101 protein-coding genes, 2 tRNA genes, 1 pseudogene and 1 riboswitch are annotated in these 115,343 nt (G+C 71.5%); of the genes and pseudogenes, 42 read left to right on the plus strand and 62 right to left on the minus strand.

The genetic code is table 11. From position 1 onward, the window contains the following. The first annotated feature begins 53 nt into the window (after positions 1-53). Complete coding sequence (locus F1721_RS27025) at positions 54-1,037, plus strand: adenosine deaminase (protein ID WP_211840645.1); 984 nt, start codon at positions 54-56, stop codon at positions 1,035-1,037. Positions 1,038-1,307: 270 nt separating this feature from the next. Next, positions 1,308-1,550, plus strand: coding sequence for a hypothetical protein (locus tag F1721_RS35195; protein WP_246155331.1), 243 nt, complete (start codon positions 1,308-1,310; stop codon positions 1,548-1,550). Positions 1,551-1,552: 2 nt separating this feature from the next. On the opposite strand, the gene F1721_RS27035 is transcribed toward F1721_RS35195, so the two are convergent. From F1721_RS27035 to F1721_RS27045, 3 genes are all read right to left on the minus strand, one after another. Beyond that, positions 1,553-1,933, minus strand: coding sequence for a VOC family protein (locus F1721_RS27035; protein WP_150069619.1), 381 nt, complete (start codon positions 1,931-1,933; stop codon positions 1,553-1,555). A gap of 474 nt (positions 1,934-2,407) precedes the next feature. After that, complete coding sequence (locus F1721_RS27040) at positions 2,408-3,271, minus strand: EamA family transporter (protein WP_150069620.1); 864 nt, start codon at positions 3,269-3,271, stop codon at positions 2,408-2,410. A 233-nt stretch (positions 3,272-3,504) separates the two neighbouring features. Further along, a complete protein-coding gene (locus F1721_RS27045) occupies positions 3,505-4,311 on the minus strand; it encodes a TSUP family transporter (protein ID WP_150069621.1) in 807 nt (268 codons plus the stop codon). Positions 4,312-4,519: 208 nt separating this feature from the next. Between F1721_RS27045 and rpsT the strand changes: the two genes are divergently transcribed. Further along, positions 4,520-4,780 (plus strand): 30S ribosomal protein S20, encoded by a 261-nt coding sequence (rpsT, locus tag F1721_RS27050; RefSeq protein ID WP_150069622.1) that lies wholly within the window; start codon positions 4,520-4,522, stop codon positions 4,778-4,780. 52 nt (positions 4,781-4,832) lie between these two features. On the opposite strand, the gene holA is transcribed toward rpsT, so the two are convergent. Further along, positions 4,833-5,819, minus strand: a complete 987-nt coding sequence (holA, locus tag F1721_RS27055; RefSeq protein WP_150069623.1) for a DNA polymerase III subunit delta — start codon at positions 5,817-5,819, stop codon at positions 4,833-4,835. Between the two features lie 96 nt (positions 5,820-5,915). After that, a riboswitch (SAM riboswitch) is annotated at positions 5,916-6,046 on the plus strand. A gap of 12 nt (positions 6,047-6,058) precedes the next feature. Here holA and thrC point away from each other — a divergent pair. Next, positions 6,059-7,324: a threonine synthase gene (gene thrC, locus F1721_RS27060; protein ID WP_150069624.1), complete on the plus strand. Its 1,266-nt coding sequence runs from the start codon at positions 6,059-6,061 to the stop codon at positions 7,322-7,324. Between the two features lie 68 nt (positions 7,325-7,392). On the opposite strand, the gene F1721_RS27065 is transcribed toward thrC, so the two are convergent. From F1721_RS27065 to F1721_RS27125, 13 genes are all read right to left on the minus strand, one after another. Continuing rightward, complete coding sequence (locus tag F1721_RS27065) at positions 7,393-9,744, minus strand: ComEC/Rec2 family competence protein (RefSeq protein WP_150069625.1); 2,352 nt, start codon at positions 9,742-9,744, stop codon at positions 7,393-7,395. Next, on the minus strand, positions 9,741-10,526 hold the full coding sequence (locus F1721_RS27070; protein ID WP_150069626.1) for a ComEA family DNA-binding protein: 786 nt from the start codon (positions 10,524-10,526) through the stop codon (positions 9,741-9,743). Before F1721_RS27070 ends, F1721_RS27065 begins: the two co-directional genes overlap by 4 nt. Before the next feature lie 113 nt (positions 10,527-10,639). Continuing rightward, positions 10,640-11,500: a DegV family protein gene (locus tag F1721_RS27075; RefSeq protein ID WP_150069627.1), complete on the minus strand. Its 861-nt coding sequence runs from the start codon at positions 11,498-11,500 to the stop codon at positions 10,640-10,642. 54 nt (positions 11,501-11,554) lie between these two features. Then, positions 11,555-11,950 carry an SdpI family protein gene (locus F1721_RS27080; protein ID WP_150069628.1) on the minus strand — a complete coding sequence of 132 codons (396 nt, stop codon included), beginning with the start codon at positions 11,948-11,950 and terminating at the stop codon, positions 11,555-11,557. Between the two features lie 77 nt (positions 11,951-12,027). Beyond that, positions 12,028-12,642: a histidine phosphatase family protein gene (locus F1721_RS27085; RefSeq protein ID WP_150069629.1), complete on the minus strand. Its 615-nt coding sequence runs from the start codon at positions 12,640-12,642 to the stop codon at positions 12,028-12,030. Further along, the gene (gene rsfS / locus F1721_RS27090) at positions 12,639-13,034 is read right to left on the minus strand and encodes a ribosome silencing factor (RefSeq protein WP_150069630.1); all 396 of its coding nucleotides are present in this window, start codon (positions 13,032-13,034) and stop codon (positions 12,639-12,641) included. Before rsfS ends, F1721_RS27085 begins: the two co-directional genes overlap by 4 nt. A gap of 190 nt (positions 13,035-13,224) precedes the next feature. Then, entirely contained in the window at positions 13,225-13,398 is a 174-nt protein-coding gene (locus F1721_RS27095; RefSeq protein ID WP_150069631.1) for a DUF1737 domain-containing protein, read from the minus strand. 17 nt (positions 13,399-13,415) lie between these two features. Next, the gene (locus F1721_RS27100; RefSeq protein ID WP_211840646.1) at positions 13,416-14,063 is read right to left on the minus strand and encodes a YdcF family protein; all 648 of its coding nucleotides are present in this window, start codon (positions 14,061-14,063) and stop codon (positions 13,416-13,418) included. Between the two features lie 14 nt (positions 14,064-14,077). Continuing rightward, positions 14,078-14,686, minus strand: a complete 609-nt coding sequence (gene nadD, locus F1721_RS27105) for a nicotinate-nucleotide adenylyltransferase (protein WP_150069633.1) — start codon at positions 14,684-14,686, stop codon at positions 14,078-14,080. A gap of 351 nt (positions 14,687-15,037) precedes the next feature. Then, positions 15,038-15,256 carry a ferredoxin gene (locus tag F1721_RS27110; protein WP_150069634.1) on the minus strand — a complete coding sequence of 73 codons (219 nt, stop codon included), beginning with the start codon at positions 15,254-15,256 and terminating at the stop codon, positions 15,038-15,040. 28 nt (positions 15,257-15,284) lie between these two features. Further along, the gene (locus tag F1721_RS27115) at positions 15,285-16,478 is read right to left on the minus strand and encodes a cytochrome P450 (RefSeq protein WP_246155332.1); all 1,194 of its coding nucleotides are present in this window, start codon (positions 16,476-16,478) and stop codon (positions 15,285-15,287) included. Positions 16,479-16,704: 226 nt separating this feature from the next. After that, positions 16,705-17,289 (minus strand): TetR/AcrR family transcriptional regulator, encoded by a 585-nt coding sequence (locus F1721_RS27120; protein ID WP_150069636.1) that lies wholly within the window; start codon positions 17,287-17,289, stop codon positions 16,705-16,707. Between the two features lies 1 nt (position 17,290). After that, the gene (locus F1721_RS27125) at positions 17,291-18,625 is read right to left on the minus strand and encodes a glutamate-5-semialdehyde dehydrogenase (protein WP_150069637.1); all 1,335 of its coding nucleotides are present in this window, start codon (positions 18,623-18,625) and stop codon (positions 17,291-17,293) included. Between the two features lie 102 nt (positions 18,626-18,727). Here F1721_RS27125 and F1721_RS27130 point away from each other — a divergent pair, with 102 nt between their 5' ends. Further along, positions 18,728-20,848, plus strand: coding sequence for a RecQ family ATP-dependent DNA helicase (locus F1721_RS27130; RefSeq protein ID WP_150069638.1), 2,121 nt, complete (start codon positions 18,728-18,730; stop codon positions 20,846-20,848). Here F1721_RS27130 and F1721_RS27135 read toward each other — a convergent pair. From F1721_RS27135 to F1721_RS27145, 3 genes are all read right to left on the minus strand, one after another. After that, positions 20,845-22,476, minus strand: a complete 1,632-nt coding sequence (locus F1721_RS27135) for a DUF885 domain-containing protein (RefSeq protein ID WP_150069639.1) — start codon at positions 22,474-22,476, stop codon at positions 20,845-20,847. The genes F1721_RS27130 and F1721_RS27135 overlap by 4 nt on opposite strands. Positions 22,477-22,602: 126 nt before the next feature. Next, positions 22,603-22,827 carry a DUF397 domain-containing protein gene (locus F1721_RS27140; protein ID WP_425474420.1) on the minus strand — a complete coding sequence of 75 codons (225 nt, stop codon included), beginning with the start codon at positions 22,825-22,827 and terminating at the stop codon, positions 22,603-22,605. Beyond that, a complete protein-coding gene (locus F1721_RS27145) occupies positions 22,797-23,648 on the minus strand; it encodes a helix-turn-helix domain-containing protein (RefSeq protein WP_150069640.1) in 852 nt (283 codons plus the stop codon). Before F1721_RS27145 ends, F1721_RS27140 begins: the two co-directional genes overlap by 31 nt. 282 nt (positions 23,649-23,930) lie before the next feature. Here F1721_RS27145 and F1721_RS27150 point away from each other — a divergent pair, with 282 nt between their 5' ends. Both F1721_RS27150 and F1721_RS27160 read left to right on the plus strand, forming a co-directional pair. After that, positions 23,931-24,149, plus strand: a complete 219-nt coding sequence (locus F1721_RS27150) for an HC3 family zinc finger protein (protein WP_150069641.1) — start codon at positions 23,931-23,933, stop codon at positions 24,147-24,149. Between the two features lie 365 nt (positions 24,150-24,514). Then, positions 24,515-25,792, plus strand: a complete 1,278-nt coding sequence (locus F1721_RS27160; RefSeq protein WP_150069642.1) for an MFS transporter — start codon at positions 24,515-24,517, stop codon at positions 25,790-25,792. A gap of 178 nt (positions 25,793-25,970) precedes the next feature. On the opposite strand, the gene proB is transcribed toward F1721_RS27160, so the two are convergent. The 4 genes from proB to rplU all read right to left on the minus strand — a co-directional run bounded on the left by proB (position 25,971) and on the right by rplU (position 29,528). Next, positions 25,971-27,092, minus strand: a complete 1,122-nt coding sequence (gene proB / locus F1721_RS27165) for a glutamate 5-kinase (RefSeq protein ID WP_150069643.1) — start codon at positions 27,090-27,092, stop codon at positions 25,971-25,973. 206 nt (positions 27,093-27,298) lie between these two features. Next, the gene (gene obgE, locus F1721_RS27170) at positions 27,299-28,783 is read right to left on the minus strand and encodes a GTPase ObgE (RefSeq protein WP_150069760.1); all 1,485 of its coding nucleotides are present in this window, start codon (positions 28,781-28,783) and stop codon (positions 27,299-27,301) included. Positions 28,784-28,947: 164 nt separating this feature from the next. Next, positions 28,948-29,205, minus strand: a complete 258-nt coding sequence (gene rpmA / locus F1721_RS27175; RefSeq protein WP_093152311.1) for a 50S ribosomal protein L27 — start codon at positions 29,203-29,205, stop codon at positions 28,948-28,950. Positions 29,206-29,219: 14 nt separating this feature from the next. After that, on the minus strand, positions 29,220-29,528 hold the full coding sequence (gene rplU / locus F1721_RS27180; RefSeq protein WP_093152314.1) for a 50S ribosomal protein L21: 309 nt from the start codon (positions 29,526-29,528) through the stop codon (positions 29,220-29,222). A gap of 410 nt (positions 29,529-29,938) precedes the next feature. Between rplU and F1721_RS27185 the strand changes: the two genes are divergently transcribed. The 3 genes from F1721_RS27185 (at position 29,939) to F1721_RS27195 (ending at position 35,932) form a co-directional block, all read left to right on the plus strand. Further along, entirely contained in the window at positions 29,939-31,642 is a 1,704-nt protein-coding gene (locus F1721_RS27185) for a hypothetical protein (RefSeq protein WP_150069644.1), read from the plus strand. Continuing rightward, complete coding sequence (locus F1721_RS27190) at positions 31,639-32,649, plus strand: glycosyltransferase family 2 protein (protein WP_150069645.1); 1,011 nt, start codon at positions 31,639-31,641, stop codon at positions 32,647-32,649. Before F1721_RS27185 ends, F1721_RS27190 begins: the two co-directional genes overlap by 4 nt. 121 nt (positions 32,650-32,770) lie before the next feature. Beyond that, complete coding sequence (locus F1721_RS27195; protein ID WP_246155333.1) at positions 32,771-35,932, plus strand: arabinosyltransferase domain-containing protein; 3,162 nt, start codon at positions 32,771-32,773, stop codon at positions 35,930-35,932. 194 nt (positions 35,933-36,126) lie between these two features. Here F1721_RS27195 and F1721_RS27200 read toward each other — a convergent pair whose 3' ends face one another. The 6 genes from F1721_RS27200 to F1721_RS27225 all read right to left on the minus strand — a co-directional run bounded on the left by F1721_RS27200 (position 36,127) and on the right by F1721_RS27225 (position 44,992). Beyond that, positions 36,127-39,066, minus strand: coding sequence for a translation initiation factor IF-2 N-terminal domain-containing protein (locus F1721_RS27200; protein WP_150069646.1), 2,940 nt, complete (start codon positions 39,064-39,066; stop codon positions 36,127-36,129). A gap of 166 nt (positions 39,067-39,232) precedes the next feature. Further along, positions 39,233-40,027: a TIGR03936 family radical SAM-associated protein gene (locus tag F1721_RS27205; protein WP_150069647.1), complete on the minus strand. Its 795-nt coding sequence runs from the start codon at positions 40,025-40,027 to the stop codon at positions 39,233-39,235. Between the two features lie 286 nt (positions 40,028-40,313). Next, positions 40,314-42,278, minus strand: coding sequence for a TIGR03960 family B12-binding radical SAM protein (locus F1721_RS27210; RefSeq protein WP_150069648.1), 1,965 nt, complete (start codon positions 42,276-42,278; stop codon positions 40,314-40,316). Positions 42,279-42,373: 95 nt separating this feature from the next. Then, complete coding sequence (locus F1721_RS27215) at positions 42,374-42,913, minus strand: GNAT family N-acetyltransferase (protein ID WP_246155334.1); 540 nt, start codon at positions 42,911-42,913, stop codon at positions 42,374-42,376. 5 nt (positions 42,914-42,918) lie between these two features. Further along, on the minus strand, positions 42,919-43,329 hold the full coding sequence (ndk, locus tag F1721_RS27220; RefSeq protein WP_150069649.1) for a nucleoside-diphosphate kinase: 411 nt from the start codon (positions 43,327-43,329) through the stop codon (positions 42,919-42,921). 127 nt (positions 43,330-43,456) lie between these two features. After that, positions 43,457-44,992: an alkaline phosphatase D family protein gene (locus F1721_RS27225; RefSeq protein ID WP_150069650.1), complete on the minus strand. Its 1,536-nt coding sequence runs from the start codon at positions 44,990-44,992 to the stop codon at positions 43,457-43,459. A 152-nt stretch (positions 44,993-45,144) separates the two neighbouring features. On the opposite strand from F1721_RS27225, the gene F1721_RS27230 reads away from it, so the two are divergent. After that, positions 45,145-46,245 (plus strand): zinc-binding dehydrogenase, encoded by a 1,101-nt coding sequence (locus F1721_RS27230; RefSeq protein WP_150069651.1) that lies wholly within the window; start codon positions 45,145-45,147, stop codon positions 46,243-46,245. A gap of 11 nt (positions 46,246-46,256) precedes the next feature. Here the strand turns inward: F1721_RS27230 and F1721_RS27235 are convergent, their stop codons facing one another. From F1721_RS27235 to F1721_RS27245, 3 genes are all read right to left on the minus strand, one after another. After that, positions 46,257-46,697, minus strand: coding sequence for a DUF4233 domain-containing protein (locus F1721_RS27235; RefSeq protein ID WP_246155335.1), 441 nt, complete (start codon positions 46,695-46,697; stop codon positions 46,257-46,259). Between the two features lie 137 nt (positions 46,698-46,834). Next, a complete protein-coding gene (folC, locus tag F1721_RS27240; protein ID WP_150069653.1) occupies positions 46,835-48,202 on the minus strand; it encodes a bifunctional tetrahydrofolate synthase/dihydrofolate synthase in 1,368 nt (455 codons plus the stop codon). Positions 48,203-48,237: 35 nt separating this feature from the next. Continuing rightward, a complete protein-coding gene (locus tag F1721_RS27245) occupies positions 48,238-48,690 on the minus strand; it encodes a helix-turn-helix domain-containing protein (RefSeq protein ID WP_246155336.1) in 453 nt (150 codons plus the stop codon). A gap of 28 nt (positions 48,691-48,718) precedes the next feature. On the opposite strand from F1721_RS27245, the gene F1721_RS27250 reads away from it, so the two are divergent. Next, complete coding sequence (locus tag F1721_RS27250) at positions 48,719-49,453, plus strand: methyltransferase domain-containing protein (RefSeq protein ID WP_150069655.1); 735 nt, start codon at positions 48,719-48,721, stop codon at positions 49,451-49,453. A 52-nt stretch (positions 49,454-49,505) separates the two neighbouring features. Here F1721_RS27250 and F1721_RS27255 read toward each other — a convergent pair whose 3' ends face one another. Further along, positions 49,506-52,139, minus strand: coding sequence for a valine--tRNA ligase (locus F1721_RS27255; RefSeq protein ID WP_150069656.1), 2,634 nt, complete (start codon positions 52,137-52,139; stop codon positions 49,506-49,508). A gap of 125 nt (positions 52,140-52,264) precedes the next feature. Here F1721_RS27255 and F1721_RS27260 point away from each other — a divergent pair, with 125 nt between their 5' ends. Both F1721_RS27260 and F1721_RS27265 read left to right on the plus strand, forming a co-directional pair. Next, positions 52,265-54,559, plus strand: a complete 2,295-nt coding sequence (locus tag F1721_RS27260; protein WP_150069657.1) for an FdhF/YdeP family oxidoreductase — start codon at positions 52,265-52,267, stop codon at positions 54,557-54,559. 11 nt (positions 54,560-54,570) lie between these two features. Next, positions 54,571-54,993, plus strand: a complete 423-nt coding sequence (locus F1721_RS27265; protein WP_150069658.1) for a hypothetical protein — start codon at positions 54,571-54,573, stop codon at positions 54,991-54,993. On the opposite strand, the gene F1721_RS27270 is transcribed toward F1721_RS27265, so the two are convergent. The 3 genes from F1721_RS27270 to F1721_RS27280 form a co-directional block, all read right to left on the minus strand. Continuing rightward, on the minus strand, positions 54,994-55,230 hold the full coding sequence (locus F1721_RS27270) for a hypothetical protein (protein ID WP_150069659.1): 237 nt from the start codon (positions 55,228-55,230) through the stop codon (positions 54,994-54,996). Positions 55,231-55,612: 382 nt separating this feature from the next. Further along, positions 55,613-56,398, minus strand: coding sequence for an SDR family NAD(P)-dependent oxidoreductase (locus tag F1721_RS27275; protein ID WP_150069660.1), 786 nt, complete (start codon positions 56,396-56,398; stop codon positions 55,613-55,615). Between the two features lie 11 nt (positions 56,399-56,409). Beyond that, a complete protein-coding gene (locus tag F1721_RS27280) occupies positions 56,410-57,444 on the minus strand; it encodes an SDR family oxidoreductase (protein WP_246155337.1) in 1,035 nt (344 codons plus the stop codon). Between the two features lie 212 nt (positions 57,445-57,656). Between F1721_RS27280 and F1721_RS27285 the strand changes: the two genes are divergently transcribed. Further along, positions 57,657-58,574, plus strand: coding sequence for a LysR family transcriptional regulator (locus F1721_RS27285; protein ID WP_150069662.1), 918 nt, complete (start codon positions 57,657-57,659; stop codon positions 58,572-58,574). Here the strand turns inward: F1721_RS27285 and F1721_RS35700 are convergent. Continuing rightward, the gene (locus F1721_RS35700; protein WP_425474421.1) at positions 58,564-58,671 is read right to left on the minus strand and encodes an MFS transporter small subunit; all 108 of its coding nucleotides are present in this window, start codon (positions 58,669-58,671) and stop codon (positions 58,564-58,566) included. The genes F1721_RS27285 and F1721_RS35700 overlap by 11 nt on opposite strands. Continuing rightward, entirely contained in the window at positions 58,668-59,993 is a 1,326-nt protein-coding gene (locus F1721_RS27290) for an OFA family MFS transporter (protein WP_150069663.1), read from the minus strand. The genes F1721_RS35700 and F1721_RS27290 overlap by 4 nt, the downstream gene beginning before the upstream one ends. Before the next feature lie 106 nt (positions 59,994-60,099). Here F1721_RS27290 and fdhD point away from each other — a divergent pair, with 106 nt between their 5' ends. After that, positions 60,100-60,939 (plus strand): formate dehydrogenase accessory sulfurtransferase FdhD, encoded by an 840-nt coding sequence (gene fdhD, locus F1721_RS27295; protein ID WP_150069664.1) that lies wholly within the window; start codon positions 60,100-60,102, stop codon positions 60,937-60,939. 221 nt (positions 60,940-61,160) lie between these two features. Then, positions 61,161-61,892 carry an alpha/beta hydrolase gene (locus F1721_RS27300; RefSeq protein WP_246155338.1) on the plus strand — a complete coding sequence of 244 codons (732 nt, stop codon included), beginning with the start codon at positions 61,161-61,163 and terminating at the stop codon, positions 61,890-61,892. A gap of 142 nt (positions 61,893-62,034) precedes the next feature. Here F1721_RS27300 and F1721_RS27305 read toward each other — a convergent pair whose 3' ends face one another. From F1721_RS27305 to tig, 5 genes are all read right to left on the minus strand, one after another. Next, complete coding sequence (locus tag F1721_RS27305; protein WP_150069665.1) at positions 62,035-62,673, minus strand: RBBP9/YdeN family alpha/beta hydrolase; 639 nt, start codon at positions 62,671-62,673, stop codon at positions 62,035-62,037. A gap of 202 nt (positions 62,674-62,875) precedes the next feature. Beyond that, positions 62,876-64,156 (minus strand): ATP-dependent Clp protease ATP-binding subunit ClpX, encoded by a 1,281-nt coding sequence (gene clpX, locus F1721_RS27310; protein ID WP_150069666.1) that lies wholly within the window; start codon positions 64,154-64,156, stop codon positions 62,876-62,878. A gap of 513 nt (positions 64,157-64,669) precedes the next feature. Then, positions 64,670-65,302, minus strand: coding sequence for an ATP-dependent Clp protease proteolytic subunit (locus F1721_RS27315; RefSeq protein WP_150069667.1), 633 nt, complete (start codon positions 65,300-65,302; stop codon positions 64,670-64,672). 38 nt (positions 65,303-65,340) lie between these two features. After that, the gene (locus F1721_RS27320) at positions 65,341-65,964 is read right to left on the minus strand and encodes an ATP-dependent Clp protease proteolytic subunit (protein WP_211840647.1); all 624 of its coding nucleotides are present in this window, start codon (positions 65,962-65,964) and stop codon (positions 65,341-65,343) included. Positions 65,965-66,200: 236 nt separating this feature from the next. Then, positions 66,201-67,556 carry a trigger factor gene (tig, locus tag F1721_RS27325; protein WP_150069668.1) on the minus strand — a complete coding sequence of 452 codons (1,356 nt, stop codon included), beginning with the start codon at positions 67,554-67,556 and terminating at the stop codon, positions 66,201-66,203. A gap of 176 nt (positions 67,557-67,732) precedes the next feature. Here tig and F1721_RS27330 point away from each other — a divergent pair, with 176 nt between their 5' ends. Next, the gene (locus F1721_RS27330; RefSeq protein ID WP_150069669.1) at positions 67,733-68,680 is read left to right on the plus strand and encodes a ferredoxin family protein; all 948 of its coding nucleotides are present in this window, start codon (positions 67,733-67,735) and stop codon (positions 68,678-68,680) included. Here F1721_RS27330 and F1721_RS27335 read toward each other — a convergent pair. Both F1721_RS27335 and F1721_RS27340 read right to left on the minus strand, forming a co-directional pair. Further along, positions 68,628-68,819 carry a hypothetical protein gene (locus F1721_RS27335; RefSeq protein ID WP_150069670.1) on the minus strand — a complete coding sequence of 64 codons (192 nt, stop codon included), beginning with the start codon at positions 68,817-68,819 and terminating at the stop codon, positions 68,628-68,630. The genes F1721_RS27330 and F1721_RS27335 overlap by 53 nt on opposite strands. A gap of 154 nt (positions 68,820-68,973) precedes the next feature. Next, positions 68,974-69,047: transfer RNA gene (locus F1721_RS27340), tRNA-Pro, on the minus strand. A 125-nt stretch (positions 69,048-69,172) separates the two neighbouring features. Here F1721_RS27340 and F1721_RS27345 point away from each other — a divergent pair. The 5 genes from F1721_RS27345 (at position 69,173) to F1721_RS27365 (ending at position 74,400) form a co-directional block, all read left to right on the plus strand. Continuing rightward, a tRNA-Gly gene (locus F1721_RS27345) sits at positions 69,173-69,243 on the plus strand. Between the two features lie 933 nt (positions 69,244-70,176). Next, complete coding sequence (locus F1721_RS27350) at positions 70,177-71,598, plus strand: MDR family MFS transporter (RefSeq protein ID WP_246155339.1); 1,422 nt, start codon at positions 70,177-70,179, stop codon at positions 71,596-71,598. 55 nt (positions 71,599-71,653) lie between these two features. Further along, entirely contained in the window at positions 71,654-72,280 is a 627-nt protein-coding gene (locus F1721_RS27355; protein WP_150069764.1) for a 2'-5' RNA ligase family protein, read from the plus strand. Between the two features lie 61 nt (positions 72,281-72,341). Further along, positions 72,342-73,556 carry a GNAT family N-acetyltransferase gene (locus F1721_RS27360; RefSeq protein WP_150069672.1) on the plus strand — a complete coding sequence of 405 codons (1,215 nt, stop codon included), beginning with the start codon at positions 72,342-72,344 and terminating at the stop codon, positions 73,554-73,556. 67 nt (positions 73,557-73,623) lie between these two features. Further along, a complete protein-coding gene (locus F1721_RS27365) occupies positions 73,624-74,400 on the plus strand; it encodes a hypothetical protein (RefSeq protein WP_150069673.1) in 777 nt (258 codons plus the stop codon). Between the two features lie 505 nt (positions 74,401-74,905). Here F1721_RS27365 and F1721_RS27370 read toward each other — a convergent pair. Genes F1721_RS27370 through F1721_RS27380 form a run of 3 tightly spaced genes read right to left on the minus strand, consistent with a single transcriptional unit; the run spans position 74,906 to position 76,535 of the window. Then, entirely contained in the window at positions 74,906-75,715 is an 810-nt protein-coding gene (locus tag F1721_RS27370; protein ID WP_150069674.1) for an Fpg/Nei family DNA glycosylase, read from the minus strand. 31 nt (positions 75,716-75,746) lie between these two features. Beyond that, on the minus strand, positions 75,747-76,061 hold the full coding sequence (locus F1721_RS27375; protein WP_150069675.1) for a hypothetical protein: 315 nt from the start codon (positions 76,059-76,061) through the stop codon (positions 75,747-75,749). A gap of 3 nt (positions 76,062-76,064) precedes the next feature. Continuing rightward, a complete protein-coding gene (locus F1721_RS27380; protein WP_150069676.1) occupies positions 76,065-76,535 on the minus strand; it encodes a ribose-5-phosphate isomerase in 471 nt (156 codons plus the stop codon). Positions 76,536-76,803: 268 nt separating this feature from the next. Between F1721_RS27380 and F1721_RS27385 the strand changes: the two genes are divergently transcribed. The 7 genes from F1721_RS27385 (at position 76,804) to F1721_RS27415 (ending at position 85,642) form a co-directional block, all read left to right on the plus strand. Further along, on the plus strand, positions 76,804-77,481 hold the full coding sequence (locus tag F1721_RS27385; protein WP_150069677.1) for a 2-phosphosulfolactate phosphatase: 678 nt from the start codon (positions 76,804-76,806) through the stop codon (positions 77,479-77,481). Continuing rightward, positions 77,478-78,266, plus strand: a complete 789-nt coding sequence (locus tag F1721_RS27390; RefSeq protein WP_150069678.1) for an MBL fold metallo-hydrolase — start codon at positions 77,478-77,480, stop codon at positions 78,264-78,266. Before F1721_RS27385 ends, F1721_RS27390 begins: the two co-directional genes overlap by 4 nt. Before the next feature lie 243 nt (positions 78,267-78,509). After that, positions 78,510-79,085, plus strand: a complete 576-nt coding sequence (locus F1721_RS27395) for a YbaB/EbfC family nucleoid-associated protein (RefSeq protein ID WP_150069679.1) — start codon at positions 78,510-78,512, stop codon at positions 79,083-79,085. After that, on the plus strand, positions 79,082-79,411 hold the full coding sequence (locus F1721_RS27400; protein WP_246155340.1) for a WXG100 family type VII secretion target: 330 nt from the start codon (positions 79,082-79,084) through the stop codon (positions 79,409-79,411). Before F1721_RS27395 ends, F1721_RS27400 begins: the two co-directional genes overlap by 4 nt. A gap of 14 nt (positions 79,412-79,425) precedes the next feature. Continuing rightward, complete coding sequence (locus F1721_RS27405; RefSeq protein ID WP_150069680.1) at positions 79,426-84,192, plus strand: WXG100-like domain-containing protein; 4,767 nt, start codon at positions 79,426-79,428, stop codon at positions 84,190-84,192. Between the two features lie 65 nt (positions 84,193-84,257). Beyond that, positions 84,258-85,043 (plus strand): immunity 49 family protein, encoded by a 786-nt coding sequence (locus tag F1721_RS27410; RefSeq protein WP_170301618.1) that lies wholly within the window; start codon positions 84,258-84,260, stop codon positions 85,041-85,043. A gap of 35 nt (positions 85,044-85,078) precedes the next feature. Further along, positions 85,079-85,642: a suppressor of fused domain protein gene (locus F1721_RS27415; protein ID WP_150069682.1), complete on the plus strand. Its 564-nt coding sequence runs from the start codon at positions 85,079-85,081 to the stop codon at positions 85,640-85,642. Between the two features lie 120 nt (positions 85,643-85,762). Here F1721_RS27415 and F1721_RS27420 read toward each other — a convergent pair whose 3' ends face one another. From F1721_RS27420 to F1721_RS27430, 3 genes are all read right to left on the minus strand, one after another. Further along, positions 85,763-86,413: an endonuclease V gene (locus F1721_RS27420; RefSeq protein ID WP_211840648.1), complete on the minus strand. Its 651-nt coding sequence runs from the start codon at positions 86,411-86,413 to the stop codon at positions 85,763-85,765. A gap of 62 nt (positions 86,414-86,475) precedes the next feature. Continuing rightward, positions 86,476-87,894 (minus strand): aldehyde dehydrogenase family protein, encoded by a 1,419-nt coding sequence (locus F1721_RS27425; protein ID WP_150069683.1) that lies wholly within the window; start codon positions 87,892-87,894, stop codon positions 86,476-86,478. A 104-nt stretch (positions 87,895-87,998) separates the two neighbouring features. Next, positions 87,999-88,613 carry a mycothiol-dependent nitroreductase Rv2466c family protein gene (locus F1721_RS27430; protein WP_150069684.1) on the minus strand — a complete coding sequence of 205 codons (615 nt, stop codon included), beginning with the start codon at positions 88,611-88,613 and terminating at the stop codon, positions 87,999-88,001. A gap of 220 nt (positions 88,614-88,833) precedes the next feature. On the opposite strand from F1721_RS27430, the gene pepN reads away from it, so the two are divergent. Then, positions 88,834-91,410: an aminopeptidase N gene (gene pepN / locus F1721_RS27435; RefSeq protein ID WP_150069685.1), complete on the plus strand. Its 2,577-nt coding sequence runs from the start codon at positions 88,834-88,836 to the stop codon at positions 91,408-91,410. Between the two features lie 242 nt (positions 91,411-91,652). After that, entirely contained in the window at positions 91,653-92,432 is a 780-nt protein-coding gene (locus tag F1721_RS27440; protein WP_150069686.1) for a DNA-binding transcriptional response regulator, read from the plus strand. A 57-nt stretch (positions 92,433-92,489) separates the two neighbouring features. On the opposite strand, the gene F1721_RS27445 is transcribed toward F1721_RS27440, so the two are convergent. From F1721_RS27445 to F1721_RS27460, 4 genes are all read right to left on the minus strand, one after another. Beyond that, positions 92,490-92,990 carry a DUF5130 family protein gene (locus F1721_RS27445; RefSeq protein ID WP_150069687.1) on the minus strand — a complete coding sequence of 167 codons (501 nt, stop codon included), beginning with the start codon at positions 92,988-92,990 and terminating at the stop codon, positions 92,490-92,492. Next, positions 92,977-93,312 carry an aa3-type cytochrome oxidase subunit CtaJ gene (gene ctaJ, locus F1721_RS27450; protein WP_342782948.1) on the minus strand — a complete coding sequence of 112 codons (336 nt, stop codon included), beginning with the start codon at positions 93,310-93,312 and terminating at the stop codon, positions 92,977-92,979. Before ctaJ ends, F1721_RS27445 begins: the two co-directional genes overlap by 14 nt. Positions 93,313-93,611: 299 nt before the next feature. After that, on the minus strand, positions 93,612-94,472 hold the full coding sequence (locus F1721_RS35200) for a hypothetical protein (RefSeq protein ID WP_246155341.1): 861 nt from the start codon (positions 94,470-94,472) through the stop codon (positions 93,612-93,614). Between the two features lie 21 nt (positions 94,473-94,493). Beyond that, positions 94,494-95,138 (minus strand): HNH endonuclease, encoded by a 645-nt coding sequence (locus tag F1721_RS27460; RefSeq protein WP_246155342.1) that lies wholly within the window; start codon positions 95,136-95,138, stop codon positions 94,494-94,496. Between the two features lie 218 nt (positions 95,139-95,356). On the opposite strand from F1721_RS27460, the gene F1721_RS27465 reads away from it, so the two are divergent. The 7 genes and pseudogenes from F1721_RS27465 to F1721_RS35425 all read left to right on the plus strand — a co-directional run bounded on the left by F1721_RS27465 (position 95,357) and on the right by F1721_RS35425 (position 102,810). After that, complete coding sequence (locus F1721_RS27465) at positions 95,357-97,474, plus strand: prolyl oligopeptidase family serine peptidase (protein ID WP_150069689.1); 2,118 nt, start codon at positions 95,357-95,359, stop codon at positions 97,472-97,474. Between the two features lie 146 nt (positions 97,475-97,620). After that, a complete protein-coding gene (locus tag F1721_RS27470) occupies positions 97,621-98,598 on the plus strand; it encodes a mechanosensitive ion channel family protein (RefSeq protein ID WP_150069690.1) in 978 nt (325 codons plus the stop codon). A 25-nt stretch (positions 98,599-98,623) separates the two neighbouring features. Next, entirely contained in the window at positions 98,624-99,016 is a 393-nt protein-coding gene (locus F1721_RS27475) for a globin (protein ID WP_211840649.1), read from the plus strand. Between the two features lie 670 nt (positions 99,017-99,686). Beyond that, a pseudogene (locus F1721_RS35705) lies at positions 99,687-100,145 on the plus strand (DUF3459 domain-containing protein); the annotation flags it as partial. 92 nt (positions 100,146-100,237) lie between these two features. Beyond that, positions 100,238-101,539 (plus strand): heparan-alpha-glucosaminide N-acetyltransferase domain-containing protein, encoded by a 1,302-nt coding sequence (locus F1721_RS27485; protein WP_150069692.1) that lies wholly within the window; start codon positions 100,238-100,240, stop codon positions 101,537-101,539. Positions 101,540-101,639: 100 nt separating this feature from the next. Then, positions 101,640-101,903: a hypothetical protein gene (locus F1721_RS27490; RefSeq protein WP_150069693.1), complete on the plus strand. Its 264-nt coding sequence runs from the start codon at positions 101,640-101,642 to the stop codon at positions 101,901-101,903. Between the two features lie 4 nt (positions 101,904-101,907). Continuing rightward, positions 101,908-102,810: a hypothetical protein gene (locus F1721_RS35425; protein ID WP_150069694.1), complete on the plus strand. Its 903-nt coding sequence runs from the start codon at positions 101,908-101,910 to the stop codon at positions 102,808-102,810. 5 nt (positions 102,811-102,815) lie between these two features. Here F1721_RS35425 and F1721_RS27500 read toward each other — a convergent pair whose 3' ends face one another. Further along, positions 102,816-103,268 carry a GNAT family N-acetyltransferase gene (locus F1721_RS27500; RefSeq protein ID WP_150069695.1) on the minus strand — a complete coding sequence of 151 codons (453 nt, stop codon included), beginning with the start codon at positions 103,266-103,268 and terminating at the stop codon, positions 102,816-102,818. 170 nt (positions 103,269-103,438) lie between these two features. Here F1721_RS27500 and F1721_RS27505 point away from each other — a divergent pair, with 170 nt between their 5' ends. Then, positions 103,439-103,858 (plus strand): YciI family protein, encoded by a 420-nt coding sequence (locus F1721_RS27505; protein WP_150069696.1) that lies wholly within the window; start codon positions 103,439-103,441, stop codon positions 103,856-103,858. Then, entirely contained in the window at positions 103,831-105,099 is a 1,269-nt protein-coding gene (locus F1721_RS27510; protein WP_246155343.1) for an RNA polymerase sigma factor, read from the plus strand. Before F1721_RS27505 ends, F1721_RS27510 begins: the two co-directional genes overlap by 28 nt. Positions 105,100-105,103: 4 nt before the next feature. Here F1721_RS27510 and F1721_RS27515 read toward each other — a convergent pair whose 3' ends face one another. Next, positions 105,104-105,532, minus strand: coding sequence for a MarR family winged helix-turn-helix transcriptional regulator (locus tag F1721_RS27515; protein WP_150069697.1), 429 nt, complete (start codon positions 105,530-105,532; stop codon positions 105,104-105,106). A gap of 56 nt (positions 105,533-105,588) precedes the next feature. Here F1721_RS27515 and F1721_RS27520 point away from each other — a divergent pair, with 56 nt between their 5' ends. Then, on the plus strand, positions 105,589-105,912 hold the full coding sequence (locus F1721_RS27520) for an antibiotic biosynthesis monooxygenase family protein (RefSeq protein ID WP_150069698.1): 324 nt from the start codon (positions 105,589-105,591) through the stop codon (positions 105,910-105,912). Between the two features lie 567 nt (positions 105,913-106,479). Here F1721_RS27520 and F1721_RS27525 read toward each other — a convergent pair. From F1721_RS27525 to F1721_RS27540, 4 genes are all read right to left on the minus strand, one after another. Then, positions 106,480-107,121: a DUF8010 domain-containing protein gene (locus F1721_RS27525; protein WP_150069699.1), complete on the minus strand. Its 642-nt coding sequence runs from the start codon at positions 107,119-107,121 to the stop codon at positions 106,480-106,482. Next, positions 107,114-107,545 (minus strand): acyl-CoA thioesterase, encoded by a 432-nt coding sequence (locus tag F1721_RS27530; RefSeq protein WP_150069700.1) that lies wholly within the window; start codon positions 107,543-107,545, stop codon positions 107,114-107,116. The genes F1721_RS27525 and F1721_RS27530 overlap by 8 nt, the downstream gene beginning before the upstream one ends. A 60-nt stretch (positions 107,546-107,605) precedes the next feature. After that, positions 107,606-112,576 (minus strand): NAD-glutamate dehydrogenase, encoded by a 4,971-nt coding sequence (locus F1721_RS27535; RefSeq protein WP_150069701.1) that lies wholly within the window; start codon positions 112,574-112,576, stop codon positions 107,606-107,608. A 140-nt stretch (positions 112,577-112,716) separates the two neighbouring features. Next, positions 112,717-115,254 carry a hypothetical protein gene (locus F1721_RS27540; protein WP_150069702.1) on the minus strand — a complete coding sequence of 846 codons (2,538 nt, stop codon included), beginning with the start codon at positions 115,252-115,254 and terminating at the stop codon, positions 112,717-112,719. Positions 115,255-115,343: the final 89 nt, after the last annotated feature.

The raw sequence follows: 115,343 nt of genomic DNA on the forward strand, positions 1-115,343 counted from the left end.
CCGTCGTTACGGTTGACCGCCGGTAACGGACCAGACCTCTGGAGGATCACGAGATGTCGTTGGGCTTGACGCTGCCCAAGGCCGAGCTGCACCTGCACATCGAAGGCACCATCGAACCGGAGCTGGTGTTCAGCCTCGCCCGGCGCAACGGGGTGGCGCTGCCCTTCGAGACCGTGGACGACCTGCGCCGCCGGTACGTCTTCGACGACCTGCAGTCGTTCCTCGACCTCTACTACCTGGCGATGGCGGTGCTGCGCACCGCGCAGGACTTCACCGACCTCACCGACGCGTACCTGGCCAAGGCCCGCGAGCAGGGCGTCCGGCACGCGGAGATCTTCTTCGACCCGCAGGCCCACGTCTCGCGCGGCGTCCCGCTGTCGGAGGTGGTGGCCGGGCTGACCGAGTCGCTGCGGACCAGCAAGGAGCGCTTCGGCATCTCCACCCGGCTGATCGCGTGCTTCCTCCGCGACCGCGGCCCGCAGGAGGCGCTGGAGACCTGGGAGGGCCTGCAGCCGCACCTCGCGCAGATCGACGGCGTCGGCCTGGACTCCGCCGAGGTGGGCCACCCGCCGCAGCTGTTCGAGCCGGTGTTCGCCCGCGCCCGCGAAGCGGGTCTGCACGTGGTCGCGCACGCCGGTGAGGAGGGACCGCCGGAGTACGTCTGGCAGGCCATCGACGTGCTCGGCGTGGAGCGCGTGGACCACGGCATCCGTTCGGTCGAGGACGGCGCGCTGCTCAAGCGCCTCGCCGACGACCGCACGCCGCTGACGGTGTGCCCGCTGTCGAACGTCCGCCTGCGCTGCGTGCCGGAGCTGTCCCAGCACCCGCTGCCGCGGATGCTCGACGCCGGGCTGCTGGTGACGATCAACTCCGACGACCCGTCCTACTTCGGCGGGTACGTCGGCGAGAACTTCGTCGCGCTGCAGGACGCGCTGAAGCTCGACGACGCGGTGCTGCGCCAGCTCGCCGCCGACTCGTTCCGGGCGTCCTTCCTCCCCGAGGCGGAGCGCGATGCGCTGATCGCCGAGATCAAGTAGCAGCTCTCGCGGCCCCGTCTCCGAGGCGGGGCCGCGGAACACTCAAGCCTGCCCGCCCAGTGCCTCCTCGTAGGCGCGCAGAGCAGCCACCACGGTGGCGCGCTCGGCTGGGGACAGCCCGAGCATGAGGGTCCGCCACGCTACCGGCGAGCCACTCCCGGATCGGCTGGGCGAGACCCGGTTGTCCGGCCACGAGCAGGAACTCATCACCGGCCTGACCGACGCCGTCGTCGAGGTGTACGGGAACTGGTCGACATCCGCCTGGAAGGCATGCCGGGCGGGCGCTGGGAAGTGGGCGGGAAGACCGCCGACTCCGCGGTCACCATGGCGTTCGGGGTGCGCGCAGGCCTCTTCGACCGGCCCGACGCCCAGGAGATCACCGCCCAGCTCGGCGCCGGGATCACCAACGCCATCGCGGACGTCCTCGGCGAAGACGTGCGAGCCGGAGCGACGGTCGAGCTGATCGCCTCACCAGCGGAACGCACCTTCACCGGGGGCCAGCGCGCGCAGTGACCTCAGAGGTTCCGGACGTCGATGCGCAGCGGGTGGTCGTCCGGGATCTCCACCAGCACGATCCGCATGCCGTCCGGGTCGGCGATCCACGCCTCGTCCAAGCCCCACGGCTTGCGCTCGGGCTCGGCCAGCACGGTGACTCCCCGCTCGCGCAGCTGCTCGAACTCGGCCCGGACATCTCGCACCTGCACCCAGAGCACCTGGTCAGGGCTCGGACCGGGCCCGGCGCTGCCCGAGACCTCCAACAGCCCCTGCCCGAGGAAGAACACCGTGCCGCCGGGGAACTCCCGGGCGATCGCCAACCCGAGCACGTCCCGGTAGAACCGCACCGATCGGTCCCAATCCCGCGGCCGGAGGATCAACCGGCTGGCCAAGACATCCATGCCCCATTCCTACCGGGCCGCACCCCCGACTGCCGAGTCAGCTCGCCCGGCGAAGTGCCGGTTCCACCAAGCGCTCCGCCCGTCGAAGCAGCCACGCCTCTGATCCGCTCGGAACGGCTCAGGCCCGAACGCTCTGCCGCCTCGTCGATCAGCCGAGCATCCGCAGCCGGAAGCGGAAACGACCTCGTCACCTCGAAAGCTCGATCTAAACCTCGACCGGCTCGTACTCGCCTCGCTGCACTTCAGCATCGAGCTCCTCGCGGTGCTCCTACTGCCGCTCTGCGAGCTCGGCACCGCTCATCCGCGGGAAGTCCGGCTCACTCCGCTCCGTCATCGCATCTCCCCGGCACTGATGGCACGCGCCGTGCGAGTCCCGATCTCGCAAAACGAAGTTCGCACTACGTCGTATCACCGCAGGATTTCGCGGGCACCCCGGCGCGGGGCCGGGTTTCACGGATGGGCGATCTGGGCTGGTCAGGCGATGCCGAGGAGGACCACTCCGGTGAGGACGACGAGGGCTCCCGCCATGCGGCGGCCGGGTTGGGACTCGCCGAGGAAGCGCCAGGCCAGCAGGCCCGCGATCACGATGCTCAGCTCTCGGGCCGGGGCCACCAGGCTCACCGGGGCGAGCTGCATCGCGAACAGGACGAGGATGTAGGCCAGCGGCGACAGCAGCGCCACCGCCAGCACCGATGCTCGGTGCTCGGACCAGACCTCGGCGATCTGGGGGCGGCGGCGGGCCGCGTACGGGGCGAGCAGGACCGACCTGGCGAAGTTGTTCGCCCAGTCGTACAGCAGCGGGGACAGCGCCAGACCGGTCACCGCGTAGGCGTCCCAGACCGTGTAGAGCGCGATGAGCGAACCGGTCAGGACGCCGAAGCCGACCCCGGCCAGGCTCGCGCCGGATCGGGGCAGGCCATCGGACAAGCCGATCACGAGCACACCCGCGATCACCAGCAGGCCGCCCGCCACCCCGAGCCAACCCGGCCGCTCGCCCAGCACCAGCACCGCGATCACCATCGCCAGCATCGGCCCGGTTCCCCTGGCCAGCGGGTACACCACCGACATGTCACCGACCGCGTAGCCGCGCTGCAGCAGCAGGAAGTAGGCCAGGTGCACGACCGCGCTGACGAGCACCCCCAGCACCCAGTTGCCCAGCGGCGGAGCGCCCTGCCAGAGCAGCACCCCGGCGGCCACCGGCAGGTACAGGACGGCGGAGCAGGTCGCGGTCAGCCACACGAAACCGGCACCGGCCGATCCGGCGCGCTTGGCGAAGAAGTTCCAGCCCGCGTGGGCGAACGCGGCGGCGACGACCAGGAGCACGGCGACCAGACCCATGGAACCCTCTCCGTGCCGCGCGGGCGCGCAGCATCCGGGTTCCTCCAGGCTTTTGTCCCGTCAGATGTGCGAGCGCTTCCGTACCGCGATCGCCGGTGCCGCTCGGACCAGTCCCCCGCGCTCCTGGTTGTGTCGATCTGCGGCGGAGCGGGAGCGGAACCCTAGGCACAACCTGCGGCGATGGTACGCCGCTCGGGCGCGGTGGCTGAAGGATCTTGTGGGCTGCAGCACGTCTAGGCGCCAGCGGCGAGCTTCCAGCCGAGGCTGATCACGAGGCCGACGACCACGGTCAGGAAGACCCGGCGCACGAAGCCCGATCCGCGCCGGGCCGCGACCACCGCGCCCAGGACGCTGCCCGCGATGTTGCTCAGCGCCATCAAGATCCCCAGCCCCCACAGCACCTTGCCCGCCGGGATGAAGAAGATCAGAGCGCCGATGTTGGTCGCGACGTTGACGACCTTCGCGGTGGCCGAGGCCGTGAGGAACGCGAAGCCGACCAGGCCGACCAGCAGGAACACCAGGAACGATCCGGTGCCCGGCCCAGCGATGCCGTCCCAGAAGCCGATCACCGCACCGCCCGCGAGCATCACGAGCAGCTGCACGCGGCGCTGGAAGCGCGGGGCGTCGACCGAACCGAGATCGGGCTTGCGCCAGGTGTAGAGGCCCACGGCCACCAGCGCGACGAGCACGATGATGTTGAGCACGTGGGAGGGCAGCGCGTTGGCGAGCATCGCGCCGCCCAGCGAACCCAGCAGCGCCACCAGGGCCATCGACAGCGCGGCGCGCCAGTCGATCGGGGTGCGCTTGGCGTAGGTGCGGGCGGCCGCGGTGGTGCCCGCGATCGCCGCGACCTTGTTGGTCGCCAGCGAGTAGATCACCTCGCCGCCCGGCATGAGCAGCAGCATCGCGGGCAGCTGGATCAGGCCGCCACCGCCGACGATCGCGTCGACCGCCCCGGCGAGGAACGCCGCCGCGCAGAGGAACAGCAGACCGGCGAGCGTGAGATCGGCGAAACCGGGCCAGTTCAGGGCGTCGAGCACGAGGATCGACCTTATGGCCTGCCGAGCCGGTTCCGAGTCGGATGTGATCGCTCTCGCCCCGGCTCGCCCGGCCGACATCCGCCCAGGTCGCGACTGTTAACATGGTCGACCGTGCCGTGCGGCGTTCCGCCGTGGAGGAAACCTGCCCCCGGGCAGGGCCGATTGAAGCGCGGCACGACTGTTTCGAAGACGAGGAAGAGGCGAACCAGTGGCCAACATCAAGTCCCAGATGAAGCGGATCAAGACCAACGAGAAGAACCGGCAGCGCAACAAGGCCGTGAAGTCCTCGCTGAAGACCGCGATCCGCAAGTTCCGCGAGGCCGCTGCCGCCGGCGAGAAGGACAAGGCCATCGAGCTGCAGCGGGCCGCCAGCCGGGCGCTGGACAAGGCCGCCAGCAAGGGCGTGATCCACCGCAACCAGGCCGCCAACAAGAAGTCCGCGCTGGCCCAGCGCGTCAACGAGCTCTGAGCCTCGGCCTGGCCTTCGGCCCCTTCCCCGGCGGGAAGGGGCCGTTTGCTTCTCAGGAGCGCTGGTTGCGGAGTTCGACCAGGCGCAGGACGGTGCGCTCCAGGGCGTAGGTGGCGTCCGCGGCCATGCCCTTGACCCCCGCGTTGACCTCGGCGACGGCTTGGAGCGCGGCCGCGAGGCTCTTGGGGTTCCAGCCCCGGGACTGCGCCAGCGCCTTCTTCACCTTCCACGCGGGCATGCCCAGCTCACCGGCCAGGCGGAACGGGTCGTTGCGACCACCGGCTGCGGCGACGCGGCCGATGGTGCGGACCGAATCCGCCAGCGCATCGGCGATCAGCACGTGCGGCACGCCCAGCTGCACCGCCCAGCGCAGCGCCTCCAGGGCAGCCGCGCGGTCCCCGGTCACGGCCTTCTCCGCGACCGCGAACCCGGTCACCTCGGCACGACCGCGGTGGTAGCGGCGGACCGCCGTCTCGTCCACCTTCCCGCCGGTGTCGGCGACCAGCTGGGTCGCCGCCGCGGAGAGCTCGCGCAGGTCCGAGCCGACGGTCTCGATCAGCGCGGCCACCGCCGCCGCGTCCGCCTTGCCGCCCGCCCGGCGGACCTCGTCGCGGACGAACGACTCCCGCTCGGCGGGCTTGGTGATCTTGTTGCACTCGGTGACGCGCGCGCCCAGCTTGCGCAGCGCGTTGGGCAGCTCCTTCGCGTACTTGGACCGCCCACCACCGGAGTGCACGACCACGAGCGTCACGCCGTCGACCGGTTGCTTGGCGTGGGAGAGCAGGGCTTCGGCGATCTCCTTGCCAGCGTCCTGCGCGGACTCCACGGCCAGCACCCGGCCCTCCGCGAACAGCGACGGGCTGAGCATCTCGGCGAGCTCCGGCGGGGTGAGTTCGCTCACCTTCACCCGGCGCAGCTCCGCTTCCGGGTCCGCTGCGCGGGCCGCTCCGACCGCCGCCCACAGCGCGCGTTCCACCAGCAGTTCCTCGTCGCCGAGAACCAGGTGCAGCGGATCGGTGACCACGGCCGGAGAGCTCATGCAGGCATCGTCCCACGCACCCGTGACGATCCCGGCATCTGGATCGGCCTGGCCAGAACCGCGCGGGATCCACTAGCGTTGCCGCCACAACCGAATAGCTCATCCAGAGGGGCAGAGGGAACGGCCCGATGAAGCCCCGGCAACCGTTCGCCCGGTGAATCGTGTCTTCCGCGAGGTCTCCGGCGAAAGCGGTGCCAATTCCGACCCGTCCGCGGGACAGATGAGGAGAGGACCTCGCGATGACCGCTGCTGCCCATGCCCAGAGCGCGACCAAGACCTTCGACCTGGGCAACGCCGTCGAACTGGTGTCCAAGGAAGAGGGCCACCGGCAGCCGCTGGCCCCCGAGTTCGTTTCGCTCGAAGACTTCTCCCCGCTGGAAGTCGCCTACGACTTCCCGCGGATCCGCCGCGAGGACATCGAAGCCGGTCCCCGCTCGATCTGGCGCTACAAGCAGCTGCTGCCGGTGCCCTCCAACGTCGAGGAGCACCCGAACACCGACCCCGGCTGTACCCGCCTGATCCGGGCCGACAAGCTCGCCAAGGCGCTGGGCGTCAAGCGGATCTGGATCAAGGACGACACCGGCAACCCGACCCACTCGTTCAAGGACCGCGTGGTCGCGGTCGCGCTGGCCGCCGCCCGCGAGTTCGGGTTCAAGGTGCTGGCCTGCCCGTCGACCGGCAACCTGGCCAACGCGGTGGCCGCGGCCGCCGCCCGCGCCGGTTGGGACTCGGTCGTGCTGGTGCCGAAGACCCTGGAGCGCGCCAAGATCCTGATGAGCGCGGTCTACGACGGCTCGCTGCTCGCCGTCGACGGCAACTACGACGACGTGAACCGCCTGGCCACCGAGCTGGCCGGGGAGCACGAGGACTGGGCGTTCGTCAACGTCAACGTCCGGCCCTACTACTCCGAGGGTTCCAAGACCCTGGCCTTCGAGGTCGCCGAGCAGCTCGGCTGGCGCATCCCCGAGCAGATCGTGGTGCCGATCGCCTCCGGCTCGCAGCTGACCAAGGTCCACAAGGGATTCAACGAGCTCGCCGAGGTCGGCCTGGTGGAGCCGAGCCCGGTGCGGATCTTCGGCGCGCAGGCCACCGGCTGCTCCCCGGTGTCCACCGCGTACAAGAACGGGCACGACGTGGTGCAGCCGGTCCGGCCGGACACCATCGCCCGCTCGCTGGCCATCGGCGCGCCCGCCGACGGCCCGTACGTGCTGGACATCGTGCGCAAGACCAACGGCGCCATCGAGGACGTCACCGACGACGAGGTCCGCGAGGGCATCCGGCTGCTGGCCCGCACCGAGGGCATCTTCGCCGAGACCGCCGGCGGGGTCACCGTGGCCACCGCGAAGAAGCTCATCGAGACCGGCAAGATCGACCCGGACGCCGAGACCGTCCTGCTGATCACCGGTGACGGGCTGAAGACGCTGGACGCCGTCCAGGACCAGATCGGCCCGAAGGCCACCGTGGCGCCGACGACCGAGGCCGTCAACCAGGCCCTGGGCCTGTAAGCCGCATCCCGGAAGTGCGCGGTGCTGCTCGCGGCACCGCGCACTTTTCGTCCACGGTGGACGGGAGTTCAGCGGTCCACCGCGCGCAGCGGGTCTCCTCGTGAGATGTGCCGGGGTCCTTGCGGGCCGGGCAGGATCGCGATGTCTCCTTCCTTGTCGGTGCGCAGCACTTCCGCGCCGCCGCGGGTGAGCATGTCCATCACGAACGGGCTGGGGTGCCCGTAGCTGTTGCCGTCGCCGACGCTGATCAGCGCCGTCCTCGGCCGCACCGCGTTCAGGAACCTCGGTGTGGTGTACCGGGATCCGTGGTGCGGGACCTTGAGCACGTCGGCCCGCAGGTCCAGCCCGGCGGCGACGAGGTGGCCCTGGGCGGGCAGCTCGACGTCGCCGGTGAGCAGCAGCCGTCCGGCCGGAGTGGTCGCCAGCAGCACGATCGAGGCGTCGTTGGCGTCCTCGGCCGTCTGCGTCCGGGTCAGCGCCGGGTCCGGTGCCAGCACGTCGAGCACCAGGCCCGGCCAGCTCGCCCGCTGCCCGGACTGCATCGGCACGACCGGGACCCGGTGCCTCCGGGTGTCCCGCAGCACCTCCCGCATCGCCCACGCCGGTTCCCGCAACGGCCCCACCGCCACCGCACCGACCGCGAACCTCCCCAGCAGACCGGTGAGCCCGCTGATGTGATCGGCGTGCAGGTGCGTCAGCACGGCCAGCGGAATGCGGCGCACCCCTAGCCGATCCAGGCACGCCGCCGCCCGCTCCAGGTCGGGACCGGTGTCGACCACCACCGCCTCCTCCGGCCGCCCGGTGGCTAGCACGAGCCCGTCCCCCTGCCCGACGTCGCAAGCGACCATGCTCCAGCCGGGAGCGGGCCAGCCGGACACCGCGCTGCGCACCGGCACCAGCACGAGCACCGCGAGCAGCAGCGCCACCGACGCCAGGACGCGGAACCGCTTGCCGCGCAACGCGATCAGCCCGACGACGACCAGCCCCGCCAGCAGCAGTCCCCCGGCCGTCCCGGGCAGCCAGTCGAACGAGCCGCCGGGCACGGCTGCCGCGCGGTCGGCGACCAGCACCAGCCATTCCAGCTCGGGCGCGGCCAGCCAGCAGAATGCGCCCGCGAGCCAACCGGAGACCGGCGCGACCACCGTCGCCAGCACGCCGAAAACGGTCGCCGGTGCGACGACCGGACCGGCCAGCAGGTTCGCCGGAACAGCGACGAGGCTGACCGTCCCGGACAGCGCCGCGACCAGCGGAGCCGTCACGACGTGCGCCGCCAGCGGGACCGCGATGGCCTCCGCCACGCCGACCGGGACACCGCGCGCCCGCAGCGCGGCCGCCCATGCCGGGGCCAGCACGACCAGCCCGGCCGTCGCCGCGACGGACAGGGCGAACCCCGCGCTCGTGGCCAGCTCCGGCATCAGCAGCAGCAAGCCGACCACGCTCGCCGACAGCACCGGCAGCGCGGAGCGCCGCCTGCCCAGGACCAGCGCCAGCAGCGTGATCGCCCCCATCGCCGCCGCGCGCAGCACGCTCGGCTCCGGACCCGCCAGGACGACGAACCCGACGAGCGCCGCGCCCGCGCCCAGCGCCGACAGCAGCGGTCCCGCGCCGACCAGGTGCAGCACCACGAGCACAGCACCGCACACGATCGCCAAGTTGGCCCCCGACACCGCCATGAGGTGCGTGAGACCGGCGGTTTCGAAGTCCTGCTCCACCTCCGGCGGCAGTGCGCTGGTGTCCCCGACGACCAGGCCGGGCAGCAGTCCGGCGGCAGCCGGACTCAGCTCGGCGGCCGCCGTGCGGCGCAGCCCGTCGCGCAGGTCCGCCGCAGCGCGCTGCCAACCCGGTGGCGGGGCGACCTCGGTGGGAGCCCCGAACACCTGCAGCGCGGCGATCGTGAGCTCGCCCGAGCGCGGCGGTGCGGCCTTGCCGCGGACCGTCACCCGCTGCCCGGCGATGAGCTCGCACCACTGCTCCGTCGGCACCAGCAGCACCACCGGGCCGCTCGCCCGCACACGCCGACCCGCGAGGTCAGCGGTCTCCAGCTCGGCCCGGACCAGAGCGCGGTCCTGCGCTCGCCGCGCCCCGAAGGACGCACCGCGCAACGGGATCGGTGCGCTGGTCAAGGTCACCCGTGCCGTCAGCCGCTCGCCGTGGTGGGCCGCCTCGCGGACCGGGTGGTGCTCGGCGTGGTGGCCCCGGAACGCCATTCCGGCCGCAGCGACGCCCGCCAGCAGGAGGACCACCAGCGCTCCCCTCGCCCAGGCCCGGTTCCCCGACACCGGCCACACCAGCGGTACCGCCAGCAGCGCGCACGCCGCCGTCGCCGCTGCCGCACCCCACCCGACCAGCAGGCCGAGCAGCGTGACCGCCCAGACCGCGGCCGCGGTCGGCGCCAGTCGGAGGTCGAATCCGGTGCTCACACCCGCACCAACTCCCGCAGCCGGGCGAAGCGGGAACTGCCGATCCCGCCGACCTCCCGCAGCTGCTCCACCGAGTCGAACCGGCCGTGCTCGGTCCGCCACTGCACGATCCGCTTGGCGGTGACCTCGCCGATGCCTGGCAGTTCATCGAGTTGCTCCTCCGTTGCGGTGTTCAGATCGACCTTGCCGTCGCCGGTCTGCCCGGCCTGGGCCTGCGGCGGCACCGGCACGGCGACGTAGAGCTGTTCGCCGTCGGCCAGCCGACGGGCGAGGTTGAGCCCGGTCAGGTCGGTGTCCGGCAGCGCGCCACCGGCCGCCTCGACGGCGTCGGCGACCCTGCTGCCGGGCTCGACCGTGACGAGGCCGGGGCGGTTGACCTGGCCGACGACGCTCACCACGAGCTCGGACTCGGCCGGGGTGGCCGCCGGGAGCGGCGGCGGGGGCAGGACGGGCGGCGGCGCCGGTTCGGCGGCGGATCGCGAGGTCCACGCCAGCGCGGCCATGCCGAGCAGCAGGACCGCGGCCACCAGACCGATCGCGAGCACGCCGGTCCGGCCGGGGTCCACTCTGGACCTCAGCAAGGACTCGGGCAGCCACCGCTCCGCGAACCGGCGCGTGCGCGTGCGCGGCACCGGTTCCGGTGGTGTCACGGAATAATCGGGCCCGGCTCGCTCCACCTCGTCGTCCTGGGCGGCGTGGCGGCGCAGGGCCTGCAGCCTGCTGCGCGGGTCGAGCGCTTCGTCAGGTCCGCCTGCGGCGCGGAATGCTTGTGCTTCGAACATGACGACGAAGGTAGATCACGCGAAATCCGTTGCGCAGCTTTATTTTTCGCAGATCTGACCACTGTGGACGCAGATTCAGCCCGATGGTGTGGAATCCGCCCGCCGAAAGATTCTCAATCGCCCGAACGCCACCCGTTCGGGAGAACCACGACCCCCACCGCGCCGGGTCCGATGTGCGCCCCGATCACCGCGCCCACCTCCGAGACCACGCAGTCCGCCTCGGCACCGAGATCGGCGCGGATCCGGCTCGCGAGCTGCTCCGCACGCTCCGGCGCGGCCAGGTGGTGGACGGCGATGGCCGCCGCCCCGGAACCCGCCGCGGACGAGGAGATCTCCACCAGCCGGGACATCGCCCGCGTGGTGGTCCGCACCTTCTCCAGCGCGTCGATCCGCCCGTCGTGGACGTGCAGCAGCGGCTTGATCGCCAACGCCGTGCCCAGCACCGCGGCCGCCGTGCCGATCCGGCCACCGCGCCGCAGGTACTCCAGCGTCTGCACCGAGAACAAGGTGGTGGTGCGCTCGGCCGTGGCGGTCGCGGTGCGCACGACTTCGTCCAGGTCAGCGCCCGAGTTGGCCGCCTCGGCCGCGGCCAGCACCGAGAAGCCCAGCCCCATCGCGGCGGATCGCGAGTCGACGACCCGCACCCGGTCCGGATCGACCTCGCGGGCGGCCAGCCGCGCCGCGTCCCACGTGCCGGAGAGCTGCCGCGACAGGTGCACCGCCACCACCCCGTCGGCGCCTTCGTCGAGGGCCGCCCGGAAGGCGCGCGCCAACTCCTGCGGGGTCGCGCCCGCCGTGGTCACGCGGTGCTTGCGGGCGAAGGCCCGCGCCAGGTCGTCCGGACCGAAGTCCGACTCGTCGACCGCCGCCGCCCCGTCCACGCTGACGTGCAGGGGAACGGTCCGCACCGCGTACTGCTCGGCAAATCCCGCGGGCAGGTACGCCGTCGAATCGGTGACGACTGCAATGGGCACACCGCAACCCTACGACGTCGCACGGCGAATCCGATCAGCGCTCGCCCGGCGTGGTCAATCCTCGCTCTCCCGGGCATTGGCAGCCCGTCCGGCGACGTTGGCCTTGCGCGTGCCGATCAGCACCAGCGCGATCACGACGACCAGCGCGGCACCCGGCAACAGCAGGAGGACCGGCGATCCCGCACCCGACACCAGCTGCCACGAGGCGATCGCCGCAGTCACCGCAGCGGCGGAGTAACCGACCCACGCCCCGGCGCGCGTCCACGGCCACGCCGCGAGGTGACCGGCCAGCCACGCCTCCTCGGAGGACATCGTGACCTTCGTCCGGATGCCGAGCATGCCGTTGCGCTGCAACTTCCCGCTCGCGATGGACCGCTGGATCGCGTGCACGACACCGGACAGGAAGACCAGGCTCAACGACAGGACGAGCGAATTCCCCGCAGCTGCCACGGACGACCCCCGCACGCCGAACACGGACGGACACCAATAAACCAGGCGAAACGACCTCGTGCCGAGGGAGGTGGAGGTCAGTCCTCGGCGGGAACCCCGGCGTTGTAGGCCAGCAGCCGCCAGTGGGTGTCGGTGCGCCGCTTGAGCACCACCCAGTGGCAGTTGCCGATGCCGCCCAGACCCGGCCACAGGTCCAGCGGGAGCCCGACCAGCTTGGCCGTCAACGCGGTGATCAGCCCGCCGTGCGCGCACAGCAGCGCGGTGCCCTGGTGCTGGTGGTCGAGCTCCTCGACCACCTCGGCGGCGCGCTCGGCCACCTCGATGCGGGATTCCCCGCCCGGCGGCGCCCACGTCGGGCTCGACCGCCAGGTGGCCATCGCCCCGGGCCAGCCGTGCTCGACCTCGGCTCCGCTCAGGCCCTGCCACTCCCCCAGGTGCGTCTCGCGCAGCCGCTTGTCCAACCGCACCGACGCCCCGCTGACCTCGGCGAACGCCTCCGCGGTGGTGCGCGCCCGGTTCAGGTCCGAGCTGATCGCGGTGTCCGGCGCGAACCGGGCGATCTGCGGCGCCGCCCGCCGGGCCTGCTGCCGACCGGTCTCGGTGAGCGCGCTGTCCAAGTGGCCCTGCAAGCGCCCGGCCGCGTTGTAGTCGGTCTCGCCGTGCCGCCAGAGCACCAGCCGGTCGAGGCTCACCCCTCGGCGTCCGACGAGTCGGCCGACGGCGCGTTCTGGTCCACGAACTCGATGCGCGGGCAGTCCTTCCACAGCTTCTCCAGCTGGTAGAAGGAGCGCTCCTCGGCGTGCTGGACGTGCACCACGAGGTCGACGAAGTCCAGCAGGACCCACCGGCCCTCGCGCGCGCCCTCGCGGCGCACCGGCTTGGTACCGGCCTCGCGCACCTTCTCCTCGATCGCGTCGACGATCGCCTCGACCTGCCGCTCGTTGGGCGCCGAGGCGATCAGGAAGCAGTCGGTGATGACCAGCTGCTCGGAGACATCCAGCAGGACCACGTCGGTGGCCTTCTTGTCCGCCGCGGCCTGCGCCGCGATCAGAGCCAGCCTGCGAGCGTTCTCGGTGGCTGCCACGTCACTCCTCTCGAGGTGGGCCAGGTATGCGACCCACGCCGGGGTAGAGGATAGGCCAGCCCGCAGCGCGCCAGGACGGACCACCTCGCACGACCGCCGGTCGCAACGTCCTTTATGCCCGAAGAACGCGGTCCGCATCAACGTGCGGCCGCCGACGGCGGCGACGCGCTGAGGCGAACGCCACGCGAGATCAGCCCTGCCCGGCGGGCAGGACCACGGCCTGCCCGGCGATCACGGTCTCGCCGTTGCAGGTCAGCGTCGGCGGGCCGTGCAGGACGTAGCCCTCCTCCAGCAGCGCGCTGATCCGGCGGCAGAACTCGGCGTCGTCGGGGCCGGTGATGAGGCGGTAGCGCAGTCGTTCCACGCCGGGGAGGCTACGGCCTAGTCGGCGACGAGCCTGCGGGTGTAGCCCGCGTCGACCAGGCGCCGGTACGCGGCCTCGACCTCGGCCGGAACCTCCTGCGGGATGGCGTAGCCGCGCTCGGCGTAGGCGGTGATCCGCTGGGTGTCGCCGACGAGCATGTTGATGACGCGGTCGACGTCGCCGATCGAGCGGACGTAGTCGTCGAGCGGCAACCGCTGCGCGCTGCAGACGAACTCGACCTCCGGCCAGACCTTCCTGGCCGTGGCGAAGGCCCGTCGCTGCTGGTACGGGCGGGACACCAGCAGCGCGGAACCGACCCGGACACCGGCTTCGGCGAGCAGCTCCCGCGTGAGCTCGATGTTCTCCGCGGTGTTCGTCGCCCGCGGCTCGACGAGGATCGCGGAGTCCGGCATCCCGCGTTCGAGGGCGCGCTCGCGGTAGTGCACGGCCTCGCCGCGCGGGAACCGGTCAGCGGTCGTCGCGACGTTGGCCCCGGTGAACACCGCCAGCAGGAAGTACCCGGCGCGGTGCAGGTCGACGACGTGGTCGGCCACACCGATGTCGTGCCCGCCCAGCCCGATGGCCACGTCGCAGGCGCGGAGCTCGTGCGGCAGGAAGTGGTAGTGCCACAGCAGCTCCACGTCCGCGCGGAGCTCGTCGGGCACACCACTCCCGGGAGCTAGGGCCCCCACTCCGGGGTGAGTTCGCGGTAGAGGCCGCGCTTGGAGATGTACTGGACGATGCCGTCCGGGACCAGGTACCAGACCGGGAGCCCGGCGCGGACCCGGTCGCGGCAGCCCGTCGACGAGATCGCCATCGCCGGGATCTCCACCAGGGACACCGCGCCTGCTGGCAGGTGGGCCCCGTTGAGCGAGTAGCCCGGGCGCGTCACGCCGATGAAGTGCGCCAGGTCGAACAGGTCCTCGACCCGGTGCCAGGACAGGATCTGCTCCAGCGCGTCGGCGCCGGTGATGAAGTACAGGTCCGCGTCCGGGAACTCGGCGTGCAGGTCGGTGAGGGTGTCCGCGGTGTAGGTCGGGCCCGCTCGGTCGATGTCGACCCGGCTGACCAGGAAGCGCGGGTTGGACGCGGTGGCTATCACCGTCATCAGGTAGCGGTCCTCGGCCGGGCTGACCGCCTCGTGGCTCTTCTGCCACGGCTGCCCGGTGGGCACGAAGACCACCTGCTCCAGGCCGAACTGGGCCTGCACCTCGCTGGCGGCCACCAGGTGACCGTGATGAATGGGATCGAAGGTGCCACCCATGACCCCGATCCGGCGACGAGACATAGCTGCCAAGCCTAGAAAGGCATCCCCGCCGAGCGCGCGGTGGGGCGTCGCGAAGTGTTGCGGATCGCACCCGCACCGTGAGGCCCGACCCCGCCCCCCGCCGGGCCGGGCCCCACGCCCCTCATCAACCGTGTGGTCCGGCCTGGGACTCCCCCTCCCAGGCCGGGCCGCACGGCCCCCGCCGACCGCGGAGCCCGGCCCAAGCTCCCCCCTGAGCCGGGCCCCGCGGCCCTGCGCGACCCTCGGCGGCTGGGGGCCCACCTCGGATCGCGGGCGCTGCCGTGTTTCAGGCGCGCACCGGTGTGACCCCGCGCCTGGAGGGCTATGACGCGACCTCGAACGTGTCCTGCGTCACTCTTCCGGGGCGATCACCCGGCCCGTGTCGACGTCCTTGACCAGGATCGCCTCGACCGGGCAGGACTCGGCCGCGTCCACCACCTCGTCGGCCGGTTCCACCTGCGCCCGCTTCGCGCACGAGTAGCCGTCCACCATCTCGAAGTGGTCCGGCGCCACGCCCGCGCACATGCCGCTGCCGATGCAGTCGTGCGAGATCTCGATCGACCAGCTCATTCGCCACCTCTTTCAGATATGAGCGAGATCACTCGACACCTTGCCACGCCAGCAGCATCTTCCGGGGCCCTCGGACGAGCATTCCGCTCTTCCACTCGACGTCCTCGGCGGAGGTCGCGAAGCGCAGCCCCGGCAGCCGCGTCAGCAGCGTGCGGAGCGCGACCTGCAGCTCCATCCGCGCGAGCTGGGCGCCGAGGCAGTGGTGCGGGCCGTGGCCGAAGCCGATGTGCGTGGCCTCCTGGCGGGTCAGGTCGAGCAGCTCCGGATCGCTGAACACCGACTCGTCGCGGTTGGCGGCGGCAGTGCTGACCATGACCGGCTCGCCCGCGCGGACCAGCACGCCGCCCAGCTCGACGTCCTCGGTGGCGTACCGGGGGAACCCGGCGCCGCTGCCGAGCGGCACGAAGCGCAGCAGCTCCTCGACCGCCTGCGGGATCCCGTCCAGGTCCGCGCGCAGCGCGGCCAGCTGCTCGGGGTGGGTGAGCAGGACGTAGACGAAGTTCGGGATCTGGGTGGCGGTGGTCTCGTGCCCGGCCACCAGGATCCCGGCCGCCAGCCGGACCAGCTCCTCCTCGGACAGCTTGTCCTGCTCGTCGCGGGCCTCGATCAGCGCGGTGAGCAGGTCGTCGGCCGGTTCCGCGCGGCGCTCGGCGATCAGCCCGGCCATGTAGTCGAGCATCCGGTCCATGTAGTCGGTGACCTGCTCCGGGGTGAGCTTCGTGGTGGACAGGAACGCCTCCGACCACACCCGGAAGTCCGCGCGGTCGGCGTAGGGCACGCCGAGCAGCTCGCAGATGACGGTGATCGGCAGCGGCAGCGCGAAGTCCTCGACCAGGTCGGCCGGGGCGCCGCGCTGCAGCATCCCGTCGACCAGGTCGTCGGCGATCTCCTCGGCGCGGGGGCGCAGCCGTTCCACGCGGCGCGCGGTGAAGGCCTTCGCGACGAGCTTGCGCAGGCGGGTGTGCTCGGGCGGGTCCATGGTCAGCAGCCCGCCGTTCGAGGTGTTAGGACGCATCCTCGGCTCGTCGTGGTGCAGCACCGCGGCCCGGCTGAACCGCGGGTCGCCCAGGACGACCTTGGCGTCCTCGTAGCGGGTCGCCAGCCACGCGGTCTCGCCGTAGGGCAGCTGGATCCGGGTGAGCGGTTCCTGCTTGCGCAGCTGGGCGTAGAGGGGATCGAGGTCGAGCTTCTCGGCTTCGCTGAACGGGTAGGTCCTCGACACAGTTCCGCCTCTCTGTCCCGCCTCTCCGCGTTTTTCAGTGGTGGTTGCGCTTGGGGCCATTCTCGCGTTTCGCGGTTTCTGGTGGCTGGGTTGCATCACGGTCCCCTGAGGTGCGGTTGAGTAGGACTCGACACAAGGGGCGTCATGACCGCTTCCGGTCGACGCTGTGTAAGCGGTTGCTTACATCTTCACCGTACGCAGCCCCTCGGTTACCCGCACGCGTCGATCACCTTTCGTCCGGAAGATCCGTTCGCTCCAGCAGGACCGAGATCCCGCGCGCGACGTAGCGCGCCACGACGTCCGGATCGGCCTGCGCCAGCGGGCTCTTGCCCAGCACCGAGCGGACCATCCCGAGGCCGAACAACCACGCCAGCACCAGGTCCGCGCGCAGCTCGGCGTCCTCGGCGTCGGTCAGCTCCGCCAGCCCGGCGGTGTAGCGGGCGCCGAGCTCCTCGCGCAGCACGTGCGCGGCGCGCTCGTCGCTGTAGGAGCGCAGCATCGCGGCGATCGGGTGCTCGTCACCGCTGAGCTGGTCGGCGGCCAGCAGACCGTCGAGCATGCGCCGCGGCAGCCCCTCGGGCGGCTGCGCTTCGATCAGCCGAGCGCTGTTGTGGCTGAGCACCGCGGCGAACAGCTCCTGCTTGGAGCCGAAGTAGCGGAACAGCAGCGCCTGGTTGACCCCGGCCCGCGCCGCCACGTCGCGCACCGTGGTCGCGGTGAAGCCGCGCTCGGCGAACAACGCCGACGCGGCCTGCAGCAGCGCTTCCTTGGTGGCGGCCGAATCCCGCTTGCGGCGCGGGCCCGCGGTCAACTCAGCTCCCCGGGCAGGAGCTCGGGGTCGCCGGGGCGCTGCCCGGCCGCACGTGCCCGTCGCCGAAGACCAGCCACTTGGTCGAGGTCAGCTCCGGCAGCCCCATCGGGCCCCGGGCGTGCAGCTTCTGCGTCGAGATGCCGATCTCCGCGCCCATCCCGAACTCGCCGCCGTCGGTGAACGCGGTGGAGGCGTTGACCATCACCGCCGCCGCGTCGACCTGCGCGGTGAACTGCCGCGCGGCGCGGACGTCGCTGGTCACGATGGCCTCGGTGTGCCCGGAACCGTGCTCCCGGATGTGCTCGACCGCGGCGGGCAGCGACTCCACCACGGCGGCGGCGATGTCCGCGGACAGGAACTCGGTGTCCCAGTCCTCCTCGGTCGCGGGCACCACGTTCGCGCCGCCGACGGCCACCACCTGCTCGTCGCCGTGCACGGTCACGCCCGCACCGCCCAGCTCGGCGATGGCGCGCGGCAGGAACTCCGCCGCGATGGCCTCGTGCACCAGGAAGGTCTCCGCTGCGTTGCACACGCTGGTGCGGCGGGCCTTGGCGTTGAGCAGGATGCGCAGCGCGGTGTCGATGTCGGCGCTCGCGTCGACGTAGACGTGGCAGTTGCCCACCCCGGTCTCGATCGCGGGCACCGTCGCGTTCTCCACCACCGCCGAGATCAGCCCGGCGCCGCCGCGCGGGATCACCACGTCCACCAGGCCGCGCGCGGTGATCAGGTGCTGCACCGAAGCCCGGTCGTGGCACGGCAGCAGCTGCACCGAGTCAGCGGGCAGCCCGTGCTCGACGACGACGTCGGCGAGGATCCCGACCAGCGCCGTGTTGGAGTTCTCCGCCGACGACGACCCGCGCAGCAGCACGGCGTTGCCCGCCTTGAGGGTGAGCCCGGCGGCGTCCACCGTGACGTTCGGACGACCCTCGTAGACGATCCCGACCACGCCCAGCGGCACCCGGACCTGCTGCAGCTGCAGGCCGTTGGGCAGCACGCTGCCGCGCACCACCTCGCCGACCGGGTCCGGCAGCCCGGCCACCGTGCGCAGGCCGTCGGCCATCGCCTCGATGCGCTCGGTGCTCAGGCTCAACCGGTCGATCAGGCCCTCCGGCATGCCGGACTCGCGGCCGTTGGCGACGTCGAGCTCGTTGGCGGCGAGGACGTCCGGGGCGCGCTTCACCAGCGCCTCGGCCATCGCGTGCAGCAGCGCATCCTTGGTGCTCCGGGTGGCCAGCGCGAGCTCCGCGGCCGCCCGCTTCGCCCGGCGCGCCGCGTCGAGGACCTGGTCCCGCAGCTGCTCGCCGGACGCCTTACCTGTGGTCGTGGTCGTGGTCACGGGCCCAGACTAATCCGTTCGGCCACCGGACCAGCACCGGATTTCGCACCGTCCCAGCCCCCGGACGACGCACGTCGGAGACGTCCGGTAGGAATCGGGGTCGTGGACGAACAGGCGCTTCGCGAACTCGCCGACGAACGACTCCGCGCGCTGGCCGGGCCCGAGGCGGCGCTGCGCGAGGACCAGTGGAGCGCGATCCGCGCCCTGGTGCTGGAGCGCCGCCGCGCGCTGGTCGTGCAGCGGACCGGCTGGGGCAAGTCGGCCGTGTACTTCATCGCCACCGCGCTGCTGCGCGAGCTCGGCGAAGGCCCGACCGTCATCGTCTCCCCGCTGCTGGCGCTGATGCGCAACCAGGTCGAGGCCGCGGCCGCGGCCGACGTGCACGCCGCGACGATCAACTCGGCCAACCCGGAGGAGTGGGCCGACGTCGAGGAGCGGGTCGCCGCGGGCGAGGTGGACGTGCTGCTGGTCAGCCCGGAGCGGCTGAACAACCCCGACTTCCTGGACACCATCCTGCCCGAGCTCACCCAGAACGCCGGGCTGCTGGTGGTCGACGAAGCGCACTGCATCTCCGACTGGGGCCACGACTTCCGCCCGGACTACCGGCGGCTGCGCACCCTGCTGACCGAGCTGCCCGAGGGCGTGCCGGTGCTGGCCACCACGGCCACCGCCAACGACCGGGTCGTGCAGGACGTCGCCGACCAGCTCGGCGTCGGCGGCGAGCACACCGACCCGCAGGAGACCCTGGTGCTGCGCGGCAGCCTGGACCGCGAGAGCCTGCGGCTCGGTGTGGTGCGGCTGCCCAGCGCCGAGGCGCGGCTGGGTTGGTTGGCCAGCCACCTCGAGGAGCTGCCCGGTTCCGGGATCATCTACACGCTGACCGTGGCCGCCACCGAGGAGATCTCCGCCTACCTGCGGGACCAGGGCTACGAGGTCGCCTCCTACTCGGGCCGCACCGATCCGGCCGAGCGGGAGCAGGCGGAAGCCGACCTGCTGGCCAACCGGGTCAAGGCGCTGGTGGCGACCTCCGCGCTGGGCATGGGCTTCGACAAGCCCGACCTCGGGTTCGTCGTCCACCTCGGCGCGCCGTCCTCCCCCATCGCCTACTACCAGCAGATCGGCCGCGCCGGTCGCGGTGTGCAGCGCGCGGAGGTCCTGCTGCTGCCCGGTCCGGAGGACCGCGACATCTGGAGCTACTTCGCCTCGCTGGCGTTCCCGCCGGAGCCGACCGTGCGCGCGGTGCTCGACGCGCTGGCGCAGCACGGGAAGATGTCGACGGCCGCGCTGGAACCGCACGTGGAGCTCGGCCGCAGCCGTCTGGAGATGGTGCTCAAGGTCCTCGACGTCGACGGTGCTGTGCGGCGGGTCAAGGGCGGCTGGGAGCCCACCGGCGAGCCGTGGCACTACGACGCCGAGCGCTACCAGCGCATCGCCGCCGAGCGGAAGGCCGAGCAGCAGGCGATGCTCGACTACCTCAGCACGTCCTCGTGCCGCATGGAGTTCCTGCGCCGCCAGCTCGACGACCCGCAGGCCGCGCCGTGCGGGCGCTGCGACAACTGCACCGGCTCCGGCTACTCCGGCGACGTCGACGACCAGGCCGTGCAGCAAGCGGAGGAACGGCTGCGCAGGCCCGGCGTCGAGGTGTCGCCGCGCAAGATGTGGCCCAGCGGCATGGATGCGCTGGGCGTTCCGCTGTCCGGCAAGCTGCCCGCCGACGAGCAGGCGAGCACCGGCCGGGCGGTCGGTCGGCTCACCGACATCGGCTGGGGCAACCGGCTCCGCGAGCTGCTCGCCACCGGCGCCCCCGACCAGGAGCTGCCGGACGACCTGTTCCAGGCGGCGATCAAGGTGCTGGCCGCGTGGGACTGGGCGCAGCGCCCCGTCGGCGTGGTCGCGCTCGGCTCGCGGACGCGCCCGAAGCTGGTGCGGAGCCTGGCCGAGCGGATCGCCAACATCGGGCGCCTGCCGCTGCTCGGCGAGGTGCTGACCAACCCGAACACCACGCCGCGCAGCGCCACCAACAGCGCCCAGCGCGTCGCTTCGCTGTGGCCGCAGTTCAAGGTCCCGGCGGAGCTCGCCGCGAAGCTGTCCGCAGTGGACGGTCCGGTGCTGCTGATGGACGACTACGCCGACACGGGGTGGACCATCACGGTGGTCAGCCGACTGCTCCGCCAGGCGGGCGCGCCCTCGGTGCTGCCGTTCACCCTCGCCACCACGAGCTAGCCGGTCCAGTCGGCGACCAGCTGGTCCAGGACCGGCATCGGGAGGGCACCGCTGCCCAGCACCACGTCGTGGAAGGCGCGCAGGTCGAAGGCCTCGCCCAGGGCCGCCCTGGCGCGGTCGCGCAGCCGCTGGAACTCCAGCCTGCCGACCATGTAGGACAGCGCCTGCCCCGGCATCTCCAGGTAGCGATCGGTCTCGGACTGGATGTCGATCTCGGGCAACGCGGTGTGCTCGCGCAGGTAGTCCACGGCCCGCTGGCGGGGCCAGCCGAAGGCGTGCAGGCCGGTGTCCACCACCAGCCGCGCCGCGCGCATCGAGTCCATGGCGAGCATGCCCAGCCGCGCCACGTCGTCGGTGTACCACCCGGCTTCGTCGGCGAAGCGCTCCGCGTACAGGCCCCAGCCCTCGGCGTAGGAGTTGACCCAGGCGTACTGCCGGATCTCCGGCACCCCGGTCAGCTCCTGGGCGAGGGTGACCTGGAAGTGGTGCCCTGGCACGGCCTCGTGGAACGCGGTCGCCTCCGCGAGGAAGCGCGGGCGCTGCTCGGCCAGGTGGGTGTTGGCGTAGTAGGTGCCGGGGCGGGAGCCGTCGGGCGGGCCGGGCAGGTAGTACGCCGCGGGGGCGTTCGGGGCCAGCTCCGCCGGGACCGGTTCCACCTGGCAGCGCTGCGCGGGCAGCTTCCCGAACCACTCCGGCGCAGCGCGCTCCGCCCGCTCGATCGCGGCCCTGGCGGCGTCCAGCAGCTCCTGCTCGCCCGACCAGCGCAGGGCAGGATCGGTGCGCATCCGCTGCTGGACCTCGGCCGCTGTGCGCAGCCCGAAGATCCGCGAGCCGATCTCCGCGTACTCCTCGGCGAGCTCCGCGACCAGCTCGACCCCGGTCCGGTGCAGCTCCTCCGGGGTGCGGTCGGTCGTCGTGTGCATCCGGGCCAGCGCCGCGTAGGTCGCCGCTCCGTCCGGCAACCAGCACAACCCCGCGCGTTCGTCCGGACGCCCGTGCTGCTGGATCTCCGCGCGCAGGACCTCGCGGTACTCGGCGAAGGCCGGGCGCACCACCTCCGCGAGCAGCTCGTCGCGCTCGGCCGCGGCTTCCAGCGGGACCAGGTGCAGCGGATCGGATTCCGGTGCGGCGAGATGCGCGTCCAGGTGTTTGACGGCCTCCCGCACCGAGCGCGCGATCGGCAGCCGACCGGCGGAAACGCCGAGGCGGAGGCGCTCCGCCCCCTGGGCCAGGAACTCGGGGATCGCCGCGAGCCGGGTCAGGAAGTCCTGCTCGTGCTGCACACCTCTCGGGCGCGTGCTGGCGAGCACCATCAGCAGCTTGCCCAGCGGCGAGGTCTCGCTGTCGTGCACGGTGTGCTCGACGATCCGGGAATCGATCCGGGTGATGACGGATTCGGCCTGCTGCACCACGACGCCGAGCGTGATCCGGTCGTCCCCGGTGGCCTCGATCCGGCCTGCGGCGGCGAGGATTCCGGATGCGCGATCGCGCAGCGCGCGCTCTGCTGCTCCGGACAAGTCGTTGAGGCGGTCCCGGGTGCTCGGCAAATCGACGAGCAGTTCGTTCAGCGGATCAGCGGCGGCGATCAGTTCGAGGGCTTCATCGGCGAGTTCGCGCACTGTCGTCACCGCGACAGTCTGCCGCGCCGAACAACAGAATTTCGCCCGATCGGGTCGGAATTTGCACAATTCTTCGCAAAATCGCCAGCACCCGGCCGGGCACGGTGCCCCCTCCCCGCGGGGCACCGCTGGTCGTCAGCCGTCGAACCGGCCTGCGCGGATCCCGGCGACGAAAAGTCGCCACTGCGCACCGGAAACGGTGAAGTACCCACCCGCCCGGTGCTTGGAATCGCGGACCGCCGCACCATCACCGCAGCGGCCGACCTCCACGCAATCGGTTTCCTGCGCCGACCTGCTCGACTTCCGCCAACCGACCGGTTGTGCCGTAATCACGCAAGAGCCTCCATCTCGTTCGCACACTTCGTGATGAACGCGATCGACTCGGCGTCGTCCATCGCGAACGAGAGCAGGGTAGTGATCGCCTCCAGGTATTCCTGCGCGAGTCCGGGGTTGTAGAGGAAAGCGGACGACCGGTAGTGCTCCAAATGCACGATCGGCTGGGCTTTGGGGAATTCGAACACCACGAACGGGCCGACGTGCCCGGGGTGCCAGGTGGTGCAGCCGCTGGGCAGCACCCGGACGTCGATGTTGGGCCACTCCGCCAGTTCCGCCACCTTGTGGAGCTGCTCGGCCATCACCTCGTGCCCGCCGATCGGCTCGCGCAACGCGTTCTCGCTGATGATCGCGGTCAGCTCCGGGGCGTCGCGGGCGGCCAGCACCTCGCGGCGACCGAGGCGCATGAGCACCAGCTTCTCCACCTCCCCGACGGGCTTGCCGTGCATCACCGCCCGCGCGTAGTCGGAGGTCTGCAGCAGGCCGGGGATCAGACCGGTGGCGACGTTGGTGATGCGGGTCGCGGTGCGCTCGAACTCGATCAGCGCGGTCAGCTCCTGCCGGACCCCAGCGCGGTCCGCGGTGAGCCAGTTCGGCGCGTCGGCGTCGCGCGCCATCTCGACGAGTCGATCACGTTCAGTAGCCGAAACGCCCAACGCGGTCACGAAAGCGGCAACCACTTCCGGCGAAGGCACGGACCGCCCGGTCTCGTAGCGCATCAGCTTGACGTGGTTGGTGTCGAGCTCGTGTGCCAGCGCACGCAGGCTCCGACCGACCGCTTCCCTGGCTTCGCGCAGCTCAGCGCCGAGCGCGCGGGCCTTCGGCGTACCGCCGGTGGTACGGGTCATGAAACACAGCGAAACAGAATTCCGCGCCGGTAACTACTACCTGTTCAGGTAATTGGCCCCGCGTTTCAGTACCACCAGAATGGTACGCGCGACGACGAACGACCAGGAGCACCACATGCGGACACCGCCCGCCGCCGCGGCGACCAGCGCCCCGACCGCGCGAGTCGCCCGGCCATCCGGTTCCGCGGCCCCACCGACGTCTCGCCACCGAACCCGGCTGCCAGGACGCGACCCACTCGCGGTGGTCGCCTCCGGTCGACTTGGAACAGGCGGTGATCGCGCATGCCACACCCGTTTCGCTGGCAACCCGGCGAAGGTCAGCGGCACGCCACGCTGAAACCACGCCCGAAGGGCGGCTTTCCGGACGACGCGCAGATCGAGACGTTGTGCGGCACGCAGATCACTGTGGACAACTCCGACGTGGCGTGGCTGTGGACGACCTGCCCGGAGTGCAACCGGGGCGCGCACGAGCTGGCCGGGACCCCGATAGTGCCCGGCTGACCGAGCGCAAGGACTTCCCACGGGCTGAGAACACAGTCGGCGAAGCCGTCCGCGCTTGTGGAAGCGGCGCCAGCCGCTTGCATCCACCCGTGCAAGGCGACCACCGGCGGGTTCTGAGCGGTTTCCCGGCGAGGACGGCCCCTCCGCCGTGTATTGGACATACATCAGGAGGGGCACCCGCAGTCCGGGGAAGCTCTCAGGTTCCGCCAAGCGACCACGCACGCAACGCGACCACCAACAGTCATTGAGTTCGGATCTTCCGAACGGACGTCGCAGACCGTACTGTGTCGTCACCCGTTCGAGGTCCGGAGTGCATGGACATGCCTCCAGGACGCGGGCGTCCTGCCACGACACCGGAGGATGCGATGTCCCAAGGCACGGCGACGACCGGCGAATCCCGGCTGCCCATGCGGACCCTGGTCGCCGCGAGCATCGGCAACGCCGTGGAGTGGTACGACTGGACTGTTTACACGGCGTTCAGCGTCTACTTCGCGCACGCGTTCTTCCCCGGTGAGCTCGCGCTGATCAACACCCTGGCCACGTTCGCGCTGGCGTTCTTCTTCCGCCCGCTCGGCGGCTGGCTGCTCGGCCGGTTCGCCGACCTGCGCGGCCGCAAGACGGCGATGCTGGTGACCATCTCGCTGATGGCCGGTGGTTCGCTGGTGATCGGCCTGCTGCCCACGTTCGACACGATCGGCTGGGCGGCGGCGGTGCTGCTGGTGCTGGCGCGCGTCAGCCAGGGCCTGTCGCTGGGCGGCGAGGTGTCCAACGCCTCGGCCTACCTGGCGGAGATCGCCCCGGCGGCCAAGCGCGGCCGCTACTCGGCGTTCTTCTACATCTCGACCGGTACCGCGCTGCTCGTCGCCTCGCTGCTGGGCTTCCTGCTGACCGCGCTGCTCACCGAGCAGCAGCTCACCGACTTCGGGTGGCGCATCCCGTTCATCATCGGCGGTGTGCTCGGCCTGCTGGGCATCTGGTTGCGCCGGACCCTCGAGGAGACCGAGCAGTTCGAGGACAACCAGGCCAAGGCCAAGGCGCTGAAGAATCCACTGTGGATCACGCTGACGAAGCACCCGAAGGCGGTCGGGCAGCTGGTGGGCTTCAGCATGCTCTCGACGCTGTGCTACTACACGTTCTTCAGCGCGCTGACGCCGTTCGCGGTGAAGAACCGCGGCGCGGACGCCACCGACGTGTTCCTGGCGCTGTCGATCGCCACCGCGCTGTTCATCGCCCTGCAGTACCCGGTCGGCGCGCTGTCGGACCGCTTCGGCCGCAAGCCGCAGCTGCTGATCTGGTCGGCGGCCACGGCGATCCTCATCGTGCCGCTGTCCGGCCTGGTGCGCCCGGGCTTCTGGAACCTGCTGGTCGTCTTCTGCGTCGGCATCGCGCTCTACACAGCGATGACCTCGATCGCCCCGGCGATCATGTCCGAGCTGTTCCCGACCGAGCTGCGCGGTCTGGGCATCGGCGCCTGGTACAACCTCACCGTCGCGGTCTTCGGCGGCACGGCACCGCTGGTCATCCAGGCCCTGGCCCGCTACGAGCTGTCCTCGCTGTTCTTCTGGTACATCGCGGTCGGCGCGGCCATCGCCTTCTTCGTGATCCGCACCCTCCCCGAAACCCGGGGCACCGAACTCCGCTGACGCCGGTCGGCTGAAGTGCGGCGGGCTACCGCACTCGATCAACTCCTGCGGAGCCCGCCACCTTCTAAAGATCGAGAAACCGCCGGATCATCGAGCGAACCTCGGCAAGCGTTCTCCGGTCGCTCTCGCCCACAGGGCGGCGCAGCCTGTCGTCGATACCGCTTACCTCGGGGGTGCCTCAGCGGAGAGGGACGAGGTCGTCGGCGTGGACCACTTCGCGGCGTTGTTCCGGGGGGAGCTGGTGGCTGGAGCGGCCGATGAGGTCCGGGAGCTCCGCCGCGTCGTAGGCGACCACTCCGCGGGCCACCACCACGCCGGACGGGTTGACCAGCTCCACCACGTCACCGCCGTCGAAGGCGCCCTCCACCGCGGTGATGCCCGCGGCCAGCAGGGAGCGGCGGCGCTTGACCACCGCCGCGACCGCTCCGTCGTCCAGCCACAGGCGCCCGTTGGCGTCGGCCGCGTGCGCCAGCCAGAAGCGGCGGGCCGACAGGCGGCTGCCCGTGGCGGCGAAGGCGGTGCCCACGTCCGCCGGTCCCAGCGCGCGCTCGGCCTGCGCTGCCGAGGTCAGCAGGACCGGGATGCCCGACGAGCAGGCGACCCGGGCCGCCCCCACCTTCGACGCCATGCCTCCGGTGCCGAGCCCGGACGCACCGGTGCTGCCCGCCTGCACGCCGACCATGTCCGCATCGCCGTTGACCTCGCGGATCACCGATGCGCCGCCGCGCCGCGGGTCCCCGTCGTAGAGGGCGTCCACATCGGACAGCAGGATCAGCGCGTCCGCTCCCACGAGGTGCGAGACTAGGGCGGCGAGCCGGTCGTTGTCGCCGAAGCGGATCTCGGTGGTGGCCACCGTGTCGTTCTCGTTGACCACCGGCACCGCGCCCAACCCCAGCAGCCGGTGCAGGGTGCGCTGGGCGTTGCGGTAGTGGCCGCGGCGCATCACGTCCTCCGCGGTGAGCAGGACCTGGCCGACCGTCAGCCGATAACGCGAAAAGGATTCGGCGTAGGCGTGCGCGAGGGACTGCTGGCCGACGCTCGCCGCCGCCTGCTGGGTCGCCAGGTCCCGCGGCCTGCGGCGCAACCCCAGCGGCGCGAGCCCCGCCGCGATCGCACCCGAGGACACCAGCACCACCTGGCACCCGGACGCCACCCGCCGGGCCAGCGAGTCGACCAGCGCCGCCAGCCGCTCGGTGTCCAGCCCGCCTTCCGCGGTGGTGAGCGACGAGGAACCGACCTTCACCACGATCCGCTGCGCGGCCGCGACCGCCTTCCGCGTCGCCGAGAGCTCCTCGCTCACCGACCCGTCCTCCTCAGAACCAGTCTTCGATCCTGGTTTTTGATCTTTTGTCCTTGAGCGGCGCCAGCCGCTTGGCCCGCCCTCGCAACCGGCACCGCCGCGGGTTCTCAGCGTTCGCCTGGCGAGGACAGCCCGCTCGCCGTGCACTGGTCAGCCAGGCGGGCGCTGAGGTTCCGCTACCGGCACCGCCACGCAAGACGAGCAATCTAGTCCTGGTCCTCCAGGAAGCGGCCGGATTCGTCCAGGGAGCTGCGGCGCGCCTTCTTCGCGGCCTTGCGCTCGCTGGCGGAGACCCGGTCGTCGTGCTCGATGCGCAGGTCGGTGCCGCGGCGGCCGAGCACACCGGCCACGCCCGCCGGGGTGGACGGCTCCCAGTCGAAGGTCATGCTGCCGATGGTCACCTGGCTGCCCGGCTCCGCGCCCTGCTTGGCCAGCGCGTCCTCCACGCCCAGCTTGGCCAGCCGGTCCGCCAGGAAGCCGACCGCCTCGCTGTTGTTGAAGTCGGTCTGCCGCACCCAGCGCTCCGGCTTCTCGCCGCGCACCACGTACGCGTCCTCGACCTCGGGGTCCGGCTCGACGGTGAACCCGCCGTCGTCGACCGCGGTCGGGCGGACCACCACGCGCGCCGGTTCCGGCGGCGGCAGCTGCGCCCGGTAGCGCTCCACCTCGGCGGCCATCGCGAAGCTCAGCTCCCGCAGGCCGTCGCGGGAGGCGGTGGACACCTCGAACACCGGCCAGCCGCGGGCCTCGACGTCGGCGCGCACCAGCTCGGCCAGCTCGCGGGCCTCCGGCACGTCCATCTTGTTGAGCACCACCATGCGCGGGCGCTCGGCCAGGTCGACACCGCCCTGCTCCGCCTTCAGCGCGGGCGTGTACTGCGCGAGCTCGTGCTCCAGCGCGTCCACATCGGACAGCGGGTCGCGGCCGGGTTCCAGGGTGGCGCAGTCGACCACGTGCACCAGGACGGCGCAGCGCTCGATGTGCCGCAGGAAGTCGAGGCCGAGGCCGCGGCCCTCGCTGGCGCCCGGGATGAGCCCGGGCACGTCGGCCACGGTGAACACGGTCTCGCCCGCGGTGACCACGCCCAGGTTGGGCACCAGCGTGGTGAACGGGTAGTCGGCGATCTTCGGGCGCGCGGCGGACAGCACCGAGATCAGCGACGACTTGCCCGCCGAGGGGAAGCCGACCAGGCCCACGTCGGCGACCGACTTGAGCTCCAGCACCAGCTCCAGCTGCTCCCCCGGCTCGCCCAGCAGGGCGAAGCCCGGGGCCTTGCGCGCCTTGGACGCCAGCGCCGCGTTGCCCAGACCACCGCGCCCGCCGGCCGCGGCGACGAAGGTGGTGCCGACGCCGACCAGGTCGGCCAGCACCTCCCCGTCCGGGCTCAGCACCACGGTCCCGTCCGGGACCGGCAGCACCAGGTCCTCGCCCTGGGCGCCGTTGCGCATGCCGCCCTTGCCCGGCTTGCCGTTGGAGGCGCTCGCGTTGGGCCGGTAGTGGAAGTCCAGCAGGGTGTGCACGTTCGGGTCGACGACCAGCTGCACGTCGCCGCCCTTGCCGCCGTTGCCGCCGTCCGGCCCGCCCAGCGGCTTGAACTTCTCCCGGTGCACCGAGGCGCAGCCATGCCCGCCGTCGCCAGCCGCGACGTGGATGGTCACGCGGTCAACGAACCGCGACACGAATGCCTCCAGGAAGATCGAGCCGAGCCGGGCCCGGCGGTAGCACGCTCTGACCTGGTTCAACGGCGGCGGGGCCGCCCCTCATCCCCGAACCAGGTCCGAAAACAGCGACGAGGGGCGGGCCGGACTAGCCGGACCCGCCCCTCGTCGGGAAGTACTCGCAGTCGAGAGCCGGATCAGGCCTCGACCGGCTTCACGCTGACGGCCTTGCGGCCCCGGTAACGACCGAACTCGACGGTACCGGCCTCCAGCGCGAACAGGGTGTCGTCGTTGCCGCGACCCACGTTCAGACCCGGGTGGAACTTGGTCCCGCGCTGACGGATCAGGATCTCGCCGGCCTTGACGACCTGGCCGCCGTAGCGCTTCACCCCGAGGTACTTGGGGTTCGAGTCGCGGCCGTTCCGAGAGCTGGATGCGCCCTTCTTGTGTGCCATGACTACTCAGGTCCTCACTTGTTGATGCCGGTGACCTCGACGCGGGTCAGCTTCTGGCGGTGACCCTGCCGCTTGTGGTAGCCGGTCTTGTTCTTGAACTTGTGGATGCGGATCTTGGGGCCCTTGGTCTGCTCGACCAGCTTGCCGGTCACCGACACCTTGGCCAGCGCGTCGGCGTCGGTCGTGACATCGGTGCCATCGACGACCAGAAGTGCCGGGAAACTGACCTCGGAGCCCAGCTCGCCCTCGAGCTTCTCGACCTCGACGACGTCTCCGACAGCCACCTTGTACTGCTTGCCGCCGGTCTTGACGATCGCGTACATGAGTCGGAAGTCTCCTGCTGCTCGGTTTCGCTACTTTCACCAGGTCTGCGGCGGACGTCCACCCCGACCCGAAAGGATCGAGGATTCCTACCACGCCGCTGGTGCAGCGCCTCGGTGGGGTTCCCGTCCCAGCAGCGCGAAGCACCGCTCGAAACAGGCGTTTTGTCTCTCCGCCCGTCCGGCGGCGAGAAGTTCTCACCCATCATACAGACCGCTTCTCGGGTCCCGATCGGCCGGGGCCGCACCAAGCGGCGCGCACGGCTGCCGGACCCGGCGACGGGCGAGCCGCGACAGCGTAAGGCGGCCCGGTCGGTGCGGTCAAATCGACCCCTTCCGAAAGAAGGTGCCGGGCCCCCTCGATCGCTTGCTACGGTAGGTCGCCGTTCTACTTGATCTGGGGAAACACCTTCGTGACTGACATCGCACCGGGGACCGAGCAGGACGAGCGCGCCGCCTCCGGGCCCCCTTCGCGCCCAAGCCCGCTGCACCGGTTCGGCCCGCTGCTGCTCGGCCTGTCGGCGATCGTTCCGCCGCTGCTGATGCTCCGGGAAGTGCTGCGCTACCCGCAGATGCACTTCTACGACTACTGGTGGGTGCTGCTGGACCTCACCAACGACGACGGCACGCTGCGCCCGGAAGCGCTCCTGGGCTTCCGCAACGAGCACCCGTTCGTGCTGCCCAGCCTGCTGTTCTGGCTCAGCGCGCGGTACGGCGACGGGCTGAACCAACCGCTGGGCCTGGTGATCATCGCCTTCGGCGTGATCAGCGTGCTGCTGGTGCGGGCGATGCTGCCGGAGGGCCTGAACCGCTGGCAGCGCGCCGGGCTGGTCGCGGCCACCTCGACGCTGGTGTTCAACCCGCACGGCATCCACAACTACGTGCGCTCGATGAGCGGCGCGTCCTGGATCCTCGCGCTGATGCTGGTGCTCGCCGCGCTGCTGGCGATGCAGCGCAACCACCGGGTGTGGGCGATCGTCTTCGGGCTGCTGGCGTCGATCAGCTACGGCACCTCGTTCGCGGTGTGGCCCGCGCTGGCCCTGATCGCCTGGTTGCGCGGGGACCGCCGCCGGTGGGTGGCGGCGCCGTTGGCGGTCGGGGTCGTCGTGGTGCTGTCCTGGCTGGTGCTGCGCGGTCCGCAGGGCGGCGGGGGCGCCTCGCCGACCGACGACCCGGCGCAGGCGCTGCTGGCCGGGCTGAGCATGCTCGGCATGGTGTGGACCGGCACCGAACCGGCGATCGCGCTGATCGCGGGCGTGGCCGGGCTGGCGGTGCTGGTGGCGCACGCCCAGCAGACGCCGGAGCAGCGGCGCAGCGCGGCGCCCTGGTGGGGGCTGGCGGTCTACGCCGTCGGGTGCGCGGTGATGATCTCCGGCTCGCGCGCCGCGTTCGGCGAGTCGGCCGGGCTGCAGAGCCGGTACAACAGCATGACCGCCGCGCTGTGGATCGCGCTGCTGGTGATCGTGGTCGCCTGGCCCAAGCTGCCGAAGCTGCGCACCGTCACCGTCGCGGGCACCGTCCTGGCCACCGTCGCGCTGGGCGCGCCGATGGCGCAGAGCGTCCGGTCCGACGCGCCGAACCAGGACCTGCTGGCCATCGCCGCCCGCATCGGGCACCCGGACGCCTTCACCGACCGGTTCCCGGAACCGGACCGCCTGCTGCCGCGCCTGCAGGCGCTGGGCCACTACCCGTTCTCCCCGGAGTTCACCCTGGGCTGCCCCGACGGCCTGGAGATCGGCGACCGGGTCAGCACCGCGAACTGGCGCACGCCCAGCCAGGGCGCGCTGCGGGAACCCCGCCCGGACGGCTGGGACGTGGTGCTCAACGTCGAGACCGACGAGGTCCAGGGCGGGGCGCGGATGCTCAAGGGCTGGGCGATCTCCGGCATCGAGCGCGCCAGCTGCGTCGCGGTGCTCGACCAGAGCGGCACGGTGATCGGCGGCGGGGTGGTCGACATCCCGCGCTCCGACGCCGAGGCGCAGACGCCGGGCATCGAGATCGGGCTCGGCTTCGAAGCGGTCGCACCGGCCCAGCCGGGCCTGCTGCGCGTCGCGTTCCACTTCCCCGACGGCTGGTGGATCCGGCCCCTCACCGAGAACCCGCAGGTGGCGTCATGACGTGCACCCCGTCCCCGCAGGTGTCGCTGCTCACCCCGGCGAAGAACGAGCAGGACAACCTGCCCGAGCTGTTCGCCCAGATCAGCCGGGCCATGGCGGCGCAGGACCGCACCTGGGAGCTGGTGGTCGTCGACGACGGCAGCACCGACGGCAGCTGGCGGGTGATCAGCGAGCACGCGGCGCGGGACCCGCGGATCCGCGGCATCCGGCTGCGCCGCAACTTCGGCAAGGCCGCCGCGCTGGCCGCCGGGGTCGCCGAGGTCCGCGGCGAGCTGCTGGTCACGCTGGACGCCGACCTGCAGGACGACCCGGCCGAGATCCCGCGGCTGCTGGCCGAGCTGGACGCGGGGGCCGACCTGGTCAGCGGGCACAAGGCGAACCGGCAGGACCCGCTGGGCAAGCGGCTGCCGTCGAAGGTGTTCAACTGGTTCACCGGGCTGATCACCGGCCTGAAGCTCTCCGACCACAACTGCGGGCTCAAGGCCGCGCGGACCGAGGTCTACCGGCGGGTTCCGCTGTACGGCGAGCTGCACCGCTACATCCCGGCGCTGGCGCACCAGCTGGGCTACCGGGTCGCCGAGCTGGCCGTGCACCACCGGCCGCGGCTGCACGGCAAGTCCAAGTACGGCTTGGAGCGCTACCTGCGCGGCGCGCTGGACCTGCTCACGGTGGTCGCGCTGACCCGGTACGGGCGGCGCCCGGCGCACCTGTTCGGCGGGCTGGGGATGCTGGCCGGGACGATCGGCACGCTGATCCTGCTGTACCTGACCGGTGTGTGGTTGTTCACCGACCAGCCGATCGGCACCCGGCCGCTGCTGACGCTGGGCATCCTGCTGGAGATCTTCGCGGTGCAGATGATCTCGGTGGGGCTGCTCGCCGAGCTGGTGCTGCACCGCACCGGCCGGGACCGCGACGTCGAGGTCCTCGTGGCCGATCAGACCGCGGTTCCCGAGCCCGGCCCGAAAGATCAACTACCAGCGGGTAACGACGTGGGGACCGGGCGGTAACGGCGCGCCCACCGCCGGGGGTGCACTCGTCCGGCTGCGATCACACCCCCGTAAGGTGCTGCGCGTGCACTCGGCGAAGCGACTTCGGCTGTCTGCCGCAATCCTCGGAACCGTCGGGACGGTGCTCGCCCTCCTGATCCCGTTCCTCCCGGTCAACCACGACATCGCCACGCTGAGGTGGCCGACCGCGGAGGGCACCAGATCGGTGTCCGCGCCGCTGGTCGCCTACTCACCGCTGTGGTTGGACGCGGAGGTGCCGTGCGCCGCCGTGCGGAGCCTCGACGAGCGCACCGCCGGGCCCGGCATGCTGCTGAGCACCAACCCGCCGTCCTCGGACTTCGGCAAGCTGACCGGCCTGGTGCTGCAGGTCGACGACGGCCAGGTCGCGCTGTTCTCCAAGGGGCGGCAGGTCAGCACCGTCGACCTCCCGGCCGGTGACTGCAGCATCACGCTGCGGGCGGACGCCTCGGGCACCACCGCCACCGTCGGCGGCAAGCAGTGGGCGCACGTGCTCGGCGACCAGCGGCCCCAGCTGACCGGCATCTACTCCGCGCTGGACAACGCGGTCGACGACGTCCGGGGCCTGTCCTTCGAGGCCCGCGTGGACAACCGGTTCAGCACCGAGCCGACGGTGCTGAAGGTGGTCGTGATGGCGCTGACCGTCGCGGCGTTCATCGGTTGCATCGTGTGCCTGCGGCGGTTGGACGTGCGCGCCGGGCGGCGGGCACCGCGCCTGGCCCCGACCGGCTGGTGGAAGCCGACGCTGCGGGACACGGCGGTGTTCGCCACGTTGGGCGTGTGGTGGCTGATCGGGGCGATGACCTCCGACGACGGCTACGTGCTCAGCATGGTGCGCTCGGAGCAGAGCGCCGGGTACGTCAGCAACTACTACCGCTGGTTCGCCAACCCCGAATCGCCGTTCGGCTGGTTCTACGAGCCGTACGCGCTGTGGGTGCAGATCTCCACCGCGACCCCGTGGGTGCGGCTGCCCGCGCTGCTGATGGGCATCGTGTCCTGGCTGCTGATCAGCCGGGAGGTGCTCCCGCGGCTCGGCCAGCAGGTGCGGCGCTCCAACGCCGCCGGTTGGGCCGCCGCCGCGGTGTTCCTGGCGTTCTGGCTGCCCTACAACAACGGCCTCCGCGCCGAGCCGGTCGTGGTGCTGTTCTCGCTGCTGGCGCTGTGCGCCGTCGAGCGCGCCGTGGCCACCGGGCGGCTGATGCCCGCCGCACTGGGCCTGGTGGGCGCGGCGCTGTCGGTCGGCGTCAACCCGCACGGCCTGGTCGCCGTGCTGCCCTACATCGCCGCGATCAAGCCGCTGTTCCGGCTGGTCCGCAAGCGGGCGCAGGAGTTCGGCTGGCTGCCGGTGCTGGCGCCGATCTCCGCGTCCGGGTTCGTCATCCTGACGCTGGTCTTCTACGACCAGACCTTCCGGTCCGTGCTGGACTCGATGGAGCTCAAGACCACCTTCGGCCCGAACGGCCGGTGGTACGAGGAGCTCAGCCGCTACAGCCTGCTGTTCAGCCAGAGCCCGGACGGTTCGCTGACCCGGCGCTTCCCGGTGCTGCTGGTGATCCTCTGCCTGGTGACCTGCGCCGTGGTGCTGCTGCGCCGCAACCGCATCCGGGGCGCGGCGCTGGGCCCGAGCCGACGGCTGCTGGCCATCACCGCGATGTACTTCGGGGTGCTGGCCCTCACCCCGACCAAGCACACGCACCACTTCGGCATCTTCGCCGCGGTCGGCGGTGCGCTGGCCGCGCTGACGGCCTTGGCGACCAGCACCACGGTGCTGCGCTCGCGGCGCAACCGGGCGGCGTTCGTGGCCGGGCTGATGGTGATCCTGGCGTTCGCGGCCACCGGGCCCAACGCCTGGTGGTACGTCTCGGGCTGGGGCATCCCCTGGTTCGACAAGCCGCCGTCGATCAAGGGCTACAACTTCAGCACGCTGTTCCTGGTCTTCGCCGCGATCGCGGGGATCATCGCGCTGATCGAGCACCTGCGCATCGACGAGAACAACCCGAAGGTCGTCGACGAGAGCTGGAACAGGGAGAAGCGCAGCCGGGCGCTGCGGCTGGGCACCGCACCCCTGTCGCTGCTGTGCGCCCTGCTGGTGCTCGGCGAGCTGGCGGCCTTCGGCAAGGCGATCCAGAAGCAGGACGACACCTACAACCTGGGTGTGGACAACATCAAGCAGCTGGCCGGGTCCAGCTGCGGGCTGTCCGACTACATCGACGTGGAGACCGACCCCCGGGCCGGGGTGCTGCCGGTGGCCCCGGACCAGCCGACGAAGGCCGCGCCGGTGACCGACAAGGCGGTGCCGGTCCCGCCGCGGCGCCTGGTCGGCCACGAGACCGCCGCGCAGTACCTGCAGCCGAAGGAGACCGGCTTCACCCGGCCCGGCGTGCCGGTCAACGGCAGCGACCCGGAGGAGCCGAGCTGGCGGCCGCCGAACCAGTTCGGCGACGACGAGGCCCCGGCGTGGGGCAGCTACGACGAGGCCGGGCTCGGCACCGGCGAGCTGCGCACGCCCTGGTACGACCTGCCGCCGGAGGCGCTCAGCGGCGAGGTGCCGGTGGTGCTGAGCCTGGCCGGTGCCGAGACCGGGGCGAACTCCGTGGTGCTGGAGTTCGGCCGGGACACCGAGCGCGGCTTCGAGATCACCGGTCGCTACACCGTGGAGCAGGGCCCGCCGCCGGGCTGGCGCGACCACCGGTACACGCTCGGCGCCGAGGCCGAGGGCGCCACGAAGATGCGGCTCATCGCGATCGACCAGGCGCTGGGCGCGGACGGCTGGCTGGCGGTGACCGCGCCGCGCGTGCCGAAGCTGACCAGCATGACCCAGCTGGTCGGCGGTGCCCCGACGTTCGTGGAGTGGCCCGCCGCGCTGGTGCACCCGTGCCTGCGGATCTCCGGGCTGTACAACGGCATCGCCGAGATGCCGCACTTCCGGGTGTCGGCCGGTGAGCTGGTGCGCGACGTCGGCGAGGGCTGGTCGTCGCCGGACGCGGGCGGGCCGTTCGGCTGGCTCAACGTGGCCTCCAGCGTCCGGGAGCTGCCGACCTACCTGCGCGGGGACCCGCAGCAGGACTGGGGTTCGCTGTACGTCGTGCACCCGTACGACGCGGACGCGCTCCCCGCGGAGGCGGCGCTGGACATCCGGCCGGAAACGCACTGGGGCACCTGGTCGCCGGGACCGCTGACCCAGGCGGTGGAGCTGCCGGGCGACGTGCCCAGCTCCGACGACCGGACCGACATCCCCACCTTCGACACGCCCCAGCAGGACTGATCGACGCGAAGGGCCCCTCCGACCTGGTCGGAGGGGCCCTTCGCGTCACCTGGTCCAGAAGTCCAGCCGGTGGTCGGCGGCGAAGCCGCCGTGTTCTTCGCCTGCCCCGAACGACGGGGAAATCTCCCGGGGTGGAAAAGCGGGATGGCCGACCCGTTCGAGAACGGATCGGCCATCCCAGCTGCTTCGTCGGCTCAGCCCTCGACGGGCGGACCGGCGGGCCGCGACGCGGACCGGCGCCGTGCCCGGCGCACCGGCGCGGCCGGAGCCACGTCGGCCATGCCGTTGTCGGTCGACTGCACCGGCTCGGCGGGCTTGCTGATCACCAGCGGCGCCACCGGAGCGCCAGCGCTCCCGGCGGCCCGCGTCGCCTTCCGGCGCCGCCCGTTGGCGCTCGGCTCCGCCGCCGCGGCCTCCGGCCGCTCGACCGGCTTCGCCTCCGCGGGCTCCGGCTTCGCCTCCACCTTCGGCTCTGCGACCTTCGGCTCAGCCTTCGGCGTCTCCGCCTTCGGCTCCGCCACCGGCTCGGCCTCGGCCTTCGGTGCTTCGGCCTTCGCCTCCGCCGCCTTCGGAGCCTCCGCCGCCTTCGGCGCTTCGGCCTTCACCGGCTCCGCCTTCGGCTCCGCGGCCTTCGTCGCTTCCGCGACCTTGGCCACCTCGGCCTTGGCGGCCTCCGCCTTCGCGGCCTCCGGCTGCTTCGCCGACTCCGTCGACTTCGCCTCGGTGCGCTCGGGCTGCTCGGTGTCCTGCTGCTTGCCGCGGTTGCGGTTGCGGCGCGAGCCGTTGTTGTTGTTCCCGCCGCCGTGGCCGTTCGGGTGGTGGATCGGCTCGGTGGAGACCAGCAGGCCGCGGCCGCGGCAGTGCTCGCAGGTGCTGCTGTAGGCCTCGAGCAGGCCGGTGCCGACCCGCTTGCGGGTCATCTGCACCAGGCCCAGCGAGGTCACCTCGGCGACCTGGTGGCGGGTGCGGTCCCGGCCCAGGCACTCGGTGAGGCGGCGCAGCACCAGGTCGCGGTTGGACTCCAGCACCATGTCGATGAAGTCGATGACGATGATGCCGCCGATGTCGCGCAGCCGGAGCTGGCGGACGATCTCCTCGGCCGCCTCCAGGTTGTTGCGGGTGACGGTCTCCTCGAGGTTGCCGCCCGAGCCGGTGAACTTGCCGGTGTTGACGTCGATGACCGTCATGGCCTCGGTGCGGTCGATCACCAGGTAGCCGCCGGAGGGCAGCCAGACCTTGCGGTCCAGGGCCTTGGCGATCTGCTCGTTGATCCGCTGCTCGGTGAACACGTCGTTCTTGCCGACGTGCTTGACCAGCCGCTGCGCCAGGTCGGGCGCGACGTGCTGGACGTAGGCCTCGATGGTGTCCCAGGCGTCGGAGCCCTGGACCGTCATCTGCGAGAAGTCCTCGGTGAACAGGTCGCGGACGACCTTGATCAGCAGGTCCGGCTCCTCGTAGAGCAGCTGCGGGGCCTGGGCGCCGGGGATCTCGGCCTTCTCCTTGATGACCTCCCACTGCGCCTGCAGCCGCCGCACGTCGCGGTCCAGCGCCTCTTCGCTGGTGCCCTCGGACGCGGTGCGGATGATCACCCCGGCGTTGTCCGGGACGATCCGCTTCAGGATCTCCTTGAGCCGCTTGCGCTCGGTGTCGGGCAGCTTGCGGCTGATGCCGGTGGCGCCGCCGCCCGGCACGTACACCAGGAAGCGACCCGGCAGGCTGATCTGGGTGGTCAGCCGGGCGCCCTTGTGGCCGACCGGGTCCTTGGTGACCTGCACCAGGACGCTGTCACCGGTCTGCAGCGCCTGCTCGATGCGGCGCGCCTTGCCCGCCAGGCCAGCGGCGTCCCAGTCCACCTCACCGGCGTAGAGCACCGCGTTGCGGCCGCGGCCGATGTCGACGAAGGCGGCTTCCATGCTGGGCAGCACGTTCTGCACGCGGCCCAGGTAGACGTTGCCGACCAGCGAGCCCGAGCCCGAGGAGGTCACGAAGTTCTCGACGAGGACGTTGTCCTCGAGCACCGCGATCTGGGTCTGGTCGCCGTTCTGCCGGACCACCATCTTGCGGTCGACCGACTCGCGGCGGGCCAGGAACTCGGCCTCGGAGAGCACCGGGGCGCGGCGCCGACCGGCCTCGCGGCCGTCCCGGCGGCGCTGGCGCTTGGCCTCCAGGCGGGTCGAGCCCTTGACCGCGCGGACCTCGTCGTCGCTGCTGTCCTGGCGGGTCTCGGCGGCCGGCTCGCGGACGTGCACGACGGTGTTCGGCGGGTCGTCCTCGCGGGCGCCGGTCTCGTCGTCGGACGACCCCTTGCGGCGACGGCGACGGCGGCGACGGCGGTTCGTCTCCCCCGAGCCCTCGGACTCGGCGGCGGGCTGCTCCTCGGCGGACTCCTCCTCCGCGGGCTGCTCGGCGGTCTCGGTGCCGGTCTCCTCGGTGGTCTCCGACTCGCCTTCACCGCTGGTCTCGGCGTCGGCACCGCGACCGCGACCGCGACCCCGGCGACCGCGACGACGGCGCCGCCGACCGGTGCCCTCGGTCTCCTCCTCGCCCTCGGCGGACTCGGCCGGGGCTTCGGTCTTGGTCTGGGTCTCGGCGGGCTCCTCAGCCGCGGCGGGCTCCGGCTCGGCCTTCGGCTCGGGCCGCGCCTCCTGCGGCGACGGGGCCAGGAACATCGCCTCCGGCGCGGCGAAGACCGGCGTCAGCCCGGCGGGCGCGCCGCTGTCCGGGCCCGGTTCGTTCGCGGCCGCTGCGAAGTGCGCGGCGGGCACGGCGGGTGCCGACTCCGCAGCCGGTTCCCCGGCGGTCGGCTGCTCGGCCTCCGCCTGCTCGGGAGCAGGGGTCTGCTCCGCCTCGGGCTGCTCCGGTTCCGCCGGGGTCTCCGACTCGGCCACCAGCTCCGGGTGCATGGCCTGCACGACCTGCAGCGCCACCTCCCGGGTGATGTTCGACTGGGCGCTGCGAACCGATTCGCCGATCGACTCCAGCGTGTTGATGATCTCCCGGCTGCTGGAACCCAGCAGCTTGGCCAGTGCGTGCACGCGGAGCTTGGCGGGCAGCTCGATGGTGCCCTGCTCTGCTCCGGTGGGTGTGGGCGATTGCCCGCTGGCGCTTCCAGCGGGCGTATCCGTGTTCAACATCCAGCTCCTCCGCCCCCGGGCGCGTCCGGGTGGACGCGGCCGCACAGAGGCATGTGCGTTCTTCGGTCTCCGCCGCCCGCGGGCGACGGCAATTCTGGTGGTCCCTCCGCCCCGGGCCTTCGGGCCGGGAAGTCACACGGCGGGTCGGCGACGTCCGCGCCGTCCGTCACCCGGCCGTGGGCTCCCCCGCCGGACTCCACTCGGCGCCTGAGTCCTGGGCCAACGGGTCGGCGATGCCTCCTCCGTCGTCGAGCCGACCCTGTTCCAGCCGGGTCGCGCTCGCGGCGGCCGACGGTGCCAGACCGGCGACGACACGCAGGGCGCTCAGTACGTCGTCGGGTCGTACGACGGGTGTTGTCTGCCGCACGACCGTTACAAGTATCCCATACGGTTCCGATGCCTTCGGCCAATCGTCCACTCGGGCGGTCGCAGCGGAATTTTGATCACGCTGCGCAACCGCCTGGTGGGCCTCCTGGACCTCCGCGCTGAGCAGCGCCGCACGCGCGTCGATGGTGCGGCGACCGTCCTTGGTCATCCGCTCCACGAGCACGCTCTCGGCCGCCATCAGCGCCGCTACGGCGTCGCGCAGCTCGGCGACGTCCGTGCCGGGCAGGTCGATCCGCCACCGGCTCACCTCCAGCCGGTCCGCCAGCGCACCGGGCTGGGCCTCCGCGGCCTCGAGCACGTCGATGCCGTCGGGCAGCGCGGCGTTGAGCTCGGCGCGCAGCGCGTCCGGCTCCACCCGCTCCACGAGCTGGAGCTCCACGTACTCGGCCACGCTGGACACCCCGGTGGGCACCGCGCCCGCCCAGGACACCTTCGGGTGCGGGCTGAAGCCCTGGGAATACGCCATCGGTACCCCGGCCCGCCGCAGCGCGCGCTCGAAGGCGCGCGCCACGTCCCGGTGCGAGGTGAACCGCAGCCGCCCCCGCTTGGCGTAGCGGAGCCGCAGCTTCTGCACCGGTGGAGCCGAGGGATTCGGGTGATCTCGCCGACTCAGGATGCCCTCCCGACCATGATCGTCATCGGCGGTCCTCGCCGACCGCTCCGATGCCGATGCTTGCTTGCTCAACCGCAGTGTGACAACACCTGCGGGCCAGTTTTCGAAGGACCGTACCCCGCCGAGGGCCGCAACACCGAGAACTCGGCCATCACCGCCGCATTTCCGCTGGCAGGAAGCCGTGAGTGTTTTGCGGGGCTGTGACTCACGGGACCTGACCAGCGGAAACGGTGGCCTCCGGAGGTGCTCAGCCCTGGTTGAAGGCCGGGTTGCGGACCGGGGAGCCCTGGCCGACCGGGGAGATCGGCAGCAGCTTGCGCCCGGTCGGCCCGACCTCGATGTCGGTGCCCATGGTCGGGCACACGCCGCAGTCGAAGCACGGCGTCCAGCGGCAGTCGTCCTGCTCGCGGGCGTCCAGCGCGTCCTGCCAGTCCGCCCAGAGCCACTCCTTGTCCAGCCCGGAGTCCAGGTGGTCCCACGGCAGGACCTCGTCCTCGGTCCGCTCCCGGGTGGTGAACCAGTCCAGGTCCACGCCGAGCGGCTCGAGCTCGGCCGCGGCGCAGGAGACCCAGCGCTCGTAGGAGAAGTGCTCGTTCCAGCCGTCGAAGCGGCCGCCCTCGCGCCACACCCGCTCGATGACCCGGCCCAGCCGCCGGTCACCCCGGGAGAGCAGGCCTTCGATCATCGACGGCTTGCCGTCGTGGTAGCGCATGCCGATGTTGCGGCCCAGCTTGCGGTCGGAGTTGATCGCCTCGCGCAGCTTGCGCAGCCGCGCGTCGACGGTGTCCGGGTCGGTCTGCGAGGCCCACTGGAACGGGGTGTGCGGCTTGGGCACGAACCCGCCGATGGAGATCGTGCAGCGGATGTCCTTCCGCCCGGAGGCCTCCCGACCTGCGCGGATGACCTCCTTGGCCATCTCGGCGATCTGCAGCACGTCCTCGTCGGTCTCGGTGGGCAGACCGCACATGAAGTACAGCTTGACCTGCCGCCAGCCGTTCGCGAAGGCCGCCGAGACGGTGCGGATCAGGTCCTCCTCCGACACCATCTTGTTGATCACCCGGCGGATCCGCTCGCTGCCGCCCTCCGGGGCGAAGGTCAGCCCGGAGCGGCGGCCGTTGCGGGACAGCTCGTTGGCCAGGTCGATGTTGAACGCGTCCACCCGGGTGGACGGCAGCGACAGGCCGGTGTTGGTGCCCTCGTAGCGGTCGGCCAGCCCCTTGGTGATCTCGGCGATCTCGGAGTGGTCGGCCGAGCTCAGCGACAGCAGCCCGACCTCCTCGAACCCGGTCGCCTCCAGCCCGCGCTGCACCATCTCGCCGATGCCCTCGATGGAGCGCTCCCGCACCGGTCGGGTGATCATCCCGGCCTGGCAAAACCGGCAGCCGCGGGTGCAGCCGCGGAAGATCTCCACGCTCATCCGCTCGTGCACGCTCTCGGCCAGCGGGACCAGCGGCTGCTTCGGGTAGGGCCAGTCGTCGAGCTCCATGGTGGTGCGCTTGAAGACCCGGTACGGCACGCGCTCCTGGTTGGGCACGACCTGGTCGATCGCGCCGTCCTCGCGGTAGCTGACGTCGTAGAACTTCGGGACGTACACCCCGCCGGACTCGGCCAGGCGCAGCAGCAGCTCGTCGCGGCCGCCCGGTCGGCCCTCCGCCTTCCAGCGGCGGACGGCCTCGGTGATCTCCAGGACGGCTTCCTCGCCGTCGCCGAGCACGGCGGCGTCCAGGAAGTCGGCGATCGGCTCCGGGTTGAACGCCGCGTGGCCGCCCGCCAGCACGATCGGGTGGTCGTCGGTGCGGTCGGTGGCGTGCAGCGGGATCCCGGCCAGGTCCAGCGCGCCGAGCAGGTTCGTGTAGCCCAGCTCGGTGGCGAAGCTGACGCCGAGCACGTCGAAGGCACCGACCGGGCGGTGCGCGTCCACGGTGAACTGCGGGATGCCGTGCTCGCGCATCAGCGCCTCGAGGTCCGGCCACACCGCGTAGGTGCGCTCGGCCAGCACGTCCGGCTGCTCGTTGAGGATCTCGTAGAGGATCTGGACGCCCTGGTTGGGCAGCCCGACCTCGTAGGCGTCGGGGTACATCAGGCACCACCGGACGGCGGTGTCGTCCCACGCCTTCAGGGTCGCGTTGAGCTCCCCACCCACGTACTGCACGGGCTTGGACACCCGCGACAGCAGCGGTTCCAACCTGTCGAAAACGGACTCCACACGCACCCAACCAGGGTAAAGGCCCGACCCCTCGCCGAGGAGCGGGGGCGATTCCGGCGGAGTCGACTCGCGCTCTCCGCCGGAACCGCGCAACACGGAATTCAGACGTCGCGCGTGAACCAGATCTTGTCCCGGTCGTCGCCGGGGGCGACGCGCACCGCTCCCGGCCAGCGGCCCCGCTCGACCCAGCCCAGCGCCCCGTAGAAGCGCTCCAGGCCGTGACCGCCGCGGGCGATCAGCTCCAGCTTCTCCAGGCCCAGCGCCCGGGCCTGCACCAGGACGGCGTCGTGCAGCTGCTTGCCCCAGCCCGCGCCCTGCAACCTCGGGTCCACCGCCAGCCACTCCAGCTCGCCGGTGTGCCTGCGGACCGGCAGCTTGCCGGGGCGCAGCACCGCGAAGCCGACCAGCTCGTGCTGCTGACCGATGGTGATCAGGTGCACCGCCCGGTTGCGGACGTCCTCGACCACCTGGTCCGCCACGGCGCGCAGCTCGTCGACCGGATCGGCCGGGCTGAACCCGATCGCTCCCCCGGCGACGGTGACCCGCCCGATCAGGTCGGCCAGCGCGTCCGCCAGGTCCGGGTGGACGGTGTCCACCCGGTGCGGCCCGGTGACGAAGCCCGCCGGGTCGATCCCGGTCACCGGCGTCAGAGCTCCGGGAACCAGAGCTTGAGCTCGCGCTCGGCGGACTCCGGCGAGTCCGAGCCGTGCACGAGGTTGAACTGGACCTCCAGGCCGAAGTCGCCGCGGATGCTGCCCGGCGCGGCCTTCTCGACCGGGTCGGTGCCGCCGGCCAGCTGGCGAAACGCCGCGATGGCGCGCGGGCCCTCGACGCACGCGGCCACCACCGGGCCGGAGGTGATGAACTCGATCAGGGAACCGAAGAACGGCTTGCCGTCGTGCTCGGCGTAGTGCTGCTCGGCCAGCTCGCGGTCGACGTTCTTCAGCTCCAGCGCGACCAGCTTCAGGCCCTTGCGCTCGATCCGGCTGATCACCTCGCCGACCAGGCCGCGCTCGACCCCGTCGGGCTTGACCAGGACCAGGGTGCGCTCGCTCACGGTTGTCCTCCTTCGTCGCCTTCGGCGCCAGGTGCCACCACGCACCGCGCCCGATTTGCCCGCCAGCGTATCGATGCAGGTGACGAGCCCGACGCCGGGCCACTCCGCACCGCTGCGGGACGGCTGGTCAGCGCTGGGGGTCGAGGGTCTTGGCCCAGAGGGAGCGGCCCGCCTGGTCGCGGAGGTCGACGTGGAGCTGGCCGGTGCGGGCGTCGATGTTGACCTCGCCGAAGTGCTGGAAGCCCTCCAGCGGCGAGGCGCCCTGGCGGGTCGGCGCGCTGACGAAGACCTGCTCGGGCCCGAAGGTCGGGTCGAGCTTGTTCGGGCCGAAGGCACCGGCGTGCAGCGGGCCGGAGACGAACTCCCAGAACGGGTCGAAGCCCTCGAAGGCCGCGCGCTCCGGGGAGTAGTGGATCGCCGCCGAGTAGTGCACGTCCGCGGTCAGCCAGACGATGTTGCGCACCCCGCGGCGGCTGATCTCCTGCAGCACCCAGGCCAGCTCCGCTTCGCGCCCGTTGGGCACGCCGGGCAGGCCGTTGGCGACGCCCTCGATCTTGTCGCCGTCGGGGACGACGATGCCGATCGGCATGTCCGAGGCGATCACCTTCCAGGTCGCGCGCGACCGGCTGAGCTCGTCGACCAGCCACCGCGCCTGACGCTCGCCGAGGATCCGCTCCGGGCTGGTGCCCGTCGAGTTCGGGTCGCGGTAGCTGCGCATGTCCAGCACGAACACGTCGAGCAGCGGGCCGTGCGGGACCTTGCGGTACACCCGGCCGTCCACCGCGTCCTGGCGGCGGACCGGCTGCCACTCGTGGAACGCCTGGAAGGCCCGCTGGGCCAGCACGTCCACGCGCTTCTCGGTGTACTTGTCGGAGTCCAGGACCTCGCCGGGGTACCAGTTGTTGGTGACCTCGTGGTCGTCCCACTGCACCAGCTGCGGCACCTGAGCGGCGAAGCGGCGGAAGTTCTCGTCGAGCAGGTTGTAGGCGAACTGCCCGCGGTACTCGGCCAGCGTCTCGGCCACCTTGGACTTCTCCGGGGTGACGATGTTGCGCCACACCCGCCCGTCCGGCAGCGTCACCGACTCCTCCAGCGGGCCGTCGGCGTACACCGTGTCCCCGCTGTGCAGGAAGAAGTCGGGGTTGCGGGCGGCCATCGCGTTGTAGATCGTCATGCCGCCGACGTCCGGGTTGATGCCCCAGCCCTGCCCGACGACGTCGCCCGACCACAGGAACCGCACGTCGCGGCGGCCGCGCGGCACGGTGCGGAAGGTGCCGGTCAGCGGCTCGCTGTCCACCCGGCCGTCCAGGTCCTGGGCGACGACGCGGTAGTGCAGCTGCTGCCCCGGCGGCAGCCCGCCCAGCCGGAGCTCCCCGGTGCCGTCGGTCTCCGGGGTCAGCAGCGGGCCCGGGACCCGGCGCGCGTCGCGGAAGTCGGCGTGCCGGGAGACCTCGACGAACATCCGCGACGGCCGGTCTGCGCGGGTCCACACCACGGCGCCGTCCGGGCTCGGATCCCCGAGCTGCACGCCGTGGGTCAGCTCGGGACGTCCGGAGCGGGCGAAGGCCGGGGCGCCGGACAGCAGCAGACCGGTGGCGGCGAGGCCGGTGGCGGCGGCACCCCGGAGCAGGGTGCGCCGGTTCAGCGCGGGATCGGTGCTCATGCCGCTGGTTCTATACGCGCCAGGCGGCTGCCGGATCACCGCTGGACGACGCCGAGGTGAAGAGTGCGTGCCGTTCGCGGGCCTGGTGCGCGGCGGATCGGCGCGATAGCTTCACCGTCAAACCGACTGGCCGGTCTGACGAGGAGGTCCGGATGCGCGCCGCCGTGCACACCGCCGCGAACCAGCCGATGCGGATCGAGGAGCTCGCCGACCCGCGGCCGAAGGCCGGCGAGGTCGCCATCGACGTGCGCTCCTGCGGCGCCTGCCACACCGACCTGCACGTGCTCAAGGGCGAGCTGCCGTTCCCCACCCCGACGGTGCTGGGGCACGAGGTCGCGGGCGTGATCGCCGAGGTCGGCCCGGGCGTCACCGAGCTCGCGGTGGGCGACCCCGTGGTCACCAGCTTCATCATGCCGTGCGGCCAGTGCGCGCAGTGCGCCCGCGGCAACGAGGAGATCTGCCAGCGGTTCTTCGAGTTCAACCGGGGCAAGGGGCGGCTCTACGACGACGAGACCAGGCTGTTCCGGCCGGACGGCGAGCCGGTGTGGATGTACTCCATGGGCGGGCTCGCCGAGCGGTGCGTCACCCCGGCGACCTCGGTGTACCGGGTGCCCGAGGGCGTGGAGCTGGCCGACGTCGCGTCGGTGGGCTGCTCGACGATGACCGCTTACGGCGCGCTGCGGCACGCGGCGGACCTGCACGTCGGCGACACCGTGGCGGTGGTCGCGGCGGGCGGTGTCGGTTCGGCGCTGATCCAGCTGGCGTCGGTGTTCGGCGCGTCGATGATCATCGCCGTCGACATCAGCGACGAGAAGCTGGCCGGGGCGGAGGAGCTGGGCGCCACGCACTTGGTCAACTCGGCCGAGGTGGACGCCCCGGCCGCGATCCGCGAGCTGACCGGCGGGCGCGGCGTCGACGTCGCGTTCGAGGCGCTGGGCGCGGTGCCGACGTTCAACGTGGCGCGCGACTCGGTGGTGGAGGGCGGGCAGGTCGTGGTGGTCGGCATCGCCGCCCGCGGGACGACCGGCGAGTTCGACCTGGCCACCATCGCCCGCCGCAAGCTGCAGATCAAGGGCTCCTACGGCGCCAAGCCGCGCCGCGACATGCCGGTCCTGCTCGACCTGGTGGCCCGGGGTCTCCTGCGCCCGCAGGACGCGATCAGCCGCCGCTACCCCTTCGACCAGGTCCAGGAGGCCTACGACGCCCTCAAGCGCGGCGAGATCATCGGCCGCGCCGTCGTCGACATCGGCTAGAGCGGCGACCGTCAGTCGGTCTTGTCCTCCGGGGGGTAGCCGGGCGGGTGGCCGAGCTGGTCGTAGAGCTGGCCCTCGCGCATGCGGCGGGCCACGTCGTTGCGCAGGTACAGGATGTAGCCCCAGATCGCGGCGAAGATCGCGCCCATGATGCCGACCGACGGGTGCACGAAGTAGCACAGGACCATCGCGCCCTGCAGGACCAGCGCCACCGCCAGGCCCCACGGGCGGCGCTGCACGAACGCGGCCGCCAGCATCAGCACCGACAGCACCGCGACGATGACGAACCCGGCGCTGGACACCCCGCCGCCGAACCGCCAGACCACCGGCAGCGCCAGCATGAAGGTGATGAACTCCAGCACCAGCGTGCCAGCCATGATCCCGCGCAGGCCCTTCCACGGGTCGCGCACACCGGGCGGCGCCTCCGGCAACCCCTTGCCCGAATCGGGCACAGTTCCGCCTCCCCGCGGTTCACCGCTGCCGTCGCGCTTCGCAGTGGTCTCGCGTTGCGCGGATTCTTGTGGCTGAGTTGCGTCACGGTCCCCTGAGGTGCGGTCGCGCGGGGTTCGGGACTGCGGATTCTGATCGTTCATGCTGGTTCCTTGCCGAACAACGCTCGGGCCTCGCCCGCGGTGACCACCGAGCCGGTGATCACCACTCCGCCACCGGACACCGATTCGCCGGGGTCGTCGGTCTCCTCGGCGAGCTGGACCGCGGTCTCGACCGCGTCGTCCAGCCGCGGTTCGACGACGATGCGGTCCGGGCCGAAGATGTCCTTGGCCACGCCCGCCAGCGCGTCGGGGTCCATCGCGCGCGGCGAGGAGGTGCGGGTCAGCACGATCTCCTCGACCACCGGTTCCAGCTCGGCCAGGATGCCGCGCGCGTCCTTGTCGCCGAGCACGCCGACCACGGCGACCAGGCGGCGGAAGGAGAACTCCGAGCTCAGCGCGTCGGCCAGGGCTCGGGCGCCGTGCGGGTTGTGCGCGGCGTCCACCAGCACGGTCGGCGCGGAGCGCACCCGCTCCAAGCGGCCCGGTGTGATGACGCCCGCGAAGGCCTCGCGGACCCGTTCCACGTCGAGCTGGCGGTCGGCGCCAGCGCCGAAGAACGCCTCGGTCGCGGCGAGCGCGAGCGCGGCGTTGCGCGCCTGGTGCTCGCCGTGCAGCGGCAGGAACACCTCGTCGTAGACGCCGCCCAAGCCCTGCAGGCGCAGCATCTGCCCGCCGACCGCGACGGTCCGCGACAGCACGCCGAACTCCTGGCCCTCGCGGGCCACCGTGGCGTCGACCTCCGCGACGCGCTCCATGATTACCTTCTGCGCGGCCGCGGGCTGGGCCGCGACCACGGCGATCGAACCGGGCTTGATGATCCCGGCCTTCTCCTTGGCGATCCCTGCGATGTCGTCGCCGAGGTACTCGGCGTGGTCCAGCGCGACCGGGCAGACCACCGCGATCTTGCCGTCGGCGACGTTGGTGGCGTCCCAGCTGCCGCCCAGCCCGACCTCGATCACGGCCGCTTCCACCGGGGCGTCGGCGAAGGCCGCGAAGGCCATCCCGGTCAGCACCTCGAACTTGCTCATCCGCACGTCGCTGCGGGAGTCCACGATGGACACGTACGGCGCGACGTCCCGGTAGGCCTCGACGTAGGCCTCCGGGCTGATCGGCTTGGCGTCGATGCTGATCCGCTCGGTGGCCAGCTGCAGGTGCGGGCTGGTGTAGCGGCCGGTGCGCAGGCCGAGCCCGGTCAGCAGGGCGTCGGTCATCCGCGAGGTGGACGACTTGCCGTTGGTCCCGGCGATGTGCACCACCGGGTAGCTGCGCTGCGGCTCGGCGAGCAGATCGGTGAGCGCCCGGATCCGGTCCAGCGACGGTTCGATCTTGGTCTCCGGCCAGCGTTCGTTGAGCTCGGCCTCCACGGCGCGCAGCTCCTGCAGCGCGGCGGGATCGGTGCCGGACAAGTGCCCACTCCCCTGCGAACGACGAAATGTCGAGTTCAGTCTACGGCTCCGCCGCAGCTCCGGACCGGAGCCCCGCGACCGGGGCCGCGAACGCCCGCGCCGGACGTCACCGATTCGTCGAGCACCCGCTGGAAGTGCGGGCAGGTGGCGATGTCGGCGTGGTCGCAGTCCAATGCGCACTCGATCAGCTCCAGGGACGCCTGTAGATCATCGATGCGTCGGCGGAGCTCGTCGCGGTGGGTCCGCATGATCCGCTGCCGCGCGCCGGGGTCCGCGGTCGCCAGCACCTCCCGGATGGCGTCGAGGCCGAGTCCCGCCTGCTTGGCGCGCAGGATGATCGCCACGCGGTACAGGTCGTCCGCGCCGTAGCGGCGCCGCCCCGAGGCTCGGGCCGGTGCGAGCAGCCCCATCGATTCCCAGTGCCGCAGCACGTGGGTGGCGAGGCCGAAGTGCGCGGCCAGCTCGCCGATGCCGAGTGTTGACTTCACGTCGACATGAAGTCGCAGGCTCGACGGCATGTCAACCGCGAACCTGATCGAGGTCCTCGACCGCTTCGACGAGCGCCCCGAAGCTGCTCGGCTGCGCGAGCGCTCGTACCAGCTGCTGCCCACCGCCGGGCTCGTCGCCGACGTCGGCTGCGGCGCCGGGAGGGCTGTTGCTGAGCTGCGCAAACGCGGTTCCTCAGTGATCGGGCTGGACCCCGACGAGGAGATAGTCGCGGTGGCGCGCGCCCGGTTCCCGGAGGCCGAGTTCCGGGTCGCCGACGCCGCTGCGCTGCCCTTCGCCGACGGCGAGCTGGCCGGTTACCGGGCCGACAAGGTCTTCCACGCCATCGCCGACCCGGCCGCCGCGCTGGCCGAGGCCAGGCGCGCGCTGGCGCCGGGCGGGCGCATCGTGCTGCTGGGCCAGGACTGGGAGGGGATCCTGGTCGACTCCGACGACATGGCGACCACCCGCGCCGCGGTGCAGGCCCGGCTCGCCACCGTCGCCCAGCCGCACGCCGCGCGCCGCTACCGAAACCTGTTGCTGGACCACGGTTTCCACGACGTCATCGCGGAGGTCCACACCGGTCTGCTCACCGGCCCGTCCGTCCTGCCGGTGTTCCTCGGGCTGGCCGGGGCCGCCCGCGCGACGGGTGCGATCACCGACGCGCAGGCGGACTCCTGGATCGCCGAGCAGCGCCGCCGGGCCGAAACCGACCGCCTCAGCTGCGCGATCCCGATCTTCCTGGCCGCGGCGACCAACCCCTGAACGCGGCGAAGGGCACCTCCGACCGAGCCGGAGGTGCCCTTCGGGCCGGAGATCAGCCCTGCGGGAGGGCTTCCAGGCGGGCCTTGATGCGCTCGATCTCGGACTGCGCCGTCTCGCGGCGGGCCTTGATCTTGTCCACCACCTCGGCCGGGGCCTTGTCCAGGAAGGCCGGGTTGGTCAGCTTCTTGTCGGTGCCGGTCAGCTCCTTCTCCGCCGCCGCCAGGTCCTTCTCCAGGCGCTTGCGCTCGGCGGCGATGTCCACCGCCCCGGAGAGGTCCAGCTCCACCGACACGTTGCCGCCGGTCAGCCCGACCTCGATGGAGGCGGAGGAGGTGAAGCCGTCGGTCGGCTCGGTGACGCGGGCCAGCGAGCGCACCGCGGGCACGTGGTCGGCCAGCCCGAGCTCGGCGACACCGCCGAGCTTGGCCGCCACCCGCTGCCCCGGCTTGAGGCCCTGGTCGGACCGGAACCGCCGGATCTCGGTGATCAGCTTCTGCACGGCGGCGATCCGCTCCGCGGCCGCCTCGTCGGCCACCGCACCGGTCGGCTTCGGCCACTCCGCGACGACCACGGACTCACCGCCGGTCAGCGCCGTCCACAGCGTCTCGGTGATGAACGGGATCGTCGGGTGCAGCAGGCGCAGCAGCACGTCGAGCACGTACCCGAGGACCTCGCGGGTCCGCTCCGCCCGCTCGCCGTCCGCGTCCAGCTGGACCTTGGACAGCTCCAGGTACCAGTCGCAGAACTCGTCCCAGGTGAAGTGGTAGAGCGCCTCGGTGGCCTTGGCGAACTGGAAGTCCTCCAGCAGCGCATCCACATCGGACACCAGCTGGTCGGCGCGGTCCAGGATCCACCGGTCGGCGTCGGTGAGCTCGGACCGGTCGGCCAACCGCTCCGGCACCTTCGCGCCGTTCATCATGGCGAACTTGGTGGCGTTGAACAGCTTCGTGCAGAAGCTGCGGGACGCCGCCACCCACTCCTCGCTGATCGGCGAGTCGGTGCCCGGGTTCGCGCCGCGGGCCAGGGTGAACCGCAACGCGTCGGTGCCGTAGGTGTCCATCCACTCCAGCGGGTCCACCGTGTTGCCCGCCGACTTGGACATCTTCTTGCCGTGCGCGTCGCGGACCATGCCGTGCAGCACGATCGCCTTGAACGGCTCGACGCCGTCCATCGCGTACAGGCCCATCATCATCATCCGGGCGACCCAGAAGAAGAGGATGTCGTAGCCGGTGACCAGCACGCTGGTCGGGTAGAACTTGCGCAGGTCCGGGGTGTCGTCCGGCCAGCCCAGCGTGGAGAACGGCCACAGGCCGGAGGAGAACCAGGTGTCCAGCACGTCCTCGTCCTGGTACCAGCCCTCGCCCGACGGCGGCTCCTCGTCCGGGCCGACGCAGACGACCTCGCCGTTGGGGCCGTACCAGATCGGGATCCGGTGGCCCCACCACAGCTGCCGCGAGATGGCCCAGTCGTGCAGGTTGTCGACCCAGTCGAAGTACCGCTTGGACATCTCCGGCGGGTGGATGGCGACCCGGCCGTCGCGGACCGCGTCCCCGGCCGCCTTGGCCAGCGGGCCGACCTTGACGAACCACTGCAGCGACAGCCGCGGCTCGATCGGCTCCTTGGACCGCGAGCTGTGCCCGACGCTGTGCCGGTACGGCCGCTTCTCCTCGACGATGCGGCCCTGCTCGCGCAGCGCCTCGCGCACCGCGACCCGCGCTTCGAAGCGGTCCATGCCGTCGAACTGCGTGCCGGTGTGGGCGATGCGGCCCTGCTCGTCCATGATCGTCAGCATCGGCAGGTCGTGCCGCTTGCCGATCTCGAAGTCGTTCGGGTCGTGCGCCGGGGTGACCTTGACGGCGCCGGTGCCGAACTCCGGGTCGACGTGCTCGTCGGCGACGACCGGGATCTTGCGACCGGTCAGCGGCAGCTCGATCTCGGTGCCGACCAGGTGCCGGTAGCGCTCGTCGTCGGGGTGCACCGCGACGGCGGTGTCGCCGAGCATGGTCTCGATCCGGGTGGTGGCCACCACGATCGAGCTCTCCCCGTCGCCGTAGCGCATGGAGACCAGCTCGCCGTCGACCTCCTTGTGCTCAACCTCGATGTCGCTGATCGCCGAGCGCATCTCCGGCGACCAGTTGACCAGCCGCTCGGCCCGGTAGATCAGGCCGTCGTCGTAGAGCTTCTTGAAGATCGTCTGCACCGCGCGGGACAGCCCGGCGTCCATGGTGAAGCGCTCGCGGGACCAGTCGACGCCGTCGCCGAGGCGCTTCATCTGGTCCAGGATCGCCCCGCCGTACTGCTCCTTCCACTGCCACACCCGCTCCACGAACGCCTCGCGGCCGAGCTCGCGGTGGTCGACGCCCTGATCGCGCAGCTGCCGCTCGACCAGCGCCTGCACCGCGATGCTGGCGTGGTCCATGCCCGGCAGCCACAGCGTCTCGTAGCCCTGCATCCGGCGGCGCCGGGTGATGATGTCGATCTGGGTGTGCTCGTAGGCGTGCCCGATGTGCAGGTTGCCGGTGACGTTCGGCGGCGGGATGACGATCGAGAACGGCGGCTTGTCGCTGTTGACGTCGGCGGTGAAGTACTCGGCTTCTACCCAGCGCCGGTACAGCTCGGCCTCTACGTCGGCCGGATTCCAGGTCGACGGAAGTTCACGGTGCTGAGCGGCATGGGTCTGTGTCACGGGGTGAATTCTACGAGTGCCTGTTCAGCGGTTTTTCCGGGCATCGCCCCCGCCGCGACCAGCGCCGTTGTGACGCTGGACACCCCCGCCGTGCCGCGTCGCGCGCGGTGTCGCAGGCTAGGCGCATGTCGCGTGGAGCCCCCGAGCAGGACATCGACGAGAACGCCCTCCGAGTCGGCGAGCCCGGCCGCGCCGCCGCCGGGGTCAAGGGGGTGCTGGTCTCGCTGCAGCGCAGCTGGGAGCAGATGGGCGCGGCCCGCACGGCGCGCACGCTGCCGCTGCTCAACCAGCGCGACGGCTTCGACTGCCCGGGCTGCGCGTGGCCGGACCCGCGCGAGGAGGAGGGCGACAAGCGCAAGATCGCCGAGTTCTGCGAGAACGGCGCGAAGGCGGTCGCCGAGGAGGCCACCACCCGCCGGGTCGGGCCGGAGTTCTTCGCCCGGCACGGCGTGGCCGAGCTGGCCGAGCGCACCGACTACTGGCTGGGCCAGCAGGGGCGGCTGACCCACCCGGTGATCCTGCGCGACGGCGACACCCACTACCGCCCGATCGAGTGGTCCGAGGCCTTCGAGGTGATCGCGGAGCGGCTGCGCGGGCTCGGCTCGCCGGACGAGGCCGCGTTCTACACCTCGGGCCGCACCAGCAACGAGGCCGCCTTCCTGTACCAGCTGCTGGTGCGCAGCTTCGGCACGAACAACCTGCCGGACTGCTCGAACATGTGCCACGAGTCGTCCGGCTCGGCGCTGACCGAGACCATCGGCATCGGCAAGGGATCGGTGTCGCTGTCCGATGTGGAGCACGCCGACCTGGTGCTGGTGGTCGGGCAGAACCCGGGCACCAACCACCCGCGGATGCTGTCGTCGCTGGAGAAGGTCAAGCGGCGCGGCGGGCGGATCATCGCGGTCAACCCGCTGCCGGAGACCGGGCTGATGCGGTTCAAGAACCCGCAGAACGCGCGCGGCGTGGTCGGCGACGGCACCCAGCTGGCCGACGAGTTCGCCCAGATCCGCATCGGCGGCGACCTGGCGCTGTTCAAGGCGCTCAACGCGCTGGTGCTCAAGGCGGGCGCGGTGGACCGGGAGTTCGTCGACGGCTGGACGCACGGGTTCGCCGAGTTCGCCGCGCAGGCCGCCGACGTCGACTGGGAGGCCACCGCCGAGGCGACCGGGCTGCCGCGGGAGCAGATCGAGCGGATCGCCGAGATGGTGATGTCCTCGCAGCGCACCGTGGCCTGCTGGGCGATGGGGCTGACCCAGCACAAGCAGGGCGTGGCCACGATCCGCGAGGTGGTGAACCTCCTGCTGCTGCGCGGCATGATCGGCAAGCCCGGCGCCGGGGTGTGCCCGGTGCGCGGCCACTCCAACGTGCAGGGCGACCGCACGATGGGCATCTGGGAGAAGATGCCGGAGAAGTTCCTGGCGGCGCTGGAGGACGAGTTCGGCGTGCCGGTGCCCCGCCAGCACGGTCTGGACACCGTGGACACCATCCGCGCGATGCTGTCCGGCCGGGTCAAGGCGTTCATCGGGATGGGCGGCAACTTCGTCTCGGCGACGCCGGACACCGGGGCGACGATGCGCGCCCTGCGCGGCTGCGAGCTGACCGTGCAGGTGTCGACCAAGCTCAACCGCTCGCACGTGACGCCGGGCCGCACCGCGCTGATCCTGCCGACGCTCGGCCGCACCGAGCGCGACGTGCAGGCCGGTGGCGAGCAGTTCGTGACCGTCGAGGACTCGATGTCGGTGGTGCACCGCTCGCGCGGTCGGCTCAAGCCCGCCTCCGACCAGCTGCTGTCCGAGGTCGCGATCATCTGCCGACTGGCCCGCGAGCTGCTCGGCCCGCAGCACCCGGTGCGCTGGGAGTCCTTCGAGCGCGACTACGACGTGATCCGCGACCACATCGCGAACGTGGTGCCGGGCTGCGCGGACTACAACCGCAAGGTCCGCGAGCCGGACGGCTTCGTCCTGCCGCACCCGCCGCGCGACAGCCGGACCTTCCCCACCGCGACGGGCAGGGCGAACTTCACGGTGAACGTCCCGGAGCCGATCGAGGTCCCGGCCGGTCGCCTGCTGCTGCAGACGCTGCGCAGCCACGACCAGTACAACACCACGATCTACGGCCTGTCCGACCGCTACCGCGGTGTCGAGGACGGCCGCCGGGTGGTCCTGGTCCACCCGGACGACATCGCCGAACTCGGCTTCGCAGCAGGGGATCTGGTCGACGTGATCTCCGAGTGGCCGGGTGAGGGCGGCGTGGAGGAGCGCCGCGCGGACCGCTTCCGCATCGTCGCCTACCCGACGGCCCGGGGCTGCGCAGCTGCCTACTACCCGGAGGCCAACCCCCTGGTCCCGCTGAACTCGGTGGCGGAGAAGTCCAACACCCCGGTCTCCAAAGCGATCATCGTCCGCCTGGAGCGGCGCTGACGGAACTGCGCATGACCGGGTACTGGGACGGTGTGCTGGACTGCCGGGGTGATACCGCGGTGGTCCCCGCGCTCCTCGATGCGCTGCGCGACCCGGAGGCCGACGGCACCGCGTTCCAGCGAGCGCTGAGCGAGCTCGAAGAACGGCTCGTCGTGTGGGAGGGCGGGCAGGCCACGTGCTGCATGCGCCCGGCCACCGCAGCAGCGGTTCCCGCCCTCGCCAGGCTCGCCCAGGACCGCCGCGCGACGAGCCGCGGGTTCTGCCTCGACCTGCTGCTGCAGATCGCCGAGGCGGTCGGGGAAGGCCCGTCCTGGACGATTGGCTGTCCTCGGCGGAATCCGCGCCGAGCACGACCGGCGAAGCGATCCGAACCGCGCTCGACACCCTCCCGGACTGGGTGGACGACGACACCGCCCAGGCACTGCGCGAACTGATCAGCGGCTGAGACCGCCCCGGACCTGTTCGGCGAAGGTCGGGTGCGGGTTCTCGACGATCACGCACCCTCCGTCGTCGGAGGTCCGGGCGCGGGTGATGCGCGGCAGCGAGCCCGCGACGAAGGGCGCGACCGAAGCCAGCACGGCGAAGAACCCGCCCAGCAGCAGGACCCCCAGGAACGCGGCCTGCTCACCGCCGATCAGCCGGATCAGCAGCGCCGCGGCGGTCGACGCCAAGCCACCCCAGAACAACACCTGAGCGAGTCCGAAAAGGACTGACCGCCGCCGCGCGCAACTGCGGCACAACGGCCAACTGCGCGCCCGCGCGACCTCGACCCGCCGCGCCCGTTCCCCGATCCGGTCGGCCACACCGAGCGGACTGGAGCTCAACAGCCGGTCGCCGTCCACCCGCACGCGCGACTGCACGGCGAAGTCAACCCGCCGCACCGCAGCCCTCCCATGCGCCGCACAGCACTGCGGAAGCCCGCCCGACGCCACGAACTCCACCGGGATGCGCACTCCCCCGTTCGCCACGTGACCTCCCGCGCATCCAGCGCCGAACACCCTACCCGTCGTGAGCGGCGATGGTCGTTCTTGCGGCCATCGCCGCTCACGAGCGTCAGAGCTCGCGGAGGGCTCCGCCGTCGACCGACCACTCCGCTCCGGTGACCTGGGCGGCCAGCGGGGACAGCAGGTAGACGATCACCCGGGCCACGTCCTCCGGGGTGCCGAGGCGGCCCGAGGGGAGGCGGCGGACCTCGCGGACGAAGTGGTCGATCGCCTCGTCCACCGGGCGGTCGTACTGGGCCGCTAGCTGTTCGGCGAAGCCGCCCGGGGCGTCCCAGAGCCAGGTCCTCGTCGGGCCGGGCGCGACGACGTTGGACCGCACCCCGCGCGGGCCGAACTCCGCCGCCAGGGACTTCGACACCGCCAGCAGGGCCGTCTTGGACGCCGCGTAGTCGACCAGCGGGAAGTCCGGCAGGCGGGCCGCCTCGCTGGTCACGTGCACCACGCTGCCAGCACCGGTCTCCAGCAGCGCGGGCAGCGCCGCGCGGGTCGTGCGGACCGCCGAGTGGAAGTTCAGGTCGAAGGTCCGCTGCCAGTCCTCGTCGGTCACGTCCAGGAACCCCGTGCGGGAGCGCACGCCCCCGACGTTGTTCACCAGGCCGTCCAACCGACCGTGCCGCTTGAGCGCGGTCGCGACGACGTGCTCCGCGGCGGCCGGGTCGGTGAGGTCGGCCGCGATCCCGCTCACCCCGCTGCCGAGTTCGCAGATCGAGTGCGGGTTCCGGGCCACGCCGACGACCTTGGCGCCCTCCGCCGCCAGCAGTCGCACCGCCGCCTCGCCGATCCCGGCGGACGCCCCGGTCACCAGGTAGACCTTGTCGGTCAGCTGCAGATCCATCTCGGCTCCTGTCAGGGGATGATGCGGCGCTCGCGCAGGTCGTCGAAGATCTCCCGGAACATCGCTTCGGTGTCGACGAACTCGTGGAAGCCGAAGCGGCGCGCCTTGGACCCGTCGGCGAACATGTCGTAGTCCCAGGAGAAGACGAAGTCGCCGAACCCCCAGGACGAGACCTCTTGGTAGGACAGCGGTTCCAGGTCGTGCTCGGCGACGATGCGCTGCCACAGCTCGGCCTTGTCGGCCATCACGTCGGTCAGCGACATCGGCAGCGGGTCGCCCACCGGCAGGTCGAAGTGCGCGGCGATCTTCGGCCACATCTCCCGCCAGCGGAACAGATCGCCGTTGTTGATGTTGAACGCCTGGTTCTGCGCCTGCTCGGCGGTCGCCGCCCAGACCGTCGCCTTCGCCAGCAGGCGCGCGTCGGTCATCTCCAGCAGCGAGTCGTACGCCCCGGGCTTGCCCGGAAAGCGCAGCGGCAGGCCCAGTTCCTTGCAGATCGCCGCGTAGACCGCGATCACCAGCGCCAGGTTCATCGGGTTGCCGAGCGCGAAACCGGCCACCACCGAGGGGCGCAGCGCGGTCCACGTCCACGACTTGCCCGGCTGCCGCCGCTCCAGGAAGTCCTGCTGCGCGGCCATGAACTCGGGCGGCATCGGGCGGGCGTCGGTCTCCCGCGCCGGGGTCTTGAACGGGCCTAGGTGCGCGCCGTAGACCTTGTAGCCCTGCATGAGGCTGATGTGGCGCAGACCGGGCGCGGCGGCCTCGACCGCCTCGACGACGTTGGTCAGCATCGCCATGTTCGGCGGCACCAGCTCGGCCCAGGTCGGCCGGTCCTGGTAGGCCGCGTAGAAGAGGTGGGTCACGCCGGTCAGCCCGCTCAGCTTCCGCCGGGTGTCCTGCGGGTCCAGCAGGTCCACGGCCAGGTACCGGACCCGGTCGGTGTCCTCGCCGCCGCGCCGGGACACCCCGACGACCTCCCACTCCGGGAGCGTGACCAGGTGCTCGACCAGGTTGCGCCCGATCACCCCGTTCGCCCCGACGACCAACGCCGTCCCGCCTCTCCGCGATTCGCAGTCGTGGTTGCGTTCCGGAGCACTCTCGCGTTTCGCGGTTTCTCGTGGCTGAGTTGCGTCACGGTCCCCTGAGGTGCGGTCGGGCTGGACTCGGGTTGATCTGGGGTGACTCATGGCATCAACTCTCGTGCGCCCCGCTGGATAAGTCCAAGGCTTGTTGTTTCTTGGAGTGATAACTTCTGCTCATGGCTACGTTGCGGCAGTTCGAGTACCTGGTGACCGTGGTCGACACCGGGTCGTTCACGCGCGCCGCCGAGCTGCTGCACGTCACCCAGCCCGCGCTGTCGCACCAGGTCCGCGCGCTGGAGCGGGACGCGGGCGGACCGCTGCTGGAGCGGCTGCCGCGCGCGGTCCGGCTCACGCCGATGGGCCGCGCGATGCTGCCGCACGCGCGAGCCGCGCTCGCCGACGCGGAGCGGGCGCGGTCGGCCGCCCGGCAAGCGTCCGGGCTGGAGAGCGGCGAGCTGCAGCTCGCCACGGTGTACTCAGCGAGCCTCGGCGTGCTGCCACCGGTTCTGCGCGCGTGGCGGAAAGACCACGCGGGCGTGCACATCCGGCTCTTCGAGCACCGGCACGGTGACGAGCTCAAGGCGGCGATGGCGGCCGGGCAGGCGGACATCGCGGTCGGCCCAGCACCGTCCGATTGGGACGGTCCGGTGCACGCGCTGGGCGTGGAGGAGTTCGTCGTGGTGCTGCCGCCGGATGACCCGCTGGCCGGTGGCGCGACGAGCGTCGAGCTGGCGATGCTCGCCGACCGCGGCTGGGTGCACTACAGCCCGGAGAACGGCCTCGCCGAGGTGCTCGACAGGGCTTGCGCCAGCGCCGGGTTCCAGGCGCGCGCCGCGGTCCGCGCCGAGCAGACGGCCGCGGCGCCGATGCTCGCCGCCGCCGGGCTCGGTCCGGCGCTGGTCCCGGCGAACATCATCCCGAGGCAGTTCGACGGCGAGCTCCTGCGGCCCGACCCACCGGTCCACCGCACGCTGGCCGCCTACACCCGGCACAGCCCCGACCCGCTCACCTCGGCGTTCGTCGACACCCTCGCCCGCAAGGCCGCGGTCCTCCCGGACCACGTCCGGCGCCGCCTGGCCGCGATCAGCCGGTGAACAGCTGGGAGACCTTCTGGACCAGCTCGTACACGCCGTAGGCGAAGGGCAGGCCCACCCACGCCCAGGACACCACCAGGACGGCTCGGCGGTTCATCGCTCCTCCGGTTCGTGGAACTTCGGGTTGACCGGGCGGACCAGCTCGTTGGCCGCGAAGCCGACCACCAGCAGGCCGATCATGATCACCAGCGAGGTGGTGTACAGGTCCGGGCCGGTGGCACCGGCCGCCTCGCGGGCGTCGGCCACCGCGTTGACGATCAGCGGTCCCAGCACCCCGGCCGCCGACCAGGCGGTGAGCAGCCGACCGTGGATCGCACCGACCTGCGCGGTGCCGAACAGGTCCTTCAGGTAGGCCGGGATGGTGGCGAAACCGCCGCCGTAGAAGGACAGGATGAGCATCGCGCACAGCACGAACACCGGGACGCCGGACGAGCCCGCCAGCAGGATCCCCAGGTACAGCAGCACTCCGCCGCCCAGGTAGACGCGGTAGATGTTCTTGCGCCCCACCAGGTCCGATGTGGACGACCAGATGAACCGACCGGCCATGTTGGTCAGCGACAGCAGCGCGACGAACCCGGCCGCCGACCCGGCCGCCACCGGCGTCGAGCTCTGCGCGAAGAACCCGGTGATCATCGGCGCGGCCTTCTCCAGGATGCCGATGCCCGCGGTGACGTTGCAGCACAGGACCACCCACAGCAGCCAGAACTGCGGGGTGCGCACCGCGTTGCGGGCCGTCACGTTCGCCGTGGTGATCATCGGCCGCGACACCGGTCGGGCCGATCCCGGGTTCCAGCCCGGCGGCGGCGTCCGGATGAGCACCGCGCCCAGCGACATGAACACCGCGTAGACCAGCCCGTGGACCAGGAACGTCAGCGCGATGCCGGGCCGGTCGCCGCCGAAGGAGGCCAGCATCTGCGTCGACCACGGGGAGGCGATCAGCGCGCCGCCGCCGAAGCCCATGATGGCGATCCCGGTGGCCATGCCCGGCCGGTCCGGGAACCACTTGATCAGCGTCGACACCGGCGAGATGTAGCCGATCCCGAGCCCGATGCCGCCGACGAACCCGTAGCCGAGCACCACCAGCCAGTACTGGCCGAGCGCGACGCCCAGCGAGGAGATCAGGAACCCCAGCGAGAAGCAGGTGGTGGCCACCGCCATCGCCCAGCGCGGCCCGCGGCGCTCCACCAGCGTCCCGCCCAGCGCCGCGGACAGCCCGAGCATCACGATCCCGAGCTGGAACGGCAGCGCGCTGAGCGTTCCGCTCAGGCCGAGCGCGTCCTCCAGCGGCGGTTTGAAGACGCTCCAGGCGTACACCTGGCCGATGCCCAGGTGCACCGCCAGCGCCGCGGGCGGCACCAGCCAGCGGTTCCAGCCGACGGGCGCGACGACCCGGGTGGGAGAGAGCAGGTCTGCGACCATCAGGCCTCCCGGCCACGTGCTGTTGATCAGGCGCGCTGAGCATACTTGTGCGGAGGCGGTCCGACGAGGGTCGTCTTCCGCCGAGCGAACGCGCCAGGAGGGGCCGATGGGACGCGTCACGGTACGGCGACCGGTGCTGAAGATCGCCGCCGACGGGACCACCCGCAGACCGGACACGCTCGCCGCCGAGGAGCCGATGGAGATCCGCGTCGACGGCCGACCGCTGTCGGTGACCATGCGCACGCCCGGTCACGACGTCGAGCTCGCCCACGGGTTCCTGCTGACCGAAGGCGTCATCCACGACCGCGAGCAGCTGTCCTCGGCGCGCTACTGCGACAGCCCCGGACCGGACGGGCGCAACACCTACAACGTGCTCGACGTCGTGCTCGCCCCCGGCGTGCAGCCGCCCGACTCCTCGGTGACCCGGAACTTCTACACCACCTCCTCGTGCGGGGTGTGCGGCAAGGCCGCGCTGGACTCGGTCCGGCTGAGCACCCGCCACTCCCCCGCCGCCGACCCGCTCACCGTCGCCTCGGAGACCCTCGTGGGCCTCCCGGACCAGCTGCGCGCCGCCCAGCGCGTCTTCGACACGACCGGCGGCCTGCACGCGGCCGGGCTGTTCAGCGGCGACGGCGAGCTGCTCGTGGTGCGGGAGGACGTGGGGCGGCACAACGCCGTGGACAAGGTGCTCGGCTGGGCGCTGCTGGCGCAGCGGGTGCCGCTGGCCGGATGCGTGCTGATGGTGTCCGGGCGGGCGTCGTTCGAGCTGGTGCAGAAGGCCGCCATGGCCGGGGTGCCGGTGCTGGCCGCCGTGTCCGCGCCCTCGTCGCTGGCGGTCGACCTCGCCGCCGAGCAGGGCATGACGCTGGTCGGGTTCCTGCGCGGGCGGTCCATGAACGTCTACACCGGCACCGAGCGCATCGTGACCAAGGACATCGCCGGGTAGGGACGGATTCGGTTGGTGCCCCCGCGCGGCGTTGGCACGATGGAGAGCGGGGAGCAACCACGGGGAGGACGCATGCGCGATTCGCAGGGACGCAACCTGCTGCCGCGTCGCAGCGTCCTGGCCGCCGGGATCACCGGCGCCGCCGCTCTCGGGCTGGGCCTGGGCGGTCGGTTCGGGTCGGCTCCGACCGGGGCCCGGTGCCGCTGGCGAACCAGTCGAACGTGTCCGTGGAGCGGCTCTACTCGGCCGCCCGCAACTGCTTCATCAACTTCGTGCTGATGTTCCCGAAAGGCGTTCCCCGCCAAGGGATTCCGGTCTGCCTGATGCTGCACGGGCGGTTCGGCGACGCGCGCAAGTCGGTGGGCGGGCTGCCGGACTGGCTGACCGCGGCCGTCTCCGAGGACCGCATCCCGCCGTTCGCGTTCCTGGCGGTGGACGGCGGCGGCAACAACTACTGGCACCGCCGCCCGAACGACGATCCGCTGTGGATGCTGCTCGGCGAGGTCCCGCGCTGGCTGGCCGAGCGCAACCTCGGCGGTCCGCGCCACCTGCCGTTCGCCGCGGCGGGCATCTCGATGGGCGGCTTCGGCGCGCTGCTCTACGCGCGGCGCAGGCGCGAGATGGGCAACCCGCTGTCCGCGGCGGCGGTGGTGTCCCCGGCGCTGATCACCAGCTGGCCGGAGATGCGCAAGCGCAAGGCGTTCGCCAACGAGGCGGAGTGGGCGGCCATCGACCCGCTGCGGCACATCAAGTCGCTCGGCGACCTGCCGCTGGGCGTGTGGTGCGGCACCGAGGACCGGTTCATCGAGGGCACCCGCCGCTTCATCCGCCTCGCCGAGCCCGAGTACGCCTCCACCACCTCGGGCGGCCACAACAGCCGCTACTACCGCAAGGCCCTCCCCGAACTGGTGAACTTCATCGGCGGCGAGCTGGCCCGCTCCGGCCCCAGGTGACGGCCCTCCGCGATTTCAATGGAAATCGGAGGTCCGATCTCCATTGAACTTGTTCATCCTGTCCGCGGACCGCAGCCGCGAAGGACGACCGGCACCGCCACGCAGGACGAGGCTGGAAATCTCATCTCCGTTGAAATCGCGGTCAGGCCAGCCGGAGGCGGTTCTGGGACGGTCCCGCGGTGTAGGGGTCCGCGTCGAAGCGGTCGTTGAGCGGCACCGTGCCGTAGAGGGTCCAGCTCAGCACCGCTGGCCAGGGGCCGTAGCCCGCGTCGGTGTTCAGGTGCTCGCCGTCCAGGATCACGTCCATCTCGACCTGCAGCGATTCCGCCAGGGCGTGCGCCCGGTACATCGACAGGTACGGGTCCCCGGTGCCGACCACGAGCCGCGTGATGCCCGCCGCGCGGCGCAGCGCCGCCGCATCGGTCGGGTACGGCGTGATGCCCTGGGCGTCCGGGTGCTGCCAGTCGGGGGCGGGCGGGGCCACCAGGAGCACCCGGTCGGCGCGGCGGGAGCTGCCCCCGATCGTCGCCGCGTGGTGCAGCCACAGCGCCACTCCGCAGGAGTGCGCGGCCACCACCAGCTCGGCCTCCTTCGGCACCGCGGCCAGCCGCTCGCGCAGCACCGGCAGCCAGTCCGCCAGCACCGGGCGGTCCGGTCCGGGCAGCGACGGCAGGTCGACCGCGACGCCCCGGTCGCGGAGCTGACCGGCGAGCCACTGCTGCCAGTGCCAGGGTCCGGAACCGGTCATCCCGTGAACCAGCAGGACGTGCATCTCGCTCATGGCAGGCGCTCCCCGGAAAGATGATCTGGTCAGTACCCAGGATCATCTAACCCGCCCCGCTCCGCAGCGGACGCGCCCGGGGGCCGGGCACGAACCAGCCCGCGGTGCGAGAGGCATCGCGGGCTGGGACCTTTCAGCGTTCCGGACTCGAAAACCGCTGGCTCGGCGGCCAGTTCCGCGCCGGGTGCGCGGAACGGGGGAATCAGGCGGACTTCTCGCGCCGTTCGCGGCGCGTCGCCTGGCGCGCCACGATCGTCGGGTTGACGTTCTCCCGCACGGTCTGCTCGGTGATCACGACCTTGGCGACGTCCGACCGGCTCGGGATGTCGTACATCACCGGGAGCAGGACCTCCTCCAGGATCGCGCGCAGGCCGCGGGCGCCGGTGCCGCGCAGGATCGCCTGGTCGGCGATCGCCTCCAGCGCCGTCTTGGTGAACTCCAGCTCCACGTTGTCCATCTCGAACAAGCGCTTGTACTGCTTCACCAGGGCGTTGCGCGGCTCGGTGAGGATCTGCACCAGCGACGGCTTGTCCAGGTTCGTCACGCTGGCCACCGTGGGCAGCCGACCGATGAACTCCGGGATCAGCCCGTACTTGATCAGGTCCTCGGGCATCACGTCGGCGAAGTGGTCGGTGGTGTCGATCTGGGACTTGGAGCGCAGCTCCGCGCCGAAGCCGACGCTGTGCTTGCCGACCCGCTCCTCGACGATCTTCTCCAGCCCGGCGAACGCGCCCGCCACGATGAACAGCACGTTCGTGGTGTCGATCTGGATGAACTCCTGGTGCGGGTGCTTGCGGCCGCCCTGCGGCGGCACGCTGGCCGTGGTGCCCTCCAGGATCTTCAGCAGCGCCTGCTGGACGCCCTCGCCGGAGACGTCGCGGGTGATCGACGGGTTCTCGCTCTTGCGGGCGATCTTGTCGACCTCGTCGATGTAGATGATGCCGGTCTCGGCGCGCTTGACGTCGTAGTCGGCCGCCTGGATCAGCTTGAGCAGGATGTTCTCGACGTCCTCGCCCACGTACCCGGCCTCGGTCAGCGCGGTGGCGTCGGCGATCGCGAACGGCACGTTCAGCATCTTCGCCAGCGTCTGCGCGAGGTAGGTCTTGCCGCAGCCCGTCGGGCCGAGCATCAGGATGTTGGACTTGGCCAGCTCGACGGCCTCTTCACCGCGGCTCTCCCGGCGCTCACCGGCCTGGATGCGCTTGTAGTGGTTGTAGACCGCGACCGACAGGTTCCGCTTCGCCGGGTCCTGCCCGATGACGTACTGGTCGAGGAACTCGTGGATCTCCGCGGGCTTGGGCAGCTCGTCGAGCTTGACCTCGCCGGCCTCGGCCAGCTCCTCCTCGATGATCTCGTTGCAGAGATCGATGCACTCATCGCAGATGTACACGCCGGGGCCGGCGATGAGTTTCTTCACCTGCTTCTGGCTCTTCCCGCAGAAGGAGCACTTCAGCAGGTCGCCGCCGTCACCGATACGTGCCATGACCGCTGACCCCGTCCCCTCCGGCGCGCCGTCCGGTAGCGCGCCTGACCGTATGTGCTTCCGACGGTACCTGGCGTTCCCCGAGTTCGGGGAGACTCACAGTGTCCGCCATGGCCAAGCGTGATGTGACCAGCACCGCGCCCGGCGTGTCGTGACCCTCCTGCCGGGCGTGCCGCCCCACCACCTGGCCGGGAGGCTACGCGTTCCCGCAGCCCGCAGCAGCTGCTTTCTCCGGCCTCGGCGCTGCGCAGCGACCGCAGCCGGGAGAAGTGCGACCCCCTGGTTGATACCGGCCGAAGAGCACGGCCACCACCTGCGAGAACAAGATGTGACTCACGACTCGAAAAGTTGAAGGCCCAACCATCTCCGGTGCTCGACCGGCACCGCGGGTTCCCAGCGGCCGCCTGGCGAGGACAGCCCGTTCGCCGTGCATCGGGCACACCGGAGAACGGGATCCCGCAGCCGGGCGGCCGCTGAGGTTCCGCTACGCGGAGCGAGCCTGGAATTCCGCGCTCACGCCTTCTGCTCGGAGAGCTTGCGGTAGGGGACGACCTCGTCGATGATGCCGTACTCCACGGCCTGCTCCGCGGTCAGGATCTTGTCGCGGTCGACGTCCGCGCGGACCTGCTCCTGCGAGCGGCTGGTGTGCTTGGCCAGCGTCGACTCCATCAGGTCGCGCATCCGCTGGACCTCGGCGGCCTGGATCTCCAGGTCGGAGACCTGGCCGTAGATGCCCTCCACCGACGGCTGGTGGATCAGCACCCGCGAGTTCGGCAGCGCCTGGCGCTTGCCCTTGGTGCCCGCCGCCAGCAGCACGGCCGCCGCGGACGCCGCCTGCCCGAGGCAGATGGTGCGCACGTCCGGACGCACGTACTGGATGGTGTCGTAGATCGCCATCATCGCGGTGAACGATCCGCCCGGAGAGTTGATGTACATCTGGATCTCGCGGTCCGGGTCGTCGGACTCCAGGAAGAGCAGCTGCGCCATCACGTCGTTGGCGGAGGCGTCGTCGACCTGGACGCCGAGGAAGACGATGCGCTCCTCGAACAGCTTGTTGTACGGGTTGGACTCCTTGACCCCGTACGCGGTGCGCTCGACGAACGAGGGCAGCACGTACCGGGACTGCAGAGACTGGTAAGGGTTCACGGCGGGTGACTCCTCGTTGCTAGGTCCGGGCGGGATGATCAGCTGCGCGGCAGGTTCGCGGCGCTGGCCACGTGGTCCACGAACCCGTACTCGCGGGCCTCCTCCGCGGTGAACCACCGGTCGCGGTCCGAGTCCTGGATGATCCGCTCCACCGTCTGACCGGTCTGCTCCGCGATCAGCTCGGCCATCTCCCTCTTGTGCCTGGAGAACATCTTGGCCTGGATCGCGATGTCCGAAGCCGTGCCGCCGAGACCGGCCGACGGCTGGTGCATCATGATCCGCGCGTGCGGCAGCGCGAACCGCTTGCCCTTGGCGCCCGCGGACAGCAGGAACTGCCCCATCGAGGCGGCCATGCCCATCGCCACGGTGGCCACGTCCGGCTTGACCAGCTGCATGGTGTCGTAGATCGCCATGCCCGCGGTCACCGAACCGCCCGGCGAGTTGATGTAGAGCGAGATGTCGCGGTCCGGGTCCTCGGCCGCCAGCAGCAGCAGCTGCGAGCAGATCTGGTTCGAGATCGAGTCCTCGACCTGGGAGCCGAGGACGATGATGCGCTCCCGCAGCAGCCGCTCGTAAACCGAGTCGTTGAGCGAGAGTCCGTTGGTACCCGTCCGCATGGACGGCGCCTGCGCGTCGGACGCCGGAGTCAGGTGCTGCGTCACGTCTCCCTGCCTTCTCCCACAATGGGCTCTTTCACGTGGGCCACACCGGTCACTCGCGCCGCTCCCGATCCGCTTCCAAAGTGGACCGAGCTGGTCCGCGGGCGACGTCGACGGCCCTGCTTCCCTCTCGGGTGATCCGCTACAACCGACCCTAACGAAAGTGGACGGCACCAGCTTCCCAGTACCGCCCACTTTCGCTTAGAGCATGTTTATCGAGTTGTCGAGCGCGAGCCGGGTCACTCCGCCTTCGCGGTCTCGGCCTCCTCGCCCTCCTGCGGGCCGAACAGCTCGTCGAGGTCCAGCTCGTTGCCCGAGGCGTCGGTGACCTTGGCCTGGCGGACCACCGAGAACAGCGCCTTGCTGCGCCGGACGTCGGCGTAGAGCGCGCCCAGCTGGCCGGACTGCTGGGCCTGCTGGACGAACTGGTCCGGGCTCATGCCGAAGCGCTGCGCCTGGTAGATGATCCGCTGGGTGAGCTCGTCGTCGGAGACCGAGACGTCCTCGGCGTCGGCGATGGTGTCCAGCACCAGCTGGGTGCGGACCGCCTTCTCCGCCTCCTCGCGGGTCTCCGCGTCGAACTGCTCGCGGGTCTTCTCCTGCTGCTCAAGCCACTCTTCGAAGCGCTTCTCGTCGTGGTCGAACGGGTGCACCGCGTCGTGCTGGCGCACCTCGACCTCGGACTCGACGACCTTCTCGGGCAGCGGCACCTCGACGGTCTCCAGCAGCGCGTCCAGGACCTTGTCCCGGGCCTGCATGCCCTGCTGCATCTTCTTGACCTTGGCCATCCGCTCCCGCAGGTCCGCGATGAGCTCCTCGACGGTGTCGAACTCGCTGGCCATCTGCGCGAACTCGTCGTCGGCCTCGGGCAGCTGGCGCTCCTTGACGGAGTTCAGCTTGACGGTCACCTCGGCGTCCTTGCCGGCGTGCTCACCGGCCACCAGCTTGGTGGTGAAGGTCTTGGTGTCGCCCTCGCTCGCGCCGATCAGCGCCTCGTCGATGCCCTCGATCAGCTGGCCGGAGCCGATCTCGTAGGACAGGCCGCTGGTCTGGGCGTCCTCGACCTCCTCGCCGTCCACGGTGGCGGACAGGTCGATGCTGACGAAGTCGCCCTCCTGCGCGGCCCGGTCCACCCCGGCGAGGGTGCCGAAGCGGGCGCGCAACGAGTCCAGCTGCTCGGTCACCTCGTCCTCGGTGACCTCGACGTCGTCCACGCTCACCGACAGCTCGCCGAAGGCGGGCACGGTGATCTCCGGGCGGACGTCGACCTCGGCGGTGAACGCGATCTCCGCGCCGTCCTCGATCTTGGTCACCTCGATGTCCGGGCGACCGAGGGTGCGCACCTCGCTGCTGTTGACCGCCTCCAGGTACTTGGCCGGAACCGCCTCGTTGACGACCTCGTCGAGCACGGGGCCCCGACCGATGCGGCTCTCCAGCACCCGCGCCGGAACCTTGCCCGGCCGGAAGCCGGGGATGCGAACCTGCTGGGCCAGTGCCTTGTACGCGCGGTCGAAGTTCGGCTTGAGCTCGTCGAACGGCACCTCGACGTTGATCCGGACGCGCGTCGGGCTCAGGTGCTCGACGGTGCTCTTCACGTGGTCTCCTAGTGCGAACGTGCTTTGATTCCCGGCGCTGCCAGCGGGCGCGGCGCAACACCACCCCCAATGCCGGGCTGACCTCCGAGTCTATTGCTTCCCACCCGGGACCACGGGCCGGGGTGCTCGGGCGGCCTCGCCCGCCCGGGACGGGCGGTCCGTGCTTGAGTGGAATCGTGCAGCACACCGCAGCCGATCCCGCCACCTGCGCCGCGCTGTCCACCGCGCTCGCCGAACCGCTGACCGGCACCGCGGCGGTCGCGCGCGGCTGGCTCTGCCTGGAGCAGCGCGGCCCGTGGGGGCACAACGCGCTGGTGCAGAGCCACCTGGACCCGGAGCTGGGGCGGGCGCTGGACGCGAGAGCGGCCGAGCACGGCGTGCGGGTGCAGCTGATCCGGCAGCCGGGCCGCCACGCGGACGTCCCGGGCGACACCACCCGCCGCGTCCTGCTCGCCAACACCGCGCCCGGCACCGGCTGGCTGCGCGAGCGCACCACCACCGACCCGGCCGAACTGCTCGACCTCGACTTCGCGCGCATCGCCGCCGGGCACCACGACGGCTGGGGGCGGCCCGTCGCCGACCCGGTGCTCCTGATCTGCACCAACGGCCGCCGCGACCGGTGCTGCGCGCTGCTCGGCCGCGAGCTGATCACCGACCTGACCGGGCGCCACGACGGCACCATCTGGGAGACCTCGCACACCGGCGGGCACCGCTTCGCCCCCGCCGCGGTCCTGCTGCCCAGCGGCTACACCTACGGGCGCCTCACCGCACCGGCCGTCGAGGCGATCCTGTCCGCTGCCGCCGCTGGCAAGGTCGCGCTCGAGCACTGCCGCGGCCGCTCGACCTGGGAGCGCGCCGGGCAAGCCGCCGAACTGGCCGTCCGCGAGCACCTCGGCGAACACCTCGCCGACGCGCTGCGCATCACCGGCAGCACCGCCGACCGGGTCGACGTGACCCACCAGGACGGCCGCAGCTGGCAGGTGACCGTGCGCGTCCGCGAACTCGACCCGCCCCGCCCCAACAGCTGCGGCAAGGCAGCGGTCCGCCCCACCGCCACCGAGGCGGTGGCCATCACTGACCGCTCAACACCGAACCGACCGCCGCGCTCAGCTTCGTCGGCGTGACCGCCGTCACGATCCCGTCCGACGGCGCCAGCTCGGCAACCCCGTCCGGCCCGGGAACCGCCAGCGACACCACGACCAACAGCACCAGCGCGGCACCCAGCACCGCGCACACCACCACCGCGGGAAGGTGAGCGCGCAACCCCGGAATCCCATCGCGCACGAACGGGAAATCGGCACCCCGCGCCCGGCCGTTACCAACCGTCACGCACGACTGCGACCCACATCACCGGAGGAACCCCGCCCGGGAACGAAAGAACCGGCCGCCCGCGAGAAGCGGGCGACCGGCCGCGACGTCGGGGTGGCGGGATTTGAACCCACGACCCCTCGCACCCAAAGCGAGTGCGCTACCAAACTGCGCCACACCCCGTCCGACGTGCGAAGCACCCGGCAACCCCGGGTGCGTTGCGAAGAGCCTATCGCGACCCGCTAAGCTGTGGCACGCAAGGTCGCCGAACCCCGGGCACCACCCGCGGGGAGAGGCGAAACCAGCGCGCGGGCGTAGCTCAATGGTAGAGCCCCAGTCTTCCAAACTGGCTACGCGGGTTCGATTCCCGTCGCCCGCTCCGGGGTTGGGAGGGGTGTGTCAGCGGAATGCGCTGACCTTCACCCCTTCGCCATTGCATCTGGGGGGCCGAGCCCCCCAGGCCCCCACGGTGCGGGGGTTGCTTTTTGGAGGGCTTCTCGGGTTGGGGAGCGTTCCCGGCCTGGGTTTTCACCAGCGCATCGGTCGGTGTATCACCGCCTTCGGCGGGGTGGTGACGTCCGCGATTTCGATTGAGCCTTTTTCATCCTGGCCGTGGACCGCAGCCGCGAAGGGCGACCGGCACCGGTCGGCAGGTGCCGCATGCGCCGCAGGCGCATAGCCCACCCCCGCAGCTTGCACCGCCGCGGGTTCTCAGCGTTCGCCTGGCGAGGACGGCCCTGACGCCGTGTATCGGGCAATACATAAGTCAGGGCACCCGGAGTCCAGGCGGGCGCTGAGGTTCCGCCACCCGCACCGCCACTCAGAACGAGGTTGGAAAAACCTCATTGAGATTGCCTCGCGTCGGTACCGCAGGTTTCGTCTGGAACGGTGGCAATTTCGATTGAAATCGCAACACCACGCAGCGCGACCACGCACCGCTTTGAACCCCGCTCAACCCCGCACCCGACGGCACCTCTCCTCGCCAACTCCAGCCCAACACCACCACCGATCCTTCGGTGGCGCCGCGAACTCGCTCGGGGACAGGGCCGCTGCGCTCTCAGCCCGGCTATCACCACCGCTGCTCAGGCGTCACCTCTGCATCACCAGGCACGGGGTGTGACTGGGGCCTCCGTCGCCGCTGGGTTTGGGGTCGGGGGTGGCGAAATTTGGTTGGGGATTGTCGGGGGGTTGGGTCATCCTGGTGGGCGGTTCGGGGTTGGGCCGGGGTGCTGGGCCCGGTTTTTCCTCTTCTTCTCTTCTTGGGGGTTTTGTGCGGCGGCTTGAGTACAAGTGGCTCGTCGGGATCACTTTCGTGCTGGCTCTGATCATGCAGATCCTGGACGTCACCATCCTGAACGTGGCGCTCGCCACGCTGGGGCGGGAGTTCCAGGTCGATCCCGCCGCGCTGCAGTGGGTGCTGACCGGGTACATGATCAGCCTCGCCGTGTTCATCCCGTCGTCCGGTTGGATCGCCGACCGGTTCGGCAGCAAGCGGACGTTCCAGGCCGCGGTGATCATCTTCACCTTCGCCTCCGTGCTGTGCGGGGTGTCCACCGAGATGTGGATGCTCGTCGCCGCACGGGTGCTGCAGGGCGTCGGCGGCGGCATGCTGGTGCCCGTCGGGCAGGCCATGCTCTTCCGGGCCTTCCCGCCCGACGAGCGGGCCAAGGCCGGGGCCGTGCTGTCCATCCCGATCACCGTCGCGCCGATGCTCGGACCGGTGCTCGGCGGCGTGCTCGTCGAGTACGCCAGCTGGCGCTGGATCTTCTTCATCAACGTGCCCGTCGGGGCACTCGCACTGCTGTTCACCGTGCTGTACCTGCGCGAGGAGGAGCGCACCGGTCCCGGGCGCTTCGACCTGCCCGGCTTCCTGCTCGCCGGGATCGGCCTGGCCACCCTGCTGTACGGGCTGGAGCAGGGCGCCCAGCTCGGCTGGGGCACCGTCCAGGTGTGGGTGAGCCTGCTCGTGGCCGGGCTGCTCATCACCGGGCTGATCTGGCGGGAGCTCACCGTCCGCGAACCGATGCTGGACCTGCGGCTGCTCACCGACCGGATGTTCGGCACCGGCAACCTGCTCCTGCTGCTCCAGACCGGGTCGATGTTCGGCATCCTCTTCCTGCTGCCGCTCTACCTGCAGAACCTGCGCGGGGTGTCCCCGATGCACGCCGGGCTGGTGCTCATGCCGCAGGCGGTGGTCATGCTGGCGACCACCCAGGTGGTCAGCCGGATCTACGGCCGGGTCGGGCCGAAGCGGCTGATCCTGGCCGGGTTCGCGGTGCAGCTGGCGATCTGCGCCGGGCTGCAGCTGCAGGGGCTGACCACCCCGCTGGGCTTCCTGGCCGGGCTGCTCGCGGTGCAGGGCGTGGCGATGGGCCTGCTGATGACGCCGGTGCAGACGGCCACCTTCGCGGGCATCTCCGGCCGGGCGATGGGGCAGGCCAGCTCGCTGTTCAACGTCAGCAGGCAGGTCGCCACCGCGCTCGGCACCGCCGTCGTCGCCACCGTGCTGGTGGTGCTCACCGAGCACGGTCAGTCCACAATGGATCCCGCCACCCCGTTGGCCGAGGTCCAGCTCGGCGCCTACCACGGGGCGTTCCTGGTCTCCGCGGTGTTCGCCGCGCTGGGTATCCTGCTGGCTCTGCGGGTGCGCGACGCCGATGCCGCGGCCAGCCTCGACCGCCCCAGCGGATCGGCCCGACCAGGCGACCGCGAAGCGGCCGGGACCGTGAGATAGGTCAAGCGCGCCCCGCCGCCGGACAGCTCCGGGCAGTATGTGAGGGGTGACCGATATGCCGCACGTCGACCAGGTCCGCAACCACGCCCGCTGGCGCCCGGGCTGGCGCGCCGGGCGCACCGGCTACGCCTGGTTGCTGCCGCTCGCCGACCAACCGGGGCTGCGCAAGCTGGTGAACGACTACCAGTACGCGCTGCGCGACCTGCCCGGCTTCGACCTGGTGCCGCTGGAGTGGATGCACATCCTGGTCCAGGAGGTCGGGTTCACCGACGAGGTCGACGAGACGCGCATCGAGGCGCTGGTCGCGGCCACCCGCAAGCGGCTCGAAGCGGTGCTTCCGCTCACCCTGGCCTTCCACCACGCCGTGGTGCAGCCGGAATCGCTGTCGCTGCCCGCCGAACCGCAGTCGACCGTCATCGAGCTGCGCACCGCGGTGCGCGAGGCGCTGGCCGACGTGCTCGGCGAGTCTGCGGTGCCGCCGGAGCCCGAGGACGTCGACAAGCACGTCAGCCTCGCGCACTCCACCACCGACGGACCGGCGATCTTCGCGGTGGCCACGCTCAGCGCCACCCAGGTGGAGCCGACCACCGCCAAGCTCCCGGCGCTGTCCCTGGTGAAGCTCAACCGCGACCACTCGTGCCCCGAGTGGGAGAAGGTCACCGAGGTCCAGCTCGGCGCCTGAGCACCGCGACTTCGCGCGAAATCGGGTCGCGCGGCCCGGCCCTGCTCGGTATCAAGGCCGCATGGGAGAGCTCAGCACGCGACGTCTGCGGACCGACGAGTACGACGCCTTCTTCGACGTCTTCGCCGCCGCGTTCCTCGACGACTCGCTGGAGGCCGTGCGCAGCACGTACGGCAGCGCGTTCCGCCCGGAACTCGCGCACGGCGCCTTCGACGGGGACGAGCTGATCGGCTGCGCCGGGCAGCTGGACCAGGAGATCACCGTGCCGGGACCAGCTCGGTGCCCGCTCGCGGCGGTCACCGCGGTGGGCGTCAAGCCCGGGCACCGACGGCGCGGCGTGCTCACCTCGCTGATGCGCGCGCAGCTGGACGCGCTGCACGACGGGGGCGTTCCGATCGCGGCGCTGTACGCCTCGGAGTCCGGCATCTACGGCCGGTTCGGCTACGGGCTGGCCAGCTTCGAGAGCCACCTGGCGGTGCCCCGCGGCGCGGCATTCCTGTCCACTGTGGAGGTCGACGGGCGACCGGTGCGCGAAGTCGACCGGGAGCAGGCGCTGGAGGTGGTGCGCACCCGCTATCCCGCGATCGCCGAGACCCGGACCGGCTGGCTCTCCCGCAGCGACGGCTCTTGGGAGGCCCGCGTGCTGGACGGCCCCAACGCGCGCGGCGACCTCAGCGCTCCCCGGTTCGCGGTGCACCCCGACGGCTACGCCATCTACCGGCCCAAGCGGGAGTGGACCACGCGCGGACCCGCTCACGAGCTGCACGTGGCGGAGCTCGTGGCCGCGACCCCGCAGGCCTACGCCGCGCTGTGGCGGTACCTGCTGGACGTCGACCTGGTCGCCGAGGTGCACTGGCGCAAGGCTGCGATCGACGAGCCGGTGCTCGACATGCTGGTCAACCCGCGCGCCGTCGACCGGCGGGTGCTCGACGGGCTGTGGGTGCGGCTGGTCGACCTGGACCGGGCGCTGATGGCCCGCCGCTACGCCGCCCCGGTCGACGTGGTCCTCGACGTCACCGACCGCTTCTGCCCGTGGAACGAGGGCCGCTGGCGCCTGCGCACCGACGCGTCCGGATCGGCCACCGCCACCCGCACCGAGGACGCCGGGCACCTCGCGCTGGACGTCACCGACCTCGCGGCCGCCTACCTGGGCGGCAGCACGCTGGCCGGGCTGGCGCGCGCCGGGCGGGTCGTCGAGCACGAGCCGGGTGCGCTGGTCGCGGCGTCGCGGGCGTTCGCGACCGACTGCGCGCCGCACTGCCAGGAAGGCTTCTGATCACCCGCACGTGTGACGGCCAGGTACTGTCGATGAGGACGGATTCGTCCGGTTCGGGGAGGTCCTGGTGTTCACCGCAGTCCTGATCATCGTGGTCGCGCTCGTGGTGATCGGAGCCGCCATCTGGTGGTCCCGCCAGAAGGCCGTGGAGCACCAGCGCAAGCAGCTGGACGACGCCAAGGCCGAAGCGCGCCGCTGGGTGGAGCGGCTGGGCGGCCAGGTGCTCAACCTGGTCGGCACCAACGAGGCCGCCAAGCAGGCGCTTGCCGACGCGGCGGAGCGGCACGGCGCGGCGGTCTCCCAGCTGGAGCAGGCCACCACCGAGCAGCAGGCCCGCCTGACCACCGAATCCGCGCTGGAGGGGCTCTACTACGTGCGGGCGGCGCGGGTCGCGATGGACATGGACCCGGGGCCGGAGCTGCCCGACCTGGCCGGTCAGCGCGGCGCGGGCAAGGTCACCGAGCTCCGCGAGGTCGAGGTGGAGGGCCGCCAGCAGGTCGCCTCGCCGAACCCGAGCGAGCAGACGCCGCACTTCTACCCCGGCGGCACGGTGGCCGGACGCCCGGTGCCGCAGGGCTGGTACAGCGAGCCGTGGTGGAAGCCCGCCCTGGTCGCCGGCGCCTGGGGCGTGGGCTCGTTCGTGCTGATGAGCGCCCTGTTCAGCGGCATGTCCGGGGTCCCGGCGGAAGCCGCCTACGCGGACGGCTTCCAGGACGGCATGGCCGCCGACGACCCGGGCGCCGACCTCGGCGGGGACCCGGGCGCCGACTTCGGCGGAGACCCGGGTGCGGACCTCGGCGACCCCGGAGCCGACTTCGGCGACTTCGGGGACTTCGGCTTCTGACCCGCCCCGCGAGCCCGGCTCCGGCCCGACCGCAGTTTCAGTTGAAACTGCGGTTTCCCGTGCCTGGAGATCGCAGTTTCAGTTGAAACTGCGGCCCCGCGGCGTGTCGGGTGCCGGACGCACCGGAGGATGTGGACAGGTCGTCCGGGCCGTGGCGAACCTCCGCGATTTCAATGGAAATCGCATGTCCGATTTCCATTGAACTTGTTCATCCTGTCCGTGGACCGCAGCTGCGAAGGGCGACCGGCACCGATGACCAGGTCGTCGCATGCGCCGCAGGCGCATAGCCCACCCTCGCAACCGGCACCGCCGCGGGTTCACGGTGCCCACCCCTCTGGGGTTCCTTCCGGCGAGGACGGCCCAACTGCCGTGTATTGGCATACATAAAGTTGGGCACCCGGAGTCCAGGCGGGCGCTGAGGTTCCGCCACTTGCACCGCCACGCAGAACGAGGTTGGAAAAACCTCAGTGAAATCGCGTCCCACCGGCGCCCGGGGCGCGGCGAGCTACTCGGGTTGGCAGGTGGGGCACCAGTAGAGCTTGCGGCCGGAGAGGTCCGCGGTGGCGATCGGGGTTCCGCAGATCAGGCAGGGCATGGACGCCCGGCGGTAGACGTAGACCTCGCCGCCGTGCCGGTCCTGGCGCGGGGCGCGTCCGGTGACCTCGGGCAGGTGCTCCGGGCGCACGGTGTCGATGCGGCCCACCCGGACCCCGTCGGCCATCAGCTCGACCAGGTCCGCCCAGATCAGGTCCCACTGCTCGCGGGCGAGGTCGCGGCCCGGCGTGTACGGCGGGATGCCGTGCCGGAACAGCACCTCGGCCCGGTAGACGTTGCCGACCCCGGCCAGCACCTTCTGGTCCAGCAGCAGCGCCGCGATGCTCGTGCGGGAGCGGGAGATCCGCGCCCACGCGCGCTCCGGATCGGCGTCCGCGCGCAGCGGGTCCGGGCCGAGCCGGGCCCGCAGCGCCGCGACCTCGTCACCGGTCAGCAGCTCGCAGGCGGTCGGGCCACGCAGATCGGTCCAGTGCGTCTTGCCGATGATCCGCATCCGCACCTGGCCGCGCGGTTCGGCCACCGGCAGCTCGGACTCGCTGAAGGTGCCGTACAGCCCGAGGTGGACGTGGACGATCCGGTCCGGGCCGTAGTGGTGGAACAGGTGCTTGCCGTGCGCCTCGGCGCGCTCCAGCACCGAGCCGTCGAGCAGCGAAGCGCTCGCGGCGAAGCGCCCCTGCGGGCTGCCGACCCGGACCCGCGTCCCGGCGAACAGCTCGTCGTGCACCCCGGCGAGCCGGTGCAGGGTGTGACCTTCGGGCATGTGGGGGTCTTCCTCGTGGTCCTCGGGCCGCTCAGGCGATGATCCACAGCGTGACCGAATCCGCGAGGTAGGCCAGCACGCACCACAGCGCGATGTGCAGGCCGCGGCGGACCGGCCGGTCGCGGCGCCGGAACGCGAACCCGGCGATCAGGGAGAGGATCAGCGCCAGGACCGCGCCGACGGTCAGCCACAGGCCGATGCCGAGGGCGCAGTCCGGAGCGGGGCAGAACGCCTCCACCAGGGTGGGCGAGAGCGCTCGCTGCCCGAAGAAGAGCACCAGCACGCCGACCGCCGTCGCCGCCACCGCGACCAGCGGTGTCGGGACTGCGCGGCGTGCCGGTGCCATCGGTCAGTTGCCGGGCAGCGCCGGGGGCTGGCCGGTCTTCTCGTACTCGGTGAGCAGGTCGATCCGCCGCTGGTGGCGGCCGCCCTCGAACTCGGTGGTCAGGAACGCCTCGACGATCTGCTCGGCCTCCTCGACGGTGTGCATCCGCGCACCGACACCGGCCAGCAGCGCGTTGTTGTGCTGGCGGGCGAGCTTGGCCGTCTCGACGCTCCAGGTCAGCGCGGCGCGGGCGCCGGGGACCTTGTTCGCGGCGATCTGCTCGCCGTTGCCGGAGCCGCCGAGGACCAGCCCGAGGCTGCCCTCGTCGGCGACGACGCGGCGGGCGGTCTCGACGCAGAACGGCGGGTAGTCGTCCTGGGCGTCGTACTCCGCGGGACCGATGTCGGTCACTTCGTGACCCTTGTCGGTCAGCCACTTGACGAGGTGGTTCTTGAGTTCGTAGCCAGCGTGGTCGGAACCGATGTAAACGCGCACGTGGGCAGTCTGACAGAACCGCCTCGCCGGGATTGACAGCCCCGCCTCTCCGCGATTCACAGTGGTGGTTGCGCGTGGGGATGAGCTCGCGTTTTCGGGGTTTCTTGTGGCTGAGTTGCGTCACGTTCCCCTGAGGTGCGGTTGGGCAGGGCTCGAGTTGCGACAGTGGTGGTTGTCTCTGGATCGATCTCGCGTTTTCAAGATCGCGCCTCGTGGTTCCGCGAGGTTTGATCACTGCTCGGGTTTCTTTCTGGATACGCTTCCGGGCATGGCCAGCGTGGATGTGCACGTGGACTGGGGGTTGCCGGGGCTTCGGGCGATGTCGGGCTTCCCCGTTCTGGTGGTTGTCGACGTGCTCTCGTTCTGCACCGCTGCGGACCTCGCGGTCGCTCGCGGGGCTCGGGTTCTGCCCATGCGGTCGCGGTACGACGCGACTCCGGAGGGTGTTGTGCTGGCTTGGGCTCGTCATCGCGAGCGGTGGTCGTTGAGCCCGTCGTCGCTTCTGATGCTCACCGCGGGTGTGCGGCTGGGGCTTCCGTCTCCGAACGGCGCGACGTTGTGCGCCGCTGCTTCGGGCTCGACCGTGTTCGCCGGGTGTCTGCGCAATGCCGATGCTGTGGCCGAAGCCGCGGCGCGCGTTGGTGGGCCGGTCGGCGTGGTCGCGGGTGGGGAGCGCCGTGATGACGAGCTGCGGCCCGCGATCGAGGACCTGCTCGGCGCGGGCGCGATCGTCTCCGCGCTGTCCGGCCGCCGGTCCCCTGAGGCCGAGCTCGCGGCCGCCGCATTCCGCAGCGTGCGGGACGACATCAGCTCGCTGCTCGCGGATTGCGAGTCCGGTCGGGAGCTGGCCGAGATGGGATTCGCGCACGACGTGGCTCTGGCCGCTGAGGTGAACAGCAGCCGTACCGCGCCGGTGCTGCGCGACGGTTTTCTGGAAGCCGCATGAGCTGGCACGAGGTCGGCGCTGGCGTGTTCGTGCGGCGGTACGCCGAGCTTGATCTGTCCGTCGGTTTGGTGGTCGGGGCCGAGTCCGCGCTGGTCATCGACACTCGTGGGGATCGCGTGCAGGGGGCTGAGCTGGCCGCTGCGGTTCGGGGGATCACCGCGCTGCCCTGGCAGGTCGTGATCACGCACGGGCACTTCGACCACTGCTTCGGGACCAGCGCTTTCCTGCCCGCTCCGGTCTGGGCGCACGAGCGCTGCGCCGGGTTCCTGGCCTCTACCGCTGACCAGCAGCGGGCTGAGTGGGTTGCGCACTACCGGCGCGAAGGCGCCGACGACATCGCCGATGCGCTGGCCGGGTCGACTGCGGACCGGCCGGACCACCTGGTGTCGGATCGGGTCGACGTCGACCTGGGAGGGCGCGTCGCGCAGCTGCGCCACCCCGGGCTCGGGCACACCGATCACGACCTGATCGTCGCGGTTCCCGACGCCGGGGTCGTGTTCGCCGGGGATCTGGTCGAGCAGGGCGCCCCACCGGACTTCGGCGACTCGTACCCGGAGTGCTGGCCTTCCGCGGTGGACGGCATCCTCGCGCTCTCGCCCGCCGTCGTCGTGCCCGGCCACGGCGAACCCGTCACCTCGGACTTCGTGCGCACCCAGCGCGCCGAGCTCGCCGCGATCGCCGAGCTCTGCCTCGCTCACCGGCTCGGGGAGCTGACGCTGGAGCAAGCGCTCCGCCGCTCGCCCTACCCCGCGGACACCACGCGGACCGCGCTGGCCCGCTCCTGACGGGCATTCCGGCCGAAACGGTCACCGGCGCTGTTCAGTTGATCACAGCTCCGCCGGGCCGAACCCGCGCGAAAACCCGGCACAACGCTCAGAAGCTCCCGAAACCACTGATCCGACCGCCTTTTTCGCTAGGCCGTTCAGAGTCATTTCGGCCACCTCCGGCACCGATCCGATAACGCGAACGTCATTCTTCTCTAAACGCGCCCGCGCTCGCGGCGGGCGAAGGACGGGTGGAAGGCGAACATGTCGGGACGGGACGACTTCGAGGCCGGTCGCCAGGACCTGGCCGCGCGCAACGCCGCACTGCGGGACCAGATCGACAACATGCTCTCCGACCTGCGGCGCCGCACCGCCGGGATCCAGGAGAAGCAGGAGGCCGCCGCGCGCCAGACCGTCGAGATCGCCTCGGACGACGGCATGGTGACCGTCCGGGTGGACGCCACCGGCACGCTGCAGGAACTCGCCCTGTCCCCGAAGGCGTTCGAGCGCACCACCCCCGAGAAGCTGGCCCGCACCATCACCAGCGTGATCCGCGAGGCCTCGGGCACCGCCCAGCGGCAGCTGCAGTCCGAGTTCGCGCCGCTGGCCGACGTCTCCGACGTCCCGGAGGTCCCCGGAGTGCCGTCGCTGGCCGGGCTGCTGCGCCAGGGCCCGCTGGTCGAGCCGCCCGACCCCGACGCGGAGCGCCGCCAGCGGCGCGAGGACGACTCCGCCGCCCCGTCCGGCAACCGGTCGCAGCCGCCGCAGGTGCGCACCAAGCCGGACGAGGAGTGGGACGACTGGGACTGGGACGGCAACCGCCGAGGGGGCCGCCGATGAGCGACCAGATGCGGATGCAGCCGGAGGAGGTCCGCACCGGCGGCAAGAAGATCGGCGACTCCGGCGACGACCTCGAGCAGGTGCTGACCACGCTGAAGTCCGCGCTGGACGCCGAGGGCGAGTGCTGGGGCGCGGACGAGGCCGGGCAGAACTTCGCCAAGGACTACACCCAGGGCCGCGACAGCGTCTTCGACAGCCTGAAGAAGGTCGTCAAGGCTCTCGGCGACATCGACGACAACCTCAAGGCCACCGCCGACGACACCGAGTCCAGCGACGCCAGGTCGGCCGAGGACATCGGCAAGTCCGGCTCCGGCATGCCCTCGTAGGGAGTGGATGTTTCGTGAGCATCGAGATGCCCGACGAGGTCAAGTGGCTGCTGCCGATCGTGGTCGGCGAGTCGTGGCCCGAGGGCGACGAGGACGCCATGCGCCGCATGGCCGACGCGTGGCGCGCGGCCGCGGACGGGATCGCGAACGTCAACACGGCTGCGAACCAGGGCGCCGAGCAGGCCAAGGGCGCGATGGAGGGGCAGACCTCCGAAGCGTTCGCCAAGCTGTGGAAGGACATCGGCGACGGCGGCGAAGCCGCGCTGCCGAAGCTGAAGGAGGCCTGCGAGAAGCTCGCCAAGGCCTGCGACGACGCCGCCCTGGACGTCGAGCACACCAAGCTGACCATCATCGCCTCGCTGATCGCGCTGGCCATCCAGATCGCGGCGATGATCGCGGCCGCACCGGTCACCTTCGGCGCCTCCACCGCGGGCGTCGCCGCCGCGCAGGCGGTCACCCGCACCGTGGTCATGACGATCTTCCGGCAGCTCGTCATGAGCATCCTGAAGAACGTCGCCATCGAGATCGCCACCTCGCTGGCGATCGAGTTCGCGGTGCAGGGCGTGCAGATCGCCTCCGGTGAGCGCGACGGCTTCGACGGCGGGAAGTTCAAGGACGCGGCCATCTCCGGAGCCATCGGCGGCGCCGTGGGCGGCGTGTTCGAGGGCGTCGGCAAGTCGGTCGGCAAGCAGGCGGGCGAGGCCGTCGGCGACGCCGCAGGCGGAGCGGCCACCACCGCGGGCCGGACGGCGGGCAACGCGGCGGGCGAAGCCGCTGGCGAAGCGGCGGAGAACGCCGCGACGGCGCTCGGCAAGACGGCGCTGAAGGAAGGCGCCCTCGGCGCCGCCGAAGGCGCGGTCGGCAGCGCGGCGGAGCAGCTGATCACCGAGGGCAAGCTCGACTGGGAGGACGTCGGCAAGGGAGCGCTGTCCGGCGGCGTGACCGGCGCCGGGATGGGCGCGGGCGGCGAAGCCCTCGGCCGAGCGGGCAACGTCGACGTCCCCGACACCAGCGGCATCGGCGACACCGGCGGGACGGGTTCTGGCGGCGACGGCGGCACGGGCTCGGGTGGCGATGGTGGCACCGGGTCTGGTGGCGACGGCGGCACGGGCTCCGGCGGCGACGGTGGCACCGGCTCCAGCACGGACCCGTCGTCGAGCACGAGTTCCGGCGACCAGGGTTCCGGGACGGATGGCGGGCCTTCCGGCCGGTCCGGCACGGGTTCCGGCGGTGACGGCAGCAGCGGGACCGGCGGCACCGGCGGAGACTCCGGCTCGGGATCCGGTGGTTCCGGCGGCGTGTCGACGGCGGGCCACGGCGGTGGCGACGGCGGCACCGGCTCCACCTCGTCGCACGGCGGAACGTCGGGCGGCGGGAACGACTCCACGACGGGCAGCACCGGTTCCTCGCACAGCAGCGGCGACTCGCCGGGAGGCGGATCGAATTCGTTTTCCTCCCAAGGTGATTCGCCGCGCTCGGACGCACCGTCCCCGTCCGGCGGATCAGGCCAGTCCCATGTGGACACCAGCTCGCACGGCTCCGGCGACGGCGGCCCGGCTCCGCGCAGCTCCACACCGGACACCAGCGGCGTGAGCCACACGTCCAGCGCCGACTCGCCGAACAGCGGCGGAACGTCGCACACCACGTCGAGCGATTCCCCGTCCAGCAGCGGAAATCCCGGCTCCGGATCAGGTGGGACAACGCCCAGTGGCGGCGGCACGCCGCACGGCGGTGGAGGCGTCGGTGGCGGAGTCCCGCACGGCGGCGGTGGCGGTGGCGGCATCCCGCACGGCGGCGGAGGAGCTGGCGGCGGCATCCCGCAGGGCGGCGGCTCGGGAGGCGGAATCCCGACCACGGGCGGCGGGACCTCGCACGGCGGAGGAACGCAGCCCGACACGAGCAGTTCCCCGAACACCCCGGCCAGCACCACCTCGTCCAACGTGGACGCTCCGGCGGCTACGGCTCCGGGGTCGGCCGGACCGGTGCCGACGCCTACCGCGCCTCGCGGCGACCAGACCGGCTCCGCCAGCGGCGGAGCGGCGGGCGGTGGCGCGATGGGCGGCATGGCCGGAGGCGCTGCCGGTGCCCCCGGCGGCACACCGACCGGCGGCGGCAGCCGCCCGGGCTCGGGAGGCAGCTGGACCGGAACCCCGGGCACCCCAGGTGCGGCGGCCCGCCCGGCTGGCGGCGACGCGGGACCGCGCCCGGACTCCGGCCGCCCGGGCGCCCGCCCGACCGACGCGGCACCGCGCGGATCGACAACACCGAACGCCCCATCCCGCCCGCACAACGCCCCACCGGGGCAGGGCGGCCCCGGGGTGCCACCCCAGCGCACTCCGAGCAACGGACCAGCACACCCGTCGCAGAACCCCAACGGCCCGAGCGCCCGCCCCGACGGCGGCCCGCGCCCCGACGGGACCACCCCACCGCGACCGGACGGCGGCCCAGCACGCCCTGACGCGGGCACTCCACCACGACCCGACGGCACTCCGGGACGACCCGACGCAAGCACACCGCCTCGCCCGGACAGCACCCCAGCACGGCCCGACGCGAGCACACCGCCTCGCTCAGACGGCGCCCCAGCGCGACCCGACGCCAGCGCTCCCCCGCGCTCAGACGGCACCCCGGCACGACCTGACGCGAGCACTCCACCGCGCCCGGACAGCACCCCGGCACGGCCAGATGCGGGCGCTCCGCCACGTCCGGACAGCACCCCGGCACGACCCGACGCGAGCACTCCCCCACGGCAGGACAGCCCGGCTCGCCCCGACGGCACGGGACCGCGACCGGACGGAATGACCAGGCCCGACGGCACAACAAGCCCAGCCGGGGTCGGCCCGCGGCCGGACGGAACGCCCAACCCCGGCGGTCCCACCCGCCAGGACGGCACCGGACGTCCGGACACCGCACCTCGCCCGGACGGCACCCGACCGGACCCGACCACCCCGCGTCCCGACGGTGCTCGTCCCGACCCGGCCCCGCGCCCGGACGGCAGGACGCCGAAGCCGGACGGCCCCGCCCGCGACGGTTCGACCCCGGGCAATCGCACGCCCGACCCGCAGGGAACCCGGCCGACCGGCTCGCGCCCGGAGACCGGTGCCCCGCACGACCCGAAGGGTCCCCGCCCGGACGGATCGGCCCCGAAGGACTCCGGTCCGGACGGCCCCGAGCACCGCCCGGACACCGACCCGCACCGCGACGGCGACGCGGAACCGGGCACGCCGGAGCGCCAGCAGCAGATCGACGAGGCCGAAGCCCACCGCGACACCACGCCGGGCGGCTCGTCGTTCCACACCGACCCGAACATGCGCGACCTCGCGCAGCGGGTCCCCGACGACGGCGTCCACCACACGGTCGACGTGCACGCCCTGCCGGACGGCCGCGTCCGCATCGGCGACCGCACGTTCAGCCCGCAGGAGTTCGCGGACATGCTCCGCCGCGACCCGAACTGGGACGGCAAGCCGATCCGCCTGCTCTCCTGCGACGCGGGGACCAGCGGCCTGGCCCGCGACCTGTCCCGGGAACTCGGCGTCCCGGTGACAGCCCCCCGCGGCCTGGCCTGGACCGACGGCAGCGGGCGCGTCTTCGCCTCGGACATGGGCCCCGACGGCCGCCCGGGCTGGCCCCCGAACGGAGGCTGGGACACCCACAACCCGGACGGCACCCGAACCCCGGCCAGCAACGACGGCTTCCACCCCACCCGAGACGGCGAAGACCCGGGCCAACGCCCCGACGAAGCCGAAGCCCGGGGCGACGAGGATGCTCAGGGCAACGACGATGCTCGGAGCGAAGCCCAGAAACGCTTGATCGACCGCCTCAACGAGTTGCACCGAAGCGGCGACGCGGAGGCGTTCCGCGACCTCTTCGAGAAGTACTACGTGGAGCACAAAACAGGTCATATCCACCGCCGCGTCGGCTGGGAGACGAACCCGGACCTGCATTTCGACGAGCACCCGGTGCCGCCACTGCGGTACAACTCCGACACCCAAACGTTCGACCGCCCCTCAGACGCGATCGACAACTTCGCGAGTTGGGAGCCGCTGGAGCGCCCCGACCCCAGCAAGCTCGACCAGGCGACCTACGACGACTTCGTGGAACGTCGCCGGGCCGCCATCACCGAACTTGAGAACGCGAAGGAGCACGACAAGCAATTCGCCCAGCAAAAGGACGAGAACGGCAAGGTCATAAAGGAGCGCGACACCTCGCCGGAGGCGGACGAGAGCGCAGAAGCACTGCGCAAAGCCCATGCGAACGTGACCGATATCGGCGAGGAGTTCGGTGAACAAGCCGCGCGGGACTCGCTCATCAACGATTACGGCGTGCCCCCGGAGAACATCACGGTCCTGCACAACTCCGGAGTGTTCGACCTCGTCGGCGAGTTGCCGGACGGCCGTTTCGTGGTCATCGAGGCGAAGGGGCCGAGCGCCGATCTCGGCAGCCGCATCGACCTGAGCGGCAAGCGGTCCCAGCAGGGCACCCGGGAGTACTTCGAGTCCATTGTCGACAACATGATGACGCGTGGTGAGAAGATGACGGACGCCGAGTACGCAACCAGGTTGCGCCTTGCCGCCCGTCTGAGTACGGCCCTCGCCCTCGACGAAGCCGATGCACCGCCACCCGGCTCGGACGCATCCGCCCCACCGCGCCGCGTGCGCTACGACGTAGTCAAACCAATCGTGGAGCCCATCATCGAAAACGGCGAGGTGGTCGGCGAAAAGGCCAACGGGTACGATCGCAAGCGTTTCGATCTGGGCACCGGCAGGAACGAGGCTGACGAATGACCCCCACGCCCCGGCACGCAGCATCCGATGCGACCACGGAGGGGACGGTCTCCGCGCTTTCCGCGGTGATCGAAGAATTCTCGGGCAACATCGGAGTCCTGCCCAATTTCGCGCTCCAGATCGCGAAGCAGTCCATGACCCGGACGGAATACCTGCTCCTGCAGGACCCCGCGGCGGAGAACGAGAGCACGAATTCAAGCCTCCTGCTCGCCGCCCAGGCCGGATCCGCGTTCTTCGCCGCAGCCAACACCGACGAAGAAGAGTTCAACTACGTGGTCGGCTCGCAGCTGTCGATCAAGTCCATTCGGCCGACCTCCAACCACGACCCGGCCAACTGGCTCAACGCGCTGTGGGCCTCGGTCATCTGCCGCGCCCGTCACCTGGTGGACGACCTCTGCCAGTTCCCCGTGGAAACGCTGCGATCCGCGGGCGGCACCTTCGACGAGTACATGTACGCCTGGGTCGAGGCGCTCCAGACGTACTTCCGCGGCGAGGACGAGCTGTACCCGAAGATCAACCGGAGCATCGAGCTGACCGATCCCGACTCCCTGCAGCACGCGACTCCGGAGATCGCGCTCTACCGGTACTACCCGACCATGAAACTGCTCTTCAACCTGGCCGCCGGGAAGGCGGAGCAGTTCAACGCGGATCTCCAGGAATCCGTTGAACTGCACCAGAGCTTCTGGACCGCGAACCACGAACGCTCGATCAAGCCCGAGGGGTTCTTCGCACTGGGCCCGACGGCCTTGGCGGCGGTCGCACACGACACCGGCATGGCCGTCGGGTACCAATCGGACTACCTGCCGAAGCACTTCATCGACGGAGCGGGGATGCCCCGCACGGCGGACTGAGCAGCGGGCTGCGGACCGCAAGGATCGGAGCCGAAATGGCCACCCCGGAGAACCGGACGGGATTGCTCGAACACCTCAAGTCGCACCTGGGGACCATTCAGAAGATCGAGTCCGCCCGCTCCGACGAGGGAAACCGGGGCTACGACCTCGTCTTCTTCCACAAGGACGACCCCGGAATCACCACGGTGGCCACGAACGGGCTGCGCTTCCAGTCGATCACCTCGATGCTGCCGGAGGAACTCGTCTGCTCGCTGCGGACGGACCAGCAGCACATCGCGCACTACCTGGTCGACTCGATCGCTTCGATGATCATCCGGAACGGGACCGGGATGGAATACGGTTCGGTCTTCCAGAACGACCAGCCCATCATCGAAGACACCGAGATCACCGCCGTCATCGCGCACACCAGCCCGTTGTTCGACGAGGCCTTCAACCTCTTCCCGAACGACCAGGCACCGACGTTGCAGATCATCTCGCTGGTGCCGATCACGAACGCCGAAGTCGAGTTCGTCGGAGAAGAAGGCGCTGACATGCTCTTCGAGGTCTTCCACCTCAACCAGACCGACGTCTTCGACGTCCGCCGCCGCTCCGCAGTCTGACCGACCACCTCGACAGGCCGCTGATCGCACGCACCGGGGCCGGGTGCAGATAGTTTCCGGAGTGCAGACCGTCCATTGCAGGAGCTTTGTGACGTTACGGACCGAACATCTGGCTTCGCGCTACGAGATCCGCCCCAGGTGGTCGGCGGTGCGGGTGGTTTCCGGGAGGCGGTAGTTCGGGGTCAGGCGGAGGACCAGGTCGCAGGCCGCGTCGAGGGTGCAGCGGTGGCCGACCGAGACGAACACCGGCTTCACGCCGCGCTGCGTGCGCAGGGCTCGGCCGACGACTTCGTCGTCCAGGCGCAGCGGCGACCAGTCGCCGCGTTCCTCGCCGGGTGGCTCGTAGCGGCCCATCGCGGTCTTGCCGACTCCGATGCTCGGGAGGTCGGTCAGCACACCCAGGTGGCAGGCCAGGCCGAAGCGGCGCGGGTGCGCCAGGCCCTGGCCGTCGCACACCAGCACGTCCGGCCGCACCGACAGCTCGTCCAGCGCAGCGAGCAGCGGCGGCGCCTCACGGAACGCGAACAGCCCTGGCACATAGGGGAATTCCGCCTTCCCGCGCACCACCGAACTGTCCACAACGGACAAGCTCGCCACGTCCAGGACGGTCACCACCGCGACGATCTCGTCCTCGTCGCGGTACGCCACGTCCAGCCCCGCCGCCGTGCGGACCTGCGGCGGGTCCTCGACGCGGACCATCGGGCGCAGGCGCTCCTGGATCGCGACGGCTTCGGCCTCCGTCCTCGGCCACGGGTGCAGGTCGCGGATCACACCGCCGATCGTAGTCGTGAGTGCGAAAACCGCCTGGAGCCGGTTTTCGCACTCACGACCGCTCAGCGCTGGATCGACTTGGTCTCCAGGAACTCCTCGAGGCCGTGGCGGCCGAACTCCCGGCCGTTGCCGGACTGCTTGTAGCCGCCGAACGGTGCGTTCGGGTTGAACCGGCCGCCGTTGACGTCGACCTGTCCGGTCCGGAGCCGCTTGGCCACCACCAGCGCCCGCTCCTCCGAGCCGAACACCGCCCCGGCCAGCCCGTAGTCCGTGCCGTTGGCGATGCGCACCGCCTCGTCCTCGTCCCGGTACGGCATGATCGACAGCACCGGCCCGAAGATCTCCTCCTGCGCGATGGTCATCTCCGGCGTCACCCCGCTGAACACCGTCGGCCGCACGTAGTAGCCCTTGTCCAGACCTTCCGGCCGCTCCGGGCCGCCGGCGACCAGCGTCGCGCCCTCCTCGACGCCCTTGCGGATGTAGTCGACCACCCGGTCGCGCTGCGCCGCCGACACCATCGGCCCGATCCGCGTCGCCTCGTCGGTCGGGTCGCCGACGGTGTACTTGGCGGCCGCCGCGACCGCCAGCTCCACCGCCTCGTCCAGCCGCGACTCCGGCACCAGCATGCGGCTGAGCGCGTTGCAGCTCTGGCCGCCGTTGGGGAAGCAACCCGCGACGCCGAGCTTGACCGCCTTGGCCAGGTCGGCGTCCTCCAGCACCACGTTCGCCGACTTGCCGCCCAGCTCCAGCGCGACGCGCTTGATCGTCGCCGCGGCCACCTCCGACACCCGGCGCCCGGCCCGGGTTGAGCCGGTGAACGACACCATGTCCACGTCCGGGTGCGCGGCCAGCGCCTCCCCGACCACCGGGCCGGTGCCGTGCACCAGGTTGAACACCCCGGCCGGGACTCCGGCCCCGGCCACGATCTCGGCGAAGATCGCCGCGGTCAGCGGGGCCACCTCGCTCGGCTTGAGCACCACCGTGCAACCCACCGCCAGCGCGGGCACCACCTTGGCGACGATCTGGTGCAGCGGGTAGTTCCACGGCGTGATCGCGGCGACCACGCCGATCGGCTCCCGGACCACCAGCGAGTTGCCGATCTCCTCGGTCCAGGCGAACCCGCCCTCCAGGACGTCGGCGATCCCGGCCGAGGTCGCCACCGGCACGCTCGCGTGCACCTTGGTGGCGAAGGTGATGGGCGAGCCCATCTCGGCGGTCACGGTCGCCGCGATCTCGTCGCGGCGCTCCGCGATCCCCGCCGAGATCCGCCGCACCACGGCGATCCGCTCCGCCAGCGAGGTGCTCGCCCAGCCGTCGAACGCCGCGCGGGCGGCGGCGACCGCGTCGTCCACATCGGACGGTGCACCGGCCGGCACCGAGCCGATCACCTCCTCGGTGGCCGGGTTGCGCACCTCGATGCGCTCGCCGCCGCCCTCGACCCGCGCACCACCGATGACGTGGCCGGTGTCCGGTGCCGCCATGAACCCTCCCTGATCCGACACAGCAGACGTCACACCGAGCCTGTCACGCTCGGCGCGACCCCGCACCGGTGAATCGAACCAGCTCCTGGGAACACCGGGAAAACTCAGTCGAAGCGGGGCGACTCGGTGCGGCTGCGCTTCAGCTCGAAGAAGTACGGGTAGCTGGCCATCGCCACCGCCCCGTCGAACAGCTTCGCGGCTTCCTCACCGCGCGGGATCCGGGTGATCACCGGGCCGAAGAAGGCCACCCCGTCGACGTGGATGGTCGGGGTCCCGACCTCGTCGCCGACCGGGTCCATGCCCGCGTGGTGGCTGGCCCGCAGCTCCTCGTCGTAGTCGGTGCTGGCGGCCGCCTCGGCCAGCGACGCGGGCAGCCCCACCTCGGCCAGCGAGTCGCGGACGACCTGGTCGAAGTCCTTCTCGCCCCGGTCGTGCAGGCGGGTGCCCATCGCCGTGTACAGCGGCGCCAGCACCTCGTCGCCGTGGTGCTTGGCCGCGGCGATGGCCACCCGCACCGGGCCCCACGCCTTGTCCAGCAGCTCCCGGTACTCGTCCGGCAGGTCGCGGCCCTCGTTGAGCACCGACAGGCTCATCACCCGGAAGTGCAGGTCGATGTCGCGCACCTTCTCGACCTCGAGGATCCAGCGCGAGGACACCCAGGCGAACGGGCAGGCCGGGTCGAAGTAGAAGTCGACGCGGGGGCGGGCGGTGGACGTCATGCGGCCTCCAGGGCTCGGGGAGATCGTTCGCGGGCACGTTCGGGCACGACCCGCCGTGGGTACAAACCCCGGTGAGGGCGATTATCTTCCCGACACGCCGAGCGCCCGCGCCGCAGCACGCCGGGGCGCGCGGCCGCGCGCGGACGTGATTTGATTCCTGCGCCAGGTCGCCGCCCGGCGAGCCTGGACCAACCAGTCCCGACGACCAACGAGGTGATCCGTGGCCCCGCCGAACCTCACCCGCGAACAGGCCGAGCAGCGCGCGGCGCTGCTGGAGGTCCAGTCCTACGACATCGAACTGGATCTGTCCGCGGGCGCGGGTGGGCCGGACGTGGAGACGTTCGGTTCCACCACCACGGTGCGGTTCCGCACCACGCAGGCGGGGGTCGACAGCTGGATCGACCTGGTCGCCGACCGGGTGCACAGCGCCGTGCTCAACGGCGTCGAGCTCGACGTCTTCGACTACGACGAGTCCACCGGCATCCGGCTGCCGGGCCTGGCCGCCGAGAACGAGCTCGTGGTGCGCGCCGACTGCGCCTACACCAACACCGGCGAGGGCCTGCACCGGTTCATCGACCCGGTCGACGGCGGCGTCTACCTCTACAGCCAGTTCGAAACCGCCGACGCCAAGCGGATGTTCACCTGCTTCGACCAGCCGGACCTGAAGGCGACCTACCGGATCACGGTGGACGCCCCGGCCTCGTGGAAGGTCATCTCCAACGCCACCGCCGAGGTCGCCGACGCGGGCGAGGGCGTCAAGCGGCACAGCTTCGCCACCACCGAGAAGATGTCGACCTACCTGGTCGCGCTGGTGGCCGGTCCCTACGCCGAGTGGCGCGACGTCTTCCCCGGCGAGGACGGCCAGGGCGAGATCCCGCTGGGCATCTACTGCCGCGCCTCGCTGGCCGAGCACCTCGACGCGGAGCGGCTGTTCACCGAGACCAAGCAGGGTTTCAGCTTCTACCACAAGGCGTTCGGGGTGCCCTACCCGTTCGGCAAGTACGACCAGTGCTTCGTGCCGGAGTTCAACGCGGGCGCGATGGAGAACGCCGGTTGCGTGACGTTCCTGGAGGACTACGTCTTCCGGTCGAAGGTCACCGGCTACCTCTACGAGCGGCGCTGCGAGACGGTGCTGCACGAGATGGCGCACATGTGGTTCGGCGACCTGGTGACCATGCGCTGGTGGAACGACCTGTGGCTCAACGAGTCGTTCGCCACCTGGGCCAGCGTGCTCGCGCAGGTCGGCGCCACCGAGTACGACCACGCGTGGACGACCTTCGCCAGCGTGGAGAAGTCCTGGGCCTACCGGCAGGACCAGCTGCCCTCCACCCACCCGGTGGCCGCCGACATCCCGGACCTGCAGGCCGTGGAGGTCAACTTCGACGGCATCACCTACGCCAAGGGCGCCTCGGTGCTCAAGCAGCTGGTGGCCTACGTCGGGCTGGAGAACTTCCTGGCCGGGCTGCGGGTCTACTTCGACCGGCACGCCTGGAGCAACGCCACCCTCGACGACCTGCTGCGCGCGCTGGAGGAGGCTTCCGGCCGCGACCTGTCGTGGTGGAGCGCGCAGTGGCTGGAGACCACCGGCCTGAACATGCTGCGGCCGCGGTTCAGCACCGACGACGAGGGCCGGTTCACCTCGTTCTCGGTGGTGCAGAACGGCGCCCGGCCCGGTGCCGGGGAGCTGCGCACGCACCGGCTGGCCATCGGCGTCTACGACGACGAGAACGGCAAGCTGGTGCGCAAGCACCGCGTCGAGCTCGACGTGACCGGTGAGGTCACCGAGGTGCCGGACCTGGTCGGCGTGCACCGCGGCAAGCTGGTGCTGGTCAACGACGACGACCTGACCTACTGCTCGCTGCGCTTCGACCCCGACTCGCTGGCGACGCTGATCGACCGGATCGGCGACATCGACGAGTCGCTGCCGCGCGCGCTGTGCTGGTCCACCGCGTGGGAGATGACCCGCGAGGCCGAGCTGAAGGCCCGCGACTTCGTGACCCTGGTGCTGGGCGCCTCCGCCGAGGGCGGCATCGGCGCGGAGAGCCAGATCGGCGTGGTGCAGCGGGTCCTGCTGCAGACCCAGACCGCGCTGGCGTCCTATGTGGACCCGTCGTGGCAGGCGGAGGGCTGGCGCCGGTTCAGCGCCCGGCTCTTCGAGCTGGCCCGCGCCGCCGAGCCCGGCTCGGACCACCAGCTGGCGTTCGTCAACTCGCTGGCCGGATCGGTGCTGTCCGCCGAGCAGCTCGGCGAGCTGCGCGGCTGGCTGGACGGCTCGGCCCCGCTGCCCGGCCTGACCGTGGACACCGACCTGCGCTGGGCGCTGCTGCAGGCGCTGGTAGCGCACGGCGCGGCCGGGGAGGCCGAGATCGACGCGGAGCTGGAGCAGGACCAGACCGCGACCGGTCGCCGTCGCGCGGAGCGGGCCCGGGCGCTGATCCCGACGCCGGAGTCCAAGGAGAAGGCGTGGCAGCGCGCGGTCCACGACGACCAGCTGCCGAACGCGGTCAGCGATGCGATCATCGCGGGCTTCCAGCACCCGGCCCAGCGCGAGCTGCTGACCTCGTACGTCCAGCGCTACTTCGAGGAGATCGACGAGGTCTGGCAGCGCCGCTCCAGCGAGCGCGCGCAGCCGACGGTGATCGGCCTGTTCCCGTCGTGGGCGGTGGCCGACGAGACGGTCTCGGCCGCGGACGCCTGGCTGGCCGGTGAGCACGCCCCGGCGCTGCGCCGCCTGGTCTCGGAGGGCCGCGCGGGCATCGTGCGCGCCCTGGCGGCCCGGGAGTTCGACCGCTCCTGACCCGATCCGCCGAGGGGCGCCTCCGACCGATCCGGCCGGAGGCGCCCCTCGCCTCGTTCCGAACGCGATTTCAATGGAAATCGGAGGTGCGATTTCCATTGAAATCGCGGTGTCCACCACCCGGCCGGGCGAGGTTCGGGGCGCAGCTCTTTGCAAGGCACCCCTCGAACACGCATCGTAATCGGACAGGTGCAACGCGTCAGGTGCGCGTGATCCGCGGGGCGTGAGGGGTGGGAGCGGCGATGCCCGAGTTGATCTCTGCAGTCGCCGAGCTGATGTGGCCGCTGATGGCGCTGCTGGCGATCTTCGTGTTCCGGCGCTCCATCGGCCGGGTGCTGCGCACCGCCGAGAAGCGCGAGCTGGAGTTCGAGATCGGCGGCCAGAAGCTCACCATGCACCAGGTCAACGACCAGCAGAACGAGATGATCCAGGACCTGCAGCGGCAGCTCAGCGCGCTCAGCAGGGAGCTGGCCGAGCGCGACCGCACCCGCATCGCGGACGAACCGGCGAAGACCGCCGCCCCGGTCCCCGCCCTGCCCGACGGGCCGGACTTCCCCACCGAGGGCCGCGGCGAGCTGCCCGTCGACGGCGAACCGTCCGGCAACGGCCACGGCGAGATGCCGCCGGTGCGGGAACCGGTGGGCCCGGAGCCCTTCGCGGTGCTCTGGGTCGCCGAGAAGCCGCAGGCGCACGCGATCCTGGCCGAGCAGCTCCGCGACAACGGGGTGCGGGTCACCATGGTCACCACCACCGACGCCGCGCTGGCCGAGCTCTCCCAGCGCCCCTACCGGCTGATCGTGGAGGACATGGGCCGGAAGGAGAACGGCAGGTGGCGCCCGGACGCCGGGCTCGCCCTGCTGCGCGAGCTCCGCGACCTCGGCGTGGACACCCCGGTGATCGTGTTCAGCAGCCAGCAGCTCCAGCAGCAGTACGGCGAGCAGGCGCGCCGGTCCGGCGCGGTCGGCACCACCTCGTCGACCTACGAGATGTTCCAGAACTTCCAGAGCTTCGGGCTGCTCTGAACGGCGAACGGCCCGCTCACCCCGGTCGGGCGAGCGGGCCGTTCGAAGCAGCGCTGGTCAGTGGTGCGCCCGGGACTCCGGGTAGGAGGTGCCCGCAGCGTCGGAGAGCATGCGCAGGGCGCTGATCAGACCGTCGATCAGCTCGCCCTCCTTGAAGGACGCCACCATGCTCATCGCGGCCAGCTGGCAGCTGCGGTCCGGGATCCGGCGGTGCGCTTCCTCGCCGGTGACGATCTCGAACTTGCGCTGCCCCGGCGACACCGCGATCAGCACGCCGTCGGCCGCGCGCGGGCCCATGTTGGCGTGCAGCTCCTCGGCCTGCTGGCGGGTCTCCTCGCCGAGGTCGCCGAGGTAGATGCCGAACTCGAGGCCGGTGCTGCGGCTGGACAGCGTCAGCGCCTCGTCGAGCCGCGCGAGCTGGCCGGGGCTGAACGGCAGCGCCGGGCGATCGGGCTCCACGCGGCGGGCGACCGACAGCCGACCGGTGGCCGTGATGGCCTCCCCGGCAGCGAGCTCCCGCGCCTCCGCGGTCCGCCCCGCGACCTCACCAGTTGCCACGTGCGCCTCCCCGAGCAGTGCTGGGCCGCGCGCCCTCCGACGCGGCCTCGGATTCCACGTCCGCCATCGGAACGGCGTTGTTCACGCCAGCCGGGTTGGCCACCCACAACACCGGCGCGAAGTCCCACTTCTGCCCGGCGCGATAACGCGGGCGGGTGAGCTTCGGCCACATCGCGATGAGCACGATCAGGCCGTAGATGGCCGCTGGGATCACCGCCAGAGCGAGCACAGTCTCCACGACAGTCACGCCCGTACGGTATCCGATGACCACCGCTCCATGCGCCACGACCTCGTGCGGTGCATGATCGGCGTCGTCGATCACCGCCCGGCTCGCCCGCGCACCGCCGCGGGGCGGGCCGCCGCGAAGCGGGGTTCCGCACGTCCCCGTTCGGGTTTCCACTGGTCGGGGCCGACCGTGCCGCCAAGAAACTACGTACGGTTACTAGTCAAGCGTGTTATACCTCACTTAAAGTAACTCGTTCGGGTTAATCGATGCCACCGAATGGAGTCCAACCAGAAGGTTGCAATGCGCGGCGACTTGGCGGCTTGTTCCTGAGGATCTCTGCTCCTAGTTTTTCACCTGTATGGGTCTTGCATATTTGATCACACGCGCTCAAAACGTCATTTGAATGCGGGAGGCACACAATGTCGATCTTCGAAACCGCCACTCAGAGCAGCGCCCTCACTCTTCTGACCGCGCGCCGACCACTGCGCGAACACGGCGTCCGCATCAGCGGCCAGAACCGCGGCGTGCGCATCAGCGGCCTCGCCGAGGGTGTGCGGATCAGCGATCGACAGCAGGACGTCCGCACCCGGCGCGGCGTGCGCATCAGCGGTGAACGCGGGGTGCGGATCAGCGGCCAGCAGGGTGTCCGAATCAGCGGCCGGAGCGGTGTGCGGATCAGCGGCCAGCAGGGCGTGCGCATCAGCGGGCAGAGCGGTGTGCGGATCAGCGGCGAACAGGGCGTGCGCATCAGCGGGCAGAGCGGCGTTCGGATCAGCGGCCAGCAGGGTGTCCGAATCAGCGGCCGGAGCGGTGTGCGGATCAGCGGCGAACAGGGCGTGCGCATCAGCTGCCAGCACGGTGTTCGCATCAGCGGCCAGCAGGGTGTCCGAATCAGCGGCCGGAATGGTGTCCGGATCAGCGGCCAGAGCGGTGTGCGAATCAGCGGAGAGCGCGGCGTGCGAATCAGCGGACAGCGTGGGGTTCGCATCAGCAACCAGAGCGGGGTTCGCATCAGCGGGCAGCGGGGCGTCCGCATCAGCGGCCGGAGCGGAGTCCGGATCAGCGCGCAGCACGGGGTGCGGATCAGCGGGCAGCAGGGCGTGCGCATCAGCGCCGAGCGGGGTGTCCGGATCAGCGGGCAGCAGCGCGGGGTTCGGATTTCCAGCGGAGTGCGGATCAGCCGCGGGGTTCGGATCAGCGGGCAGCGGGGTGTGCGGATCAGCTGACCGGGCGTGGCGCAGTTCGCACCGCGTCACGCCCGGTCGTCCACCGATGCTTCAGGCCGCCGGTTCGCCCAGGTACGGCAACCAGAGCGGGTCCGTCTCGGACAGACCGGCCAGCAGCCGCCAGTGCCGTCCCCGCGGCGCGCGCGGGGCCACCGGCAGGCGCCAGCCCAGTTCGCTCAGCGTCTTGTCCGCCTTCCGGTGGTTGCACTTGGTGCAGCAGGCGACGCAGTTCTCCCAAGTGTGGGGGCCGCCGCGGCTGCGCGGCACGACGTGATCTATCGTTTCGGCGCGAGCACCGCAGTACACGCACCGGTGGTTGTCCCGCAGCATCAGCGCTGCGCGGGTCAACGGGGTCCGGCCGCGGTACGGGACTCGCACGAAGTTGCTCAGCCGGATCACGGACGGGACTTCGACGGCAGCGCTCGCCGAGTGCAGCACCATGCCGGCCGAATCACCGTGCACCACTTCGGCCTTGCCGCAGACGAGCAGCACGATCGCGCGGCGCAGCGGGAGCGCCGTCAGCGGCTCGAAGGTGGTGTTGAGCAGCAGGACCCGCCGCTTGCGCCAGGACGGCGCGTGACCGGGAGGCCGGTCGAGCTGCGGCGTGGCACCACGGCTCGCCGGGCACAGCGGGGCCCGCGACGCGAGGCTGGTCGCCTTCAGCGCCGGTTGTCGGGTCGGTTGTCGGTCGGGCACGCGACCACCTCCACCGGTGTCGGGCAAAGTTCAGCACAGAACCCCGTCCGAACGCACGTGTGATTCGACACGCCGCGCCGGTGCGGCGGTGAACCTGGGTCAATCATTCTGGATCAAGGCCCCCTCCGGCAACGGAGCTCGCCGCCGGTGCTCGATTCCGGTGAATCCGGCGCGCCGAGATCAACTCACCGGTGCCCCGGCCACGTATCGTCGCGGGCGTGACCGACGCTCAAGCCCAGCTGCGCTACCCCACCGCCGATCGCGACGACATCGTCGAGGACCTGCACGGCCACCAGGTGGCCGATCCCTACCGGTGGTTGGAGGACCCGGCCGACCCGCGCACCGAGGCGTGGTCGGCGACGCAGGACCAGCTCGCCCGCACCTGGCTAGACGCGCTGCCGGGGCGCGAGGCCGTCGCCGAGCGGATGCGCTCGCTGCTGGCGGCCGGTTCGGTGTCGGCCCCCGCGTGGCGCAACGGGCGCGCGTTTTTCACCCGCCGCGAGCCCGACCAGGAGTTCCCGGTCCTCCACGTGCGCGAGCGGGACGGCAGCGAGCGGGTGCTGCTGGACGTCGCGGCGATGGACCCGTCCGGGCTGACCACGCTGGACAGCTGGTCGCCGAGCCTGGAGGGCGACCGGCTGGCGTACCAGATCTCGGTCGGCGGCGACGAGGAGTCGCTGCTGCACGTGCTGGACGTGGCCACCGGCGAGCTGGTCGAGGGCCCGATCGACCGCTGCCGCTACTCGACGATCTCCTGGCTGCCCGGCGGCGAGGAGTACTTCTACGTCCGGCGGCTCGCCCCCGAGCTGGTGCCCGACGGCGAGGAGCAGTTCCACCGGCGGGTGTGGCGGCACCGCGTGGGCACCGACCCGAACACCGCCGACCTGCTGGTGCACGGAGACGGCCTGGACCCCACCTACTACTACGGCACCCGGGTGTCCCGGGACGGCCGCTGGCTGGTGGTCGAGGGCAGCCCCGGCACCGCCCGGCGGGACTCGGTGTGGATCGCCGACCTGACCGCCGGCGGCGAGGTGCCCGAGCTGCGGCAGGTCGTGGACACCTCGGACGGCTACCGGGTCGGCGCCTGGGTCGAGCGCGACGGTCGGCTGTACGTGATGACGACGCTGGACGCGCCGCGCTGGCGGCTGTGCGTGGCCGACCCGCAGCGGCCGGAACCGGAGCACTGGACGGAGCTGATCGCCGAGCAGCCGGACTCGGTGCTGGAGGCGGTGCGCTGGTTCGACACCGGTGACGGCGACCCGCAGCTGGTCGTGCTGCGCACCCGGCACGCGGTGTCGGAGGTGACGCTGCACGACCCGGCCACCGGGCGCCGGACCGGCGAGGTGCCGCTGCCCGGCACCGGCCAGGTCACCGCGCTGACCTCGGTCGACGAGGACACCGACCAGGACCGGGACCGGCTGTGGATCGGCTGGACCGACTTCGCCACCCCGCCCTGCGTGCACGCCTACTCGCACCGCACCGGTCAGGTCGCGCTGGAGCAGCGCGCGCCGGGCGCCGTGGAGCTGCCCGCGGTGCACACCCAGCAGGTCACCTACCGGTCGCTGGACGGCACCCCGGTGCGGATGTTCCTGCTCAGCCCGGCCGCCGAGCCGGACCGCCCGCGCCCGGCGTTCATGACCGGCTACGGCGGGTTCTCGCTGTCCCGCGAGCCCGGCTACACCCCGTCCGCGCTGGCCTGGGTGGCCGCCGGTGGTGTGTGGGCGCTGCCGTCGCTGCGCGGCGGCGGCGAGGAGGGCGAGGAGTGGCACGAAGCCGGGATGCGCGAGCAGAAGCAGCACACCTTCGACGACTTCCACGCCGCCGCGCAGCACCTGATCGACGAGGGCTGGACCACCTCGGACCAGCTGGCGATCTCCGGCGGTTCCAACGGCGGCCTGCTGGTCGGCGCTGCGCTCACCCAGCGCCCGGACCTCTACCGGGCCGTGGTGTGCTCGGCGCCGCTGCTGGACATGGTCCGCTACGAGCAGTTCCTGCTGGGCCGCACCTGGAACGACGAGTACGGCACGGCCGAGGACCCGGAGGAGCTGGGCTGGCTGCTGTCCTACTCGCCGTACCACAACGTGGCCGAGCAGACCGACTACCCCTCGGTCCTGTTCACGGTCTTCGAGTCGGACACCCGGGTTGACCCGAATCACGCCCGCAAGATGTGCGCGGCGTTGCAGCACGCCACGAGCTCCGACCCGGCGAAACGTCCGATTCTGCTGCGCCGGGAGACCGAGGTGGGGCATGCTGCGCGCTCGGTTTCCCGTACTGTGGGGCTGGCGACCGACCAGCTCGCCTTCCTCGCGGAGGCCACCGGGCTGACCTTGGACTGAGCCCCGAACTCAGGCCGGGCAGCCGAGAAGGTCGAGTCTCGTGCGCGGCGGGGCGCGCACGATGCTCGGGTTGGTGCGGTTCGCGCACGCGACGGTAGGAACACGTCGCGGGATCTTGAACGACAGCATGGAGAACCCCCGAACCCATGGAACTGCCGCTTTTGACCCAACCGGAGTGCGTCAGCGAACCGGGCTGGTGCAGCACGATCTACAACTGGACCGGCAACGAGTGGTTGGCCTCCTACTCCGACCTGCTCATCGCGAAACCGCTGAACATCGCCCTCATCCTGATCGTCGCGTTCATCCTGCGCTGGCTGGTGCACCGCACGATCAACCGGCTGACCCGCGGCAACGGCAAGCCCCCGAAGCTGCTGAACCCGCTGCGGGAGAAGCGCACCGACGCGCTGACCGCCGAGCTGCTCTCGGAGCGGCGCCTGCAGCGCGCCCGCACCATCGGCTCGGTGCTCAAGTCGATCGCCTCGCTGGTGATCTTCGGCCTGGCCGCGATCTACGTGCTGCAGGAGCTGAGCATCCAGGTGGCGCCGGTGCTGGCCTCGGCCGGTGTGCTCGGCGTCGCGGTCGCCTTCGGCGCCCAGAACCTGGTGCGCGACTTCCTGTCCGGCATGTTCATGCTGGTCGAGGACCAGTACGGGGTCGGTGACGTGGTCGACCTCGGCGAGGCCAGCGGCACCGTGGAGGCCGTCGGCCTGCGCGTGACCACGCTGCGCGACATCAACGGCACCGTCTGGTACGTCCGCAACGGCGAGATCCTGCGGGTCGGCAACTCCAGCCAGGGCTTCGCGTACGCCGTGGTGGACTTCCCGATCTCGCACACCAGCGACGTGGAGAAGGCCATCACGGTCGCCACCAAGGTGGCCACCGACGCCACCAACCGCGAGCCGCTGTCCAAGGACGTGCTGGACCCGCCGGAGATGCTGGGCGTGGACAAGATCACCGCCGACACCGTCACGCTGCGGCTGACCGTCAAGGTCCGGCCCGGCCGCCAGTGGTCGGTACAGCGCCGGCTGCGGGCGGAGATCAAGCGGGCCTACGACGAGGAGGACATCGAGCCGCCGTACCCGTACGGTCGGCCGGTCCCGCCGACGAGCCCGGTGCAGCCGTGACACCACCGGGGTCGTCCCTGAGAGGATGGGCGCCGTGACTTCCGTGGCGAGCTTTTACGAGCAGGTCGGCGGCGAACCGACCTTCCACCGCATCGTGGCCCGGTTCTACGAGGAGGTGGCCAAGGACGAGCTGCTCCGCCCGCTCTACCCCGAGGAGGACCTGGGCCCGGCGGAGGAGCGGCTGCGGCTGTTCCTGATCCAGTACTGGGGCGGTCCGCACACCTACTCCGACCGGCGCGGGCACCCTCGCTTGCGGATGCGGCACGCCCCGTTCAAGATCGGTCCGGCCGAGCGGGACGCGTGGCTGCGCTGCATGCGGATCGCGGTCGACGAGGCGGAGCTGTCGCCGCAGCACCGCGACCAGCTCTGGCAGTACCTGGAGATGGCCGCCGAGAGCATGGTCAACTCCTGGTTCTGACCAGACGACGGTTCCCGTGCTCGCTGTGCGCAGCGGTGCGGGTGGCGGAGAGCTTCGAGTGAGGGATCCGGTGATGCGGGCGGCGGGTGCGCGGGCTGACCACGGCGATCGGCCGTGGTGGTGGGACGCGGTGTGCTACCAGGTCGACGTCGGCGCTTTCGCCGACGGCGACGGCGACGGTGTCGGCGACCTCGGAGGCCTGCGCGGCCGGTTCGGCTACCTGGAGCTGCTCGGGGTGGACGCGGTCGTGCTGGCCGGTGTCGCCGGGCTGGACCCGGCGACACCGGACTTCGCCGAGCTGCTGGCCGAGGCGCACGACGCCGGGATGCGGGTGATGCTCGCGCTCGACGTGGACCCGGCGCGCGGCGACCCCGCCGCGGTGCTCGAGCCCTGGCTGGCGCACGGCGCGGACGGGTTCCACCTGGCGCCGCGCGAGGACCCGACCGGCGCGGTGCGGTCGGTGCTGGCGGACCACCCGGACCGCGTGGTGATCGGGACCGGTGACTGGCACCTGTCGTTCAACCTCGACCTGGCGATCGCCGGGTTCGCCGCCGGTCCGCTGCGCAAGGTCATCACCAGCGCGCTGGCCGCCCCCGGGCCGCGCACGGCGTGGGCGATGGCCAGCCGCGACACCCGGCGCAGCCGGGACGACGCCGCGCTGACCCCGGTCCGCTCGATGGCCCTGGTGCAGCTGGCGCTGCCCGGGGCGGTGTGCCTGCGGCACGGCGAGGAGCTGGGGCTGCCGGGCACCGAGCGGATCCCGATGCCGTGGGAGGGCGACCGGCCTCCGTTCGGGTTCTCCCAGGCCGCCGGCGACTGGTCGGCGATCCCGGCGGACTGGGCCGCGTTCACCGTCGAAGCGCAGCTGGAGGACGAGCGGTCCACCCTGTCGCTGTACCGGCACGCGCTGGAGACCCGGACCAGCCACCCGGCGTTCACCGGTGACGAGGTGGAGTGGTTCGGCGCACCCGAGGACTGCTTCGCGTTCCGGCGGGTCGGCAGCAGCCTGATCTGCGCGCTGAACACCTCACCGGCCCCGGTGCCGCTGCCGCCCGGGGAGCTGCTGCTGTCCTCGCGCCCGCTGGACGGCGAGGACCTGCCGCCCGGTACCGCCGCCTGGCTGGTGTGAGCCCTGCCTCCTGGCCGCAACGGGCGGTGCAGGGGCTCGTTCTAACCTGGGTAACGTTGTTCGGAAGACGCCCCTAGACCCCGCTGGAAGCCATGACTGCAACTGCGCCCGGAACGACGAGCACGGCTCGGACGCGGACGCAACCACGCACCGGCCGACTGGTCGGGGTCGACGTCGCCCGGTTCTTCGCCGTGTTCGGCATGTTCTGCATCCACTTCGGGGTGCCGTTCCTGACCGGCATGCCCGAGGTGTGGGTCGCGCAGTTCTCCAGCGGTCGCTCCACCGCGCTGTTCACGCTGCTGGCCGGTGTGTCGCTGGCGCTGCTGTCCGGGCGCACCACTCCCCCGACCGGCGATGCCCTGCGGCAGGCCCGGCTCAAGATCACGCTGCGCGCGCTGCTGCTGCTGGTGCTGGGCATCGCGCTGGCCAAGGCCACCGAGGCGACCGGCTTCCTGCTCACCGTGATCATCCCGTTCTACGGGCTGTACTTCCTGCTCGCGGTGCCGTTCATCCGGTTGCGGGCGCGCGGTCTGCTGATCGCGGCGGCGGTCGCGGCCGCGGTGGGTCCGCAGCTGTCGTTCGTGCTGCGCACCTGGATCGCCGGGGACACCCCGCTGGCCTGGCTGGTGACCGCGGTCAACGCGGTCGACCCGGGCCACCTGATCGCCAACGCCGGGATCTTCGACCTGCTGCTGCTCGGCTTCTACCCGGTGGCCTCCTACCTGCCGCTGGTGCTGCTCGGGATGGCCGTCGGACGCCTGGACCTGCGGTCGACGAAGGTCCGGTGCTGGCTGGCGGTGGCCGGTCTCGCCGTGTCGATCGCCGCGGCGCGGGTGTCGGAGTGGCTGGTGGGGGCGGTCGGCGGTGAGCTGCCGCAGCCCACCGAGGGCACCGTTCCGGTCGAGCACCCGAACTGGCTGCTGGCCACCACCGCGCACAGCGGCACCACCTTCGAACTGCTCAACTCCGGCGGCATCTCGCTGGTCATCCTGGCGCTGTGCCTGATGCTGGCCGACCGGGCGGGCCGGTTCCTCAAGCCGCTGGCCACCGCCGGGTCGATGGCGCTGACGCTGTACGCCCTGCACGCGGCGACGCTGGCCTGGCTGATCGTCGTCGGCGGCTACGCGCTCAGCGGCGTGCCCGAGCCGCTGGCGCAGCTGTCGGCCATGGGTCCGGACCTCCCCGACCTGCCGGGCATGCCCGCGTTCCCGCGCGACGGCCACGTGCCCGAGGGCGTGGTGGCGTTCATCTGCACCTTCATGCCCGAGCTGTTCCTGGTCTTCGCCGTCCTGTTCCCGCTGGCCTGGCGGCGGTTCTTCCGCCGCGGACCGCTGGAGGCAGCGGTCAGCGAATCGGTCCAGTGGCTCTCGGTCCGCTTCTCCAAGCGCTCCTGATCAGGGGTTTTCCCACTCCTAGGACTTTCGCCCCTGCACAACCCGGGCCATTCTGGGGTCGCGTGGACGGACGTACACGTGCCTCTGGGGGGGTGGCTCCATGAACATCCGGCATCGGACCGGTGGCGCCGGCGCGGTCGACATCCCGCCCGCGCTCGGCAAGGCGATGGCGGACTACCGGGCTCTGCTCGACGAGCTGGAGAACGGCACCATCGACGAAGCGACGTTCCGGCACCGGGCGCTGCGGGTCGGGCTGGTCCTGCGCGAGCAGGACGCCTGGATCCTGGACCTGTCGACCGAGCGGTGGTGGCGCTACGACGGCGTGGCGCTGTCCAGCCTCCGCTTCGGCGACGCCGAGGGGTGAGGCCATGCCCGCCCCGACCGATCCGGTGCTCCTGCAGGAGCGCCTCAGCAGCATCGTCCGCGACGTCGAGCACGCCGAGTCCGCACGGGTGCGCGCACCGCTGTCGGCGCACCCGCTGCCGGTCGCCGCGCTGCGCGGCCGCCTGCACAACGCCACGACGTGGCTCGGCCGGGTGTGGTCGGCCCACGCGCGCGGCGGTCCCGCGGTGCGGCGCTGGTTGACCGACGAGCCGCTCGCCTCCCCGGTCCCGCCGTCGAACCCGCGGCTGCCGCTGCGCAAGCAGTTCCGCGTCGCGCTGGCCACGGCGTTCCTCGGCGCATCGGTGGCGGCCGGTTGCTACGTGCTGACCGCGCCGCTGGCGGACCCGTTCTTCGGGTTGATCCCGCCGGACATCTTCAGCAGGCTGCCCCCGTTCACCGAGAAGCCGGTGGACAGCGGCCCGGACGGCCAGTTCACGCCGCAGGTCGGCACGGCACCGGGCGCTCCGGTCGTCGCGAGGCTCCCGGTTCCGCCCGCGCCCGAACCGGCGCCGCCACCGAGCGCACCGGATGCGGGCTCGAGGGACCCGGTGACGCGCTCGGATCCGCAGACCGCCGAGCCGGGTGGCACCTCGCCCCGGCCTCCCGCGCTGGCCCCGGAGCCTCCGACGGCCCCGCCGACGGGCCCCGCGCCGACGACGACCGCCGACCCGCCGACCACGGTCCCGCCAACGACGGTCCCGACGACGGACCCGACGACCGCACCGCCGCCGACCACGACCACCACGCTCCCGCCGACGACCACGCAACCGCCCACGACGACGGTGCCGACACCGACCACCACCACCGAACCGACCGGGACGGCGCCGACGACCACGCCGTCGACGGAGCCCACCACGACGAACCCGCCGACCACGGGCACGTCGTAGGCGCGTCAGGCGAGGTGGTAGGTCAGCTGCGGGAGTTCCCGGCCGGGGAAGGAGCTGGAGGGCGTGGCACCGGTCCGGACCGCGCCCATCTTCAGGTAGAAGTCCTCGGCGAAGGGGTCGGAGTCGATGGTGAACCGCTCGAAGCCGAGAGCGCGGGCGGTGTCCGCGGCGTGCTGCCACAGGCGGGTGCCGACGCCGCTGCCGATGTGGTCCGGTTCGACGAAGAGGCAGGCCAGCTCGCCCTCGGGCGCCTGACCGGCGAGGGTGTAGAAACCGGCCACCCGGTCCCCGACCTGCGCCACGGTCGCCCGCTGGTCGACCAGGTCCTGCGGCCGGAGGGTCAGCTCGGCCCGGCACATCTCCAGGAACTCCTGGTCGTAGCCCCAGTGCGCTTTGGAGCGCAGCGCCAGCTCGCTCAGCACAGCGGCTTCACCCGGGTCAGCAGCGCGGATCAGCACGGTACCGATGCTGGCGCAGCTCGAATCCGCGATCAACCCGATTTCGCGCCGTAAGCTGGCCCGATCCGTTCGGCGAGAAAAAGTCCGCGGGCGTGTCGATCCTCGGTGCACCCCGTTCGACCCAAGGGTGCGGGCCAACCCGGGCCCGCCCAGTCCAGGGAGGCAGAACCGTGAAGTACATGCTGATCATGCGGGCCACCGATGAGTCGTACGAGGCGTTCAAGGACGTCGACTTCGGCGAGATCATCGAGGCGATGGGCCGGTTCAACGAGGAGATGATCCAGGCGGGCGTGCTCGTCGCCGCCGAAGGCCTCGACGACGCCGAGGAGGGCGTGGTCGTCGACTACTCGTCCCAGCCGCCGGTGGTCACCGACGGCCCCTACGGCGAGACCAAGGAGCTGTTCGGCGGCTACTGGATCGTCGACGTCGCCTCCAAGGAGGAGGCCGTGGCGTGGGCCAAGCGGGCGCCGATGGCCGGGCCCGGCACCAAGTGCGAGATCCGCCGGATCGCCAGCATCGACGAGTTCCCGCAGGACAACGAGTGGATCAAGAAGGAGCGGGCGTGGCGCGAGGCGACCGGCCAGCTCTGAGCACCGGCCGGGACGCGGTCGCGGCGGTGTGGCGGATCGAGTCCGCGCGGATCGTCGGCGCGCTCGCCCGCTACACCGGTGACCTCGCGCTCGCCGAGGACCTCGCGCAGGAGGCGTTCGCGGAGGCCCTCGTGACGTGGCCGCGCGATGGTGTGCCGACCAACCCCGCGGGCTGGTTGCTCACCGTCGGCCGCCGCCGCGCGATCGACGCGTTCCGCAGGCGGTCCGCGCTCGACGAGCGCTACGCCGTCCTCGCCCGCGACCTGGGCGAGGACGGCACCGCCGGGGACGTGCTGTGGGACCCGGACCGGATCGACGACGACGTGCTGGCGCTGATGTTCACCGCCTGCCACCCCGTGCTGGCGCCGGAGTCCCGGATCGCGCTCACGCTGCGGGTGATCGGCGGCCTGACCAGCGACGAGATCGCCCGGGCGTTCCTGACCCCGACCGCCACCGTGCAGGCCCGGATCACCCGGGCGAAGAAGACGCTCGCCGCGGCCCGGGTGCCCTTCGCCGTGCCCGCGGCCGCCGAGCGCGCCGAGCGGCTCGGCTCGGTGCTCAGCGCGATCTACGTGATCTTCACCGAGGGCTCCTCTGCCAGCTCCGGCAGCGAGCTGATCAGGGTCGACCTCGCGGGCGAAGCGCAGCGCCTCGCGCGGGTGCTCAGTCGGCTGATGCCGGAGGAGCCCGAGGTCCACGGCCTGCTGGCGCTGCTGGAGCTGACCGCGGCGCGCTTCCCGGCGCGTACCGGCCCGGACGGCGAGCCGGTGCTGCTGGAGGACCAGGACCGCCGCCGCTGGGACCACTCCGCCATCCGCCGGGGGCGAGCCGCGCTGGCCCGCGCCGAACGGTCCGGTCGGGGTCTCGGCGCCTACGGCCTGCAGGCGGCGATCGCCGAGTGCCACGCCGTCGCGGCCTCGGTCGACGAGACGAACTGGGACCGCATCGTGCTCCTCTACGAGGCGCTCGGTCGACTCGCGCCGTCGCCGGTGGTCGACGTGAACCGGGCGGTCGCGGTCTGCATGGCCAGCGGACCGGCCGCCGCGCTGTCCATCGTGGACGAACTGGCGGCTGGCGGAGCGCTGCCGAACTCCCACCTGCTGCCCAGCGTCCGCGGCGAGCTGCTCACCCGCCTCGGACGCACCGACCAGGCACGCGCCGAGCTGCAGCGCGCCCTCCAGCTGTGCGGGAACGAGCGCGAGCGGTCGGTTCTCGAGCGCAAGCTCGCCGACCTGGGCTGAGCGATCAGGCCAGGTTGTCCGCGCAGGTGGCCAGCAGTGCAGCCAGCTTCTGCACGTCCTCGGGCGCAAAACCGGACGTCATGCGTGCGTCGACGTCGAACACGATGGCATCCGCCTCGTCGAGCAGGGCCCGGCCGCGGTCGGTCAGGCTGACGGGCCGGGCTCGACCGGCGGTGGCCCGTTCCGCGACGCTGGCCAGCCCGGCCGCCTGGAGGCCGTTCAGCACGTCGCGCAGGGACTGGCGCGTGACGAAGGTGCGGCGGGCGAGCTCGGCCGCCGGTGCTCCCGGCGCGTCGGCCAACGCGCGCAGCACCGCGTACTGGGACATCGACAGGCCGAGCGGGCGGAGGCGTTCCTCGCTGGCCCGGTGGAACGACTGCTGCACCTGCTTGACCAGGTAGCCGACCCGTTGGCGGACGCCCTCTTGACCCATGACAGGAACCTTACACATAATCGGCCCTTGTAAGGAACCTGACAAAGGAGCTCGCCGTGGCCACCATCTCGACAGACGCCCCGATCGCCACCCTGATCAACGTCTTCACCGTCCAGCCCGACCGGCAGCGCGCCCTCGCGGAGCTGCTGACCAGCGCCACCGAGGAGGTCATGCAGCACCTCCCCGGCTTCATCTCGGCCAACATCCACACCAGCACCGACGGCGGCAAGGTGGTCAACTACGCCCAGTGGCGCTCCGCAGACGACTTCCGAGCCATGCTCGGCAACCCCACCGCCCAGGAGCACATGCGGCAGGCGGCCGAACTCGCGGACCAGTACGAACCACACCTGTACACGGTGGAATCCACGCACCAGCACTGAGCACGTCCGATGTGGACGTTCGCCATCCCTGCCTGGCATGTCTGGCCCCGATGAATCGGTCCGGCTGGCTGGGCGTTTGGCCTGACCGGGGGCCGTGAGTGTTTTGGGGCGCTATGGCACCCCAAAACACTCACGGCACCTGACCAGGAGCGCGGGGTGCATGGTGTGGAGGAGGCTTGGGGCTGGGCCTTAGGCCGGGCTGTGGCCGGACTTGTGCTTTGGCGGTAGGAATCGGTCACTTTGGCGTGCCGAAGGATGCGGTTCGGGTAGTGAGCGAGACTTGTCCTTAGGATCCTCGGTTCCCTGCGGAGGCGGATCCACCTTGTGGTGACGTTGCCCGTCGGGCGCGATTTCTCACGAAATCGGCACCGTTCTCGACGCAACCTCCAGTTGGCACCGGAGCCGATTTCGTGAGAAATCTCTGCACTCACCACCGGGACGACGGCCGTGCGATCCGTGTCCTGGCTCCTTCGGTCGGCCGCAGTCGCGACCGACCGGGGGTGACGACTGCGATTTCCATTGAAATCGCGGAGGCGTTTCTCGCGAAATCGGCGCGTCTGCGGGACGTCAGACGAGCAGCGGGAGGAGGGCGTGGCGGCGGCGGACGACCGCGCCGTAGCGGGAGTCCAGGCGGAGCCAGGCGTCGGTGGCGCTGACCCGGACGATCTCGGACTCCTGGGGGTTGGCGACCAGGAAACCCATGCCGGACAGCACGAACAGGCAGCGCAGCGGCACCTTCACCTCGTAGCCCGCACCGGAGACCGTGAAGACCTCCTGGTCCAGCAGCGACGCGGGCGGCGTGCCCTTCGGGCCCACGTTGTCCTTGGCCACGTCGATGCCGCGCTCTGCCACCTCGCCGACGACCTTCGCCGGGAGGTCGTCCACGCGCTGCCAGCCCGAGGTCGGCGGCAGCTCCGAGCGCCACAGCAGATCGCGCGGCTGCCCCGGGTCCATCACCGGGCCGCCCGCCACCGTCAACGTCGCCAGCAGCTCGTTGCCGGACACCGTCAGATCCGCCGGATCCACCTCGGCCGCAACGGATCTGGTGCACAGCGCGTCGAACGGCGTCGCCGCCCAGACGTCCAACCGCCCGGTGTCCGCGCGGTTGCGCAACCGCACCAGCGCCTGCCCGTCCAGGCGCACCGCTCGGGCCACGAACGCGCCCAGGTCCTCGCGTTCGACGGCATCGGGCATCCGCAGCTCAGGCACGGGCGTTCTCCGCCTTCACCGCGTCCAGCTGCCACTCGGCCAAGAAGTCGCGCTCCTCCGCGGTCAGCCGACGCGGCCGCCCGGCCTGCAGGTCGTAGGGCACCATCAGGGTTTCCGCGGTGGCCACCGCTTCCTGCGCGTAGGCGGTGTAGTCGACGATGAACGACGCCGCCTTCAGCTCCCGCACCGACATCTGCACCTGCAGGGACTTCGACGCGTAGAGCAGCGGGCTGTGGTAGTCGATCACGACCCGCGCCACCACCATGCCCTCGGCCATGCCGAGCAGGCCCTGCCGCTCGGCCTCGGTGAACAGCAGCTCGGCGCGCGCCTCCTCCAGCAGCGTGATCGTCCGGGCGTGGTTGACGTGCCCGAACGCGTCCATGTCGGACCAGCGCAGGGCCACCTCTGCTACGAACGCGCCCACTGGGGAGCTCCCTTCCTGCCGTTCGGGTGGCTCGCGGTCGCCCGCGAGCCACCCGGCAACTCACCGGACCATGCTGCGCAGCTGGCGCGCGGCCACCGAGAGCGTGGCCAGGTCGAGCCGACCCGAGCTCTTGATCTGCTCCAGCGACGAGTTGGCCCGCGCCAGTCGCGACTCGTTGGCCGACTCCCAGTGAGCGATCTTCTGCTCCGAGTCGTCCCCCGGGTCGCTGGTCCGCAGGACGTCGATGGTGATCGCGCGCAGCGATGCGTAGAAATCATCCCGCAACGCCAACCGGGCCAGCGAGTGCCACCGGTTCCCGCGCTCCAGCTCGTTGACCGCCAGCAGCATCCGCTCCACGTCGAGGTGCTCGGCGAGCGTGTAGTACAGGTCCGCGCTCTCCCGCGGACTGCGCTCGGCGCTCACCCCGGCATCGCGCTCGGCCAGCTCGGCGACCTCCCGGATGTCCAGCAGCGCGAAGGAGTCCAGCAGCGTGCCGACGCGCTCGGCCAGCTCCACCGGCACCCCGGCCGCGGTCCACCGCTCGATCATCTCGGTGGCGCCCTCGGCCGCCCGGCCGCGCAGCAGCCCGCGCACCGAGGCGGACAGCTCCTCGACCACCGGCCGGAAGCGGGCGATCTCGGCGCCGATGGCCAGCGGCTGCGGCCGGTTGGTCAGCATCCAGCGCGCCGCCCGGTCCAGCAGGCGGCGGCTCTCCAGGACCAGCTCGTCGGCCACCGAGCTGGGCACCGAACCGCCCAGGGCGTCGATCTGCCGCCACAGCGAGTGCAGGTCGTAGACGTTGGTGACCACCGCGAACGCCCGCACCGCATCGGTGGTCGAGGCGCTGATCTCCTCGGCCAGCCGGTAGGCGAAGGAGATCCCGCCGCCGTCGACCATCTCGTTGACCAGCAGGGTCGTGATGATCTCGCGGCGCAGCGGGTGCGCGGCGATCGCGTCGCCGTAGCGCTCCTGCAGCGGCTTCGGGAAGTACTCCGGCAACCGGCTGCTGAACGCCTCGGTGTCCGGCAGCGCGCTGGCCAGCACGTCCCGCTTCAGCGACAGCTTGACGTGCGCCATCAGCGTGGCCAGCTCGGGCGAGCTGAGGCCCTCGCCGTTCTTCTCCCGCTCCCGGAACTCCTTGGCGGTGGGCAGCGCCTCCAGCTTGCGGTCCAGCCCGGCGTTCTTCTCCAGCGCGGCCACCTGGCGGGCGTGCACCGACACCATCGGCCCGGCGTGCGACCGCGAGATGCCCAGCACCGCGTTCTGCCGGTGGTTGTCGGTGAGCACCAGCTCGCCGACCTCGTCGGTCATGTCCGCCAGCAGCTCGTTGCGCTGCTCGCCGGTCAGCCTGCCGTCGGCCACCAGGTGGTCCAGCAGGATCTTGATGTTGACCTCGTGGTCGGAGCAGTCCACCCCGGCGGAGTTGTCCAGCGCGTCGGTGTTGACCTTGCCGCCCGCGCGGGCGAACTCGATCCGGCCCAGCTGGGTCAGCCCCAGGTTGCCGCCCTCGCCGACGACCTTGACCCGCAGGTCCGCGCCGTTGACCCGGACCGCGTCGTTGGCCTTGTCGCCGACGTCGGCGTGCGACTCGGTGCTGGCCTTGACGTAGGTGCCGATGCCGCCGTTCCACAGCAGGTCGGTCGGGGCCAGCAGGATCTTCTTGATCAGCTCGGCCGGGGCCAGCTGCCGCACCGACTCGTCGATGCCCAGCGCCTGCCGGATCTGCGGGTTCAGCGGGATCGACTTCAGCGAGCGCGACCACACGCCGCCGCCCGCGCTGATCTTGCTGCGGTCGTAGTCGTCCCAGGTCGACCGCGGCAGCTCGAACAATCGGCGGCGCTCGGCGAAGGACACCGCGGGGTCCGGGTCGGGGTCGATGAACACGTGCATGTGGTTGAACGCGGCGACCAGCTTGATGTGCTCGGAGAGCAGCATCCCGTTGCCGAACACGTCACCGGCCATGTCGCCGATGCCGACCACGGTGAAGTCCTGGCTCTGGGTGTCCACGTCCAGCTCGCGGAAGTGCCGCTTGACGCTCTCCCACGCGCCCTTGGCGGTGATGCCCATCGCCTTGTGGTCGTAGCCGACCGACCCGCCCGAGGCGAACGCGTCGCCCAGCCAGAAGCCGTAGGACTTGGCCACGTCGTTGGCGATGTCGGAGAACGTCGCAGTGCCCTTGTCCGCGGCCACCACCAGGTAGGTGTCGTCGCCGTCGTGGCGCACCACGTCCCGCGGCGGGGCGACCTCGCCGCCGACCAGGTTGTCGGTCAGGTCCAGCAGGCCGGAGATGAACATCCGGTAGCAGGCGATGCCCTCGTCCAGGGTCGCCTTGCGGTCGGCGACCGGGTCACCGGTGGGCGCCGGCGGCCGCTTGACCACGAAGCCGCCCTTCGCGCCGACCGGCACGATCACCGCGTTCTTCACCGCCTGCGCCTTGACCAGGCCCAGGATCTCGGTGCGGAAGTCCTCCCGGCGGTCCGACCAGCGCAGCCCGCCGCGCGCGACCGAGCCGTAGCGCAGGTGCACGCCCTCCACCCACGGCGAGTACACGAAGATCTCGAACTGCGGGCGCGGCTCGGGCAGCCCCGGGATCTCCTTGGGCTCCAGCTTGAACGCCAGGTAGGGGCGTTCCCGGCCGGGTTCGGCGGCGAAGTAGTTGGTGCGCAGCGTGGCCCGGATCAGGCTCAGGTAGTTGCGCAGGATCCGGTCCGCGTCGAGGCTGGTGACCTCGTCGATTAGCTTGGTGACCTCGTCCACCAGGTCCGCCTCGCGGGCCTGGCGGTCCGCGTCGTCCAGCGCCGGGTCGAAGCGCGTCTCGAACAGCCGCACCAGCGTGGTCGTGGTGGTGCGGTGCGCCAGGATCGCGTCCTCGATGTAGTCCTGGCTGTAGGCGATGCCGACCTGGCGCAGGTACTTGGCGTAGGCGCGCAGCACCGACGCCTGGCGCCAGTTCAGCCCGGCGCGCAGCACCAGCGCGTTGAACCGGTCGACCTCGGCGGCGCCGAGCCAGGCGGCGCGGAACGCGTCCTCGAAGCGCTCGCGCAGCGTGTCCAGCAGCCGCGTGTCGACGGTGTCCAGCACCTCCGAGTCCAGCCGCAGGCCGAAGTCGTAGATCCAGTGCTGCTGGTCGGTGCCGTCCAGCGAGATCTCGTACGGGCGCTCGTCGACGACCTCGACGCCCATGCTCTGCAGCACCGGCAGCACCCGGGACAGGGTGACCCGGCCGCCGACGTAGATCTTGAACCGGCGCTGCCCGCCGCTGGAGTCGCGCGGCGCGTAGAACGACATCTTCAGGTCGTTCGGGCCGGACAGGGACTCCAGTCGCCGCAGGTCGGCGAGGCCCTCGGCGGCGGTGAAGTCCTCCTTGTAGGCCTCCGGGAAGCTCGCCGCGTAGCGCTGGCCCAGCTGGCTCATGGCCTCCGACAGGCTGCGGGTCGCGAGCCCGTCGCGGCTGCTGCCGGACTGCTCGGCGTCGACCTCCTCCACCATCCGGTCGTCCCAGGTGTGGATGGCCTCGTCCAGCCGCCGCTGGATGCGGCCCAGGTCCGGCTCGACCTGGTTCTCCGGGTCGGTGTGCACCACGAAGGCGACCCGGGCCAGGGCCGATTCGCCGACCCGCGTGCTGTACTCCAGGCTGGTGCCGCCCAGCTCGGCCAGCAGCACCTCCTGCATGGCCAGCCGCGAGCTCGTCGTGTAGCGGTCGCGCGGCAGGTACACCAGCACCGAGTAGAAGCGGCCGTAGGGGTCGCGGCGCAGGAACGGCTTGAGCTTGCGGCGCTCGGCCAGCGCCAGCACGCCGGTGATGGTCTCCTGCAGCGTGTCCGTGTCCGTGGAGAACAGCTCGGTGCGCGGGTAGTTCTGGATCTCCTCCAGCATCCGCTGACCCGAGTAGGACTCCATCGGGAACCCGGCGTGGTGGATGACGTCGCGCACCCGGCGTTCGATGAACGGGATGTCCAGCACGTTCTCGTGCAGCGCCGTGGTGGTGAACAGGCCCAGGAAGCGGTGCTCGCCGGTCACCGCACCGGACTCGTCGAAGGTCTTGACGCCGACGTAGAACGGGTGCACCGGACGGTGCACTGTGGACGGTTCGCTGGCCTGGGTGAGCACCAGCAGCTCCGGCGACAGCGCGCTGGCGCGGGCGTCCGGCCAGGTGGCGAGGCTGCGGGCCGCGACGCTGTCGCCGCGCAGCACGCCGAGACCGGAGGCCAGCACGGCCTGCAGCGCCGGGTCGGCGCCGTCCTCGGCGACCAGCTCGTAGTGCCGGTACCCGAGGAAGGTGAAGTGCCCGTCGGCCAGCCAGCGCAGCAGCCCGGCGCCGTCGTGCACGTCGGCGGCGGGCAGCGGCGGCGGGTTCTGCTCCAGCTCGTCGGCCAGCGCGCGGGCGGTGGCGTGCATCCGCTCGGTGTCCTCGACGACCTCGCGCACGTCGTTGAGCACGCCGGTCAGGCCGTGTTCGAGGACCTCCAGCCGCTCCGCGTCGGTGACCCGGTCCACCTCGACGAACATCCAGCTCTCGGCCATCGAGTCGGCGGGCGGCGCGGCCGGGTCGGCGCCGGGCAGCACCTCCTGCAGCTCACCGGCGACGTCGCGGCGCACCGCGATGATCGGGTGGATGATGCGCTGCACCTCAGCGCCGTCGCGGCCGAGTTCGGCGATCACCGAGTCGACCAGGTACGGCGAGTCGTCGGTGACGATCTGCACCACCGTGGCCTGGCTCTCCCAGCCGTCGTCGGCCCGGGTCGGGTTGAAGATCTGCACCAGCGGTCGACCGGCGACCCGCGTCGCGGCCAGCCTGTGGTGCGACCGGAGCGCCCCGATCAGGTCGGTCGGCTCGTCGTCGACCAGCTCCTCGGCCGGGACGTGCCGGTAGTAGGCGCGAAGCAGCTCGGCCAGCTCGGGCGCGTTCTCCGCCGCCCGGTCCAGCAGGCGGCTCTTGACGAGTTCGGGGTTCTCGGATCGCTCCCCAGCCGAGTCCTCCCCATCGGTCTGCGGTCGTCCGGTCTTCAACTGTCCGGGATTCGAGGTCATCTTCAGGCAGCTCCACGCTTGACGGCACCTCTTTGTGCCCACAGGTTCCACCATAAGACTGCCACTCCCGGCGACCGCCGGAGGGCGGCCCAGCGGTCTTGTGCGTGAAGAGCCGCACAATGATCGATGACCTGGACGTTTCAGAACAGCGGATCCGTCGCCGCAGCATCGATTCCCGGTCGCCGGTGCCGCGCCACCGCACCGGATCCGCGATCGTCCGATGTGGACGTGAATGCCGTCTGGGAAAGCCGGGAAGGCTCGGTGATCCCGGACACATGCGCTTCGCTGTGCCGCCCCGAGCGGGTCGCCCCGGCCTCCGCCTCGCCGCGGCGGCCGGTCTCGTAGGCCAGCAGCGCCTCGGTGAGCAGCTCGGCGAGGCCAACCTTCTCCGGGACCCCCGGATCGGCCGCGGGCTCCGGTTCCGGAACCGGGAGGTTCGGCTGGGTGTCCTGGTCTGGGAGCTCCGCCTGCGGTGGCTCCGGGGCTTCCGGGGTCTGGTCCGGTTGGCGGTGCCGGGCGACCGCCTCCGCCGCCTCGGGCTCGTCCGGCTCGGCGCGCCTCCGGGCCCGGCGGCGACCGCCGCGCGGCTGCTCGGGCAGCTGGAGGCTCGCCCGGATCTCGGCCAGCGACCGGCCGCGCGACCGCCGACCGCCGTTCTCCTCGACCTGGTCGGCGCTGCTCCCGGACGGTTCGCGCTGCTCGTCCTCGGCGGCTTCGGTGCTGACCGGCTCCGGTGTGCCGTGCCTCGGCGCGCGCTCCTCGGGGTGCCGGTCCGCGGTCGTTTCCGGCTCGACGACCGGCAGGATCGCGGTGGCGTCCGCGCCACCCGGCGGCGCCGGTTCCGGGTCGGGCTCGGGTTCGGTCTGCCACCCGAGCAGCGGTTCCGATGCGACGGGCAGGTCGGGGTGGGTGTCCTCCTCGCCGGGCGGTTGGTCCCGGAGCTCCGGGGGCCACCAGTCGGACCGGCCGCTGGTCTCCCCGGCCGGTTCCGGCTCGGCGGAGTCCGCCAGCACGCCGGACTCCTGGTGCGTGCTGGTCGTCAGGTCGTCGAGCAGCGCGGAGTCGAACACCACGGTCGGTTCGTCCGGAGTTCGCGACCTGCTCGCCTCCTGCCGCTGGCGGCGCTCTTCGCGCAGCTCAGCGGCCCGGTTGGTGAGCGACTCCATCAGTCGGCGGGCCGCGTCGGCCGCGTCGTCGGACTCCGGCCGCGGCTTGGGCAGCTCCGGCCCCGAAGCGACGGCGTCCGGCTCGGCCGCTTCGAGCTGAGCACTCCCGGTATCTTCAGCCCCTCGGGCCTCAGCAGACTCAACCTCGGGGCGCTGAACCTCTGCGGGCTGGGATTCGGGGGCTCCTTGACCGTCGTCACCCCGGGCCTCAGCCGACGCGATCTCGGGGAACCACCGGTCTTCGGCCTGGACGTCGGGTCGCCCCTCGCCCGCTCCTGCCTCGGCCAGCTCGACCCGAGCCCCTCGAACTTCGGCCCCTCCAGCCTCAACCGACTCAGCACTGGGGAACGGGCTTTCGGCCCCGCTGGCCTCAGCCGACTGGACTTCGGAGTGCGGGACCTCGACCGTCCGGGGTTCGACGGCTCGGGGCTGCTGCTCGTCCGCGGCCTCCGGCGCTGGCTGCGGGCCAGGCGGGGGAACGTCCGGCGGACCCGCTTCGGGCGGTGCCGACTGCGGTCCCCTCGACTGCCGGGGCACGGTCACGCACTCCGCGAGCTCCGGGTACTCGGCGAGCAGCCGGACCCGCGCGTGGTGCACCGCAGCGCGCCACCGCCGGTCGGCCGCGTACGCGCCGCGCAGGGCGCGCAGGGCCTCGGCGAACTCCGCCCCGCGTTCGTGCACCTGGGACAGGGTGTTGAGCGCTTCGGCCAGCAGACCGTCGAGCTTGTGCCGCTCGGAGATGGCGGCCGTGTCACCGAGCACCCGCAGCGCCGCCGCGTGGTCGCCGTTGGGCAGGTGCACCCGCGTGGCCAGTGCCAGCCCCAACCAGCCGACCGGTCCGGCCGCAGCAGCGCGCACCGGCTCGGCCAGCACCCGCTCAGCGGCCTCGACGGCCTCGAGCCGGTGGCCGAGCTCCAGCAGCGACTGCACCCGCTCCAGCACCAGGCAGGTCCGGATCTCACCGCTGTCGGCCGCCGGATCGCCGAGCTCGCCGAGCAGCTCCAGACCCGCGTCGGCGACCTCTGTCGCCTCGGCGAACTCACCCAGCCGACGGTGGTGCCCAGCGCGGGCCGCGCAGACCCGGGCCCTGAGCAGCCGGGCGGTGTCCCGGTTGCTCTCCCCCGCGCCGTACAGCCGTTCGGCCTCGTCCAGCGCCTCGGTCCGCGCACCGCCCTGCTCGCGCACCGGCATCGAGGCCGCCAGCGCCAGCAGCGCGTGCGCCCGCAACGACGGTTCGATCCGCTCCTGCTCCAGCACCGGCCGCAGGATGCGGGCCGCGACCTCCGGGCTGCCCGCGGCGCACGCGCACCACGCCAGCTCGACCCGCAGCTCGGCGGTCACCTCGGCGTCGCCCGCCGATTCCGCGTCGCGGACCGCGGCGAGGGCCCGGCCGGTGGCCGGGACACCTCGCCCCAACCGGTTCGAGGCGAACAGGGCGAGCGCTTCCGCGCGCAGCCGTGCCGCCTGGTCACCGGCGCGCCTGGCGAGCGCGACAGCGCGATCGCTGAGCACCAACGCGAGCTCGGGGACCCTCCACCGCATCTGGTGCGCGGGTTCGAGGAGTCCTTGCGCCGAGCCTGGGTGTGGTGGACCGGACACGC

The sequence above is a fragment of the Saccharopolyspora hirsuta genome (assembly GCF_008630535.1).
Lineage (GTDB): Bacteria > Actinomycetota > Actinomycetes > Mycobacteriales > Pseudonocardiaceae > Saccharopolyspora > Saccharopolyspora hirsuta.

Coding starts and splice junctions, on each gene's coding strand:
- F1721_RS27025 (WP_211840645.1), top strand. CDS start 54: ATGTCGTTGGGCTTGACGCTGCCCAAGGCCGAGCTGCACCTGCACATC.
- F1721_RS35195 (WP_246155331.1), top strand. CDS start 1,308: ATGCCGGGCGGGCGCTGGGAAGTGGGCGGGAAGACCGCCGACTCCGCG.
- F1721_RS27035 (WP_150069619.1), bottom strand. CDS start 1,933: ATGGATGTCTTGGCCAGCCGGTTGATCCTCCGGCCGCGGGATTGGGAC.
- F1721_RS27040 (WP_150069620.1), bottom strand. CDS start 3,271: ATGGGTCTGGTCGCCGTGCTCCTGGTCGTCGCCGCCGCGTTCGCCCAC.
- holA (WP_150069623.1), bottom strand. CDS start 5,819: ATGAGCTCTCCGGCCGTGGTCACCGATCCGCTGCACCTGGTTCTCGGC.
- thrC (WP_150069624.1), top strand. CDS start 6,059: ATGACCGCTGCTGCCCATGCCCAGAGCGCGACCAAGACCTTCGACCTG.
- F1721_RS27070 (WP_150069626.1), bottom strand. CDS start 10,526: ATGTTCGAAGCACAAGCATTCCGCGCCGCAGGCGGACCTGACGAAGCG.
- nadD (WP_150069633.1), bottom strand. CDS start 14,686: ATGTCTCGTCGCCGGATCGGGGTCATGGGTGGCACCTTCGATCCCATT.
- F1721_RS27110 (WP_150069634.1), bottom strand. CDS start 15,256: ATGAGCTGGTCGATCGAGATCTCGCACGACTGCATCGGCAGCGGCATG.
- F1721_RS27145 (WP_150069640.1), bottom strand. CDS start 23,648: ATGACCCGTACCACCGGCGGTACGCCGAAGGCCCGCGCGCTCGGCGCT.
- F1721_RS27150 (WP_150069641.1), top strand. CDS start 23,931: ATGCCACACCCGTTTCGCTGGCAACCCGGCGAAGGTCAGCGGCACGCC.
- F1721_RS27160 (WP_150069642.1), top strand. CDS start 24,515: ATGTCCCAAGGCACGGCGACGACCGGCGAATCCCGGCTGCCCATGCGG.
- rpmA (WP_093152311.1), bottom strand. CDS start 29,205: ATGGCACACAAGAAGGGCGCATCCAGCTCTCGGAACGGCCGCGACTCG.
- rplU (WP_093152314.1), bottom strand. CDS start 29,528: ATGTACGCGATCGTCAAGACCGGCGGCAAGCAGTACAAGGTGGCTGTC.
- F1721_RS27190 (WP_150069645.1), top strand. CDS start 31,639: ATGACGTGCACCCCGTCCCCGCAGGTGTCGCTGCTCACCCCGGCGAAG.
- F1721_RS27200 (WP_150069646.1), bottom strand. CDS start 39,066: ATGTTGAACACGGATACGCCCGCTGGAAGCGCCAGCGGGCAATCGCCC.
- F1721_RS27225 (WP_150069650.1), bottom strand. CDS start 44,992: ATGAGCACCGATCCCGCGCTGAACCGGCGCACCCTGCTCCGGGGTGCC.
- F1721_RS27230 (WP_150069651.1), top strand. CDS start 45,145: ATGCGCGCCGCCGTGCACACCGCCGCGAACCAGCCGATGCGGATCGAG.
- F1721_RS27250 (WP_150069655.1), top strand. CDS start 48,719: ATGTCAACCGCGAACCTGATCGAGGTCCTCGACCGCTTCGACGAGCGC.
- F1721_RS27260 (WP_150069657.1), top strand. CDS start 52,265: ATGTCGCGTGGAGCCCCCGAGCAGGACATCGACGAGAACGCCCTCCGA.
- F1721_RS27265 (WP_150069658.1), top strand. CDS start 54,571: ATGACCGGGTACTGGGACGGTGTGCTGGACTGCCGGGGTGATACCGCG.
- F1721_RS27275 (WP_150069660.1), bottom strand. CDS start 56,398: ATGGATCTGCAGCTGACCGACAAGGTCTACCTGGTGACCGGGGCGTCC.
- F1721_RS27285 (WP_150069662.1), top strand. CDS start 57,657: ATGGCTACGTTGCGGCAGTTCGAGTACCTGGTGACCGTGGTCGACACC.
- F1721_RS35700 (WP_425474421.1), bottom strand. CDS start 58,671: ATGAACCGCCGAGCCGTCCTGGTGGTGTCCTGGGCGTGGGTGGGCCTG.
- F1721_RS27290 (WP_150069663.1), bottom strand. CDS start 59,993: ATGGTCGCAGACCTGCTCTCTCCCACCCGGGTCGTCGCGCCCGTCGGC.
- fdhD (WP_150069664.1), top strand. CDS start 60,100: ATGGGACGCGTCACGGTACGGCGACCGGTGCTGAAGATCGCCGCCGAC.
- F1721_RS27305 (WP_150069665.1), bottom strand. CDS start 62,673: ATGAGCGAGATGCACGTCCTGCTGGTTCACGGGATGACCGGTTCCGGA.
- clpX (WP_150069666.1), bottom strand. CDS start 64,156: ATGGCACGTATCGGTGACGGCGGCGACCTGCTGAAGTGCTCCTTCTGC.
- F1721_RS27355 (WP_150069764.1), top strand. CDS start 71,654: ATGCCGCACGTCGACCAGGTCCGCAACCACGCCCGCTGGCGCCCGGGC.
- F1721_RS27360 (WP_150069672.1), top strand. CDS start 72,342: ATGGGAGAGCTCAGCACGCGACGTCTGCGGACCGACGAGTACGACGCC.
- F1721_RS27370 (WP_150069674.1), bottom strand. CDS start 75,715: ATGCCCGAAGGTCACACCCTGCACCGGCTCGCCGGGGTGCACGACGAG.
- F1721_RS27375 (WP_150069675.1), bottom strand. CDS start 76,061: ATGGCACCGGCACGCCGCGCAGTCCCGACACCGCTGGTCGCGGTGGCG.
- F1721_RS27385 (WP_150069677.1), top strand. CDS start 76,804: ATGGCCAGCGTGGATGTGCACGTGGACTGGGGGTTGCCGGGGCTTCGG.
- F1721_RS27390 (WP_150069678.1), top strand. CDS start 77,478: ATGAGCTGGCACGAGGTCGGCGCTGGCGTGTTCGTGCGGCGGTACGCC.
- F1721_RS27395 (WP_150069679.1), top strand. CDS start 78,510: ATGTCGGGACGGGACGACTTCGAGGCCGGTCGCCAGGACCTGGCCGCG.
- F1721_RS27400 (WP_246155340.1), top strand. CDS start 79,082: ATGAGCGACCAGATGCGGATGCAGCCGGAGGAGGTCCGCACCGGCGGC.
- F1721_RS27415 (WP_150069682.1), top strand. CDS start 85,079: ATGGCCACCCCGGAGAACCGGACGGGATTGCTCGAACACCTCAAGTCG.
- F1721_RS27425 (WP_150069683.1), bottom strand. CDS start 87,894: ATGGCGGCACCGGACACCGGCCACGTCATCGGTGGTGCGCGGGTCGAG.
- F1721_RS27430 (WP_150069684.1), bottom strand. CDS start 88,613: ATGACGTCCACCGCCCGCCCCCGCGTCGACTTCTACTTCGACCCGGCC.
- F1721_RS27440 (WP_150069686.1), top strand. CDS start 91,653: ATGCCCGAGTTGATCTCTGCAGTCGCCGAGCTGATGTGGCCGCTGATG.
- F1721_RS27470 (WP_150069690.1), top strand. CDS start 97,621: ATGGAACTGCCGCTTTTGACCCAACCGGAGTGCGTCAGCGAACCGGGC.
- F1721_RS27475 (WP_211840649.1), top strand. CDS start 98,624: ATGGGCGCCGTGACTTCCGTGGCGAGCTTTTACGAGCAGGTCGGCGGC.
- F1721_RS27485 (WP_150069692.1), top strand. CDS start 100,238: ATGACTGCAACTGCGCCCGGAACGACGAGCACGGCTCGGACGCGGACG.
- F1721_RS27490 (WP_150069693.1), top strand. CDS start 101,640: ATGAACATCCGGCATCGGACCGGTGGCGCCGGCGCGGTCGACATCCCG.
- F1721_RS35425 (WP_150069694.1), top strand. CDS start 101,908: ATGCCCGCCCCGACCGATCCGGTGCTCCTGCAGGAGCGCCTCAGCAGC.
- F1721_RS27515 (WP_150069697.1), bottom strand. CDS start 105,532: ATGGGTCAAGAGGGCGTCCGCCAACGGGTCGGCTACCTGGTCAAGCAG.
- F1721_RS27535 (WP_150069701.1), bottom strand. CDS start 112,576: ATGACCTCGAATCCCGGACAGTTGAAGACCGGACGACCGCAGACCGAT.